This is a genomic window from Streptomyces sp. NPDC041940 (assembly GCF_055589465.1).
In genome coordinates, this window is sequence record NZ_JBVJBP010000027.1 from 1 (window position 1) to 115,343 (window position 115,343).

Consider the following 115,343-nt stretch of genomic DNA (forward strand, 5'->3'; position numbering starts at 1 on the left):
ACAGGTGAGACCCTACCCCCTTGCCCCCCCCCTCCACCACCCCTGGTGGGGGGTTCGCCGCAGCAATCGTTGGATAAGCCCGCATGACCTGTCCCCCCCCCCCCCCCCCCCCCCCCCCCGCTTCGTCGTCGTACGGGATCGTTCACCCGGTGTTCGGCACGGCGTCGGACGTCGTACGCCGGTCCGCCGTCCTCAGTCGTGCCAGGCGCCGAAGTCCTCCAGGAGGCGCTGGAGGGGTTCGAAGACACCTGGGGTCCCCGCGACCGCCAGATCGCCGGACGGGCGCTCGCCGGGGCGTCCACCGGTCAGGGCGCCCGCCTCCCGGGCGATCAGGTCGCCCGCCGCCAGGTCCCAGGCGTGCAGTCCGCGCTCGTAGTAGCCGTCCAGGCGTCCCGCGGCCAGGTCGCACAGGTCGACCGCGGCCGAGCCGCCACGCCGGATGTCGCGCAGCAGCGGGATCAGGCGCCGGGCGACCTCGGCTTGGTGGGCACGGACCTCGGCGACGTAGTTGAAGCCCGTGGAGACCAGCGCCTGGTCCAGGGGCGGCGCGGGACGGACGGCCAGCCGGCGCTCACCGTCCCAGGCGCCCGTGGCCCAGGCGCCGCCGCCGAGCACGGCGTGGAACGTCTCACCCCGCATCGGGGCGGTGACGACTCCGACGACGGTCTCGCCGTCCTGCTCGGCGGCGATGGAGACGGCCCAGGTGGGGAGCCCGTACAGGTAGTTGACCGTGCCGTCGAGCGGGTCGATCACCCAGCGGATGCCGCTCGTGCCGTCGCTGGAGGCGCCCTCCTCGCCGAGGACGCCGTCGTCCGGGCGGCGCTCGGCGATCAGGCCGGTGATCAGCTTCTCGGCCGCGATGTCCATCTCCGTGACGACGTCGATGGGGCTGGACTTGGTCGCGGCGACCGCCAGGTCGGCCGGCCGCCCGTCCCGCAGCAGCGCGCCCGCGCGGCGGGCGGCCTCCTGGGCGAGTTCGAGCAGGTCCGTGTGCAGGGGGTCGGTCACGGGGCTCCTCACGCGTAGGTGCTGTCGGCGCCCGCCGCGGCGGGCCGGGGGGCGCGGGCCGGGCAGCAGCCGACCGGGCAGAGGTCGTGGCTCGCCCCGAGGGCGCCCAGGGCGCACGGGGTGACCTCCTGCCCGCGCTCGACGGCGGCCCGCTCCACGACGAGTTCGCGGATCGCTGCGGCGAACCTCGGGTCGGCGCCGACGGTGGCCGAGCGGCGCATCGGCAGCCCCAGCTCCTCGGCCTTCGCCTTGGCCTCCGTGTCGAGGTCGTAGAGGACCTCCATGTGGTCGGAGACGAACCCGATGGGCGCGATCACCACGGCCGGGGCTCCGGCCGCGTGCCGCTCCTCCAGGTGGTCGCAGATGTCGGGCTCCAGCCACGGGATGTGCGGGGCGCCGGAGCGGGACTGGTAGACGAGCTGCCAGGGGTGGTCGACGCCGGTGCGCTCGCGGACGGCGTCCGCGATGAGCTTCGCCACGTCCAGGTGCTGGCGGACGTAGGCGCCACCGTCGCCGTGGTCCTCTGTGGGCCCCGAACTGTCGGCGGAGGCCGTCGGGATCGAGTGGGTCGAGAAGGCGAGGTGCGCCCCGTCCCGGACGTCCTCGTCGAGCTCGGCGAGGGACCGGAGCACCCCGTCGATCATGGGTTCCAGGAAGCCCGGGTGGTTGAAGTAGTGCCGCAGCTTGTCGACCCGGGGCGGCTCCAGGCCCTCGCTCTCCAGGGCCGCGAGCGCGTCGGCGAGGTTCTCGCGGTACTGGCGGCAGCCCGAGTACGAGGCGTAGGCGCTGGTGGCGAGGACCAGGACACGGCGGCGGCCGTCGCGGACCATCTCGCGCAGCGTGTCCGTCAGATACGGCGCCCAGTTGCGGTTGCCCCAGTAGACCGGCAGGTCGAGACCGTGGTCGGCGAAGTCCTTGCGCAGGACGTCCAGCAGGGCGCGGTTCTGGTCGTTGATGGGGCTGACCCCGCCGAACAGGAAGTAGTGCTGCCCGACTTCCTTGAGACGTTCCCTGGGGATGCCGCGCCCGCGCGTCACGTTCTCCAGGAACGGGACCACGTCGTCCGGGCCTTCCGGGCCGCCGAAGGAGAGCAGCAGCAGGGCGTCGTAGGGGGTGACATCGCGCGCGTCTGGCATGGGTCGATCCTGCCACCCTGCACTGACACCCGGGAAACGGCGGGGTGACACCTGCGCGGCAGCCGGGTCGGGGCCGGTCCGGGCTGGGCCGAACGGGTGCCACGGGGTGCTCCGGGACGTAAGCTGTGTCGACTGCGTTCGCAGCTTACTGAGCCCTTCGGAGACCCCGTTGCCCAGCCCCTACCGCGCCCTGTTCGCAGCCCCAGGCTCCAAGGGTTTCTCCGCTGCGGGCTTCCTCGGCCGGATGCCGCTGTCGATGATGGGCATCGGCGTGGTCACGATGGTCTCCCAGCTCACCGGGCGGTACGGCCTGGCCGGTGCCCTGTCGGCGACCATCGCGCTGGCCGCGGCGATGGCGGGGCCGCAGGTCTCGCGGCTGGTCGACCAGTACGGGCAACGGCGGGTGCTGCGCCCGGCGACGCTGCTGTCGCTGACGGGCGCGGCCGTGCTGCTGCTCGCCGCGCACTACGGGTGGCCGGACTGGGTGCTGTTCGTGGCGTGTGTGGGCATCGGCTGCGTACCGAGCGTCGGCGCGATGATCCGGGCCCGCTGGGCGGCGCTGTACCGGGGCACGCCGCGGCTGCACACCGCGTACTCCTTCGAGTCCGTGGTGGACGAGGTGTGCTTCGTCTTCGGGCCGATCATCTCCATCGGCCTGTCCACGGCCTGGTTCCCGGAGGCCGGTCCGCTGCTCGCCGCCTGCTTCCTGGCGGCCGGCGTCTTCTGGCTGACCGCGCAGCGCGCCACCGAGCCCGAGCCGCACCCGCGCGAGCGGCACGGCGGCGGTGGTGGTTCGGCGATCCGCGCGCCGGGCCTTCAGGTGCTGGTGGCCACCTTCGTGGCGACCGGGGCGATCTTCGGGGCGGTCGACGTGGTCACCGTGGCCTTCGCCGACGAGGAGGGGCACAAGGCCGCGGCCAGCATCGTCCTCGCGCTGTACGCGGCGGGGTCCTGTGTGGCGGGCATGGTCTTCGGGCTTCTGCACTTCGCCGGGGCGCCGGAACGTCGGTGGTTGCTGGGCGTGTGCGCCATGGCCGTGAGTATGATCCCCCTCCTACTGGTCGGAAACTTGCCGTTTCTGGCCGTGGCGCTGTTCGTTGCGGGACTGTCCATCGCTCCGACGATGATCACGACGATGTCCCTCATCGAAGAGCACGTACCACGTGCGCAGCTCACCGAGGGCATGACCTGGGTGAGCACCGGGCTCGCGGTGGGGGTCGCACTCGGCTCCTCCGCGGCCGGCTGGGTGATCGACGCGGCCGGGGCGCGTGCCGGGTACGGGGTTCCGGCGGTGGCCGGGGCCGTCGCGGTCGCGGTGGGTTTCCTGGGATTCCGCCGGCTCAAGCGGCCGGCTCCGGGTCGGGGAGGCTCCGTTGAGCAGCACAGCGAACGGAAAGAACGGCACGTGGCGTAACTGGGGCGGCAATGTCTCCGCGCGTCCCGCGCGGCAGGTGACCCCGGCCTCCGTCGACGAGCTGGCCGCCGCCGTGCGGCAGGCCGCCGAGGACGGCCTCAGGGTGAAGGCCGTCGGCACCGGGCACTCCTTCACGTCCATAGCCGCGACGGACGGTGTATTGATCCGCCCTCAACTGTTGACCGGCATACGCGGCATTGATCGCGACGCCATGACGGTCACGGTGGAGGCCGGCACCCCGCTCAAGAGGCTCAACCTGGCCCTCGCCCGGGAGGGCCTGTCGCTCACGAACATGGGCGACATCATGGTGCAGACCGTCTCCGGCGCCACCAGCACCGGCACGCATGGCACCGGCCGCGACTCGGCCTCGATCGCCGCCCAGATCCGGGGCTTGGAACTGGTCACGGCCGACGGCTCGGTGCTCAGCTGCTCCGAGAAGGAGAACCCGGAGATCTTCGCCGCGGCCCGCCTCGGCCTCGGCGCGCTGGGCATCGTCACCGCGATCACGTTCGCCGTCGAGCCGATCTTCCTGCTCACGGCCCGCGAGGAGCCGATGTCGTTCGACAGGGTGCTCGCCGACTTCGAAGAACTCTGGGCCGAGAACGAGCACTTCGAGTTCTACTGGTTCCCGCACACCAGCAGCACCAACACCAAGCGCAACAACCGCAGCGCGGGCCCGGAGAAGCCCGTGCCGCAGCTCAAGAGCTGGTTCGAGGACGAGTTCGTCTCCAACGGCGCGTGGCAGGTAGCCAACTGGGTCGGCCGCGCGGTGCCCGCCACGATCCCCGCGATCGCCCGGATCTCCACCAAGGCATGGTCCACGCGGACTTACACGGACACCCCTTACAAGGTCTTCACGTCCCCGCGCCGGGTGCGCTTCGTAGAGATGGAGTACGCCCTTCCGCGCGCGTCCGTCGTGGAGGCGCTGCGCGAGCTGAGGACGATGGTCGACCGGTCCGGCCTAAGGATCAGCTACCCCGTCGAGGTGCGTACCGCTCCCGCCGACGACATCACCCTGTCCACCGCCTCCGGCCGCGACACCGCGTACATCGCCGTCCACATGTTCCAGGGCACGCCCTACCAGCGGTACTTCACCGCGGCCGAGCGCATCTTCACCGCCCACGAGGGCCGTCCGCACTGGGGCAAGGTCCACACCAGGGACGCCGAGTACTTCTCCCGGGTGTATCCGCGCTTCGGCGAGTTCACGGAACTGCGGGATCGCCTCGACCCTGATCGGCGGTTCCAGAACGACTACTTGCGGCGGGTTCTGGGGGCGTAGGCGACGCGCTGGGGGTTGTGCTCCCGGGGTCCTCACTCCCCCGTTCAACTGCACAAGAAGGGGACGGCGGACCGAAACCGATAGTTCCGTTTCTGGTGATTACGTGAACTTCCCCACGTTCAAGATCACGAATTGGGGGCATGGGGCGGCCAAGTCCCCCCTCTTGCCAGAAGTTGGGCGGCGCGCCAATCCACGCACGTGGCCCAAATGGAGTACTGTGGCGAGCCCTGGGTCCGGTCTCCCACCAGGGTGTACGGGGCCTTTAAGGACCGCCGGGAGGGGGCTAGTTGCACAGGGTGACAGAGTTCGTCACTTAGCGTTGCGAATAGGTAACCGTGCCATAACGGCGATCCAGGGCCCGTGCCCGACACGCCGGGCAACTCGGCAAGGTTGTGGCAGGCTGCACCCGGGCAGGCCACACTCGACTAGCGGAAGCAGCGACGCACGTGACGTCGGCAGGCACCACCCGGGAGGTCCCCATGCCCGAACTGCGTGTCGTGGCCGTCTCGAATGACGGCACACGGCTGGTGCTGAAGGCTGCGGACAGCACGGAGTACACGCTTCCGATCGACGAACGTCTCCGTGCCGCCGTGCGCGGCGACCGTCCCCGCCTCGGCCAGATCGAGATCGAGGTGGAGAGCCACCTCCGCCCCCGCGACATCCAGGCGCGTATACGAGCCGGCGCGACCGCGGAAGAGGTCGCGCAAATGGCAGGCATCCCCGTCGACCGGGTGCGCCGCTTCGAGGGCCCGGTGCTCGCCGAGCGTGCGTTCATGGCCGAGCGGGCCCGCAAGACCCCGGTCCGCCGCCCCGGCGAGAACTCCGGTCCGCCGCTGGGCGAGGCCGTGCAGGAACGGCTGATGGTGCGCGGCGTCGACAAGGACACCGTCCAGTGGGACTCGTGGCGTCGCGACGACGGCACGTGGGAAGTCCTGCTGGTCTACCGCGTCGTCGGCGAACCGCACTCGGCGAGCTGGACCTACGACCCGCCCCGGCGGCTCGTCCAGGCCGTCGACGACGAGGCGCGCATGCTCATCGGCGAGACCGACGACCTGGCCGCGCCCGAGCCCAGCTTCCCGTTCGTCCCGCGGATCGCCCGGCTGCCGCGCGACCGGCCGCTGGACCGGCCCGCCGACCGTGAGCGGCCCGCCCTGCCCGCGCAGGCGTCCGAACCGCTCGAGGAGAGCACGGCCGCCACGGGCGAGCGGGACTCCCTGACCAGCCTGCTGGAGGCGGTGCCGAGCTTCCGTGGCGACCTGGTGGTGCCGGAGCGCCCGGCGCCGGAGCCCGACGAGGAGGAGCCCCTCGTCGTCGAACCCGAGGAGGAGGAGCCCCCGGCCCCCGCCGCCTCGGCCGGTTCCGCCTACGCGGACGTCCTCATGCCGCGCTCCGTGGGCGCCCACCGCGACCGGCTCATCGGTTCCACCGACCGCCAGGCCGAGGCCGACGGTGTCCGTCCGGGGCGCAGAGCCGCCGTCCCGAGCTGGGACGAGATCGTGTTCGGGACGAGACGCAAGAAGCAGGAGTAGTCAGGAGCAGCCGGGTCACACGGCGTTGACGCCGGCCGTACGGACATGAGGGCCGCGCCTTCCGGGCGCGGCCCTCTGCGCACTCCGGGCTACTGGGGGTCCGGCCCCACCGCGACCGGCCGGTCCGGGTCCGAGGACCACTCCGACCACGACCCCACGTACAGCTCCGCCGGAATGCCCGCGACCGCCAGGGCCAGGACCTCATGGGCCGCTGACACCCCCGACCCGCAATACACGCCGACCCGCGAACCTTCGGACACCCCGAGCCCCTTGAAGCGCTCCCGAAGCTCCCGCGCTGAGCGGTAGCGCCCGTCCGCCCCCACGTTCTCGGTGGTGGGCGCCGACACCGCGCCCGGAATGTGCCCGGCCACCGGATCGATCGGCTCCACCTCGCCCCGGTACCGCTCCCCCGCTCGCGCGTCCAGCAGCACCCCGGACCGCGCCAACTCCGCGGCGGCGTCGGCGTCGAGCCGCCCCACCGCCCCTGGCTCGGGCACGAAGTCGCCCTCCGCCGGCGCGGGCACGGACTTCTCCAACGGCCCCTCCCAGGTCGGCAACCCGCCGTCGAGGACCCGCACGTCCGGGTGACCCGTCCAGCGCAGCATCCACCACGCCCGGGCGGCCGCCCAGCCCTGGCCGCCGTCGTAGACGACCACCGGCGTTCCGGACGACACGCCCGCCCTGCGCATCGCGGCGCCGAAGTGCGCGAGACCGGGCAGTGGATGCCGGCCGCCCTCGCCCGGCGCGGAGGCCAACTCCCGGTCCAGGTCGACGAAGACGGCCCCGGGCAGGTGCGCCCTCTCGTAGTCGGCCCGGCCGTCGTACGGCGGCTCACCCGCTGCCTTGGCCGCGGTGAGCTGCCAGCGGACATCGAGCAGGACCGGCGGGTTGGCACCCGTCAGGTCGTTCGCGAGGTCGGATGCGGAAATGATGGCGTTCATGGCCCCATCCTCGCGCACGGGGGTGGCCGAGCCGCCCGTGTCCGGCTACTCTGCTCGGCCGGACCGGGACGATCACGTGGCGTACGGGAACGAGCACATGCTGTACAGCTGAACGACACCTGCCGACAAGCGCGCCGCACGGGACAGCGCCCGGCACATCGGGCATTCTCCCGGACACGGGTCGCCCCACAGGGCGAGCCCCACGAGGGCTGCGGAGAGCACGGCCACCGCGAGGCCGAGAAGAGAGTGACAATGACCGACGCACGGGGGTCCGCCGGCCCGAACGGCGAAACGCCCGCTCGGCACGCACCCGGCACGCCCTGCTGGGTGAGCCTGATGGTGCACGGGCTGGCCGCGACCGAGGAGTTCTACGGGGCGCTGTTCGGCTGGGAGTTCCGGCCCGGCCCCCAGCAACTCGGCCCGTATGTGCGTGCGCTGCTGGACGGGCGCGAGGTCGCGGGCCTCGGCCGGCTGCCGCCCGACCGCCAGCTGCCCATCGCCTGGACGCCCTACTTCGCCTCCCGGAACGCGGACTTGACGGCCGAGACGGCGCGCAGTTGCGGCGGCACGATCGGCGTCGGGCCGCTCGACGCTTCCGACGCCGGCCGGCTCGCGATCGGCTCCGACCCCTCGGGCGCGGTCTTCGGTATCTGGCAGGCCGCCGAGCACCTCGGCACGGCCGTCTCCGGCGTCCCCGGGACGCCCGCCTGGAACGAGCTGCTGACCTTCGAGTCGGCGCGCGTCGCCAAGTTCTACCAGACGGTGTTCGGCTACGAGGAGGAGCCGGTGGTCTCCGCCGACTTCGACTACGTGACCCTGCTCCGCGGCGGCGAGCCCGTCGCCGGCATCCACGGTCTGGGGCAGGCCCTGCCGCGCGACCGGGGCCCGCACTGGGTGACGTACTTCCAGGTCGCCGACGTCGACGACACGCTGGACCATCTCGTCCACCTGGGTGGGAACGTCCTCAGGCCGGCCCACGACACCGCACACGGCCGGGTGGCGACCGTGGCGGATCCGGAGGGGGCGCGGTTCGCCGTGCTGCAGCGCTGACGTACCGCCAGGGCGGTCAGGCGGACGGCATCGGCAGCACGTCCGGTGACAGGGCCGCCGCGCGGGCCGTCGCCGCGGTCATCCTGCGACGGTGGTGGCGGCGGCACAGGACCTCGTACCCGACCTCGTCGGCGGAGTGGGTGACGTCGCCGACGACCACCTGGGCGCCCTCGACGACCATGGCGCCGCCTATGGTGCGGGCGTTGTGCGTGGCGCGGGCGCCGCACCAGCACAGGGCCTCGACCTGGAGCACCTCGACCCGGTCGGCCAGTTCGACCAGCCGCTGGGAGCCGGGGAACAGCTTGGAGCGGAAGTCCGTCGTGATACCGAAGGCGTAGACGTCGAGGCCCAGGTCGTCGACCACGCGCGCGAGTTGGTCGATCTGCTCCGGCACGAGGAACTGCGCCTCGTCGGCGATCACGTAGTCCGCGCGGCCGCCCTGCGAGAGATGATCCACGAGGTAGGCGTAGAGGTCCTGCCCGTCCCCGACCTCCACCGCGTCCGTGACGAGGCCGAGGCGTGAGGACAGCTTGCCCTCGCCGGCGCGGTCGTCGCGCGAGAAGATCATGCCCGCCAGGCCGCGCGCGGAGCGGTTGTGCTCGATCTGGAGAGCCAGCGTCGACTTCCCACAGTCCATCGTTCCGGAGAAGAACACCAGCTCGGGCATGGGAAGGTGAGCACCTTTCGGTGAAGCGGGGATGGAGCGGGACGTCAGGAGCGTACTTCGAGCAGGGGGACCAGCTGCTCGGCAGGGGTCATCGAACCGTGGTTGCCGACCATCGCCGACTCGTTCGGCTCCCGCTGGGAGGCGATGATCAGGACATCGTCCCGGGCTGCGGCGACCACGTCGCCGATGCGGCCGTACACCCGCTCGTCGATCCGCGGGCCGAACCAGCCCGCCGCGATGGCCTCGTCGCGTGAGGCGACCCAGAACTGCTCGCCGAGCACCTCGCGCCAGCAGGTCAGGACGTCGTTGGCGGCACCGGGTACCGCGTAGACGTGCCGGGCGCGGCCCTCGCCGCCGAGCAGGGCGACTCCGGCGCTCAGCTCCCAGTCCTCGTCGAAGTCGATGCGGTGCTCTTCGTCGAAGGGCACGTCGATCATGCCGTGGTCGGCGGTGACGTAGAGGGCGCTGCGGGGCGGCAGTTGCTCGGCGAGGCGCTGGACCAGGCGGTCGGCGTACATGAGCTGGCCGCGCCAGGTGTCGGAGTCGACGCCGTAGCGGTGGCCGGCGCCGTCGACCTCGGCGAAGTACGTGTACACCAGGGAGCGGTCGCCCGCGGCCAGTTGTTCGGCCGCCAGGTCGACGCGGTCCTCGCCGGGCAGCCGCCCGAGGAATCTTCCGCCGCTGAGCGCGACCTTGGTCAACGGGGTGTTCTCGAAGGTCGGGGACGACACCTGCGCGGCGTGCACACCCGCCTCGTGCGCCAGCTGGAACACCGTCGGGTACGGCTGCCAGGGGCCGGGCGGTGCCCACGGCTGCCAGCGCAGCTGGTTCATCAGCTCGCCGGTGTCGGGGTTGCGCACGGTGTAGCCGGGCAGGCCGTGCGCGCCGGGCGGCAGGCCGGTGCCGACGGAGGCGAGGGAGGTCGCGGTGGTCGCCGGGTAGCCGGCGGTGAGGGGGCGCCCGGTGCCGCCGCGCGAGGTGGCGAGCAGGGACGTCATGAACGGGGCGTCCTCGGGGTGCGCCCTGAGCTGCTCCCAGCCGAGGCCGTCGATCAGGAACACGCAGTTCCGGTCGGCGGGGGTCAGCTCGGAGATCGTGGCGTTCATCCCCGGCACGCCGAGGCCGGCGGCCAGGGTGGGCAGCAGGTCGGCGAGGGAGCCGCTGCCGTACTCGGGGACCGGTGCGGAGGCTACGGCGAGCGGTTCGGGGTGGTGGTCCCAGGCCGTGTCGGGCTGTGCCATCAGCGGGTGGTGTCCGCGGTCGCCTCGGAGAGGGCCTGCGCGAAGGCGAGTGCCTGGCGCACGGTCTCCGGTCCGTCCCCGGCCTCGCTGACGCGCAGGCTGAGGTCGTCCGCCGTCGAGTTGCCGGTGTAGCCGTGGTCCGCCTCGCAGTTGGGGTCGCCGCAGGCGGCGGGCTCCAGGTCGATGCGGGAGACGGCGCCCCAGCCGATGGTGAGGACGACCTCGCGGGGCAGGGTGCCGGGCTTGTAGGACTCCGGGTTGGCGACGACCCGGCTGACCACGATCGACGAGATGCGGCCGATCTTCACGGACTCCGTCGACGTCGTGGCGTACGGCGTCGGGGAGGTGCTGTCGGCGGCCTGCTCGTCGGTGTGGCTGACGATGAAGCGGTTGTCGGTGAGGACGAGCACCGTCACGTGCCGCCGCACCTCGTTCTGGTCGAACGTCGTTTCCTGGTGGACCAGGTACGACCGCATGGGCTCGCCGCCCACGGCGGCCTCCACCGCCTCGGCCACGAGGGCCGGGTAGTAGCCGCTGCGCTCGATCGCCGCCCGCAGCCCCTGGGTCGTCGTACTGGTCTTGGCCATGACGCCCATCCTACGGGGGCCCACTGACTGCGAGGCACAGCTCGCCCCCCTGTCAGTACGCGGGGAGGGTCCGCGGGCCGAGGTCGTCGCGGGCGGGCGGGGTCGCCAGGCGGACGGAGGCGCCCAGGACGCTCAGGCCGTGCGAGGCGACGACGACCGGTTCCAGGGTGACCGCGACGACCTCGGGGTGGTCGTCCACCAGCCGGGACACCCGCAGCAGCAGCTCCTCCAGGGCGCGGGTGTCGGCCGGTGCGGAGCCGCGCCAGCCGAACAGCAGGGGTGCCGTGCGGATCGACCGCACCAGTGAGCCCGCCTCCCGGTCGGTGACCGGGATCAGCCGGTGTGCCGTGTCGCCGAGCAGCTGTGAGGCGGCGCCGGCGAGCCCGAAGGAGAGCACGGCTCCGGCCGCGGGGTCGATGACGGCCCGTACGACGACGTCCACGCCACGCGGCGCCATCCGCTGCACCACGGGGCGCAGCTCGTCCGGTGCGCCGAACAGCTCGGTCAACTCGGTGTACGAGCGGCGCAGTTGTTCCTCGTCCGCGAGGTCGAGGCGGACGCCGCCCAGGTCGGCGCGGTGGCGCAGGTGCGGGGCGGTGGCCTTGAGGGCCACGGGGTAGCCGAGGGTGCGGGCGGCCTCTGCGGCGGCGTCGGGAGTCGGGGCGGGCAGGGCGCGGTGGACGTGGATGCCGTAGTGGCCGAGCAGGTCGCAGGTCTCTTCCGTGCCGAGCGTGAGTCCCTGCCCGCGCGCGAGCAGCCCGTCGATCAGCGCGGCGGCGCCCCTCTCGTCGATGTCCTCGTACTCGGGCACCTTGCCGGGGTCGGCGGCGTCGCGCCGCCACTGCGCGTAGGTGACGGCCTGGGCGAGTGCGCGGACGGCGCGCTCGGCGGCGGGGTAGGCGGGGATGAGGTGGGCGCCGTCGGGGGGCTCGACAGCGGGGGGCCGTTCCTCGGTGGACGACGAACGAGCGGCGGTTTGCGGGGGAATGCCCGACTCTGCTTGTGGTGCCGTGCTCGCCGCCGCCGACAGGGCCTCGGCCAGGCCGCCGAGCTCCACGTGCACGACCAGGACGGGCTTGGCCGGGGTGGCGGCCGCTGCCGAGCGCAGGGCCTCGGCGAGGGCCGCGTCCGCGACCGAGACCTCCCCCACCGCCGGTATAGCAGTGACGACGACCGCGTCACACCGGTCGTCGGCCAGTGCGCGCGAGAGTGCCGCGTGGAAGTCCGCCGCGGAGGCGGCCGTGGTCAGGTCCTGCGGGGGGTGTGGCCGGAGCCCCTCGGCGAGGCACGCGTCGTACGTGAGCAGGCCGAGCGACTCGGAGTTGCCGAGGATCGCCACCCGGGGCCCGGCCGGCAAGGGCTGGCGGGCGAGGAGCAGGCCCGCGTCGACCAGGTCGGTGATGGTGTCGACGCGGATGACGCCGGCCTGCCGCAGCAGGGCCGAGACGGTCTCGTGCGGCAGCCGGGTCGCCCGGACGGCATGCCCCTGGGGAGCGGCTCCGTGCCGCGCGCCCTGGACCACGACCAGCGGTTTCGCCGCGGCCGTCCGGCGGGCGAGGCGGGTGAACTTGCGGGGGTTGCCGATGGACTCCAGATACATGAGGACGACATCGGTGTCGGGGTCCTCGTACCAGTACTGGAGTACGTCGTTGCCGGAGACGTCGGCCCGGTTGCCGGAGGAGACGAAGGTGGAGACGCCCGTCACGCCCGTGACGCCGCCGCCGCGGCGGTGCAGCCGGGACAGCAGGGCGATGCCGATGGCGCCGGACTGGGCGAACAGGCCGATCCGGCCCGGGCGGGGCGTCTCGGGGGCGAGGGAGGCGTTGAGCCGTACCCGCGGGGAGGTGTTGATGATGCCGAAGGCGTTCGGCCCGATGATCCGCATGCCGTACGTGCGCGCGTGCCGCACGAGGGCGCGCTGGCTCTCGCGCCCCTCCAGGCCGCTCTCGGCGTACCCGGCGGAGACCACGACGAGCCCCTGCACGCCGTGCTCGCCGCACTCGGTGACGACCTCGGGGACGTACTCGGCCGGTACGGCGACGACCGCGAGGTCGACCGGGCCGTCGATGTCGCGCACCGAGCGGTGGGCGGGCACCCCGTCGAGCTCCTTCTGCTCCTCGGGGAGGGCCTTGTTCACGGCGTACAGACGGCCGGTGAAGCCGGCGTCGCGGATGTTGTCGAGGACGCTGCGGCCCACGCCGCCCGGCGTGCGCCCGGCGCCGATGACGGCGACCGAGCCGGGCGCGAGCAGCCGCTGCACGGACCGGGCCTCGGCGCGGTGTTCGCGCGCGTACTGCACGGCGAGGGAGCGGTCGGTGGGTTCGAGGTCGAACTCCAGACGGACCACGCCGTCCTCGAAGCTGCGCTTCTGGGTGTACCCGGCGTCAGTGAACACCTTGATCATCTTGTTGTTGGCGGGCAGCACCTCGGCGGCGAAGCGGCGGATGCCGCGCTCCCGGGCGACGGCGCCGATGTGCTCCAGCAGGGCGGAGGCGACGCCGCGGCCCTGGTGGGCGTCCTGGACGAGGAAGGCGACCTCGGCCTCGTCGGCCGGTGCCGACGCGGGCGTTCCGTCCGCGCCGATCCGGTCGTAGCGTACGGTGGCGATGAACTCGCCGCCGACCGTGGCCGCGAGTCCCACCCGGTCCACAAAGTCGTGGTGCGTGAAGCGGTGGACGTCCTTGGCGGACAGGCGAGGGTACGGCGCGAAGAAGCGGTAGTACTTCGACTCGTCGGAGACCTGCTCGTAGAAGCTGACCAGACGATCGGCGTCATCAACGGTGATGGGCCGGATGCGCGCGGTACCCCCGTCGCGCAGCACCACGTCGGCTTCCCAGTGGGCGGGATACTCGTGCCGGTCCGGCGAGGTCTGCATGGGCCCCAGAGTACGGCTAGCGTCCGACAGCGGACGCGAGGCAGTCTGTGGAGGGCGTCAGTCGGATCGAGGCCGCGATCCGACGGCACCCCGGGGCGGTCACCAGGACCGCTCCGGCACAACTTCACGCTGTGGGAAACTGGTCTAGACAACCCTGAACACCGAAGGGCAGCAACACATGGCTGAGCGCCGCGTCAACGTCGGCTGGGCCGAGGGCCTCCACGCCCGCCCCGCTTCCATCTTCGTCCGAGCCGCCACGGCCGCAGGCGTCCCGGTGACGATCGCCAAGGCAGACGGCAACCCCGTCAACGCGGCCTCCATGCTGGCCGTCCTCGGCCTGGGCGCCCAGGGCGGCGAGGAGATCGTCCTCGCCTCCGACGCCGAGGGCGCGGACGCCGCTCTGGACCGGCTGGCCAAGCTGGTCTCCGAGGGGCTCGAGGAGCTTCCCGAGACCGTCTGAGTATTTCCCCGCGCCTGACCCGGCGCACCCTGAAGAGCTCGTCCGAATTCATCGGGCGAGCTCTTCGCCTTTCCCGTGCATTTCCTGTCGGCGGGCAGCAGAAATAATCCCCCGCGAATTACCCACCCTTTGTATACGGCTCCCGTGTTAATGCCGCAGGCTTGCCGTGTTTACGGCATGTTGCGAGTTCCTCACACGCTCGGCGCGCTCCCCGGCGGAGCCGAAACGCAGCCGGTGCGCGGCCGTCGCGCGCTCGGTGTGCAGCGCCGTGACCGCCCGCGCGCGCTCGCTGTCGCCGCGCGCCACCGCGTCCACGATCGCGCCGTGCTCGGCCCAGGACTCCACGGGTCCGGCCGGTGCCTCCACGGCGTACATCCAGGCGATCTTGTGCCGGAGCTGGGTGAGCATCGAGGTCAGCGCGGGGCTGCCGGAGGCCTGGGCGAGCGTCTCGTGGAACCAGCCGCCCAGCGAGCGCAGGTCGTCGCTGTTGCCCCGGCGGGCGCGCTCCTGGCCGAGCCGGACCAGGCCGCGCAGGACCTTCAGATGGGCTTCGGTGCGGCGCTGGGCGGCCCGGGCGGCGCCCAGCGGCTCCAGCAGCATGCGCATCTCCAGCAGGTCGGCGGCCTCCTGCTCGGTGGGTTCGGCGACGCACGCGCCCGCGTGCCGCCGGGTGACCACGAAGCCCTCGGCCTCCAGGGTGCGCAGGGCCTCCCGGACGGGGACGCGCGAGACGCCGTAGCGGCGCGCGAGGAGTTCCTCGGTGAGCCGGCCGCCGCGCTCGTAGACTCCCGCGACGATGTCGTCCCGGATGGCCGTGCACACCGAGTGCGCGGGAATACGCATGACCGACCTCCCCTTAATCCCCGTGAAACGTCGACTGGTGACGTGTGTTCCGTGACTCTATTGCAATGAGCCGGAATTTCCGACGGCAGGCAGGAAATCAGGGATATTTTTTGGACAGTCGGCCGTCGCGAACGCCGAAAGCCCCGGCTCGGGGAGCCGGGGCTTTCGGGAAGGACAGTCGCCGTTCGGTGTTTCAGACGTTCACGCCGTGCGAGCGGAGGTAGGCGACGGGGTCGATGTCGGAGCCGTAGTCGGGGCCGGTGCGGGCCTCGAAGTGCAGGTGCGGGCCGGTGACGTTGCCGGTCGCGCCGGAGAGGCCGATCTGCTGGCCGGGGGTGACCTTCTGGCCCACCGAGACGCTGCTGGACGACAGGTGGCCGTACTGGGTGTACGTCCCGTCGTTCATCTTGATCACGACCTGGTTGCCGTACGAACCGCCCCAGCCGGCCTCGACGACCTCACCCATGCCGACCGAGTGGACGGCCGTGCCGCTGGAGGCGTGGAAGTCGACCCCGGTGTGGCTGCCGGAGGACCAGACGGCGCCGCCGCTCTTGTAGCCGGTGGAGACGTACGAGCCGGAGATCGGGGACACGAAGGTGTTGAGGCGCTTGCGCTCGGCCTCGCGGGCGGCACGCTCCTTGGCCTCGCGGGCCTTCTCGGCGCGCTCCTTGGCCTCCTTGGCCGCCTCGGCGGCGCGCTCGCGGGCGGCCTCCTCGGCCTTCTTCTTGGCGACGGCCTCTTCGGCCGCCTGCTTCTGGGCGACGGCCTGGGCGTCGATCTTCTGGGCCACGGTGTCGCCCATGGTGACGACCGGGGTGAGGCCCGTCTGCTCGGCAGCGGGCTCCGCGGCGAAGGCCGGGGCGGCCACCGTGCCGACGACGCCGGTGGTGGCGAGGGCCGCGACACCCGCGACGTGGGCCGTGCGGCGCTGGATCCTGCTGGGACGACGGTGCTTCCCGGTGGCGCGCGTGAACGCCATGTGGTGGCTGTTCCTTTCCTTCCCTCTCGCCTACCGGGTTAGCTGACGGGTTCGGAGCAGGAAGGTCTCCTACGGACCCCCTCGCGACTCGCGCGGGCGTCCGATTCACCCCAGGGACTACGGTGGGTCCCCGGCTCCCCTGGCTCGCGCCGTACGGGGACTCGGCGATGACTGTCCGGTGCCGCGGGTGCGGCGCACTGCCTGACGAACAGCCCGGACGACGCTAAGCGGCGCCACTTTCAATTCCCAAACGGATCCCGGTTTTTGTAGCGCATCCCACAGGGCAGACGGGAAACTCCCGCCCCAATTCGGGCATAAAGGAGCCCTGGTGCCTTAGAAGACAACCAGGGCCCCTCCGCGCGCGTGGCGCTCGCCTCCCGCTACTCGGCGGCGACCACGACGACTTCGCCGATGCCGAGGGCCTCCACGGGGCCCTTGATCTGCGCCGCGTCGCCGACGAGGACGGTCACCAGACGGTCCACCGGGAAGGCGCTGACGGCCGCCGCGGTGGCCTCCACGGTGCCGGTCGCGGCGAGCTGCCGGTACAGCGCGGCCTGGTAGTCGTCGGGCAGGTGCTGCTCGACCTGGTCCGCCAGCGTGCTCGCGACGGCCGCCGCCGTCTCGTACTTGAGCGGCGCCACGCCGACCAGGTTCTGCACGGCGACGTCCCGCTCGGCGTCGGTCAGCCCCTCGGCGGCGAGGGTGCGCAGCACCGTCCAGAGGTCCTCGAGGGCAGGGCCCGTGTTGGGGGTGTCCACGGAGCCGCTGATGGCGAGCATCGCGGCACCGGTCCCGTCCGGGGCGGACCTGAGGACCTGGGCGAACGCCCGCACGCCGTAGGTGTAGCCCTTCTCCTCCCGCAGGACGCGGTCCAGGCGGGAGGTGAGGGTGCCGCCGAGGCAGTACGTGCCGAGCACCTGGGCGGGCCAGACGCGGTCGTGCCGGTCCGAGCCGATCCGGCCGATCAGCAGCTGCGTCTGGACGGCGCCCGGGCGGTCCACGATGACGACCCGGCCCGAGTCGTCGGCGGTCACCGGCGGCACCGGCCGCGGCTCGGCCGAGGAGCCGGTCCAGGCGCCCAGCGTGTCGCCGAGCAGCGCGTCGAGGTCGATGCCGGTGAGGTCGCCGACGACCACGGCGGTGGCGGTCGCCGGGCGGACGTGCTTCTCGTAGTAGCCGCGTACGGCCGCGGAGTCGATCGCGGCGACCGTCTCCTCGGTGCCCTGCCGGGGCCGCGACATGCGCGAGCCCACCGGGAACAGCTCCTTGGAGAGCTCCTTGGCGGCACGGCGGGCGGGGTTGGCCAGCTCGTGCGGGATCTCGTCCAGGCGGTTGGCGACCAGCCGCTCGACCTCGCTGTCGGCGAACGCGGGTGCCCGGAGGGCGTCGGCGATCAGGCCGAGGCCCTTGGCGAGCCGGGAGGCCGGGACCTCCAGGCTCAGCCGGACGCCCGGGTGGTCGGCGTGCGCGTCGAGGGTGGCGCCGGCGCGCTCCAGCTCGGCGGCGAACTCCTCGGCGGAGTGCTTGTCGGTGCCCTCGGAGAAGGCCCGCGCCATGATCGTGGCCACACCGTCGAGGCCGGCCGGCTCGGCGTCCAGCGGGGCGTCCAGCAGCACCTCCACGGCGACGACCTGCTGGCCGGGGCGGTGGCAGCGCAGCACGGTGAGGCCGTTGTCGAGCGTGCCGCGCTCGGGGGCCGGGAAGGCCCAGGGCTTGGCCTCGCCCGCCTGGGGCCGGGGGTGGAAGTCCATTGTGGCGAGCTCGGTCACTTGGCCGCCTCCTCGTTCTCGTTCGTGGCCGCGGCTGCGGTGTCCTCGATGGTGTCGGCGTCCTCGCCGGCCTCGTCGGCGACGGGCTCGTAGACGAGCACCGCGCGGTTGTCGGGCCGCAGGCGGGCCTTGGCGACCTCCTGGACCTCCTCCGCCGTGACCTCCAGCACGCGCTGTACGGCGGTCAGGGCGAGCTGCGGGTCGCCGAACAGCACGGCGTACCGGCACAGTTCGTCGGCCCGGCCGGAGACCGTGCCGAGCCGGTCCAGCCACTCGCGCTCCAACTGGGCCTGGGCGCGCTCCATCTCCTCGGCCGTGGGGCCCTCCTCGGCGAACCGGGCGAGCTCCTCGTCGATGGCGGTCTCGATGACCGGCACCTCCACGTCACCGGACGTCTTCACGTCCAGCCAGCCCAGGGAGGGCGCCCCGGCGAGCCGCAGCAGGCCGAAGCCGGCGGCCACGGCCGTACGGTCGCGCCGTACGAGGCGGTTGTAGAGCCGGGAGGACTCGCCGCCGCCGAGGACGGTGAGGGCCAGGTCGGCCGCGTCGCACGCGCGCGTGCCGTCGTGCGGCAGCCGGTAGGCGGCCATCAGGGCACGCGCCGGGACCTCCTCCTCGACGACCTCGCGCAGCTGCTCGCCGATGGTCTCCGGCAGCGTGCCGTCACGCGGCGCGGGCTTGCCGTCGTGTCCCGCGACGGAGCCGAAGTACTTCTCGATCCAGGCCAGGGTCTGCTCCGGGTCGATGTCGCCGACCACGGAGAGCACGGCGTTGTTCGGCGCGTAGTAGGTGCGGAAGAACGCCCGCGCGTCCTCCAGGGTCGCCGCGTCCAGGTCGGCCATCGAGCCGATCGGGGTGTGGTGGTAGGGGTGGCCCTCCGGGTAGGCGAGGGCGGTCAGCTTCTCGAAGGCGGTGCCGTAGGGGACGTTGTCGTAGCGCTGGCGGCGCTCGTTCTTGACGACGTCCCGCTGGTTCTCCATCGACTCGTCGTCGAGCGCGGACAGCAGCGAGCCCATGCGGTCGGCCTCCAGCCAGAGGGCGAGCTCCAGCTGGTGGGCGGGCATGGTCTCGAAATAGTTGGTGCGCTCGAAGCTGGTGGTGCCGTTCAGCGAGCCGCCCGCGCCCTGGACGAACTCGAAGTGGCCGTTGCCCTTCACCTGGGCGGAACCCTGGAACATCAGATGCTCGAAAAGGTGAGCCAGGCCGGTACGCCCCTTGACTTCGTGGCGCGAGCCGACGTCGTACCAGAGGCACACCGCCGCGACCGGGGTCAAGTGGTCCTCGGAGAGCACCACGCGCAGGCCGTTGGCCAGGCGGTGCTCGGTCGCTGTCAGGCCCCCGGAGCCTGCCTGGGCTGTGGCCGTGTGACCCATGGGCATGTACGTCCCTTCGATCGCGGTGCGGTCGTCCAGACCGCGGATTCCTGCCGGTCCTGCCACTGTATGCAAGCGCGCGAAGCGCTGGTGAAGTTCCCGGCGGCGTACGCGGAGAGCGAGAAACGGTGACCCGCCGTGCCGGTCCGGACGGCGCGGCGGACGTAAGAGACCGGGTCCTGGTCCCGGTTGTCAGTGCGGCGGTCCACAATGGTCGGCGTCAGATCCGGATCGCAGAGGCAAGGAGCCGGCAGCGATGGCCCGCCGCAGCACGAAGACCCCGCCGCCCGACGACTCGTACGAGGAGAGGATCCTCGACATCGACGTCGTCGACGAGATGCAGGGCTCCTTCCTCGAGTACGCGTACTCGGTCATCTACTCCCGCGCCCTGCCGGACGCACGCGACGGCCTCAAGCCGGTGCACCGCCGCATCGTCTACCAGATGAGCGAGATGGGCCTGCGCCCCGAGCGCGGGTACGTCAAGTGCGCCCGCGTCGTCGGCGAGGTGATGGGCAAGCTGCACCCGCACGGCGACGCGTCGATCTACGACGCCCTCGTGCGCATGGCCCAGCCCTTCTCGATGCGCGTCCCCCTGGTCGACGGCCACGGCAACTTCGGCTCGCTGGGCAACGACGACCCGCCGGCCGCCATGCGGTACACCGAGTGCCGGATGGCCGAGGCGACGAGTCTGATGACGGACTCCATCGACGAGGACACCGTCGACTTCAACCCCAACTACGACGGCCAGGAACAGGAGCCGGTGGCCCTGCCCGCCGCCTTCCCGAACCTCCTGGTCAACGGCGCCTCGGGCATCGCGGTCGGCATGGCCACGAACATGCCGCCGCACAATCTGCGCGAGGTCATCGCGGCCGCCCGCCACCTGATCCGGTACCCGAACGCGGATCTCGACGCCCTGATGAAGCACGTCCCGGGCCCCGACCTGCCCACCGGCGGCCGCATCGTCGGCCTGCCCGGCATCCGTGACGCGTACGAGACGGGCCGCGGCACGTTCAAGATGCGGGCGACCGTCGCCGTGGAGACCGTGACGGCCCGCCGCAAGGGCCTCGTCGTCACCCAGCTGCCCTTCACGGTCGGCCCGGAGAAGGTGATCGCCAAGATCAAGGACCTGGTCGGTTCGAAGAAGCTCCAGGGCATCGCCGACGTCAAGGACCTCACCGACCGCCAGCACGGCCTGCGCCTGGTCATCGAGATCAAGAACGGCTTCGTGCCGGAGGCGGTCCTGGAGCAGCTGTACAAGCTGACGCCGATGGAGGAGTCCTTCGGCATCAACAACGTGGCCCTGGTCGACGGCCAGCCGCTCACGCTGGGCCTCAAGGAACTCCTGGAGGTCTACCTCGACCACCGCTTCACCGTCGTACGGCGGCGTTCGGAGTTCCGCCGCGGCAAGAAGCGCGACCGGCTGCACCTGGTCGAGGGCCTGCTGACGGCCCTGCTGGACATCGACGAGGTCATCCGCCTCATCCGCTCCAGCGAGAACTCCGCGCAGGCGAAGCAGCGCCTGATGGAGCAGTTCTCGCTGAGCGAGGTGCAGACGCAGTACATCCTCGACACGCCGCTGCGCCGTCTGACCAAGTTCGACCGCATCGAGCTGGAGGCGGAGAAGGACCGGCTCACCGCGGAGATCGAGGAACTGACCCGGATCCTCGACTCGGACGCCGAGCTGCGCAAGCTGGTCTCCTCCGAACTGGCCAACGTCGCCAAGAAGTTCGGCACCGACCGGCGTACGGACCTGCTGGAGGCGGGCGGCACCCCGGTCGCGAGCGTGCCGCTCCAAGTGGCCGACGACCCGTGCCGGGTGCTGCTGTCCTCGACGGGTCTGCTGGCCCGTACGGCGAACGGCGAGCCGTTCGCGAAGGACGCCGGCGCCGAGCGCGTGAAGCACGACGTGATCGTCTCGGCGGTGTCGGCCACCGCCCGTGGCGAGGTGGGCGCGGTCACCTCGACGGGCCGGCTGCTGCGGCTGAACGTGATCGACCTGCCCCAGCTCCCGGAGTCGCTGTCCACGCCCAACCTCGCGGGGGGCGCCCCGCTGGCGGAGTTCGTCTCCCTGGAGGACGACGAGACGGTGGTCTGCCTGACGACCCTCGACGAGTCGTCGCCGGGCCTGGCGATCGGCACCGCACAGGGCGTCGTCAAGCGCGTGGTGCCGGACTATCCGTCCCACAAGGAAGAGCTCGAGGTGATCACCCTCAAGGAGGGCGACCGGATCGTCGGCGCGGTGGAACTGCGGACCGGCGACGAGGATCTGATCTTCATCTCCGACGACGCCCAGCTGCTGCGCTTCCAGGCCTCGGTGGTCCGTCCCCAGGGCCGCGCGGCGGGCGGCATGGCGGGCATCAAGCTCATGGAGGGCGCGAAGGTCATCTCCTTCACGGCGGTGGATCCGGCGGCGGACGCCGTCGTCTTCACCGTCGCGGGCTCGCGCGGCACCCTGGACGACTCCGTCCAGACGACGGCCAAGCTGACCCCGTTCGACCAGTACCCGCGCAAGGGCCGCGCCACGGGCGGCGTCCGCTGCCAGCGGTTCCTGAAGGGTGAGGACTGCCTCTCCCTGGCCTGGACGGGCCCCATCCCAGCCCTCGCCGCGCAGAAGAACGGCACTCCGGTCGACCTCCCGGAGATCGACCCGCGGCGGGACGGCTCGGGCGTGTCTCTGACGAAGACCGTGTGGGTGGTGGCGGGGCCGGTCTAGGCGAAGTCCGGGGGTCCGGAGAGGCCCTGGGCAGGCTCTCCGAGATCCTCCTCGGTGCCCGGTACGTACCGCAGGACGCCCCACATGCCGTGCTCGTCGGCGTGTGGGGCCTCGCTCCGGCACGCGTCGAGCTGCTTGTCGAGGGCGGCGGTGTCGATCCCGGAGCCGATGAGGACCAGCTGGGAGAGGCGCTCGTCGCCGGCCGGCCAGGGCTCCGGGTAGAAGCGCAGGAACCGTCCGACGGCGTGGACGGCGTAGCGGTTTTGGACGTCGTGGGGCCCGAAGCCGACGTACCCCTTGATCCGGTACAGCCCCTCGGGCCGGCTGTCGAGGAACTCCATCAGCCGGCGTGGGTCGAGGGGCTCCCGGGAGACGAACGACAGGCTGTCGTACGCGCTGTGCAGATGCCCGGCATGGCCGTCGGTGCCCGGCTCGTGCAGGTCGTCGAAGGACAGCTGCCCGACGCGTTCCTCGCTCGGCCGGCAGTCGAAGAGGAACTCGGGGTTGATCCGTCCGTAGGTGGCCGGGACGACGGCCGCGCGGTCGACGAGGGACCGGACCAGCCCGAGGACGCGCTCGCCGTCCGCCGTCCGGTCGAGCTTGTTGACCACCACGAGGTCGGCCAGCGCGAGATGCCGGTCGATCTCGGGATGCCTGGTCCGGGTGTCGTCGAACTCGGCGGCGTCGACGACCTCGACGAGCCCGCCGTACACGATCTCCGGATCCTCGCTCGCGAGCACCATCCGCACGAGTTCCTGCGGTTCGGCGAGACCGCTGGCCTCGATGACGATGACGTCGATGCCGAGGGACGGCTCCGTGAGCCGCTCGAGATAGAGGTCCAGTTCACCGGCGTCGACGGCGCAGCACAGGCATCCGTTGCCGAGCGAGACGGTCGAATCGCCGAGCGCGCCCGCGACGGCCATGGCGTCGATCTCGATGGCCCCGAAATCATTGACGACCGCGCCGATCCGGCTGCCTCCGCTGCGGTGGAGGAGATGGTTGAGCAGCGTGGTCTTTCCGGATCCGAGGAATCCGGCCAGGATCACGACCGGGATCTGCCGCGGACTCGGGCTCGGCTGGCTCACCGTGCGACCTCTCTCACGCCGACGCGTGCACCGGCTCGCGTTCTCGGCACAGGGACGAAGAATGAATGCCGAACCAGGATACGAGCCGTAGGAATCGCGCCGAAGTGAACGATTGTTAGCAGCACTTGCGGGGCAGACGTTCGGCAAGGCGCCGGATCGTGCGACCCTCGCTTCCCTCCGTGCGCCGCCTCTCCGCCTCCCCGCCGATCAGAGCCGCTCGGCACTCTGGGAGACGGCAAGCGCCGCCCACTGCTCGCCGGTCCCCTCCAGTCGACCCGCATCCCGACGACCGGCGGACGGCCGCCTGACTCGGGGGTTGACATGGCCACACGGAAAATTGGGACACAGGGACTGCGCTCCGCTGCCGCGGCCGGCCTCGGCATGGTGGCCGGCGCTCTCGTCGCCATGGCGGCACAGAAGCAGGCGATGGACACGCTGCACGAACGCCTGGACCAGCTGGAACGGCACGCCCGTACACAGCAGCGCTCCAATCTGGCCAGGCAGCAGCGGCAGCACTGGGAGCTGTTGAGCAAGGCGATCGACGACCCCGAACTCGCCGAGGTCCTGGACATCTTCGAGAGGCCCGTCACCCCTGAGCGGCGTCGGCAGTACCTCTTCGCCAACGCCCTGTACACCAACCTGCTCTGCTACTACCGCATCGGCAACATGGGAAGGGATGAGTTCTTCAAGCACGTCCGGGGCATCTTCCAGAACCCGATCGTCAGGGAGTACTGGTACGCGACCCAGCAACAGCGCGCGAGTCTCACGGGTACCGAGGAGGCGGAACTCGGCCGACTCGTCGACGACCTGCTGTCGCAACTCGAGGAAGCGGACACCGATGAGTGGTGGGTGGTCGGCGAGCCTCCCACCGGCCCGTGACGCGAGGAGCCGGCCCGTACGGCACCGCCGAGACGGACCGGCTCCTTCACGACGACGGCATCGCTAGGCGTCGGGGATGTCCTTCTTCGCCTTGACCAGGGTCTCCCGGGTGATGACGACGATGCGTTCGTAGTCGGCGCGTGCGGCGTCGTCGGGCAGCTGGGTGTCGAGCGAGTCGGTGACATCCGTGCCGATGACCGCGAAGTTCCCGTCGGCCAATTCAAAGATGTCGGGACATGTCCCGCCACCGGCACTGCCTCGATAGCGGGGAGCGACACCAAGGCGGCGGATGATCTGACTCACTGTTGAATTCCCTCTGTTCTCAAGGCACAAGCGCCTGCGCCCGCGGCCGCGCGAGCGGTGGCATCTTCGCAGGCCCGAGGCCTGACCGCCGTGCGACACGCACACACTCCGCCCCCGCGCCCCAAGGAAGCATGGCACCTTTGCGGCCTTGTTTTATCACCCGCGAGGGTGGGGGCACTCGTGTTCCTGGAGAACATCCGCAAGAGTGATGGAAGGCAGTGAAGAATCGATCATCAGCCCGTTTAGGACGGTTGTGGCTGTTTATGCAGTCGGCGCGATTACGCAGTCGGCACGGACACCGGCGCCTCCGGCCCCACATATCGCGCCACCGGCCTGATGATCTTCGTGTCCTCCGCCTGTTCCAGGATGTTGGCGCTCCAGCCCACGGCACGCGCGGCGGCGAAGGTCGGGGTGAACATCTCTCTGGGCAGGCCGCAGAGTTCCATGACCACGCCCGCGTAGTACTCCACGTTGGTGTGGAGTTCGCGGCCGGGCTTCAGCTCCGCCAGGATCGCCTCCACATGACGCTCGACCTCCACGGCGAAGTCCACGCGCGGCCCGCCGAACGCCTGGGCGACCTCGCGCAGCATCCGGGAGCGCGGGTCCTCCGTGCGGTAGATCGCATGGCCGAAGCCCATGATGCGATCCCCCGCGAGCACCCGCTGCCGCACCCAGGAGTCGATCCGGTCCGGGGTGCCGATCGCGTCCAGGGTGTCCAGCGCGCGGCTGGGCGCACCTCCGTGCAGCGGCCCGGACAGCGCCGCCACCGCACCCGCGAGGCATGCCGCCACGTCCGCGCCGGTCGACGCGATGACCCGGGCCGTGAAGGTTGACGCATTGAATCCGTGATCAGTGGTTGAGATCAGGTATTGCTCGACCGCCCGGGCGTGCTGCTCGGTGGGCACCGATCCAGTCAGCATGTAGAGGTAGTTCGCCGCGTACGACAGGTCCTCGCGAGGCTCCACGGGCTCGAGCCCTTGTCCCAGCCGGTGCAGCGCGGTGAGCAGGGTGGGTACGGCGGCGGCCGCCTCGAGCGTGTCCTGCAGGCGCTGCTCGGCGTCGACGTCGTACACGGGGCGGAACCCCTTCGCCGCGCCCAGCAGCGACAGCGCCGTACGCATCCCGGCGAGCGGGCCGGAGCGCCCGCCGGCCGCCGCTATGGCCGGCAGGGCGGCTCGGACCTCGTCGGGGAGCCGCCGCAGCGCGGCGGTCTCGGCCGCGAAGGCCGCGCTCCGCCCGGCGTCCGGCAGTTCGCCGTGCACGAGCAGGTGCCAGACGTCCTCGAAGCCGCGGGTCCGTGCGAGGTCGACGGCCGAGTACTGCCGGTAGTGGTAGAAGCCCTCGAGACCGCGGACGTCACCGATCCGGGTGTCGGTGACGACGACCCCGGCGAGTCCCCGTGGCACGTCGAGAAGAGTGGCTGCGGACCTGTTGACGGACATGTCTTCCTCCCTGGACTTGATTCGACTGTCCATGATTGACTTTCATCGTGTCAATATTGATCCAATCAATATATCAATCAATGGGCCGCTAGGCGGATACGGTGACCCCCATGCGCGATCAAGAACCCGTCCCCCGCGAGGCGGACAGGCGGCTGAGCACCAAAGAGGCCGCCGAGCTGCTCGGCGTGAAGCCGGAGACCGTGTACGCGTATGTGAGCCGCGGTCAGCTCAGCAGCCGGCGGGTGACCGGCGGCCGGGGCAGCACCTTCGACGCCGGAGAGGTCGAGGCGCTCGCCCGGCGCAACAGGCGGGAGGGCACGGCCAGTTCCGGATCGGGCGGTGAGCTGTCGGTACGGACCCGCATCACCCTCATCGAGAGCGACCGCTACTACTTCCGCGGTGTCGACGCGGTCGAACTGGCCGCACGGCACACCTACGAGGAGGTCGCCGAGTGGCTGTGGACCGGCCGGATGCACCGGGGCGGCACGTTCGCCGCGCCCCCCGCCTCCGTCGCCGTGGCCCGCCGCGCCGTCGACGCACTGCCCGAACACGCCGCGCCCACCGACCGGCTGCGTGTCGCGACGATCGCCGCCGCCACCGCCGACCCGCTGCGGTTCGACCTGTCCGAGGAGGCCGTGCTCGGCACGGCACGCACGCTAATTCCCACGCTCGTGGCCGCACTGCCGCCGGTGAGGCACGACCGCAGCGACGAGGCCCCCCTGGCCCACCGCCTGTGGTCGCGGCTGTCCGGGCAGGACGCCGACGAGGCGTCCCTGCGCGCCCTGGACGCCGCTCTCGCCCTCCTCGTCGACCACGACCTGGCCGCCTCCACGCTCGCGGTGCGCGTCGCCGCTTCGGCCCGTGCCCACGCCTACGCGGCGGTCTCCGCGGGGCTGGGCGTGATCGAGGGCCCGCTGCACGGCGCGGCCAGCGGACTCGCCCACCGGCTGCTCCTCGACGTGCTCGACCAGGGCGACGCGGCGCCCGTCATCGCGGACGAGCTGCGCGCCGGCCGCCGTATCCCGGGACTCGGCCACCGGCTCTACCCGGGCGAGGACCCCCGCGCGCGTGCCCTGTTCACCCTTCTGGAACGGATCCCGCGCGCGGAGCCCGCGCTTCTCGCGGCCCGCGACATCGTCGAGACCACGGCACGTCACGCCCCGCTGCACGCCAACGTCGACCTGGCGCTCGCCGTGCTCACCACGTCCTGCGGCATGCCCTCGACCGCGGGCGAGACCATTTTCGCCGTGGCCCGTACGGCGGGCTGGATCGCTCATGCCCTGGAGGAGTACGGCGAACGCCCGCTGCGCATGCGCCCGAGCGGTCTCTACGCCGGTCCGAAGCCGCCTCAGCCACTGCCGGAGTAGGGCAGGGCGGGCCCCGCCGTCACTGCGGGCCAACTCAGGTTAGGCTCACCTGTGTGAGTACGTGCACGAGCGTCTCCCGGGACTTCGACGAGCCCGTTTCGGCGACCGCGGCCACCGCGAGGACCTGGCTGCTGCTGGAACAGCCCGGTCCGTGGGGTGCCAAGGCGCTCACCTCGAGCCATCTGGACCCCGCGCTGGGCCGTGCCCTGGAGGCGGCCGCGAAGGACACGGGCGTGCGGATCGTGCTCATCCGCCGCCCCGGGCGCCACGCGGACCGCCGTATGCCCGCCTCGCGCCGGGTGTACGCGGCCCACACCGTTCCGGGAAACGTGTGGCTGCACGGCGCCACGACCTCGGATCCGGAGCAGCTGCTCGGTCTCGACTTCGCCGCGCTCGGCCGGGGCGACCACCACACGTTCGACGCGGTCCTCGGAGGCCGGCCCCACGACGGTGATCCGCTCGCCCTCGTCTGCACCAACGGCAAGCGGGACCGCTGCTGCGCCCTCCTGGGCCGGCCCCTCGCGGCCGAGCTCGCCACGTCGGGCGTCGAGGGCGTCTGGGAGGTCACCCATCTGGGTGGTCACCGCTTCTCCCCGACCGTGCTCGTGCTCCCGTACGGATACGCGTACGGCCGGGCCGAGGCCCACACCCTCAAGGAGGTCCTGCACGGCGCCGGGGAGGGGCGGATCGTCGTGGAGGGCTGCCGGGGCAGCTCGGCCTGGGAACGGCCCGGTCAGGCGGCCGAGCTCGCCGTGCGCACCCGGACCGGCGAGTATGCCGCGGAGGCGCTGAGCGTCGTACGGACGTCGGGCGCTGCCCCGCGCTGGGAGGTGACCGTCGCCCACACCGACGGGCGCCGCTGGCAGGTCGAGGTGGCACAAGGTGCGGCTCTGCCGCCCCGCCCGGAGAGCTGCGGGGCGTCCGTCCTCGGGTCACCCGCGCGGATGGACGTCGTGGCGGTGCGCGAGATGAGGGTGACGACGGCGCTCGCGAGCTGACCGGTTGGCCGGCCGCTGGTCGTCACGATCCCGATCAAGCATTGATTCCACTTCCACTTCCACTTTCGCTCGGCGCGAGGCCGCGCCGCCTTCGCAAGCATTGATCAAGAGATCCACGCCACACCCGTTACGGCAGGTAGCCAGCCGCACGTACCGTCTTGGGTATGAGCCCCACTCCCCCCGCACGCCGCCTGCGCCTCGGCCTCCCGCGGCGGGTGTTCTCGCAGGTGCTGCTGATGCAGGTGGCGATCGCCGCGGGAGTCGCGGTCCTCGCGACCGGGCTGTTCCTCGCCCCTCTGAGCGACCAGCTCGACGACCAGGCGATGCGCCGCGCGCTCGCGATCGCGCAGACGACCGCCCAGCAGCCCGATCTCGCACAGGACCTGAGGGACACCCCGCCCTCCCCGAACGGTCCGGTGCAGCAGGAGGCGGAGCGGATCCGGAAGGCCACCCAGGCCGAGTACATCGTGGTGATGGACTGGCGAGGTGTGCGCTGGTCGCACACCGACAGGAAACAGATCGGCGGCATCGTCTCGACCGACCCCGGCCAGGCCCTGGCCGGCAAGGAGGTCATGGAGATCGACAGCGGCACCCTGGGCCGCTCCGCCCGGGGCAAGGTGCCGCTGCGCGACAGCGACGGCTCCGTCGTCGGCGCCGTCTCGGTCGGCATCGCCTACGACAGCGTCCGGGCCCGGCTGATCCACGCGATCCCGGGGCTGCTCGCGTATGCCGGCGGCGCCCTGGCCGTCGGTGCGATGGCCGCGTGGCTCATCTCCCGGCGCGTCCACAGGCAGACCCGGGACCTGGCCTTCTCCGACATCGCGGCGCTCCTCTCGGAACGCGAGGCGATGCTGCACGGCATCCGGGAGGGCGTCGTCGCCCTGGACCGCACCGGCCGCATCCGGCTCCTCAACGACGAGGCGCAGCGGTTGCTGAGCATCGGCGACGCCGCGGTCGGCCGGTCCCCGGACGAGGCGCTGGGCACGGGCCGCACGTCCGATGTGCTGGCAGGGCGCGTGACCGGCACGGACCTGCTCACCGTGCGCGGCCAGCGCGTGCTGGTCGCCAACCGGATGCCCACCGACGACGGCGGCGCCGTGGCCACGTTGCGCGACCGCACCGAGCTGGAGCAACTGGGCCGCGAACTCGACTCCACCCGTGGTCTGATCGACGCCCTGCGCGCCCAGGACCACGAACACGCCAACCGTATGCACACGCTCCTGGGACTGCTCGAACTGGAGATGTACGACGACGCCGTCGAGTTCGTCGGCGAAGTCGTCGGTGATCACCGGGCCACCGCCGAGCAGGTCACCGAGCGGATCAAGGATCCGCTGCTCGCCGCCCTGCTGGTCGGCAAGGCGACCGTCGCGGCCGAGCGAGCCGTCGCCCTGTGGGTGTCGGACCGGACCCGGCTGCCCGACCGGCTGATCGACCCCCAGGGGCTCGTGACCGTCGTCGGCAACCTGGTGGACAACGCCCTCGACGCCGTGGCGGGCAAGCCGCACGCGCGCGTGGAGGTCGAACTGCGCTCCGAGGGGCGTACGGCGATCCTCAGGGTGCGCGACACGGGCCCGGGAATCCCGCCGGAGCAGCGGGAGTTGATCTTCACTGCGGGATGGTCCACGAAGAAGCCGCCGGCGCACCGCGAGCGGGGCATCGGCCTCTCCCTGGTGCGCAGGCTCGCCGAGCGGCAGGGTGGCAGCGCGACCGTCGACGAGGCGTACGGCGGGGGCGCGGAGTTCACCGTCGTCCTGCCCGAGGCGCTCGCCGAGCCGGGCCCCGAACCGGCCCTGACCGTGCCGTCAGTTCCGCAGACCGCCAAGAAGGAGTCGTGATGATCGAGGTCCTGGTCGTGGACGACGACACCAGAGTCGCGCGGGTCAACGCCGCCTACGTCGAGAAGGTGCCGGGCTTCCATGTCGCCGGCGAGGCCCACAGCGCCGCCGAGGCGCTGCTCCAGCTGGAGACGCTGCCCGGCCTGGACCTGGTGCTCCTGGACCACTACCTGCCCGACGAGACGGGGCTGGCGGTCGTCCAGGAGATGCGGCGACGCGGCCACCAGACCGACGTGATCATGGTGACGGCGGCCCGGGACGTGACCACCGTGCAGGCGGCGATGCGGCAGGGCGCGCTGCAGTACCTGGTCAAGCCGTTCGCCTTCGCCGGCCTGCGCGCCAAGCTGGAGGCGTACGCGGAGCTGCGCCGCACCCTCGACGGCGGCGGGGAGGCCGAGCAGGCCGAGGTGGACCGCATCTTCGGGGCGCTGTCGACGCCGTCGGAGCCCGATCTGCCCAAAGGGCACTCCCCCACCACCGCGGAGCTGGTCCGTCAGTCCCTGATGCACGCCGACGGTCCCCTGTCCGCCCAGGAGATCGCCGAGCGCACCGGGGTGAGCCGCCAGACCGCCCAGCGCTACCTGAAGCTCCTGGAGCGCACGGGACGGGCCAGGCTGACCCTCAAGTACGGGGACGCGGGCCGCCCGGAACACCGTTACGTGTGGGCGACCCGCGCCTAGTCCAGGACCGTCCGGCGGGAGGGGGGAAGCACCGCCCCTACGCCGCTCCCGCCCCGGTCAGCGACCGCACCTCGGTCTCCGCGTGTTTGGCCTCGTCCGGGACGTCCGCCGAGGTGACCGTGCCCAGCCAGCCCGCGAGGAAGCCCAGCGGAATCGAGACCAGGCCCGGGTTCTGCAGCGGGAAGTACTGGAGGTCGACGCCCGGGAACAGCGAGTCCGGGCTGCCCGAGACCACCGGTGACAGCACCACGAGCACCACGGCCGGAACGAGACCGCCGTAGACGGCCCACACGGCGCCACGGGTCGTGAAGCCGCGCCAGAACAGGGAGTAGAGCAGCACCGGAAGGTTCGCCGACGCGGCGACGGCGAAGGCGAGACCCACCAGGAACGCCACGTTGAGATCCCGCGCCAGCAGGCCGAGGGCGATCGCCACCACGCCCACTCCGACGGCCGCGACGCGGGCCACCGCCACCTCGCTGCGCGGCTTGCCGCCCCGCCGCCGCAAGGACGCGTAGAGGTCGTGGGCCACCGAGGCCGAGGACGCGAGCGTGATCCCGGCGACCACGGCGAGGATGGTGGCGAACGCGACCGCGGCGACGATCGCGAAGAGCACCGTGCCGCCTGTGGATCCGGCACCGCCACCCAGATCGAGCGCCAGCAGCGGAACCGCCGTGTTCCCGGACGCGTTCGACCCTCGTACGGCGTCCGGCCCCACGATGGCGGCGGCACCGAAGCCGAGCACGATCGTCATCAGGTAGAAGCCGCCGATGAGTCCGACGGCCCAGACGACCGAGCGGCGTGCGGCGCGCGCGGTGGGCACCGTGTAGAAGCGGGACAGGATGTGCGGCAGCCCGGCCGTACCCAGCACCAGGGCCAGTCCCAGACTGATGAAGTCGAAGCGAGCGGTCCAGTCGCCGCCGTACTTCAGCCCGGGCGCCAGGAACGCCGCCCCGTGACCGCTGCGCTCGGCCGCCGTGAGCAGCAACCGGTCCAGGTCGCCGTGGAAACGCATCAGGACGAGCACCGTCAGCGCGATGGTGCCGCCGAGCAGCAGAACGGCCTTCACGATCTGAATCCACGTGGTCGCCCGCATCCCTCCCAACGACACATAGATCACCATGAGCGCGCCCACACCGATGACCGTCCAGGACCGCGCCGCCTCGCTCGTACCCCCCAGCAGCAGCGCCACCAGACTGCCCGCGCCGACCATCTGCGCCACCAGATACAGAACGGACACGGTGACCGAGGAGGTTCCCGCCGCGATCCGTACCGGCCGCTCCCTCATCCGCGCCGCCACGACGTCGGCGAGCGTGAACCGGCCGCAGTTGCGCACCAGTTCGGCAACGAGGAACAGCACCACCAGCCAGGCCACGAGGAACCCGACCACATAGAGCAGCCCGTCGTAGCCGAACAGCGCGATGAGCCCGGTGACTCCCAGGAAGGAGGCGGCCGACATGTAGTCGCCGGCGAGGGCAAAACCATTCTCCATGGGTGAGAAGAGCCGTCCGCCCGCGTAGAACTCCTCCGCCGAACCGCGCCGTTTACGACTCACCCACGTCGTGATCGCCAGCGTGACCGCGACGAACGCGCTGAACAGCAGCAGCGCCAGCGTCTGGTGTTCCCCGGTCACGAGACACCGCCGTTCGCTCCGCGCGTCAGTTCCTGTGTGTCCCAGCGCAGTTCGAGCGCCGCCCGGTCCCTGCGCAGCCGCGCGTGCCGGGCGTACGCCCACGTGAGCAGGAACGTGGTCAGGAACTGCCCGAGCCCCGCGGCCATCGCCACGTTCACCGCTCCCGCCACGGGCCGGGCCATCAGCTCCGGCGCGGTCGTGGCAGCCACGACGTAGCCCACGTACCAGGCGAAGAAGGCCACGAAGGCCGGCACCACGAACCTCCGGTACCGCCGCCGCACCTCCTGAAAGGCCGCGCTGCGCTGCACCTCCAGGTACACCTCGGCCGGCGCGGCCCCGGTCTCGCGCTCCCTTCGCGCCGACGGCACCACCTGAGCGGGCACCTCGGCACCGGCGGACTCGCCCCAGCCGGAGGCGAGGGCGTCGTACCAGGGGTCGTCGTACCTGAGGTGCCCGGCCTCTTCGGCCGGGACCGGGTCATGAGCGTCGAGAGTCTCGACCCAACTTTCCTTACCGGCCCCGCTTTCGTGGGGACGGCCCTTGCTTGGCTGCATACCCAAGGATGGACAGAACGGGAAGATCCCCGACTCTTCTTCCCCGCTCTCTTCACCCCTTCAGGTGACTCAACCCGCTGGTGGCGGCACCAGACCCTGTCCTGTGGCGTAACGCACCGCCTGGTCAGGGTCCTTGACCCCCGGCACGGCGGCTACGCGTCGATACGCGACCGGTCCAGAGTCGCCGCCGAGTTGGAGATGAACTCCTTGCGCGGCGCGACGTCGTTGCCCATCAGCAGGTCGAAGACCTGCTCGGCCGACTCCAGGTCGGAGAGGTTGATCCGGCGCAGAGTGCGGTGGCGCGGGTCCATGGTCGTCTCGGCCAGCTGGTCGGCGTCCATCTCGCCGAGACCCTTGTAGCGCTGGATCGAATCCTTGTAGCGGATGCCCTTGCTCTGGAACTCCATGAGCTTGTCGCGCAGTTCCCGGTCCGAGTACGTGTACACGTACTTGTCCTGGCCCTTCTTCGGCTGGACGACCTCGATGCGGTGCAGCGGCGGCACCGCCGCGAAGACCCGGCCGGCCTCGACCATGGGCCGCATGTAGCGGTGGAACAGGGTCAGGAGCAGGGTGCGGATGTGCGAGCCGTCGACGTCGGCGTCGGTCATCATGATGATCTTGCCGTAGCGAGCCGTGTCGATGTCGAAGGTCCGGCCCGATCCGGCTCCTATGACCTGGATGATCGCGCCGCACTCGGCGTTCTTCAGCATGTCCGTCACGGACGACTTCTGGACGTTGAGGATCTTGCCCCGGATCGGCAGCAGCGCCTGGAACTCGGAGTTCCGGGCGAGCTTCGCCGTACCGAGCGCGGAGTCGCCCTCGACGATGAACAGTTCACTGCGGTCGACGTCGTCGCTGCGGCAGTCGGCGAGCTTGGCCGGCAGCGACGAGGACTCCAGGGCCGTCTTGCGACGCTGCGCGTCCTTGTGCTGACGGGCGGCGATGCGCGTACGGGCCGCGGCGACGGCCTTCTCCAGCACGACACGGGCCTGCTGCGCGGCGTCCCGCTTCGTGGAGGTCAGGAACGCCTTGAGCTCCTTGGTGATCACGTTGTTCACGATCCGGCGGGCCGCCGAGGTGCCGAGCACCTCCTTGGTCTGACCCTCGAACTGGGGCTCGGCGAGGCGCACGGTGACGACCGCGGTGAGGCCCTCCAGGGCGTCGTCCTTGACGACATCGTCCTCGGCGACGCGCAGGAGCTTCTTGGTGCGCAGCACCTCGTTCATCGTCTTGGCGACGGCCTGCTCGAAGCCGGCGACGTGCGTACCGCCCTTGGGGGTGGCGATGATGTTCACGAACGACTTGAGCGTCGTGTCATATCCCGTGCCCCAGCGCAGCGCGACGTCGACGCCGAGTTCGCGAGTGACCTCGGTGGGCGTCATCTGGCCGTGGTCGTCCAGGACGGGGACCGTCTCCTTGAAGGTGCCCTGCCCGGAGAAGCGGAGGACGTCGCAGACCGGCTTGTCGTTCGCCAGGTACTCGCAGAACTCGCTGATTCCGCCGTCGAAGCGGAAGGACTCCTCGCCCTTGCTGCCGCCCTCGCCGAGCCCGAACTCGTCGCGCACGACGATGGTCAGGCCGGGCACCAGGAAGGCGGTCTGGCGGGCGCGCTGGTGCAGCGTCTCCAGAGCGAGCTTGGCCTCCTTGAGGAAGATCTGGCGGTCGGCCCAGTACCGCACGCGTGTGCCGGTGCGGCTCTTCGGGATCTTCTTGCCCTTGCGCAGCCCGCCCTTGGCCTCGAACTTGGCGTCCGGGCCGTTCCCGGCGAAGGCGCCAGGGACGCCGCGCCGGAAGCTGATGGCGTGGGTGTGCCCACCGCGGTCCACCTCGATGTCCAGGCGGGCGGAGAGGGCGTTCACCACGGAGGCGCCGACGCCGTGCAGGCCGCCGGAGGCGGCGTACGAGCCGCCGCCGAACTTGCCGCCGGCGTGCAGCTTGGTCATGACGACCTCGACACCGGAGAGGCCGGTCTTGGGCTCGACGTCGACCGGGATGCCCCGGCCGTTGTCCCGGACCTCGACGGATCCGTCGTCCTGGAGGATGACCTCGATGTGGTCGCAATAGTTGCCCAGGGCCTCGTCGACGGAGTTGTCGATGATCTCCCAGAGGCAGTGCATGAGACCGCGGCTGTCGGTCGACCCGATATACATGCCCGGGCGCTTGCGCACAGCCTCGAGCCCCTCAAGGACGAGCAGGTGCCGCGCGGTGTAGTTGGATCCGTCCCGGTCTGCTCCTGCCAGCAGAGCTGTGGACGGCACGGACGTTTCGGCGGTCACGCGGTTCGCTCCTCGCTGAATTTCAGATGGGGCCCTCATGGGTAAGGGCGCGGCTTCAGTCACCGGTGAGAGGGTACCGAGGCCTGGTAGAGCCGTTGTAACGCCACCCTCGTCAGAGACTCAGACTAGTCCAGCCTCGTATGCGTGTTCGATCCCTCGATGGAGTGAAGTACACATCACGTTCCCTTCCAGGCATGAACCATTTAGGCTCCGGGCACGTCCTCATGAACAACCGGCAACCCAGCCGGGAGGACCGACCACCGATACAACGCGAAGCCCCGTAAGACACATAGACACGCAATACGGCACATTCGCCGCCAACCGGCAGCAGACAGCCGCCTCGCAAGATTTTTTCGAGGAAAAGCCACGAGCGGGAACGTTTTATGGCTGGTTGGATGTTGACCCTGGTACGACAGCTCGTCGAGCTAGAGAAGAGGCGACGTGACTACTGTTCTGACCCCCGCGAGCCCGTTGACGGCCGCTGATCGCTGCGACCGCTGCGGCGCCCAGGCGTACCTGCGCGTCGTCCTGCTCAGCGGCGGAGAACTGCTCTTCTGCGCCCACCACGGTCGCAAGTTCGAGCCGGAACTCAAGAAGATCGCCGCTGAGATACAGGACGAGACGGAGCGGCTCACGACCGTTCCCGCGACCGCCTCCGAAGAAGAGCGCTGACACCTCGCGTTCCGACGACGAGCCAGCCCGGCACAGGCCGGTGAATGGGCGGCTGCCTCTGACAGCAGAGGCAGCCGCCCGTCCTCGTCCACACAAGCCCGCCCAGGCTCCGTCGGACGCCCGTCGAGTCCTCCCTTACCCCCGTGTCCAGCCGAGCGTCCGCATGATGTCGGACACACGCATGTACACCCCGGGGCTGCCGGCCCGCCCACAGCCGATCCCCCAGGACACGAGCCCGATCAACCGCCCCCGGGCCACCAGCGGCCCCCCGCTGTCGCCCTGACAGGCGTCCCGGCCTCCCTCCCTCTCCCCCGCACACAGCATGCTCTCGGCTTCGTACGTGCCGTCGGATCCGCCGGGATAGGCGTCCTCGCACAGCTCATCGGAGATCACGTGCACGCGCGCGGCACGCAGACTGTTCGGATACTGGCCGGCGCCGGAAGTGTCGCCCCACCCGTACACCATCGCCGTCCCGCCCACCGCGTACGCGGGATCACCGTCGGCCGCCATGCCGATGACCGAGCCGGCGGGCAGAGGTTCGGCCAGGGTGAGTACGGCGTAGTCCCCGAAGTTACTGACACCGTCGTACGCCGGGTTCACCCAGGAACGCCGCACGGCGATCTCCCGGCCGCTGCGGTCCGAGAGCAGGTCCGTGCGCCCCGCTATGACCTTGAGGTCACGCACGCGCTCCGGCGCCACACCCAAGACCTCCTTGTCCAGGCAGTGGGCGGCGGTGAGCACCGTGCTGCGACCGACCGCCACGCCGCCGCAGAACTGTCCCGCGCGCGTACCCCCGAACCGGTCACGGCTGGACAGGGCGACCGTCCACGGACTCTCGGACACATCGACAGGGAAACCCCCTATGACCACGCTGTCGGCGGCCACAGGGGCGCTGGAGGCCACTGATATGACGGCTGCCGCGGCTGCCAGGACCAGCGGTCGGGCCAGGGCCCGGGCAAGGCGACGACGCATACGCACTCCTCACTCCGTGGTGTTCACTGGACACCCAGAGTGATTCACCCTGCGCCGCGCCGCACCCTCGGGGAAGCACGGCAGGACGAAGGCCCGGCCCCCTGAGGGGACCGGGCCTTCCGCGTCGTACGACCTGGCGACTAGTCGAGGTAGTCGCGCAGCACCTGCGAACGGGACGGGTGGCGCAGCTTCGACATCGTCTTGGACTCGATCTGGCGGATCCGCTCACGCGTGACGCCGTAGACCTTGCCGATCTCGTCGAGGGTCTTCGGCTGCCCGTCGGTGAGACCGAAGCGCATGGAGACGACGCCCGCCTCGCGCTCGGACAGCGTGTCCAGGACGGAATGCAGCTGCTCCTGGAGAAGGGTGAAGCTGACCGCGTCGGCCGGTACGACCGCCTCGGAGTCCTCGATGAGGTCACCGAACTCGCTGTCGCCGTCCTCGCCCAGCGGGGTGTGCAGCGAGATGGGCTCGCGGCCGTACTTCTGGACCTCGATGACCTTCTCCGGGGTCATGTCGAGCTCCTTGGCCAGCTCCTCCGGGGTGGGCTCGCGGCCCAGGTCCTGGAGCATCTGGCGCTGGACGCGCGCGAGCTTGTTGATGACCTCGACCATGTGCACCGGGATACGGATGGTGCGGGCCTGGTCTGCCATGGCGCGGGTGATCGCCTGACGGATCCACCAGGTGGCATACGTGGAGAACTTGTAGCCCTTGGTGTAGTCGAACTTCTCCACCGCGCGGATCAGACCGAGGTTGCCCTCCTGGATGAGGTCCAGGAAGAGCATGCCGCGGCCGGTGTAGCGCTTGGCCAGGGAGACCACCAGGCGGAGGTTGGCCTCCAGGAGGTGGTTCTTGGCGCGGCGGCCGTCCTCGGCGATGATCTCCAGCTCGCGCTTGAGCTTGGGGGCGAGCTTGTCGGCGTTGGCCAGCTTGTCCTCGGCGAACAGACCGGCCTCGATGCGCTTGGCGAGCTCGACCTCCTGCTCGGCGTTGAGCAGCGGGACCTTGCCGATCTGCTTGAGGTAGTCCTTGACCGGGTCAGCGGTGGCGCCGGCGGCGGCGACCTGCTGGGCGGGCGCGTCGTCCTCGTCCTCGTCGGACAGCACGAAGCCCGCGTTCTCCGGCGTGCTCTCGGGCTCCTCACCGGCCTTGCCGGGGGCTGCCTCCTCGAGCACCTCCTCTTCGAGGAGCTCGGCGTCGTCCTTCTTGGCGCTGGTCTTCTTGGCCGCCGTCTTCTTGGCGACGGTCTTCTTCGCGACCGCCTTCTTGGCGGTCGTCTTCTTGGCCGCTGCCTTCTTGGCGGGCGCCTCGTCCTCGACGGAGGGCTCGGCGGCGGGCGCCGTCGGCGTTGCGGTGGCGGTGGCCTTCCTGGTGGTCACCGCCTTGGCCGCGACCGTCTTGGTGGCGGTGCGCTTGGCGGGACTCTTCGCTGCGACGCTCTTTCGGGTGCGCTTGGGCTCTGCGGCACTGACCATCAGCGTCACACCCTCTTCCTCGAGGATCTGGTTGAGGCTGCGCAGTACGTTCTTCCACTGAGTGGCCGGAATCTGGTCAGCTTCGAAGGCCCGACGCACGTCATCGCCGGCGATCTGCCCCTCAGCCTTTCCCCGCTCAATGAGCGCCATGACAGAGACGGACTCGGCGATCTCCGGCGGGAGCGTACGGGATGTGCTGGCCGACACGAACAACCTCTCGGAACGTTGGAAAACGGCTTCCGGCCCCGTCCACAGTGGACAGGGGCCGACCGCCGGCTTGGGGATGGGCCGACGGCGCGGGCGGGGGCCGGGAAGATGCACAGCGCCGTGAACGGCGTCCGTATTCCCTCCGCGGCTGTCACCTCTTAGGTCATCGCGTTCTTCCCGCGAGCGTTACGCCCAATCCGCGTGGCCCGAGTCACACCCCGTAAGCGAATAAAAGCGGTCAGATACGGATAGAGGCTGTCACTCCTGGACGTGACTTTACCGCTGCGGCGGATGGGCGGCCCCCTTCGCGCCGTCGGACCCCGCAGGATCACGAAGGATCCTGCGGGGTCCGACGGGAGGCGGTACATCGATCGGGCACTGCCACAGGAGGGGGGTGGCACACCCGACCGCGCCGCCCGCGGAACGCGGTCAGTGCTCGCGCGGGGCGGGCACTACCCGTTCCACCTCGGGGTGGACTGTGAGGAGTTGGCGCATCGCGGCCTCGGCCGCGGCTCCGTCACCGGCGGCGAGGGCGTCACAGATGCGGCCGTGGTGCGCCAGCGACGCCTCGTTCGGCCGGTCACAGCCCGTGACCGGACCGCCCGAGACCTGGAGGGCCGAGGACACGATTCCCGAGAGGTGCTCCAGCATGCGGTTGCCCGCGAGCTGGATGAGCAGCGAGTGGAACTCGGAGTCGGCGCGGGAGAACGTGAGCGCGTCCCCCTGGGCCATCGCGTGCCCCATGATCTCGACCATGTCCACCAGGCGCTGCTGGACGTCCTCGCGCCCGTGGCCGGCGGCGAGGCGGGCGGCGAGCGGCTCGATCGTCCACCGCAGCTCGCTCAGCTCGCGGCGCTGGTCGTCGCGCTGCGGTCCGAAGGCCCGCCACTCGATGATGTCCGGATCGAGGAGGTTCCAGTCGCTGACCGGGCGCACGCGCGTGCCGACGTTCGGGCGGGCGCTCACCAGGCCCTTGGCTTCCAGGACGCGGAGCGACTCACGGACGACGGTGCGGGAGACCTCGAAGCGCTGGCCGATCTCCTCGGGCACCAGCGGGCGGTCGGCACCCAGGTCGCCGGAGACGATCATTTGACCCAGCTGCTGAACGAGTTGGCCGTGCAGCCCGCGTCCGCGGCTGCCCGCGGCGCGTCGGCCCACACGGCCCAGCTCGGGGTCCGCGCCGTCCCAGGCAGAGACCCCGACGCGGTCGACGGCGGGCGCCTCGGCGTACGGGTAGCGGTCGAGTTCGCCCGGGCTCGCGAGGCCGGAGTCAGCGGAGCGGGCGGCGGTCATCATGGTGTGCGCAAGGGTACTCACGCATCCTTTGTCGGCGCCGTCTCCAACTCCCTTGAGGTCTTTGGTGAAAAGCACACGAAAGGGTGATCGCTCACCCCGTCGCAATTGACGCCTTATCGGAAAGAAATGGGCGTTCTGCGGGGAGTTGTGCGCATGGCTGGACGAGGGGTTACGGACAGTCGTCACCGGAATCTGCTCCGCAGGGTGGAGAGCAGGTACGCGCAGAGCAGCGCGGTCAGCGACAACGTCATTGCGCCGCCGACGGGTTGGGACAGCACTCCGAGCGCGGCTTCCAGGTAGCGCTCCCCTCCGAAGGGCCACCGCGGCACGAGGACCTCTCGCAGCCGCATGGGCAGTCCGGCCGCGGTTCGAACGGACGGTCCGTCCAAGACCTTGTGCACGAGGGGCACGACGAGGAGGGGTACGGCGGCCACCGCGGCGAGGCCCGCCGTAGTGGACCGGAAGACTCCGGCGGCCAGTACGCCCGCCCAGGCACAGCCGACGACGAGACCGATCCAACTCGCACTCAGCGGCAGCCAGTCGGCGGGAACCTGCGCGAGCTCCCGTCCGTAGACGAGATAGAGCACCTCGGTGTCGCAACCGACGGTGAGGACGGCCAGCACCAGCGCGGTGGCCGAGGCGACGAGCAGTTTGGCGGCCAGCAGCCCCAGCCGGCGGGGCACGGTGCCGCGGTCCGCCGCCAGGGCGGGGTGGCGGAACTCGTCGCCGAAGGCCAGCGCGCCGAGCAGTCCCGCACCGAGCGCCGCGGGCGGCAGGGGCAGCTCCCGCGGCCACGCGGCCAGCAGGCGCGGCTGCGGCGTGTGCCCGATTCGGGCGAGCACGACGGCGGTGACGGCGGACACGACGAGCACGACGGCCCCGGTGAGAAAGCCGGTGCCGATCCCGGCGGCACGGCGGATCTCATAGCGGAGAGGGCGGAGCGGACTGGGGGCGGGGCGGACGGAGATGGGAGGCGGCAGAGGGGGCAGTGCGTCGAGGGCGCGCACCAGGCGGGCTTCCACGGGGTGCGGCGCGGGGCGCGGGGAGGGGGCGGTCCTCTCCTCCTGGGGAGAGGCGGCGGCATTGCCCACGTGGCCGGCCGCGGGCACCTCTGGGCGCTCGCGGGGCTCGGCGACGGGCTGCGCATGACCGGAGGGGGGCAGCGCCTCGTCGGCGGCTGGTTCATGTGCGTCGGTGGTGGGCTGCAGTTCGAGGGTGGGCCTCAGCTCACGGGAAGGCTGCGCATGCCCGGGGGCGGGCAGCGGCTCGTCCGCGACTGGTCCCGATACGTCAGCGGCATGCTTCAGCTCACTGCTGGGGCGCAGCTCAGGGACGGTGGCCACGGGGCCCGCCGCGGTCGGCGTCGACGCGTGGAGGGAGGGCTCCGGCTCATCGGCCCTGGGGGCGACGGTTGGCAAGAGTGCGTGGGGGACCTGACCCGGCTGGGCAGGGATTCGCTCCGGCTCGGCACTGGCTCCCGCCGGATCAAGGCAGTCGTGATCCGGCTCGACGCCGTCGTGATCCGGCTCGACGCCGTCGTGGTCCGGCTTGTCGGCGGAGGTGCGCGCCGCGTCGGCCCGCTGCCGTTCGCCCGCGGGTAGCTCCGATTCGACCCGGCCCTTCTCACGCTCGCCGCACGGCTCCCCCGGCTGCACAGCTCCCGCGCCGGGGCCCATGTCACCGATCTCGTCGGCGAGTTGGTGGACGACGATGCCATGACGGAACGCGGTCTCCCCGACATCCGCGCAGGTACTGCCGTACACGGAGAGGCGGTTGTCGCCCTCCCGTACGACTTCGACGGAGCGCTGCGCGGTACGGGCCTGCTTGGCCAGAAGAGCCGCCAGCCGGGCCGCGTGCGGGCTGCGTACGGCCACACGGGGACGCAGACGGGTGCGCGAGAACTCCGCGGCCTCCTGGTCGGCCACGAGTCTGCCCTGCTCCAGCGTGACGACGCGGTCGGCGGTGCGCGCGGCTTCCTTGGGGTCGGCCGTGGTGAACAGGACCGTGCCGCCGTGGCCGGCGTGCGCGCGAAGCATGCCGTGCAGCCAGTTGCCCTCGCGGACGGAGAGCCCGTCGGCCGGATCGTCGAGGACGAGGGTGTGCGGGTCGGCCAGCAGGACGCAGGCCAGGCCGAGGCGGCGGTCCATGCCGCGTGAGAGGGCACCGAGGCGTTCGTCGCGCAAGGCCACGAGTCCGACCGCCTCGAGCACTTCGTCAGCGCGCCGGACCGGAACCCCCGCGGCGGCGCACAGCATGCGCAGATGGCCACGGACCGTGCGGGCCGGGTGCCCCGGCACGTCGCCCAGCAGCACGCCGACCTCGCGTGAGGGATGGGCGATGCGATGCAGGGGGCGGCCTCGGAAGTAGGTGATGCCACGGCCGTGTTGGAGCTCGAGCATGAGCCTGAGGACTGTCGTCTTGCCGGCGCCCGGTGCCCCGAGCAGCGCGGTGACGCGGCCCGCTCGCGCCTCGAAGGAGACGTCGTCGGCCGCGGGCGGAAGCTCTTTGCGAGGGTTGCTGGTCAGTCCGAAGGCCTGGATCACTCACAGCAAGATAGCGCGCTATGTCCGTTTTTTCGGGCAGCGCGAGGCCGTCTCGTGTAGGGCAATCGCCCTTGTCCGAGCTGTGGGCGGGTCGCGTTCCAGGCCCGGCGTCACACCTCGGGGCGCAGCATCGGAGGGTTGAGCAGTGTCGCGCCACCTGCCCGGAAGAGCTGTGCCGGGCGGCCGCCCTGGCGGGTGGTCGTCCCACCGGTGGGTACCAGGAAGCCCGGGGTGCCCGTGACCTTGCGGTGGAAGTTGCGCGGGTCGAGCGCCACGCCCCACACCGCCTCGTAGACACGACGCAGTTCTCCGACCGTGAACTCGGGCGGGCAGAAGGCTGTGGCCAGCGACGAGTACTCGATCTTGGAGCGGGCTCGTTCCACTCCGTCCGCCAGAATCTGCGCGTGGTCGAAGGCGAGCGGGGCGACCGGCTCGGCGTCCCGCCCGTAGCCGCCCTGCTGCAGCAGTTCCTCGACCGGAGCCCAGCGCGCGTTGCTGGCGTCGCCGCCCGCCCTGGGCGCGGGCAGGTCGGGAGCCAGGGCGAGGTGGGCGACACTGACGACCCGCATCCTGGGGTCCCGCTTGGGGTCGCCGTAGGTGGCCAGCTGCTCCAGGTGCGCGCCGTTGTCCTGGGCGGGGACGGCCGGGTCGTGGACGCGTAGCCCCGTCTCCTCGGCCAGCTCGCGCTCCGCGGCCTGTGCCAGGTCCTCGTCGGCCCGTACGAAACCGCCGGGGAGCGCCCAACGCCCCTGGAACGGTGGTTCGCCCCTCCGTACCGCCAGCGCGCACAGGGCATGGCGACGCACGGTCAGTACGACCAGGTCCACGGTGACGGCGAAGGGCGGAAACGCTGACGGGTCGTAGGGCATGCGGCGATCATAGTCGTCTGCCTGACGATAAACACTCCCTTCGCGGCTCGCTTCGCCTACTGATCCACTTCGGTCGGGTATGGGCCGCACTGTCGATGCCCGGTGATCCGGCGGCGGTCTGTCGTGGCAGGTCAGGCCCCCAGCTGCAGTCCGTCGGCCGCCTCCTCGACCATGGCGAGGCCGAGCCGGCTGACCCGCACGGAGAACGGGGCGCCCACCACGCGCAGCCCCGTGAAACCGACCTCGCCCAGGGGTGCGCTGCGCACCGGGCGCAGGGTTACGGTCCCGGCCGGGGCGTCGGGGCGGATGCCGGCGAGCGTGGTGAGCAACAGGACTCCGGCCGCCGCAGGGGTGGCCGCAGGGCGGCAGGCCGCCGGGTGCGGGAGCGGAGCGCTTCCCTCCGTGCGCTGTTCCCCCGCATACATCTCGGGCAGGCGATGGGCGAAGGTCTCGGATGCCTCGAGTACGCCGCGCAGCAGCGAACTCGCCTCCTTCTCGTAGCCCGCGGCGGCCAGACCGGCGACGGCGAGTGCCGTCTCCTGGATCCGTACGGCCCCGGCGCGGTGGCCGAACGGATTGAATCCCGGTTCCTTCGCGCCCAGTCCACGCAGGCCCCAGCCCGAGTCCATGACGGGGCTGCCGAGCAGCCGGGCCAGCTTCTCGGTCTGGACCTTGTCGAGCAGACCGGGCGCCACCGCGCCCCCGCCCAGCAGGCCGGTATCGAGGAGGTGGACGGCGGCCGCACCCAGGTGAGGCACGGGCCTGCCGTCCGGGGCACGGGCTGCCGCGGGCCGGCCGCCGCCGCGGTCGTCGAGCCAGAAGTCCTCCCGGAACGCGGGCCGTAAAGCCTGCGTCCACTCCCGGAGTGCCGCTCCGCCGGTGCGGCCGCAGGCGTCGAGCAGATCGGCACCCAGCAGTGCGGCACGGTGGGCGTGGGCCTGTGTCTCGCAGCGGATGGGGCCGCCAGGGTGTGGGTCGCGCAGGTACGCGTCGTCGCCCACGGTGGTCCGCAGCCAGGTCAGGCAGCGCTCGGCGGCGGGCAGCAGTTCCTCCGTCTCCTGTTCGCCGAGCCCCCAGCGTCGGGCTTCGGCTAGCAGCACGGGGAAGAGCAGCGTTGCCTCCGTACCGGTGCACTGCGGCGGAAGGTACGGCCCGGCGTCCCGTCTCGGGCCGGGGATCATTCCGGACTGCGGTCCCGGGCCGGTGAGTTGGGTCCGGGCGAGGATCCGCAGCGTCCCCGCTGCCAGGCCGGTGCCGAGCGGCAGGGCCATCCGGGCGGCGACGAGCGCGTCGGCGGGTGCCAGACCGCAGCGCCAGGGTGCCCCGGCCGCGAGATGGGTGTCGGCGGGGTTCGCGGAGTCCCGCAGCAAGAGGGCTTGGAGGTCCTCGATGCTCGTCCGTAAGAGGGCGGAGACTCTGGGATCGTCGCCTTCCGCACACGCCGGAGCCAGGGGGCTGGTCGCGGCGTGGCCGACGGCTCGGAGGGGCCTCGCACCGTCCGGCCGCACCCTCAGTTCCACACTTCTGCTTCCGCCCGGCGGCAGGTCGAGTTCCCACCGCAGCAGCCCGGCCGAGGCCAGGGCGTCCGAGGGCGGCGGCTGGGCCGTCACGGTCGCGTTGCCGGTGGGGCAGGACCAGCGCAGTCCGGAGCCGTGAACGCTGGCGGGGAGTTCGGGTCCCGCGGTGCCCGAGGCGATCGAACCGAGATCGGCCAGGTCCGTGCCCAGGACCACCTCGAGCGGCAGACGCACAGGGCGGGGGGCAGCGCTGTGCAGGGTGATCCGCTCCGTGCCGTCGGCGAAGCGGTTGCGTTCCACGACCACGTCCGGGTCCGGACCGGCCTGCGGGGACGTGCGGAGCGTGCCCACGAACCTGGCGCGGTCGGCCGAGGCCATGCGGGCCTGCACAGCGAGCGGTTCCCGTCCGCCCACGCGGACCTCGCACCGGGAGAGGACGCGCCGGCCGCCGCGGTAGAACCCCTCCAGTCCCCGGCCGGTCATCTGTCCTTCCTCCGTCGAGATGGCCAGGCCGGGAAGGGCGACGCAGATCATCGCGGTGTGGGCGGGCGGCAGGTCTGCGGACCAGCGCAGTCCGGGAATCGTGGCACCGCGGGGCGGGGGCGTGCGCCCCGGGGACACCGGCGCTCGGTCTTGGGCCGAGGACGGTGCGGGTGAGCCGTGCCCCGACGTGGATCCGGGGCGACGGCTCTGGCCCGCCCATCGAGGCGACGAACGGCCCGGGCCCGGCGGTGAGGGGGAGCGAGAGTCCGGGCCAGTGTGCGGCGAGACGTGTGAGGCGCCTCCAGGGAACCTGGGCCCGTAACCGTCGACACGGGCCACTGGTCGCGGAAGGGCATCGTGGTCCCCCGACCGCGGAGCTCCGCCCCCGGACAGACCGAGGCCCGGTGCGAAGGCCGGTGGGGGCCCGTCTGTGGTGCGGCGGTCGCCGGCAGCGGAGGAGGGCGGAGTCGGCTGATGCATGGGAAGGCTTCCTCTGCGCTCTGTGCGCCCCGATCGGGTTCGGCGCCGGTGCCGGAGGGCTCCGACGGGGCAGGGGCGGTGCGGCGTCACACCCCGTTCGGGCGTTCCGCCACTCGGGTGAACGCCGTGGACGTCTTCCGAGTCACGCCCGTGCCCCGTCCCTTGTGCGCCGAGGCCACCCGGTGGCAGGGCGCCCTGGTTCACTCCTCCCCCTCCATACCGTGACTGGGCTGCACGCCTTCCTGCCCCGCGTCCTGGCACGGCATGGCTGCCTTCCGTGAGGCGCGCGTACGAGGGCCGCCCGTGCGCGCACTACCGGATCGCGCGGGACCCGTCGCCGCACGCTCGGGGCGCAGGCCCGCTTCCGCGGCACCGGCAGGGCGTGTGGTGCCTGCCGGCTTGCTCCGGAGAGAAGTCGGCGTGCTCGTGCCGGCGCCGGCACGAGTACGGCCGGAGGCCGTGTCGGCGGCACCGACGGACCTGGAACGGCGGCGACGGCGTGAAGGCGCCGCTGTGGGCGTGGGTTCGAGGTCGGGCTGTGGCACCACTGTCTCTCGCCCGACGGCCTCGGCGACGTGCGCACGGATCATGGCGTGGTCGACCACCGCTCGTCCACGGCCATCGCGCTCCGCTCGCAGACAGGTACGGATCGACTCCGGGTCGAGGCCTTCGTTGCAAGCCTGGTGCAGCAGACGGGCGAAGAGGTAGTCGGGATCCGCGCCCAAGGCCATGGCGAGGGCTTCCCTGGCCTCCAGTTCGTCACCGGTGGACCATGCGACCCAGCCCGCGAGAGTGAGCGGCGCAGCGGCATGCTCTCCGTAGGGGCCGACGCAGCGGCGGGCCAGCGTCCGCCAGAGTCGAAGGGCGCGTGCGGCCTCGTCGCCCTCCATCCACTCGGCCGCACGGTCGCGGGTCGCGCGGTCCTGGAGACCGAGGATCAACCGGGCGGCCTCGTCGTACCCCAGAAGTTCGTCGTCGCGGAGGTCCGCCAGGAGCATGCCGGAAACGGGCCGCGCCTCGGTGAAGCGGTCCAGGACCCTCCCGGCCAGTTCCAGCGTCTCGTCGGCCACGGAGGCGCGGCCCACCTCGTCCAGGAGCCTCGGGACCAGTGCCATGCTGGCGGTGTCGAGGGCAGCCTCCTGTTCGAGGGCGGCGGCGTTCTCCCAAGGCAGGAGCCGGGCCCGTAGCTCCCGAAGCGTGCCGCGCACCTGGATCCCCGCGTAGGTGGCCGCGGCGGCCAGCACGGAGGTGCCGGGCAGGCCCATTCGGGCTCCCTCGGGCGGGCAGCATGCCGCGTTGTCACAGCAGTACGACCAGTAGCGCCCCTCCGAGATGCACAGCGCCTCGACGACCACCACGTCCAGGGAACCGCACTCGACGCGCAGCCTCTGGGCCAGAGGCCTCAGCCGCTCCATGACCTGCTGCCCGGACTCGCCCTTCCCGGGCTCCTGGCAGAGGAAGGCGACCATCGACTCGGGCCTGCCCCTTCGTCGCGCGCTGCCCGTCACCAGGCCGTGGGCCAGTTGTCCGGCTGCGGACGGCCAGTCGTCCGCGTTGGCGGGGATACCGAGCCGGGCCCGCCCTCCGAACCGTCCGCGTCCGTCCCTGTCGTGCAGGGCGACCAGGACGATGCTGTCCTCGGGGCGGTATCCGAGCAGATACGGCAGGGCGTCGGCGAGTTCGGCCGGGGTGCGCAGGGTGACCTGGTGCTCGCCGCTGTGACTGTCGTGCACAGGGCTGGGGGCGTGCGGTCCTGCGGTGTCGCCCGCGTCCGGCTCCCGCTCCCGCTTCCCACCGTCCTGGTGCCCGCCGGGTGCATCGGGCCCGATGATGTCGCCGTTCTCAGGGGATCCAGTCGCTTCGCTGTGGTTCGTCATGCGGAGACGATCTCGCGGAATCCTCAACTCCGGTTTGCCCTGTGGATAACTTCAATCAGGGACACGTCACCAGGAGCCTCCCGGCTCTCGTGTTCTCCCGGTGCACCGCTCCCGTTGTCACTGCCGTCCTGTTTCATGGAACGCATGGAGCACACGAACAACGCGGATCTGCGGGCGGCGGCCGACACGGTCCTCGCCCGTCTCGTCGGGGACGTCTCGGGAGCGGCCCGGCTGCGCGAGGACCAGTGGCGGGCGATCGAGGCACTGGTCGCCGACAGACGACGTGCCCTGGTCGTCCAGCGCACGGGCTGGGGCAAGTCCGCGGTCTACTTCGTGGCGACCTCGCTGCTGCGAGCGCAGGGCAGCGGTCCGACGGTGATCGTTTCGCCACTGCTCGCTCTCATGCGGAACCAGGTCGAGGCGGCGGCCCGGGCCGGCATCCACGCCCGGACCATCAACTCCTCGAACACCGAGGAGTGGGAGGCCGTTCAGGACGAGATCGCCGCGGGTGAGGTGGACGTTCTGCTGGTCAGTCCGGAGCGGCTCAACAACCCGGACTTCCGGGACCAGGTGCTGCCCCGGCTCGCGGCCGCCACCGGGCTCCTGGTGGTGGACGAGGCCCACTGCATCTCCGACTGGGGCCACGACTTCCGGCCGGACTACCGCCGGCTGCGCACCATGCTCGCCGACCTCCCGCCCGGTGTGCCGGTGCTCGCGACCACGGCCACCGCCAACGCGCGTGTGACGGCCGACGTCGCGGAACAGCTCGGCACCGGCGGCAGCTCGGACGCCCTCGTGCTGCGAGGCCCGCTGGACCGCGACAGCCTGAGTCTGAGCGTGCTGCGGCTGTCGGACGCCGCGCATCGGATGGCCTGGCTCGCCGAGCACCTCGACGAACTGCCGGGCTCCGGGATCATCTACACGCTCACCGTGGCCGCCGCCGAGGAGGTCACCGCCTTCCTCCGGCAGCGTGGGCACACGGTCTCCTCGTACACGGGCAAGACGGAGAACGCCGATCGCCAGCAGGCCGAGGAGGACCTGCTCGCCAACAAGGTGAAGGCGCTGGTCGCCACCTCCGCCCTCGGCATGGGCTTCGACAAGCCCGATCTGGGCTTCGTGGTGCACCTCGGCTCGCCCTCCTCCCCCATCGCCTATTACCAGCAGGTGGGCCGCGCGGGACGCGGTGTGGAGCACGCCGAGGTGCTCCTGCTCCCGGGGAAGGAGGACGAGGCGATCTGGAAGTACTTCGCGTCGCTCGCCTTCCCCTCGGAAGACCTGGTGCGCCGCACGCTCGATCTCCTCGCGCACGCGGAGAAGCCCTTGTCGCTGCCCGCCCTGGAGCCCCTGGTGGAACTGCGCCGGTCCCGTCTGGAGACCATGCTCAAAGTCCTCGACGTGGACGGCGCCGTCAAGCGGGTCAAGGGCGGCTGGATCTCGACCGGGCAGCCGTGGGCGTACGACGCCGAGCGGTACGCGTGGGTGGCGCGTCAGCGGGAGACCGAGCAGCAGGCCATGCGCGCGTACGCGTCGACGACGGACTGCCGCATGGAGTTCCTGCAGCGCCAGCTTGACGACGAGGCCGCCCAGCCGTGCGGTCGCTGCGACAACTGCACGGGCCCGCGCTTCGTCGCCGACACGTCCGAGGAGGCACTCGACGCGGCGCGCGTGGACCTGGGCCGGGCGGGGGTCGAGGTGGAGCCCCGACGCATGTGGCCGACAGGGCTGCCTGCGATCGGAGTGGACCTCAAGGGACGTATCCCGGCCGGCGAACAGGCCGCATCGGGACGCGCCTTGGGGCGTCTCTCGGACATCGGCTGGGGCAACCGGCTGCGCCCCCTGCTCGCACCCCAGGCCCCCGACGGGCCCGTACCGGACGACGTGGCGAAGGCGGTGGTGAGCGTGCTGACCGACTGGGCCAAGGGTCCCGGCGGCTGGGCTTCTGGCACGTCGGACACCCAGCCGCGCCCGATCGGCGTCGTCACTGTGGCGTCCCGCACCCGCCCCGCGCTGATCCACTCGCTGGGAGCGCGCATCGCGGAAGTCGGCCGGCTGCCACTGCTGGGTGCCATCGAGTACACCGGCGACGCGCACCCGGGTTCCCGGAGCAACAGCGCCCAGCGGCTGAAGGCACTCGACGGCGCTCTGACCGTGCCACCCGCCCTCGTTTCCGCCCTGGCCGAGGCCCAGGGCCCGGTCCTCCTCGTGGATGACTACACGGAGACGGGGTGGACCCTCGCGGTCGCCGCCCGCATGCTCCGACGCTCCGGTGCGCAGGGGGTGTTGCCGCTCGTGCTGGCCTTGCAGGGCTGACGACCGGCGCTCCGGGGCCAGGTGTCCGCCCCGGAGTACAGGGCATCCGCCACCTGACCATGTGTGACCACGTGCGCGCACCTCTGGACGCCGCAGGTCCCCGTGGCGTACGAACGTGTCGTGCTCGAACGCCCCAAGGGTGGCCCGGCGACGCACTGGGTAGGGATATTAGCCGCGCATCATCTGATAACGGTCGGCGGCCTCAATTGCTCGTTGCCGCATCCAAGTTCGACAGGAAGAATTGAGGTCCGCTCCCGCACGGCGCGCCCGCCGATCCGGTAGGGCTTCGCTGCGGTGCGCGCTCCCAGGAATCCGACCTCGCCCGCAGTGTGGGCGCGTAGCCGAAGGGAGGACCGTGACCTTCGGATTCGCTCCGGCCTCGGCAGCGGCGTCGACGTCCGCCGCTTCCGCCAACCGCTTGCTCGAACCCGCGGAATGGGCCGCCGCCGGGATCCCACTGTTGCGCGACCCCCGTGAGGTCGTCAGCGGACTGCATGCCCGGCACCACCCGCAGCCCGCGACCGCTGTCGTCGCCGTGCTCGACCCGGACGAGCGGCTGCGGGCGAGCGCCTCGTTCGTACGCCGCCAGGCCCCGGCCGACGGCTGGATGTTCCGCAACGTGCTGCTCGCGCAGCTGCGCCGGATCATCCCGCACGATCTGCGGCGCCGCACTCCGGTGCGGACCGCGGTGCTGCTCTACTGCCGTGAGGGCGACGCGCGTTGGACGGAGGAGGACGGCGCGTGGATGTGGGGCCTGCGTGACGCCTGCACCCTGCACGGGCTGCGCTGCGGGGCGTACATCACGCTGACGCGTGACGGCTGGCAGGTCCTCGGCGAAGGCCGCGGCGGACGCCGCCCCCACTCGGCCTCGGCACCGGAGCCGTTCGCCAGGACCGAGGCGGCGCCACCGCTGCCGCGCACCGGTGGCGCCGCCTCGGAGGTCCTGCGCCGCGCGGCGGCGGCACGCTGAAGCCCTCTGGCCGGACCGTTGCACGCGGGTGCTGTGCCGTCCCTCAACGCACGGCAGACAAGCCCTGGTGCCGACCCGCGACCCGCGCAGGGTCGCAGGACGCGCTCCCCAACCGGGCAAGGCCCGTACGCAGCCACGGCGTCCAGTCCTCCGGGCATGCCGAACCGCCCACCCTGCGGAGCCGCCGTAGCGGCGCCTGAAGTCCTCCCCAGCGCCCGATCGGACGCTGAGGAAGCGACTCAGACGCCCGCGCCCAGCACCGAGTTGATCTGCTGCGGGTCACCGCAGACGATCAGCAGGGTGTTCGCGCGGGTGTGGGCCAGGGACAGCGCGCTCGCGGCTGCGGCCTCGGAACCGCCGTTGACGGCGACCACGACCACCGGACGCGACGCGGCGCGGGCCGCGATGGTGGCGTCCGTGTAGAAGACGTCGTCACGGGCGTCGTGCTGGGCCCAGTAGGAGGTTTCACCGAAGGACAGCTCGTGGGTGGCCCACGGGTGCTGTTCGCCGGTGGTGATCACCAGGACGTCGTTGGGGGCACGCCCCGCGTCCAGGAGCAGGTCCACAGCCTCCTCGGCGGCGTCGAGCGCGCCCTGTGCGGAAGCCGGGATCAGCTGGATCTGCGGGGCGGCCGGGGCGACGGCACCGGCGGCGGGCCCGGACGGACCGGGCTTGGCGGCTGCGTCACGCGGCGTACGCTGCACCGGCGGCGCGGGCCGGAGAGGGCCTGGGCGACCGGGACGCGACGGAGCCGCGGGACGGGGACCGGGTACGGGACGGGGGGTCGGCGCGGTGCGGCCACTGGCCGGAGTGGCGCGGGGACCCTGGGCACTCTCGTGAATCTGAGGCTCCTCGGGAATGAGAGGCATGAGTTGATATTTATCAAACGTTGGTACGGCCCGCATCGGCGGGTGGCGCATGTGTGCGAACGAAACCGTCAGAAGTCGAAGCCGAGCTGACCCTCGATTTCCGGAGCACTTCCGTCCGCCCAGCTGCGGACCTTCTTGAGGTGCCGCCACTGGGGCAGCGCATCAAGATACGCCCATGACAACCGGTGGTAGGGGGTGGGGCCCCGCTCCGCCAGTGCGGCCTTGTGCACGGGGGATGGATACCCGGCGTTGTCCGCAAAACCGAAGTCTGCATGGTCGATACCCAGTTCGGCCATCATTTTGTCGCGCTGAACCTTGGCGATCACTGATGCCGCGGCTACCGCCACGCAGGACTGGTCGCCCTTGATCACCGTACGGACCCGCCACGGCGCACCGAGATAGTCGTGCTTGCCATCGAGGATGACCGCGTCCGGACGGACCGGCAAGGCATCCAACGCACGCCCCGCAGCGAGCCGCAGCGCGGCCGTCATCCCCCGTGCGTCAATCTCCTCCGGGGAGGCATGACCCAGGGCGTACGACGTCACCCACGTCCGTAGTGCCTCGGCGAGTTCGGTGCGCCGCTTGATGGTGAGCAGCTTCGAGTCCGTGAGGCCCTCGGGCGGCCGGCGCAGTCCGGTGATCGCCGCGCAGACGGTGACAGGGCCGGCCCACGCACCGCGCCCCACCTCGTCGACACCTGCAACGATCTTCGCTCCGGTCGTGGCGCGAAGGGAGCGCTCGACGGTGTGAGTAGGTGGTTCGTACGGCATGGCGCCCCTAGGTTACGCCGCCCGGAAGCGCCCGCGACACCCTGGCCCACCCCGGCGGCATCACGCCCCTCGCGAACTCCTGCCAGGAGCCGCTCGGTCGCGGCAGCGGAACCATCAACTGGTCGATCATCTCGTCGATTTCATGATCCTCTCATTCGCAGCCGCACATCTTGGAGCGGTACATCATCATCGCCGGGATGGCGTCGCAGGCATAGCCGTTCACAGCGCCAGAACGCACCTCTCCTCGCTGGATTCCGCGTTCGATGACCTCCCACAGCATCTGGATGGTGGGCTCCACGACCCCCTCCAAGATCACGGCGTGAATCCGCCCGACCTGCACCGTGTCGCATTCGTGAATCACTGAGCGAAGCGCGCCACCGGGACGGGAGAGAGGTCCTCGCGCACGCCGCCCTCGTCGGGTGCCGCATCGGCGACAAGGTCCTTTTTGGACGTGGACGGCCGGCGACGGTAGACCGCGGCTTCGGCGGCTTGCCGACGGGCCAGGCACCTGCCTGGCGGCGGCTGTCGAGCCGGTTCGCGATCGGTTCGCTCCGCGGACGGCGTGCGAGAGCGCCCCACCAGTGGGTCAGAACCGCGAGCAGGACGCCCATGCTCACCCCCATCGCTCCGCTCCGCTGCCTGCGCGCCCTGATGGCTCGCACAGCGGATGTCACGACAACGAGCGGGCGATTACGGAGAGTTCCCGTGATGTACGGAGAGTTCCCGAAGAGCGGCAAGAGCCCTTGCCGCTAGGCCGACGCGGGCACCCAGTCCGGGAGGGGTTCCGTCCGCTCCACCCACTCGGCGGGCGGCGTTCCGGCCTTGCCCGCGGCGATCACGCCGCCGACGATGGCGCAGGTGGTATCGACGTCCCCGCCGACCTGCGCGGTCGTCCAGAACGCCCGCTCGTAGTCTGCGAGGCTTCTCGCCGCCGACCAGAGGGCGAAGGGCACGGTGTCGTGGGCGGTCGTGCGCCGGCCGCACCCCAGTACCGCCGCCACCGTGGCCGGGTCGCCGTAGTCGAGCATGTCCCGGGCCCGGCGCAGCCCCGCGCCCACCGCGCTCTTCGGCACCAGGTCGATGACCCCGTCGAGGAGGACCTCGGCGCCGGGCGGCCCGCCGGGGTCGGCAGCGAACGCGGCGGCCGCGGCGACGGCCATCGCACCGACGACCGCCTCGCGGTGCTGGTGGGTCGTGTAGGCCGAGATCTCCGCCTGGTGGGTCGCCTGCTCCGGGTCGCCCGCGTACCAGGCGCCCAGCGGGGCGATCCGCATCGCCGCGCCGTTCCCCCAGGACCCCTGTCCCTTGAAGAGCCCGGCGGCGAGTTCGCGCCAGTCCCCGCCCTCCCGGACGAGTCGCAGCAGTCGATTGACCGCGGGGCCGTAGCCACGGTCGAAATCGTGGTGCTCGGCGAAGGAACGGGCCAGGGCGTCCTGGTCGATTCGATGGCGGGCGGCCAGGACGGCGACGACGGAACCGGCCATCTCCGTGTCGTCGGTCCACTGCCAGGGCCCGGACGGCACCTCGCGGCGCTTGAGCAGCGGGTAGTTCACGGGCACGAAGTACTGGGAACCCAGGGCGTCCCCGACGGACAGTCCGCGCAGGCTGGCCAGGGCGCGGTCCAGGCGCCCGTCGGGGGAGGAGTCAGCGGTCATCGCCCTGCCACTCTATCCGGTGATCCCGTAGGGTTCGGGATCTCGCCAGCGGTCGAACGGCCGGTCGAGCGTGTACTTGCCGTCGTCACCCAGAACGAGCATCCGCACCTCACCGTTCCCCGGGTTCGACAGCGACTCGAACTCCGCGACCGTCCAGTGGAACCACCGCATACAGAACAGCCGCATGGCCAGACCGTGGGTCACGATGAGGACGTTCGGCGGATGGTCGGGGTCCTCGAAACTGCGGAACAGGCTCTCCAGGAATCCGCCGACCCGGTCGTAGACATCGGCGCCGGACTCGCCCTGGGCGAAACGGTAGAAGAAGTGGCCGTACGCGTCCCGGTAGGCCTTCTGGAGTCGGACCTCGTCCCGGTCCTGCCAGTTGCCCCAGTCCTGCTCGCGCAGCCGGGGCTCCTCGCGTACGCGTATGAGCTCGGGGTCGAGGCGGAAGGAGCGCAACGTCTCGTGGGTACGGCGGTACGGGGAGACGTAGACACTGACGTGCTCGCCGCCGAACCGTTCACGCAGCCGCTCACCCGTCGCCTCCGCCTGCCGCCGGCCCTTCTCGGTCAGCGACAGGGCGTGGTCGGGTACACGCTCGTACACGGAGTCATCAACATTGCCCGTTGACTCGCCGTGCCGGACAAGGACGATGCGCCGTGGTCGTGCCATGCCAAGACCCTAGATCGGGTGAGCGCTTGCGCAGCACTCATAACCCACCCATACAGCGTAGGTCACACAGATCCTGCACCACAGGTCTCACAGGTCACGCCCATCACCGACCGGAACCAATCCGTCCAGACCGTTCTGAATCGGATCGTTTCCCGAGTCAGACGGTCCAGCTCGGCTCCATGCCCACGATGTCTCCGGTGAGCGCCGCCACGTCCGCCTCCGTCTGGGCCCTCAGGGCGAGTCGCTCCACACGTTCGGTGCGGTACTTGCCGTGCTCGGCGTCCGAGCGCCACATCGACAGCACCAGGAACTCGTGCCCGGGCGCCTCGCCGAACAGCCCTCGCACCATGCCGGGAGAGCCGGCCATCGCCGGGTTCCAGACCTTCTCCTGCATCAGCACGAAATGCTCGGCCCGCTCCTCGTGGACGCGGCAGAGCGCCACCCGCAGCAGGTCCGCGTCCGTGAAGCGCGGTTCGAAGCCGGTCTTCACGTCGAAGCGGTAGTCGAAGAGCCTGACCTGGGCGTCCTTGAAGGTGCCCGACTGGGTCGACGCCAGCCGGTCGTGGGACCGTGCCATGAACGAGTCGTAGAAGGCGCGGCTCTCCCAGAACGCGAATATGTGTGCCACGTCCGGCCGCCCCCGGCTCCAGCCACCCCCCTGCCCGCGAAACCCCGGCTCCCCCAGAAGCCCCGCCCACTTCCGCTGCCCCCGCTCGAAACCGCGGCGGTCCACCACGGTGCAGCGAATCCACTTGACCAGCACCGCGCCATGGTAGGCCACGGAGCGTGGCGCCGGTCACTCTTGGCCGGACCGCTCCGCCACGCGCGCACCCGCATGCGTGGCAGGATGGACAAACAGTGGTAAGCGCCCGGCAGTTGGGGCGAACAGGCGGGTCGGTACGGGGAAGGGGACTCTGGTGGACGGGCTCAACAAGGGACTGAGCAAGATCGAGATCGCGATGAGGTGGGATCCCAGTCCGGCGGGGCAGCCGTCCACCGATCTGGACCTCGTCGCGGCGACGTACCTGGCGGACGACCCGCACGGCGATCCCGCCTATGTGGTGCACTTCGACAGCCGCTCCCCCGACGGCACCATCTACCTCAACCGGGACAGCAAGGACGGCCAGGGCTTCGGCTACGACGAGGTCATGATGCTGGAACTCAACCGCCTCGACGACCGGTACGCGCGCGTGGTGGTCGGTGTCGTCATCCAGCAGCGCCCGGCGGAGCGCACCTTCGTCAGCGTGGTCAACCCCGGCCTGCGCATCCGCGAGGGGTACACGGTCCTCGCGGAGGACGACTTCGGCGGTGTCCTGGGGGCGACGGCCGCGACGGTCGCTGAGTTCGTCCGGGACGGCTCCGGCGCTTGGGCCTTCCACTCCGGTCTGCGCGGTTTCGAGGGCGACCCCGTGTCCTTCACCAGGACGATGGGTACGGCGCGCGGGGCATGAGCACCATGCCGTGACATCCGCAGCCTGTGACGACAAGAGGGGCACCGCCCAAAGGCGGTGCCCCTCCGTCATCGGCTCAGGCGCTCGGCGTCAGCTGCAGCCGCTGGTCGAGCCGCAGCCCTCGCAGATGTAGCACGAACCGGCGCGCTGCATCTTCGTACCGCAGGAGAAGCACAGCGGGGCGTCGGCCTGGATGCCCAGCTGCATCTCCACCAGTTCGGCACTGGTGTGGGCCTGCTGCGGGGCGGGCTGGGCCGCCGCTTCGTTCTTCGGCGGGGTGACGGCCTTCAGCTCCTGGGCGCGCGGCGCCGACTGGGCCAGACCCTCGACGTCGACCTCGTCGTCGTTCGGCTCGTACGAACCCGTCTCGAGGTGACGCTGGCGCTCGTCGGCGGAGTGGATGCCGAGCGCGGAGCGCGTCTCGAAGGGCAGGAAGTCCAGCGCCAGGCGGCGGAAGATGTAGTCGACGATCGACTGCGCCATCCGCACGTCCGGGTCGTCCGTCATGCCGGCCGGCTCGAAGCGCATGTTCGTGAACTTCGAGACGTACGTCTCCAGGGGGACGCCGTACTGGAGACCGACGGAGACCGCGATGGAGAAGGCGTCCATCATGCCCGCGAGGGTCGAGCCCTGCTTGGACATCTTCAGGAAGACCTCGCCGAGACCGTCGTCCGGGTAGGAGTTGGCGGTCATGTAGCCCTCGGCACCGCCGACGGTGAAGGACGTGGTGATGCCGGGACGTCCCTTCGGGAGGCGCTTGCGGACCGGGCGGTACTCGACGACCTTCTCGACCTTGGCCTCGACGGCTGCGGGCTCCTCGACCTTCTCCGCCTCCTTCTTCTTGGCGGAGAGCGGCTGGCCGACCTTGCAGTTGTCGCGGTAGATCGCGAGCGCCTTGACGCCCAGCTTCCAGGCCTCGAAGTAGATCTCCTCGACCTCCTCGACGGTCGCCGACTCCGGCATGTTGACCGTCTTGGAGATGGCGCCGGAGATCCAGGGCTGGATCGCGGCCATCATGCGGACGTGGCCCATCGCGGAGATGGACCGGTCGCCCATGGCGCAGTCGAACACCTCGTAGTGCTCGGGCTTCAGGCTCGGGGCGTCGATCACGTTGCCGTGGTCGGCGATGTGGGCGACGATCGCCTCGATCTGCTCTTCCAGGTAGCCCAGGCGGCGCAGCGCCTGCGGCACGGTGCCGTTGACGATCTGCATCGAGCCGCCGCCGACCAGCTTCTTGAACTTGACCAGCGCGAGGTCGGGCTCGACACCGGTGGTGTCGCAGGACATCGCGAGGCCGATGGTGCCGGTCGGGGCGAGCACGGACGCCTGGGAGTTACGGAAACCGTTCTTCTCACCGAGGCGCACCACGTCCTGCCAGGCCTCGCTGGCGGCGGTCCACACCGGGGTGTCCAGGTCGTCCATGCGGACGGCCTTGTCGTTGGCGTCCGAGTGCTGCTTCATGACGCGCTTGTGGGCGTCGGCGTTGCGGGCGTAGCCGTCGTACGGGCCGACGACCGCGGCGAGTTCGGCGGAGCGCCGGTAGGCCGTGCCGGTCATCAGCGAGGTGATGGATCCGGCGAGGGAACGGCCGCCGTCGGAGTCGTAGGCGTGACCGGTGGCCATCAGCAGGGCGCCGAGGTTGGCGTAACCGATGCCGAGCTGGCGGAACGCGCGCGTGTTGTCGCCGATCTTCTGGGTCGGGAAGTCGGCGAAGCAGATCGAGATGTCCATCGCGGTGATGACCAGCTCGACGACCTTCTGGAAGCGCTCGGCAGCGAAGGACTGGTTGCCCTTGCCGTCGTCCACGAGGAACTTCATCAGGTTCAGCGAGGCCAGGTTGCAGGACGTGTTGTCCAGGTGCATGTACTCGCTGCACGGGTTCGACGCGGTGATCCGGCCGGACTCGGGGCAGGTGTGCCAGTTGTTGATGGTGCCGTCGTACTGGATGCCGGGGTCGGCACAGGCCCACGCGGCCTCGGCGATCTTGCGGAACAGCGCCTTGGCGTCGACCTCCTCGATGACCTCGCCGGTCATCCGGCCGCGCAGCCCGAACTGGCTGCCCTGCTCGACCGCGGTCATGAACTCGTCGTTCACACGGACCGAGTTGTTGGCGTTCTGGTACTGGACGGACGCGATGTCGTCGCCGCCCAGGTCCATGTCGAAGCCCGCGTCCCGCAGGATGCGGATCTTCTCCTCTTCCTTGACCTTGGTCTCGATGAAGTCCTCGATGTCCGGGTGGTCCACGTCGAGGACGACCATCTTGGCGGCACGGCGGGTGGCGCCACCGGACTTGATCGTTCCTGCGGAGGCGTCGGCGCCGCGCATGAAGGAGACCGGGCCGGAGGCGTTGCCGCCGGAGGACAGCAGTTCCTTGGAGGAACGGATCCGGGAGAGGTTCAGGCCGGCACCGGAGCCGCCCTTGAAGATCATGCCCTCTTCCTTGTACCAGTCGAGGATCGACTCCATGGAGTCGTCGACGGCCAGGATGAAGCAGGCGGAGACCTGCTGGGGCTGCTTGGTGCCGACGTTGAACCAGACAGGGCTGTTGAAGCTGAAGATCTGGTGCAGGAGGGCGTACGCCAGCTCGTGCTCGAAGATCTCGGCGTCGGCGGGAGAGGCGAAGTACTTGTGGTCCTCTCCGGCCTTCCGGTACGTCTTCACGATGCGGTCGATCAGCTGCTTGAGGCCGGTCTCGCGCTGCGGAGTGCCGACGGCACCGCGGAAGTACTTGCTGGTGACGATGTTGACCGCGTTCACCGACCAGAAGTCGGGGAACTCGACGCCGCGCTGCTCGAAGTTGACCGAGCCGTCGCGCCAGTTGGTCATGACGACGTCACGGCTCTCCCACGCCACCTCGTCATAGGGGTGGACCCCAGGGGTGGTGTGGATGCGCTCGATACGCAGGCCCTTGCTCGCCTTGGTGCCCTTGGCGCGGGAACTCCGTGCCGGACCGCTCGCCGTCTCTGTCATGCCGCCTCCCTGTACGGGCGAAAACGCCCTGAAGTGCCCCGTTGTTCCCGTGGCACGGTGTTCTGTCTGGTGTTGCGGGCACCCACTCACATCGCCCGCAACAGGTCTTCACATCGCCGCCGCCCGGCCGGGCCCGGAGCTGCCGTCCGGGTCCGGCCCGCCGGTCAGTCGGCGGCGCCTGCGGGCTCGGGGACCTGTGTCGTCCCTCCGGACCCGCGGTCGTCTTCCTGGCTCCCCGCACCCGTATCCGCGCGGTCGCCGTCGTCCGCATCGGGGGATCCCGTCTCTTCCCTCAGTTCCGCGATGGCCGCCTCGAAGTCCTCGAGCGAGTCGAACGCCCGGTAGACGGAGGCGAATCGCAGATAGGCGACGAGATCGAGCTCCTGCAACGGGCCGAGAATGGCCAGCCCCACGTCGTGGGTGGTCAGCTCGGCGCTTCCGGTGGCCCGCACCGCCTCCTCGACCCGCTGGCCGAGCTGGGCGAGCGCGTCCTCGGTGACGGGCCGTCCCTGGCACGCCTTGCGCACACCATTGATGACCTTGGTGCGACTGAAGGGTTCGGTGACTCCGGACCGCTTCACCACCATGAGCGAGCACGTCTCCACGGTCGTGAAACGACGGGAGCAGTCCGGGCACTGGCGGCGCCTGCGGATCGACGTGCCGTCGTCGGTCGTACGACTGTCGACGACACGGCTGTCGGGGTGCCTGCAGAAGGGGCAGTGCATGAACTCCCAACCCTCCTCACAGCAGACTCAATGGCCTCGACGGGCATCTTGCGCCCCACGAAGCAGTCCCAAGCATAGGCGATGACCAAGGACCCTGAGACCCGGGGGACCACAACTTGTGGGCTGCTGCCGCAATCCAACCACTAGATGTGGGGATTGGCTCATACATCAACGCCGCCCACGCGTGTCGCACGCGTAGCCGCAGGTCGGGGGCGGCGGACCGAATCACCCCCGCCTTCACCGCACATCGCCGCCCCGCTTTTCGCGCCCGATCGCAACCGCCACTCGCGCGCACTGGCATCCGTTGACGCACGGGCCGTATCGCTACGGCACATGCGGAGATACGGTGGGCGCCGCGAGGAGGGGGCGTGGGACTCCCGCACAGATGAGCGCTGATCCCAGGGCAGGGGTATGCCGGATGGCAGACTGGGGCAACAGTCCACAGACGATCACCCCGGCGGTGAAGAGTACAGCAATGGGCCCTTTTGCCCGCCAGGCAACGCGGTAGCCAATACACCCGGACGCATGATCGCGGCAGTCGATTCGCGATTTTTCACTCGAACGTGTGTTTGGCGCAACCTTTCGAAACCAACTACCGTTGTCCAGCAGGGAGACCATCGAGAGGGGCCGACGTGACCACCACCGCAGACAGTGCCACCATCACTGCCCAGGACCGCTCCCAGAGCCGACTCGAGCCGGTGCACGCGATGAACGAAGCCACGAACCCGGAGGGGCACAAGCGTTCCTTGCCCGGACGACCTCCCGGCATCCGGGCGGACAGTTCCGGACTCACCGACCGCCAACGCCGCGTGATCGAGGTCATCAGGGACTCAGTGCAGCGGCGCGGCTACCCGCCGTCGATGCGGGAGATCGGTCAGGCCGTCGGCCTGTCCAGCACCTCCTCCGTCGCACACCAGCTGATGGCACTGGAGCGCAAGGGCTTCCTGCGCCGCGACCCGCACCGGCCCCGCGCCTACGAGGTGCGCGGCTCGGACCAGGCCGCCTCCGTGCAGCCCACGGACACCGCGGGCAAGCCGGCCGCATCGTACGTCCCGCTGGTCGGCCGCATCGCCGCCGGTGGCCCGATTCTCGCCGAGGAGTCCGTCGAGGACGTCTTCCCTCTCCCCCGCCAGCTCGTCGGCGACGGTGAGCTGTTCGTCCTGAAGGTCGTCGGCGACTCGATGATCGAGGCCGCGATCTGCGACGGCGACTGGGTCACGGTCCGCCGCCAGCCGGTCGCCGAGAACGGCGACATCGTGGCCGCGATGCTCGACGGAGAGGCCACCGTCAAGCGCTTCAAGCGGGAGGACGGCCATGTCTGGCTCCTGCCGCACAACGCGGCCTACGAGCCGATCCCCGGCGACGACGCGACCATCCTCGGCAAGGTGGTGGCCGTACTGCGCCGCGTCTGACGCCACGCACCGCGTCGGGTGGGCCCAGCGGGCCCGCCCTCTGACCGGGCCCCGGGACCTCTGCGCCGGTTCCGGGGCCCTGTGCTGTCCGGGCCCGGTATCCGCCGGGTCGGCCTGCGGGGGCGGGTCAGCCTGATGCCGAGTGGTGGGGGTTTCTGAGGCTGAGTGAGAGGGGGCGGCGTGCGGCTCCGCCGCCGCGGACCGACCCCCGAGACTCAACCGGCTTCCGTCTGCTGTGCCGCCGCGTCGATGGCCGCCAGCGACTTCCGCACCTGATTACGGTCGGACGTGAACCAGAAGTCGGGCAGCGACGCCTTCAGATAACCGCCGTACCGGGCCGTGGCGAGGCGCTGGTCCAGCACGGCGACCACACCGCGGTCGCCCGACGCCCGTACGAGACGGCCGGCGCCCTGGGCCATGAGGAGCGCGGCGTGGGTGGCGGCGACCGCCATGAAGCCGTTGCCGCCCGCGTCCTCCACGGCCTTCTGGCGGGCGCTCATCAGGGGGTCGTCGGGGCGCGGGAAGGGGATCTTGTCCATCACGACCAGCTGGCAGCTGGGCCCGGGTACGTCCACGCCCTGCCACAGCGACAGCGTGCCGAACAGACAGGTCTTCGGGTCCGCCGCGAAGTTCTTGATGAGCTCACCGAGCGTCTCCTCGCCCTGGAGGAGGATCGGGAACTCCGGGATCCGGGAGCGCAGTTCCTCGGCGGCCAGCTGGGCTCCCCGCATGGAGGAGAACAGGCCCAGGGTGCGGCCGCCCGCCGCCTGGATCAGCTCCGTCAGCTCGTCGAGCATGTCCGCGCGATCGCCGTCCCGTGCGGGGCGCGCCAGGTGTTTGGCGACGTACAGGATGCCCTGCTTGCGGTAGTCGAAGGGCGAGCCGACGTCGATGCCCTTCCACTGCGGGAGGTCGTCGCCCTCGGTGCCCTCGGGGGCGAGGCCGAGGGAGGCGCCGACGCCGTTGAAGTCGCCGCCCAGCTTCAGCGTCGCGGAGGTCAGGACCACGGAGCGGTCCGCGAACAGCTTCTCCCGCAGGAGGCCCGAGACGGACATGGGGGCGACGCGCAGGGAGGCACCGAAGCGGTCGTGGCGCTCGTACCAGACGACGTCCCATTCGGAGCCGTTCGTGATCCGCTCCGCCACGTCGTGCACGTTCTCCACGGACGCCAGAGCCTGCTTGCGGATCGCGTCCTCGTCCTGGACGGACTTGTCGCGGGTCGCGCCGATCGCGGAGATGACGGTGCGGCACGCGTCCCGCAATGCCATGAGTGCGTAGCCGAGGTCCTCGGGGACTTCCTCGAGCCGGCCGGGCAGTGCCAGCTCCATCAGCCGCTCGAACCCTTCGGAGGCGGTCTGGAGCTGGTCCGCCGCCTTCTCGTTGACGAGTTTCGCGGCGCGGCGCACCGCGCGGTTGACCTGGCCGGGGGTGAGTTCGCCGGTGGCGACTCCGGTGACCCGGGAGACGAGCTCATGGGCCTCGTCGACGATCAGCACCTCGTGCTGCGGAAGGACCGGGGCGCCCTCGATGGCGTCGATGGCGAGCAGCGCGTGGTTGGTGACGACGACGTCGGAGAGTTTGGCCCGCTCGCGGGCCATCTCGGCGAAGCACTCCGCTCCGTACGCGCACTTCGAGGCGCCCAGGCACTCCCTCGACGACACCGACACCTGGGCCCAGGCCCGGTCCGAGATACCGGGCGTGAGGTTGTCACGGTCCCCGGTCTCGGTCTCGTCGGCCCAGTCGCGCACCCGCAGCAGGTCCTGCCCCAGCTTGCTGGTGGGCGCGGCCGCCTCGAACTGGTCGAAGAGGCCCTCTTCCTCGTCCTGCGGGACACCCTCGTGCAGACGGTGCAGGCACAGGTAGTTCGACCGGCCCTTGAGCATCGCGAACTCCGGGCGGCGGCGCAGCAGGGGGTGCAGCGACTCGACCGTTCTCGGCAGGTCGCGCTCCACCAGCTGGCGCTGCAGGGCCAGGGTGGCGGTCGCGACGACCACCCTCTCCCCGTGCGCGAGCGCGGGCACCAGGTAGCCCAGCGACTTGCCGGTGCCGGTGCCGGCCTGGACCAGCAGGTGGGAGCCGCCGTCGATCGCTTCCGCGACGGATTCGGCCATGGTCACCTGACCGGGGCGCTCCGTACCGCCGACGGCAGTGACGGCAGCATGCAGGAGTTCGGGGAGAGAGGGCTTCGTCATAGCGCGACCACCCTACGACCCGGCACTGACAAAGGGGTGATCAAGGCGGAGGCGGGGGGCGGGATCAAGACCTTGGGCTCCTCGGCGGGGTGGGTGCGCGTGGGAACTACGGCGTCACGCGCCGCGTTCAATGAGTGATGGCGCGATGACACAGCGCTACAGAAGATGCCGAAGAGACCGGTCTCGGACCATGAGGGCGGCCCGCTTGGCGGGCAGGTCGACCTCGGCGGAGAACCGGAAGCCGGCGGTCAGGAAAGCGGCGATGGAGGGGGTGTTGCGAATGTCGGGTTCCGCGATGACGCGTGCGCAGGAGGATCGCTGCGCGAGAGCGAGATCGGCCACGGCTCGCACCAGCAGACCGCCCAGGCCACGCCCCCGATCGGCGACACCACCGACGAGGAGGTGCAGTCCCGTGTCATGAGGCCGGGCGGGATAGTGCCGGGCCAGCGGGTCGAGGTCCGCCCGGTAGATCTCCCAGTAGCTCATCGGTGTTCCGTCCAGCAGGCCGATACACGGGACGCTGCGTCCGTCGTCGGCGAGCTGGGCCCGCAGGTGGTCCTCGGTCACGTTCTGCGGTCCGGACAGCTCCCAGAACGCCGAGGCCGGGTCGTTCATCCAGCGGCTGATGAGCGGAAGGTCACGGTCGACGCGCACGGGGACGAGGTGGAAGACACCCGCGGATGTGTGGGCCGGGCCCCAGTCGGCGACGCGGTCGAGGAGGTCGGCCTCGGTCGGGAGGGGCGATGTGTCACGGGTCGCGGTGAGGGAGACGGACAGCTGAGCCGTGCCTTGGTCCCGCCGTCGTGCTCCGAGACTGCCGGACGCGTCGTCCGCGACGAGGGCGATGAGTTCGTCCGGGAGCCTCAGATGAACCGTGTCCTCACCGCGCCCGTCCTCACCGGCGTCCCCCTCACCGGCATCCGTACCGGGACAAGCCCCGGGATGCGCACCGGCTCCGCCGCGGGGGTCGATGTCGGAACCGGCACGGCGATGGGCACCGAAGGGGGCGTCGAAGCCGGCATCAGCGCCGAGGTCGGCCGTGACGGGAACAGCGGTGCCGGGGTCGGTGATGGGGTCGGCGAAGGGCACCGAACGCTCCTCTCAGTAAGGGGGCGGCACGTCCTCAGGGATGAAGGAGGTCGGTTGTGGTCAGGGACGGTCGGGATGGTCAGGAGTGCAGGGGGTTGGCGATGGTGACGTAGACGGACTGGGTGTCGACCGGGCCGACGAGTTCGTCGAGGCCGTGCAGCCGGGTCAGCAGGTTGGCCTTGCAACGCAGGACGGGTGAGTCGAGCAGACGGGCGGGCAGCGACGTGCGCAGCCGGGCCGGGCCGGAGGCGACGTTGCCGAGGAAACGGCGGAAGGCGGCGAGCAGCAGCCGCTCGTCGGCCAGTCCCTGGGAGCCGAACGCGCCGATGAGGCCGAGCACGTTGTTGACGGCCAGGTAGTAGGCGAAGCGCTCGTCGGCGACCTCATCACTGACGAATGTGTCGCTCTGCTCTCCGATGCCGGGCAACCGGGCTCCGAGTTCCGCGCGGCGGGACTCGCGGAAGTAGTAGCCCTGGTTGTCGCGGTAGCGGCCGCCCGTCGGCCAACCCTCGGCGTCCAACAGGAGCAGGGTGTTCTGCTGGTGCGCTTCCAGGGCGATGCCGGCTTCGGCGTCCAGCCACAGGACGGGGCGCACGACGTGCTGGAGGTAGCGCAGGAACCACTCGGCGGCAACGGCTCCGTGCGGTCGGCCGGTCCGGCGGGCGAGACGCGTGACGACCTCGGCCAGCCTGGACCGAAGCACCGAGCCGTGTGTCTCCGGGCGGTCCGGCACGGCACCGGGCCAGGCCGGGGAGGTCGGCCGCGGCGAGACGAGTCCGGCGACACAGGAGACGTCGTCGGACGGCGCGAACGGGTTGTGGCGGATCACCACGTCCAGTCCGCGCAATGGGGCGCCGTCGGGATCGTCGACAGCCAGCCAGGCCGGGTCGCGCACGATGTCGAAGCCCGGATGCACGGCATGCCACTGCTGAGCGAGTCCGCTGCGGAGCAGGCGGTGTACCTCCACGCCCCGGTGGAGTTCCTTACGGAGGTTCTCACGGCGGGAGTTGGTGATAGGCAGGCCCAGCGACAGCTTGAGCATCGCGGGGGCATCGGTCCGGTAAACGGTTCGCACGGAGGAGGTGGGCTGCCAGGGAGTGCCGTGGGTGCCGAGGTCACGGAGCAGTCCCGTGTCCAGCAGGGCAGCCGTCCCCGGACGGTGCCTGACCTCGTCCGCCTGCCAGGGGTGCAGGGGCAGTAGGGCGTACCCGTCCGGCAGTGGCAGGCCGGTGCCGGCCAGGCGTGCGGTGAGCCGGGCGGCGGGGACGGGGCGGCCGCGTTCGGTCCAGGCGGAGTCGGTGGCGAGGACGGAGGGAGCGACAGCCATCCAGTGCAGGGGAAAGGAACCGCGCAACTCGGGTGAGTAGAGCCGGGCTTCGGCCTCGGAAAGGCCCTCGCGGCTCTTCGGGGACGGATGAAAGGGGTGTCCGAGGAGGAGTGCCTGCTCGGCGGCGAGAAAGAGGTCAGGGCCGTCGGTTGGATGTTCCCGGCGGTCGCTGACGAAGGCGGCGACACGGCGGAGGGAGTCGGCGACACCCGCGACCAGCGCGACGCCACCGAGGCCGCCGAGGCCGTCACCGTCGCCGGAAGCGGCAGCGGCCGTCGAGGTGCGGGAGCCAGTGAGACCGGAGGGCTGGGTGGGGCTGGTGTCGAGGTCGGGGCCGTCTCCGCACATCTCTCTGGTGAGCAGGGCGGCGACCGTGACGGCATCGGCCGGCGGGGCACAGTCGGGGGCGTCGGCAAGCTGCGGCAGGCCGAAGCGGTGCCAGCCCGTCGGGGACCAGTAGCGGACCGGGGCGAGAAGGGCCGTGCCGCTGGAGGGAAGGGGGATGCGAAGGATCCCGTCGGCGGGAGCGGACTGGTTGTTCTCACGCACCCAGCAGCGCAGCAGGTTCTCCACGGCGGCTGCCTGGGCGGCGATGTGCGGCTCGGGGTGGTCCAGGAGGTCGGTGACCGGGCCGGCGTTCGCCCCCTCGGCGGGCGGTGACCCAGGCCTTTGACCGGGGACCGCCGATTCTACTGACGCACCCGACAGCCGGGTGTCGGCGGAACCCTCTCCCCGCATGGTGGCGTGCTCGTCGGGCTCGGGGATGGCGTTCAACACGGTGACCTCGTGGGGTGGTTCAGGGGCGTACGGTCGGGGGTGCGAGCCGAGGAGTTCCACTCGGCTCGCTGGTCGGAGGCCGGGGGCTCAAGGCGGGCGGCCTCACCGCATGCGGGCTCATGACGTGAACCTGCACGGCGTCGAAGCTCACGGCGTGAAGCTCACGGCGTGGACAAGCAGGGCATGGAGGCTCACGGCGTAGACGGCGCCGCTGCCGCGCCCCCACTGCACCGGGCGGCCGCTCGGACGGCGTCGGCCAGGCGGTCCAGCACGGCGGCTGCCTGTTCGTCGGTGATCGTCAGCGGCGGCAGCAGTCGCACGACGCTCGCGTGACGGCCGCCGAGTCCGACGATGAGGCCGCGCCGCAGGCACTCCCGCTGGACCGCGGCGGCCAGTCCGGGGGCGGCGGGAAGGCGCCGGCGCGCTCGGTCCGGCATCACCGATGACCACGAACCAGAGGACGCCTCCACCACACCGCCCCAGCAGCGTCCGCCCGCTCCACCGCCGACCGAGTCACCGTCTACCCCAGCCCCGGGAATCCGTCCGACTCCCCCGGCTTCCCCTGCTTCCCCGGCTTCCCCCTCGGGATCCACGAACTCCACGCCGATCATCAGCCCCTTCCCGCGCACATCTCCGATGCAGGGGAACTCCGCTGCCAGGACTCGGAGTTGGCTCAGCATGCGCGCGCCGAGAGTCGCCGCGTGCTCGGCGAGGCGGTTCTGCCGGACGTGGGCGAGGGTTGCCGTGCCGGCGGCCATGGCGAGTTGGTTGCCGCGGAAGGTGCCGGTGGGGGCACCGGGTTCCCCGGTGTCGAGGTCGTCGCGGTGGACGACGACGGCCAGCGGCAGACTGCCTCCGATGGCCTTGGAGAGGACCATGACGTCGGGGGTCACTCCGCTGTGTTCCACCGCCCAGAAGGCGCCGGTCCGTCCGACGCCCGTCTGGATCTCGTCGGCGATCAGCGGGACGGACCGGTCGGCCGTGAGCTGCCGCATGCGCCGCAGCCAGGCGTCCGGTGCGGGGATCACCCCGCCCTCGCCCTGGACGGGCTCGACGATCATCCCGGCGGGGAGCGGCACGCCCGACCTGGGGTCGTCGAGGACGGACTCGGTCCAGCGGGCGGCGAGGTCGGCCCCGGCCTGGCCGCCGACTCCGAACGGGCAGCGGTAGTCCTGCGGGTAGGGCAGGCGGGTGACCCGTACGTCGTGGGCGCCGGTGGGCGCCTCGGGCAGCCCGGCGGCGCTTCCGTGGCAGGCGCCGGTGAACGCGATGAGGCCGGTCCGACCGGTCGCCGCGCGGACGAGTTCGCAGGCGGTCTCCACGGCGTCGCTGCCGGCCGGTCCGCAGAAGCGCACACGGGCCCTGTCGGCGAGTCCCGCCGGCAGGGTGTGGAACAGCTCGGTGAGGAAGGCGTCCTTGACGGGGGTGGCCAGGTCGAGGACGTTCAGGGGTGCGCCGGAGTCGAGGACCTTGCGGATGGCCTCCAGGACGACGGGGTGGTTGTGCCCGAGCGCGAGCGCGCCGGCGCCCGAGAGGCAGTCCAGATAGCGGCGGCCGTCCGCGCCCTCGATGGTCAGCCCTCGCGCCCGCACCGGGACGATCGGCAGGGCCCGGGCATAGGTCCGGGCCGCGGACTCGCGCGCGGACTGGCGGCGCAGAATCCCTTCGTGTGCGGCGCGCGTTCCCGGCGCTGTGACGTCGTCGACCGCATCACCGGGGAGAGTTTTCACCGGCGTACGCCGCACGACGGCCTCCTCTGACGCACATCCCCCACGGGTGGATTCCGCCACGACTTCCCTGACCTCCCACTGCGCACGGGCACACGGGACCGCACACAGACAGCAGACCCCCCACCGCTACCAACCCCCGACCGCTCACCGGGTTACGGGTTGCCTCAAGATCCTTTCCGTGACGGAACTGTTGCGGTCCCGTCGGAGCGCCCCCACAGCCACCGCATAGTGTGTGGTGCCGTTCCCGGGCGCCGGGAGGTCGGCCCGAACTCCCCGTGAGTTCGGCGGACACCGCGATCGAGGCGCCGGTTCGTACCAGTTCGTTCTCATCAGGGGGAGTCAGATCATGCGATCCATACGGCCGTCGTCCACCACCAGCCGAGGGGAGTGGAGGCGCCGCAGGAACTCCCCCGTGCTGGCTGCCGCCGCCCTCGCCTCGGCGCTCGCGCTGACCGCCACCGCCTGCGAGTCGGGCGACGCCTCGGCGGGCGGTGAGGCCTCCGCATCCGCAGCCGCCTCCGCCTCCGCCTCCGACGACGGCAAGCTCAAGATCCCGGACGACATCAGGGACCGGCTCCGCGAGCACGGGATCGACGTCGACAAGTGGAAGAACGGCGCCTGGAAGAACTGGGACCGGGACGACTGGCTGCGCGAGGCCAACGAGTACATCAACCCGATCATCGAAGGCCTCTGGGACCCGGACCGCATGAGGGAGGCCGAGGAGCCCGACCAGGGCGTGGACGACAGCGACCTCGCCGGTGACCAGGGCGTGACCGACCCCACGCCCGAGCCCGTCGAGGCGCAGGCCGTGCCGCCGTCCTACCACGCCAACGCCCCCACGGCCGGGAAGGTGTTCTTCGACTCCCCCAAGGGCTCGGCCGTCTGCTCGGCGACGGTGGTGAAGGACCCCGCGCACCCGGGCAAGTCCAATCTGGTGTGGACGGCGGGCCACTGCGTGCACGCGGGCAAGAAGGGCGGCTGGTACCGCAACATCGCGTTCGTGCCGTCGTACAACGACGCCGGCAAGCCGGTCGCGGAACTGGAGAACGCCACCCGCAAGGACGTGGCCCCCTACGGTGTCTGGTGGGGCGACTGGGCGCAGACCTCGGACCAGTGGATCGAGCAGGGCGGTTCGACGGGCGGTGACGGCGCTCCGTACGACTTCGCGGTCATCCATGTGACGCCGGAGAAGGGCAGCGGCGGCAAGTCGCTGGAGGAGATGGTCGGTTCGGCCCTGCCGGTCGACTTCAAGGCTCCCTCCGTGCCGAAGACGAAGAGCGTCACGGCGATCGGCTATCCGGCCGCGCCGCCGTTCGACGGGCAGAAGCTGTTCCGGTGCCAGGACCGGCCCGGCCGGCTGTCGGTCACGGCGTCGGATCCGACGATGTACCGCATCGGCTGCACCATGACCGGCGGTTCGTCGGGCGGCGGCTGGGTCGCGCCGGGCTCTGACGGCAAGCCGGCGCTGGTGTCCAACACCTCGATCGGTCCGGTGACGTCGGGCTGGCTGGCCGGACCGCGCCTGGGCGGCGTGGCCAAGGGCGTGTACGACTCGGTGAGCGAGAAGTTCGCGGGCCGCTGACGGCAGGCTGATCAGCGCGGTGGTGAGGCCGGGGGCTCACGGAAACCTTCACCGGCCCACCGCCGTTCGCCCCCAACTCCCCGGGCATAGTGGGGTGTCGCGCATCGCAGCCGCAGTGAGGCCCCTGCGTGACAAGCACATGACATTCAGGCGCAGCAGCACCCAGGCACGCACAGCACGCACCAACGGGGGTCATCGCACCATGCGTTCCACACGTACGCCCGCGGCACCGAGCCGCGGGCGGCGCACCGTCCTCGCCGCCACCGGACTCGTCGTCGCCCTGGCGCTCACGGCCACCGCCTGTGACGGTTCGGCGGACTCGGCGAGCGACAAGCCCGACGCCACCACCTCGCAGGCCGCGGACGGCGGCGGCAAGGTCCGGATCCCTGCCGAGCTCGCGGGCAAGCTCAAGGAGCACGGGATCGACGCCGACCGGTGGAGGGACGGGGGCTGGAAGGACTGGGACAGGGACAAGTGGCTCAGTGACGCCAAGGACTTCGTCAACCCGGTGATCGAGGGCCTCTGGAAGCCCGACCGCATGCAGTCCGCGAAGGAGGCCGACAAGACGGTCACCACGAAGGACGCGTCGGCCGGTCAGGGCGTCAGCGACCCGGATCCTGCGCCCGTCCGGGCGCAGGCGGAGAAGACGCCGTACCACCGCAACGCGGCGCCGGTCGGCAAGGTCTTCTTCGACTCACCCGACGGCCCGGCCGTCTGCTCCGGCACGGTCGTCAAGGACGTCAACCACCCGGGCAAGTCCAACCTGGTGTGGACGGCGGGCCACTGCGTGCACGCCGGTGGCAGCGGCGGCTGGTACCGCAACATCACCTTCGTCCCCGCCTACAACGACTACGGCAAGTCCGAGGCGGAGCTGACCAACGCGAACCCGACCGAGATCGCCCCGTACGGCAACTGGTGGGCGGACTGGGCCTCGACCTCGAACCAGTGGATCAAGGGCGGCTCGGAGACCGGCGGCGAGGGGGCCGCGTACGACTACGCCGTGCTGCACGTGAAGCCCGAGCGGGGCGGCAAGTCCCTGGAGGAGACGGTCGGTGCGGCGCTGGACGTGGACTTCTCCGCCCCCTCCGCGGCCGAGGCGCGCAAGATGGGCGCCTGGGGCTACCCGGCCGCACCGCCCTACAACGGCCTGAAGATGTTCAAGTGCGTCGACGTCCCCGGCCGGTTCTCGCTCAGCCCGACCCTGCCGACGATGCACCGCATCGGCTGCACCATGACCGGCGGTTCGTCCGGCGGCGGCTGGTTCCGGGTACGGAACGGCAAGTCCGTGCTGGTGTCCAACACATCGATCGGCCCGGCCGACAACACCTGGCTGGCGGGCCCGCAGCTGGGCCGTGACGCCGAGGCGCTCTACCAGAACATGAGCGAGACGTACGGCGGTCGCTGACCGGAGTATGCCGAAGGCCCGCTCCCTGCGGACAGGGAGCGGGCCTTCGGCGTGCTTGCGTACTTGCGCGCTTGCGTCAGAGCGCCGGAGCCGGAGCGTACGGCGCGAGCTCCGCCGCCAGCTCCTCGTGCACCCGCACCTTGAGCAGGGTGCCCTCCGGGGTGTGCTCCTCGGAGATCACCTCGCCCTCGTCGTGGGCACGGGCGACCAGCTTGCCGTGCGTGTACGGCACGAGCGCCTCGATCTCGACCGACGGGCGCGGCAGCTCGTTGTCGATGAGCGCGAGCAGCGTGTCCATGCCCTGGCCGGTGCGGGCCGAGACGGCGATGGACCGCTTCTCGATGCGCAGCAGCCGCTGCAGGGTCAGCGGGTCGGCCGCGTCGGCCTTGTTGATCACGACGATCTCGGGTACGTCGGTGGCGCCGACGTCCCTGATCACCTCGCGCACGGCGGCCAGCTGCTCCTCCGGGAACGGGTGCGACCCGTCCACCACGTGCAGGATCATGTCGGACTCGCCGACCTCCTCCATCGTGGAGCGGAACGCCTCGACCAGGTGGTGGGGCAGGTGGCGGACGAAGCCGACGGTGTCGGCCAGCGTGTACAGCCGTCCGCTCGGGGTCTCGGCCCGGCGCACGGTCGGGTCGAGGGTCGCGAACAGGGCGTTCTCGACCAGCACGCCCGCGCCCGTGAGGCGGTTGAGCAGCGAGGACTTGCCGGCGTTGGTGTAGCCCGCGATGGCGACCGAGGGCACCTTGTTGCGCTTGCGCTCCTGGCGCTTGATCTCGCGGCCGGTCTTCATCTCCGCGATCTCCCGGCGCATCTTCGCCATCTTCTCGCGGATCCGCCGCCGGTCCGTCTCGATCTTGGTCTCACCGGGACCACGGGTGGCGAGGCCGCCGCCCTTGCCGCCGCCCATCTGACGGGACAGCGACTGACCCCAGCCGCGCAGCCTCGGCAGCATGTACTGCATCTGTGCGAGCGCGACCTGCGCCTTGCCCTCTCGGGACTTGGCGTGCTGGGCGAAGATGTCCAGGATCAGGGCCGTACGGTCGATGACCTTGACCTTGACGACGTCTTCGAGCTGGATGAGCTGGCCCGGGCTGAGCTCACCGTCGCAGATGACGGTGTCCGCGCCCGACTCGAGAACGAGGTCCCGCAGCTCCGCGGCCTTGCCGGAGCCGATGTAGGTGGCAGGGTCAGGCTTGTCGCGACGCTGGGTGACACCGTCGAGCACGAGCGCGCCGGCCGTCTCCGCGAGGGCGGCGAGCTCCGCGAGGGAGTTCTCCGCGTCCTGCACGGTTCCCGACGTCCAGACGCCGACGAGGACGACCCGCTCCAGGCGGAGCTGGCGGTACTCGACCTCGGTGACGTCCTCGAGCTCGGTGGAGAGGCCCACCACACGGCGCAGGGCCGCGCGGTCGGAGCGGTCGAACTGGTCGCCGTCCCGCTCTCCGTCGATCTCGTGGCTCCAGGCGACGTCCTCTTCCATCAGGGCATCGGCCCGAAGACCCTCGGGGTGGCTCTGCGTGAAGCGCTTGGTGTCCTGGGAGGGGGAAGAAGAGGAGGTCATTGGATCCTTACGTAGCGGGGAAGCCGTTCACTGTTCGCAACGCACGAGCGGTCCGGGAGATTCCCGGCGCTCCGTGCCGCGCCGACCTGTCGATAGTCGCACGGCACGGGGCGTCTCGTCACCGTGTTATCGGGCGGCTCCCGGCGCGGGCGCACCCGGTGTCGCGGGGGTCTGAGGCTTCCAGTCCGGGTGTCCCGGCATCGGCGGGGTCTTCTCGCCGTACAGCCAGCCCTTGAAGAAGCCGCTCAGGTCGCGCCCGGAGATCTCGGCGGCGAGCCGGACGTAGTCCTGCGTCGAGGCCGTGCCGTCCTGGTGGCGGCCGAGCCAGGCGCGCTGCAGGCGGTCGAAGGCCGGGCGGCCGATCTCCTCGCGCAGGGCGTAGAGGACGAGCGTCGCGCCCTCGTACACGTTGTGCCGGAAGATGCCGGTCTTGCGGCCGGGCTCGGGAACCTTCGGGGCGGCGGGCGGGCCGCCGACCGTGCGCCAGCCGTCGGAGGCGCTGTACGCGGCCTTCATACGGTCCCGCATCGGCTTGCCGCCCCGCGCCTCGGCGTACTGCGCCTCGTACCAGGTGGCGTATCCCTCGTTGAGCCACAGGTCCGACCAGGTGCGGGGGCTGACGCTGTTGCCGAACCACTGGTGGGCCAGCTCGTGGACCATGATCGACTCGACGTACCACTCCGGGTAGGCGGACTCGGTGAAGAGCTCCCGCTCGAAGAGGGAGAGCGTCTGGGTCTCGAGTTCGAAGCCGGTGGAGGCGTCCGCCACGAGCATGCCGTACGTCTCGAAGGGGTAGCGACCGAGGTGCTTCTCGATCCAGGCGATCTGGGCGGGGGTCTTCCTCAGCCAGGGTTCGAGCGCCTTGCGGTCCCGGGTCGGTACGACGTCACGCATGGGCAGGCCGTGCGGGCCGGTGCGGTGCAACACGGTGGAGCGGCCGATGGAGACCTGGGTGAGCTCGGTGGCCATGGGGTGATGGGTCCGGTAGGTCCACGTGGTCGAACCGTCGGACCTGGCCACCCCGGCGGGCAGGCCGTTGGCGACGGCCGTGAGGCCCTTGGGCGCGGTGACCCGGATGGTGAACATCGCCTTGTCGGAGGGATGGTCGTTGCCGGGGAACACCCGGTGCGCGGCATCGGCCTGGTTGGCCATGACGAGGCCGTCCGTGGTGCGTACCCAGCCGCTCTCGCGGCCCTTGACGGACACGGGGTCGCTGGTGTGCCGCACGGTGATCCGCATCCAGGTGCCGTCCGGCACGGCTTCCTGGGGCGTGATCACCAGATCCTCTCCCGCGGTGCTGAACGCTGCGGGCTCGCCGTCGACGTCGACCGAGTCGACCGTGCCGTTGGCGAAGTCGAGATTGACGCGGTCCAGGTCGGCGGTCGTCCGGGCCTTGATGGTCGTGACAGCCCGTAGCGGCCGGCTGTTGCTGCCGGTATAGGTGAAGGAGAGGTCGTACGACGCCACGTCGTAGCCGGGGTTGCCCAGGTACGGGAAGAGGCGGTCGCCGACGCCGAGCGGGACGACCGGGGCACTCGCGGCGACGAGGCTGACGGAGACGGCCGAGGCGAGCAGCGCCGCGGCCGTCTTCCGGCGGCGCGAACGGGGGGCCTGGCTCTGGGGGGTGAGGAGCATGCCCCACGGCTATCAGCGCAGGCGAGCGCGATGGGGACGGCGCGCGTCCGGCCCGCCCGGGGCTCACCCGCCCGGCCGTCGTCCGTACCGGTCAGCCGCCCTGCGTCTGCGGCTGCGCCCGGCTGACGTCGTACACCCCGGCCACGTTGCGCATCGCGCGCATGAGGGCGGGCAGCTGGGCCGCGTCCGGGAGTTGCACGGTGTACGTGTGGCGTACCTGCTGCTGGGTCGGGGGTTCGACGGTCGCGGAGACGATCTCGGCGCCTTCGAGGGCCATGGCCTCGGTGAGGTCCGCGAGCAGATGGGGCCGGACGAACGATTCGGCGACCAGCGTGACCCGGCACTCGGTGGTGTCGCCCCAGCGCACGCCGACCTCTGCACGCCCCGTGTCCTTCATACGGGCCACGGCGGCGCACTCGACGCGGTGCACGGTGACCGCTCCGCCGCGTACGGAGAAGCCGGTGATCTCGTCGGGCGGTACGGGCGTACAGCAGCCGGCGAGCCGGACGGTCGCGTCGGTCAGGTCGGCGAGGACGTGGCCGGCGGCGGGGCGGGCGGACGTCTGCTCGGGGGCCGGCCCGTCCGTGCCGGACGCGTCGCCGCCGGCGGGCCGGGGAGCCGTCGCGCGTTCTTCGGCCTGCCGGTCCTGCCGGGCCTCGGTGCGCTGGGCCTCGGCCTGCGCCGGGTGTGCGGTCAGCCACCGCTGGATGGCGATCCGGGCCGCGGGCGTGTGGGCGTGCTCCAGCCACTCCCGGGACGGCTCGGACGCCGGGTCCTGGCCCATGAGGAGCTGCACGGTGTCGCCGTCCTTGAGGACGGTGCTCAGCGTCGCCAGGCGGCCGTTGACCCGGGCGCCGATGCAGGCGTGCGCGTCCTCGCCGTACTGCGCGTACGCGGCGTCCACGCAGGTCGCCCCCTCGGGCAGGCCGATCGTGCCGCCGTCGGGCCGGAACACGGTGATCTCGCGGTCCTGGGCGAGGTCCTCGCGCAGGGTCGACCAGAAGTGGTCCGGGTCGGGTGCCGCCTCCTGCCAGTCGAGGAGCCGGGAGAGCCAGCCGGGGCGGGTGGGGTCGACGCGCTCACCGTCGGCCGGGTCCTCCGGGGCCGGTGCGTAGGGGTTGCCGAGTGCGACGACCCCTGCCTCGGCGACCTTGTGCATCTGGTGGGTGCGGATGAGGACTTCGACGACCTGGCCGTTCTCCCGGGCGACGGCCGTGTGCAGCGACTGGTAGAGGTTGAACTTCGGTACGGCGATGAAGTCCTTGAACTCCGAGACCACCGGCGTCATACAGGTGTGGAGTTCGCCCAGGACGCCGTAGCAGTCGGCGTCCTCGTTCACCAGGACCAGGACACGGCCGAAGTCCGAGCCGCGGAGACGGCCGCGCTTGCGGGAGACCCGGTGCACGGAGACGAAGTGGCGGGGCCGGATGAGGACTTCGGCCGGGAGGCCCGCCTCGCGCAGTACCGTGCGCACCTCGTCGGCGACCTCGGCGAGCGGGTCGTCGTCGCGGGCGGCGTTGCGGACGATCAGCTCCCTGGTGTGCGCGTACTCCTCGGGGTGCAGGATGGCGAAGACCAGGTCTTCCAGCTCGGTCTTGAGCGCCTGGACGCCGAGCCGTTCGGCGAGCGGGATGAGCACGTCACGTGTCACCTTGGCGATGCGCTCCTGTTTCTCGGGGCGCATGACGCCGAGGGTGCGCATGTTGTGCAGCCGGTCGGCGAGTTTGATCGACATGACGCGGACGTCGTTGCCGGTGGCGACGAGCATCTTGCGGAAGGTCTCGGACTCGGCGGCGGCGCCGTAGTCGACCTTCTCCAGTTTGGTGACGCCGTCGACGAGGTAGCGGACCTCCTCGCCGAACTGGTCGCGGACCTGGTCGAGCGTCACGTCCGTGTCCTCGACGGTGTCGTGGAGCAGGGACGCGGTCAACGTCGTGGTCTCGGCACCGAGTTCGGCGAGGATCAGGGTCACCGCGAGCGGGTGCGTGATGTACGGCTCGCCGCTCTTGCGCATCTGCCCGCGGTGCGAGGACTCGGCCAGGACGTAGGCCTGGCGCAGGGGTTCGAGGTCGGCCTCGGGGTGGTGGGCGCGGTGGGCCTCGACGACGTGGCTGATGGCGTCGGGCAGCCGGTCGCGCGCGGCCGGGCCGAGGAGCGCGGCACGGCCCAGGCGGCGCAGGTCGATCCGGGGGCGGGCCTTTCTGCGCGGGGCTGTCGGCGTCACCGGTGCTGACACCGCACTCGGCATCGGGCCTGGGGTCACGGAATTCGTGGCCTCCGCACTCATGGGCACCTCCGGCTGCGTGGACCGGCGGACGGGTGCCCCAGGGCGGACACGGCTCACGGGGCGGCTTCGGTCCCCCGTCCGGGCCGGTGCTTGATGCTACCGAGCCCACCACGCCCGGCTGACCGCCTCTCGCCGAGCGTGAAACTGATCACCCATTCGAGGGATGAATGTGAGGTTTGTGCCCCGTTACGTCGCGACCGTGACGGTTGGTTTTCCGCCAAGTGGCCGGTTCTCACGGCGGTTTCGGGTCGGGTGGCCGAGGGTGAGCGGCTGTTTCGGGCCGATCGGCCCCCGCTCACGCGCCGGTGGCGGATTCCAGCCAGACCGGGTCGATCTCGCCCTCGGCCACGATCACGGCCGGGCCGGTCATCTCGATCTCGCCGTCGGGCCGCTCGGTGATCACCAGGGTGCCGCCGGGGACGTCCACGGTGTAGGTCGCCGGAACGCCGGTGGCCGCGGGGTCGGCACCGTCGCGCCGGGCGGTGGCCACGGCGACCGCGCACGCGCCCGTGCCGCAGGAGCGGGTCTCGCCGGAACCCCGCTCGTGCACGCGCATCGCGACGTGCCCGGGGGCCCGGTCGATCACGAACTCGACGTTCACACCGTCCGGGTAGGCGGCGGCCGGGCTGAAGGGCGGCGGGGAGAGCAGGTCACCCGCGTGGGACAGGTCGCCCACGAAGGCGACCGCGTGCGGGTTGCCCATGTTGACGTTCCGCGCGGGCCAGCTGCGCTCGCCGACGCTCACCGTGACATCGCCCTCGGGGAGCAGCGCGCTGCCCATGCCCACGGTGACGTCGCCGTCCTTGGCGATGTGCACGGCCTTCACGCCCCCGCGCGTGGCGACGGCGATGTCTCCTTCGGTCACGTGCCCGGCGCGCTGGAGGTAGCGCGCGAACACCCGCACGCCGTTGCCGCACATCTCCGCGATCGAGCCGTCGCCGTTGCGGTAGTCCATGAACCACTCCGCCTCGGCCGCCATGTGCCGGGCCTCGGGATGCGCCGCGGACCGCACGACGTGCAGCAGTCCGTCGCCGCCGATGCCCGCGCGGCGGTCGCACAGAGCGGCGACGGCGGCCGGGGGCAGGCCGATGGTGTTCTCGGGGTCCGGGACGATCACGAAGTCGTTCTCGGTGCCGTGGCCCTTGAGGAAGGCGATCCGCGTGCGCGTGCTCATTCCTCGATCGTACGGGGCGCTCCGCGGGGAGGGCCGGGTGCGGGGTGGTGAGTCCCGGTGCGGCCCGTCGCGGGCTGCGGGTGCGCCGTGGCGTGCGTGGCGCAGTTCCCCGCGCCCCTTGGGCGCTTGCTCTAGCGGAGCCTTGCCACCCGCCAGACGGCGAGGACCACGACGACGCCCACGACCAGGGCATACGCGATGACGACCCGCCAGTCCGGTCTGCGGCCGGAGCCGCGGGCCGGCAGGCCCGGCCAGGTGTAGCCGACGCGGCGGGCGGCCATCATGCCCCAGCCGGCCGCGCACGAGCAGATCAGCAGTCCGAGCATGGCGATGACGGCCCCGCTGTCGCCGAAGTCGAAGGCGAGCGGGAACGCGAACATCAGGGAGCCGAGTGCGGCCAGGCCCACGATGGGTGCGAGCTGCCAGATGCGCATCCGGCGCTGCGGGCGCAGCTCGACCTCGACCTCCTCCGCGAACATCTCGTCGGGCTCGGGGCCGTCGTCCGTCACACCCTGCGACTCGTCGTCGGGCCCGTCGGAGCTGAGACGGTCCGTCTCCTGCTCGGGTCCGTCCCGGTGCTCCGGTCCGTCCAGACGCTCCGGTTCATCCCGGTCGGCGGTGATGTGATCGGTGCTGTGTGCGGTGTCGCGAGGGCCGGCCTCCATCGCCACGCGCCCTCCCAACTAGGACTCACTCGGTCGATCGAAGCTCGATGATGGCACGCCGCCGCAGGCCCGGATGACGGCCTGGGCGTCCCGATGCCATGACGTGATCAGGCTGTAACCGGTCGTTCGACCAAGGACAGCGCGAGCTGCGGAAGTTCTGTGAGATCGGCCGCAGCCCCACTCAACCAGTGCACCCGCGGATCGCGCCTGAACCATGAATCCTGACGGCGCGCGAAGCGCTTGGTCGCACGCACGGTCTCGGCCCGCGCTTCCTCGATCGCGCACTCCCCGGCAAGCGCCGCGAGGACCTGCTGGTAGCCGAGCGCGCGCGAGGCTGTACGCCCTTCTCGCAACCCCTGCGCCTCCAGTGCGCGCACCTCGTCCACGAGGCCGGCGTCCCACATCCGGTCGACCCGGCGTGCGATGCGCTCGTCCAGCTCGGGGCGGGCCACGTCGACGCCGATCTGGAGGGTGTCGTAGACGGAGTCGTGGCCGGGGAGGTTGGCGGTGAAGGGCTTGCCGGTGATCTCGATCACCTCAAGGGCCCGGACGACCCGGCGGCCGTTGCTCGGCAGGATCGCGCGAGCGGCCTCGGGGTCGGCGGCGGCCAGGCGGGCGTGCAGCGCGCCCGGGCCGCGCAGCGTGAGTTCCTCCTCCAGGCGGGCGCGGACCTCGGGGTCGGTGCCGGGGAACTCCATCTTGTCGACGGCCCCGCGTACGTACAGTCCGGAGCCGCCGACCAGGATCGGCCAGCGGCCCTCGGCGAGCAGCACGTCGATCCGCTCCCGGGCGAGGCGCTGGTACTCGGCGACGGACGCCGTGACGGTCACGTCCCAGATGTCCATGAGGTGGTGCGGGACGCCGCCGCGCTCCTCGGGCGTCAGCTTGGCAGTGCCGATGTCCATCCCTCGGTAGAGCTGCATGGAGTCGGCGTTGACGACCTCGCCGCCGAGCCGCTGGGCCAGGAAAACGCCCAGATCGGACTTTCCGGCCGCAGTTGGTCCGACGACGGCGATGACGCGGGGGGCGGGGGATGCACTGCTCACCGACACAGTCTCGCAAACCTCGAACCCCGCTCCCGAACGAGTTACGTGACGCCGCAGCTGCGGGGTCGTTGCCCGTTGCGAGGTTCCTGCCGCCGGATCACAGAGGCGGTGGCCCGGGTCGCGCAAACAGACGCACCGGGCAACGCGGGATTTCGCCCGCACGAGTAACGTATGGAGTGGATATGGGCGTTTTTGCACGACTTCTCCGGCGGTCGAAGGCCACGCCTGAGGCGCCTGCCGCCGAGGCTCAGGCAGACACGGCGAAGGCCGGGCCCGAGGCGGAGGAGGCGGCCGAGGCCCCGGAGACGAAGGGGGCCGACGGAGTCACGGAAGCGGCCGAGGCAAGTGCCGAGGCCCCCGCCGAGGCCACCGAGGGCGAAGGCGTCGACATCCCCAAGCAGCAGTCCACCGACAAGGCGGCCGACAACGAGGCCGGCGAGGGCGCCCGTACGTGATCGCCCCGCGCGAGGGAAGGTGAAGCGATGGGTCTCCTGGACACCTTGAAAGCCAAGCTGGGCCCGGCCAAGGGCAAGGTCTCGGACCTCGCGCACCGGCACGAGGGCAGTGTCCACCACGGTCTCGAGAAGGCGGCTCACGCCATCGACAAGGGGACCAAGGGCAAGTACCGCGACAAGATCCAGTCAGGCACGGGCAAGGCCAAGGGCGCCATGGGCCGACTCGCGCACCAGGGCGACGACGGAACGGACGCGGCGGGCACGACACCGCCGCGGGACGCGAGTGGCACGACGCCACCGCCGAACGCGTCCGGCACCGCGCCGCCGGACGGACCACCGCCCACTTCCTGAGTAACGCAAGCTGAAGGGCACATCGGCGGACGGCCGCGGAGCACGAGGGCTCCCGGCCGTCCGCCGTTTCCCGTGCCCTGCCGCCCGGGCTAGGACCAGGTGGCCACGAGGTATCCCACGCCGTACGGCGCTTCGTCGTACAGCAGTGATCCGCCGAGGTCCGCGCCCTCGGCCGCGCCCGCCAGGACCTGCCAGGGGGCCCGGCCGGACGCCTTCAGTTCGTGCGCCAGTCGGGTGTCCAGCGTCATGAGGGCGGCCGTGTCCGCCGCGCCGAGCGCTCGCGCGACCTCCGCGTCGAAGGGCGCCGACCGTTCGTCCAGATAACCCGGGGCCTTGAGCGTCCGGCACGCGCCGGCGTCTCCCATCACCAGCAGCGCGACCCGCTCGGCCCGCGCGGCGATGTCCTGCCCGGTCCGGGCACACCTCTCGGGCGTGAGGGATTCCCCGACGCCGAGCCCCTCGACCGGGGCGTCGGACCACCCGGTCCGCTCCAGCAGCCAGGCGGCCACCGCCAGCGAGTACGGCAGCCGCTGTGTCCCGTGCGGGCCCGCGGCCGGCCCGAGCCGTACGTCGAGATCGACGCCGAAGCCCCGGAACGAACCCCGCGTGCCCTGCGGGTAGGTCTCGGGCCCGGCGCTCTCCCCCGGCCCGACGACCACGAGCCGGTCGGGCCGGGCGGCGGCGAGCACCCCCAGGACGTCCGTGCAGGCGGCCCGCGCGGCGTCCAGCTCCGGTGCGGCGCCCGCCGCGACCTCGGAGACCAGAAGCGGCGGGCAGGGGCAGACAGCGGCGGCGACAAGCATGATCGGCAGGGTAACCCCGGGGACCCGCCCGCACGCATCCCGCGCCCGGCGAACCGGCTTGCGGGTCACCGCGGGTGGGACCGGTCAGTCCAGGGCGCAGCCGCTCGTCGCGACCGGGAGCGGCTCGGGCACGCCGATCTTCGGCAGGCCGAGCAGCACTCCGGCCTGCTGTGCCGGCTTGCCCGCCTTCTCGGCGCTGCGCTTCTCCCAGGCGTCGCCCGCGCGCGTGCGGCGCACGTCGAGCACGGCGCCCTCGGCGAGGAGGTGGTGCGGAGCGGCGTAGGTGATCTCGACCGTCACCACGTCACCGGGGCGGACCTCCTGGTCCGGCTTGGTGAAGTGGACGAGGCGGTTGTCGGGGGCGCGGCCGGACAGGCGGTGGGTGGTGTCGTCCTTGCGGCCCTCGCCCTCGGCGACCATCAGCTCCAGCGTGCGGCCGACCTGCTTCTTGTTCTCCTCCCAGGAGATCTCCTCCTGGAGGGCGACGAGACGCTCGTAGCGCTCCTGGACGACCTTCTTGGGGATCTGGCCGTCCATCTCGGCGGCCGGGGTGCCGGGGCGCTTGGAGTACTGGAAGGTGAAGGCCTGGGCGAAGCGGGCCTCGCGCACCACGTGCAGCGTCTGCTCGAAGTCCTCCTCGGTCTCGCCGGGGAAGCCCACGATGATGTCGGTGCTGATCGCCGCGTGCGGGATGGCGGTGCGGACCTTCTCGATGATCCCGAGGAAGCGCTCCTGGCGGTAGGAGCGGCGCATCGCCTTCAGCACCGGGTCCGAGCCGGACTGGAGCGGCATGTGCAGCTGCGGCATCGCGTTGGGCGTCTCGGCCATGGCGGCGATGACGTCGTCGGTGAAGTCGCGCGGGTGCGGGGAGGTGAAGCGGACGCGCTCCAGGCCGTCGATCTTCCCGCAGGCGCGCAGCAGCTTGCTGAAGGCCTCGCGATCGCCGATGTCGGAGCCGTACGCGTTGACGTTCTGGCCGAGCAGCGTGATCTCGGAGACGCCCTCGCCGACCAGGGCCTCGATCTCGGCGAGGATGTCGCCGGGGCGGCGGTCCTTCTCCTTGCCGCGCAGGGCCGGGACGATGCAGAACGTACAGGTGTTGTTGCAGCCGACGGAGATCGACACCCAGGCCGCGTACGCGCTCTCGCGGCGCGTCGGCAGCGTCGAGGGGAACTCCTCCAGCGACTCGGCGATCTCGACCTGCGCCTCTTCCTGCACTCGGGCGCGCTCCAGCAGGACCGGCAGCTTGCCGATGTTGTGCGTGCCGAAGACGACGTCCACCCAGGGCGCCCGCTTCACGATGGTGTCGCGGTCCTTCTGCGCCAGACAGCCGCCGACCGCGATCTGCATGCCGGGGCGGCTCGCCTTCTTCGGCGCGAGGTGGCCCAGGTTGCCGTAGAGCTTGTTGTCGGCGTTCTCCCGCACCGCGCAGGTGTTGAACACGACGACGTCCGCCTCGCCGTCGGAGCCCTCGGGGGCGCGCACATAGCCCGCGTCCTCCAGCAGACCGGACAATCGCTCGGAGTCGTGGACGTTCATCTGACATCCGTAGGTGCGAACTTCATATGTCCTGGATGTCTGCTCATCCACTGCCGGGCTCCGGTCGCTGCTGATGGTCATGGCTCAAGGGTAGGCGCTCCCGGACTTGGCCCGCGTACGGACCGGTTCAGGACGCCTGAAGCACCGACGGTCCCTCCTCGAGGATGCGGGGGACACACTCCAAGCTCGCCGGCGACGACGCGAGGGAGCCCGGGCTCACGGCTCGATGAGCCCGGCGCGGATCGCGTACCGGGTCAGCTCCAGGCGGTCGCGCATGCCGAGCTTCTGGAGAAGGTTGGCGCGGTGGCGTTCGACCGTCTTGGCGCTGATGAAGAGGAGTTCGCCGATCTCCTTCGAGGTGTGGCCCTCGGCGACCAGCTTGAGGATCTCCTCCTCGCGCTCAGTGACGGCCCTCTCCGGCAGGCCGTCGCCCCGTTGCAGCCGCTCCAGGTAGGAGCGGACGAGGGCCCGCTCGGCGCCCGGGTAGATGAACGGCTCGTCGCGCACGGCCGCCCGGCAGGCCTCGACCAGGTCGCGATCGGCGACGGACTTGAGGACGTAGCCGCTGGCTCCGGCCCTGAGCGCCTCGAAGAAGTACTCCTCGTTGTCGTACATCGTCAGGATCAGGATGTGCAGGTCGGGCAGCCGGCGGGAGAGTTCGCGGGCCGCCTGGAGGCCGGTCATGCGGGGCATGGCGACGTCGAGGACGGCCAGGTCCACGGCGGTGTCGCGGGCCCGGGCGACGGCCTCGGCACCGTCCCCGGCCTCGGCGACGACCGTCAGGTCCGGTTCCCCGTCCAGGATGAGGCGCACTCCCCGGCGTACCAGGGTGTGGTCGTCGGCGAGCAGGACGCGGATGGGATTCCGGGCTGTCGTCTTCGTCACCGGTGCGGACATCAGGGTGCTCCTTCCGTCATCGGTACGCGCAGGCGTACGTCGGTGCCCCGGCCGCGGGCCGGTTCGACGGTGAGGGCGGCGCCGATCAGGAGGGCGCGTTCGCGCATGCCCGTGATGCCGGCGCCCTCCGGGGCGTCGCCGACGCCCGTGCCGTTGTCGCGTACGAGGAGTTCGACGCCGTCGGGGACCTGCTGGAGGCGGAGTTCGGCGCGGTCGGCGCCGGCATGGCGGGCGGTGTTGGTCAGGCCTTCCTGGGCCACCCGGTAGACGACGAGTTCCGATTCCGGGCTCAGGGCGGGGACGTCGCCGGTGACGTGGTGGCGCACGGTCAGCCCATGTGTCGTGAACTCGGAGGCGAGCGAGCGCAGGGCGCTGGCCAGCCCGAGTTCCTCCAGGACACCGGGACGCAGCCGGCGGGCGATACGGCGGATCTCGTCCAGACCGGCCCGGGTCGCCTCCTGCGCCTGGCCCACCTCCTCGCGCAGTTCCTCGGGCGCCCGGTCGGCGACGCGCTTGAGCTGGAGCAGGACGGCGGTCAGGGTCTGCCCGACCTCGTCGTGCAGCTCGCGGGCGATCCGGTGCCGTTCGCCCTCCTGTGCGGACAAAGCCCGGGCGGCGCCCGCGGCCCGCTCGGCCTCCAGCCGGTCGAGCATCGTGTTGTACGTCGCGATCAGCGCGGCCGTCTCCGCCGGGCCGGCGACCACCGGGCGGGATCCCGGACGCAGCAGATCGGCGGTGGCCATGGAAGTGCCGAGCCGTTGCAGGGGCGCGAGGCCGAAGCGCAGCACCAGGGCGTTGCCCGCCAGCAGCATCACCAGGCCGCCGAGCAGGACGAGCGCCTCGCCCGCCAGGACGGGGGTGGACACGGTGACCGGGCCGAGCAGCAATGCCGTGGCCACGACCAGGCCCGCGGCGTTGAGCGAGAAGATCCGCCAGAACAACGACACGTTCCTGGATCCGCCCCTTCCGGCCTTCGCGTACGGCACCTCCCGCTCCACCCTTTCCGGCGACCGGCCGCTGTGTATATCCGTCACAACACCCATGTCGTCACCGTACGGGCGGATGGCAGCATGCGGACTTGACCCGTCCGTTGATCTACACCGTTCACGACACCGACACAGCAACACCAACAAGACAAACAAACCAAACAAGACAAAAAAGGGGAAGCAACGTGTCAGCTCCGCGCCTGAGGGCGACGCCGCTGCCGGGGATCGGGGTCCAGTACGACCTGGAGACCCGGGAACACCGCCATCTGTCGGTGGTGGCGCACCGCGACGGCACGCGCACGGTCAACATGTACCGGGCCGACGATCCCGACTCCTGCGCGCATTCGCTGCGGCTGACCGGCTCGGAGGCGGGTTCGCTGATCGACGCGCTGAAGCCGTCCCATCACAGCCCGAGCCTGCTGTACACCACGGACCTGGGGCTGGTCGCCGAGCGGATCGAGGTGGCCGCGACCTCGCGCTGGAACGGGCGGGTGCTGGGCGACATGAAGATGCGGACGGAGACGGGGGCGTCGGTCGTGGCGGTGCTGCGCCGGGCCGAGGCCATTCCGTCGCCCGCGCCGGACTTCCGGCTGGCGGGCGGTGACACGCTGATCGTCGTCGGGACCCGTGAGGGCGTGGACGCCGCCGCGACGATACTCGGGCGGGAGTGAGCCTGTGCACTCCGCGGTCCTGCTCATCGAGTTCGGTTCCATCATTCTCGGCCTCGGCCTGCTCGGGCGGTTCGCCGCCCGTTTCCGGCTCTCGCCGATACCGCTGTACCTCCTGGCCGGTCTGGCCTTCGGCGAAGGCGGGCTGCTGCCGCTGGGCGCGAGCGAGGAGTTCATCGCCACGGGTGCCGAGATCGGCGTCATCCTCCTGCTGCTGATGCTGGGCCTGGAGTACACGGCGAGCGATCTGGTCTCCAACCTCAAGACGCACTACCCCTCCGGCCTGGTCGACTGCGCGCTCAACGCGCTGCCGGGAGCGGCGGTGGCGCTGCTGCTCGGCTGGGGGCCGGTGGCGGCCGTCGTGCTGGCCGGTGTCACCTGGATCTCGTCGTCCGGCGTGATCGCGAAGGTGCTCGGCGATCTGGGCCGGGTCGGCAACCGTGAGACACCGGTCATCCTCAGCGTGCTCGTGCTGGAGGACCTGGCGATGGCCGTGTACCTGCCCATCGTCACGGCGCTCGTGGCGGGCGTCGGGCTGATGGCCGGCAGTGTGACCCTGGCGATCGCGCTGGGCGCGGCGGGCCTCGTGCTGTTCCTGGCCCTGCGCTACGGCCGGCTCATCTCGCGGTTCGTCTCCAGCGACGACCCGGAGAAGCTGCTGCTGGTGGTGCTGGGCCTGACGATCCTGGTCGCGGGTGTCGCGCAGCAGCTCCAGGTGTCGGCCGCGGTCGGGGCCTTCCTGGTGGGCATCGCGCTCTCCGGAGAGGTGGCGGAGGGTGCGCACACCCTGCTCAGTCCCCTGCGGGACCTGTTCGCGGCGGTCTTCTTCGTCTTCTTCGGACTGCACACCGACCCGTCCAGCATCCCGCCCGTCCTGCTGCCCGCCCTCGCGCTGGCCGTCGTCACGGCCCTGACGAAGATCGCCACCGGGTACTGGGCGGCCCGGCGCGCCGGGATCTCCGTCAAGGGCCGCTGGCGGGCGGGCGGTGCGCTGGTGGCCCGCGGGGAGTTCTCGATCGTCATCGCCGGCCTGGCGGTCGCGGCCGGCATCGAGCCGTCCCTCGGCCCCCTGGCCACGGCCTACGTCCTCATCCTGGTCGTCCTCGGCCCCCTCACCGCGCGCTACACGGAGCCGGTGGCGATGTGGTGGAGCGGACGCCGCGAGGCCCGTCGGGGAACCCCGGAACCCGCGCCCCGGAAGGCCGAGGCGGAGGCGCCGGTGGGCGACTGAGGAAGGGGTGGGTCACCTCGGGGACCTCTGGTCACTGCCGGGAGCCCACCCCTGCCTGCGCAGCACCCCGGGCACGTCCGGTGCCTCGTAGTGCTCGCCCTTGAGGACCTTGCCGTCCTCGCGTCGGGAGACCGCGCCGTCGGGGCCGATCTTGGTCATGTTGGAGCGGTGGATCTCGGTCAGTACCGCGTCGAGGTCGATGCCGTGGACGAGGGCGGTGCCGTACGCGACGTAGACGACGTCCGCCAGTTCGTGGGCGAGCTTGTCGAGCGGGCCCCGGACCGACACCTCGGCGACCTCCGCGGCCTCCTCCGCGAGGAGTTCGCCGCGGTGGGCGGCGAGTTCCGGGGAGATCTCCGTCGGGGTACAGCGGGCGTCCAGGCCGAAGGCGAGGTGGAATTCACGGACCAGGTCAGCGGGCGAGGAGCTCATGGGAAGGACAGTAGCGGCCGCCACTGACAGTCCTCCCCGCCCCGGTGCCGGAGACCGCCCCTGGTCAGCGGGGCACCAAGGCTGGCAGGATCTCGCGCATGTCCAAGATGTTCCCCCGTATCGGCAGGCGCCGGGCCCTGCAGGGCGGCACCGCCGCGCTCCTGGTCCTCGGGCTGCTGCTGTGGTGGCTGCGCCCCTGGGCCGAGGAGCCTCCGGGCGGGGCGATCACCTTCAGCACGGGCACGCGCGCCGGGGTCTACCACGAGTACGGCGAACTCCTGCGTGCCGAGATCGACCAGGACATGCCGGGCCTGAGCGTGCGCCTGCTGACCAGCGCCGGTTCGCAGGAGAACGTCTCGGACGTGGCGACGGGCCAGGCCGACTTCGCGATCGCGGCGGCGGACGCGGTCGCCACGTACAGGCTCGGCCACGGTGCGGGCGCCGACCGGCTGCGCGGCATGGCCCGCCTCTACGACGACTACCTGCAGCTCGTCGTACCGCCCGACTCGGACATCCGCTCCGTCGCGGACCTGCGGGGCAAGCGCGTGGCCATAGGGCTGCCGAACTCCGGTGTGCGACTGATCGCGAACGGGGTGCTCAAGGCGGCCGGGATCGACCCGGAGAAGGACATCAAGCCCTCGTCGGACGGCATCGACACCGGTCCCAGGCGGCTGGGGCACGGCCTCGACGCGTTCTTCTGGTCGGGCGGACTGCCCACGGACGGGCTCAGCCGCCTCGCCAAGAAGTCGGCCTCCGCCTTCCGGTTCGTGCCGATCGACGCCGGGCTCGTCGCCAAACTGCACGACCAGGGCGGTGCCACGCGGTACTACCGCGCCACCAAGATGCCGGAGTCGGCCTACCCCACCATCCAGCGCGGTGACCCGGTGCCCACCCTGGCGGTGTCCAACCTGCTGGTCACACGCAGCGACATGGACCCCCGGCTCACCGAGTGGCTGACCCGTACGGTGATCGACAGCCGGGACGGCATCGGCGCGACCGTCCACTCCGCCCAGCTGGTCGATGTCCGCACCGCGATCTACACGGACCCGCTCCAGCTGCATCGCGGCGCCCAGAGCTACTACCAGTCCGTCAAGCCGTAGGCCCCGACCTCGGCACTCTCACGGTCACCCGCAGCCCGTGCGGCTCGTGACGGTCGTAGGCGATCGAACCGCCGCCCGCCGTGAGCAGCGCCCTGGAGATGGACAGTCCGAGGCCCGAGCCCTTGATGTTCTGGTGGCGGCTGCTGCGCCAGAAACGGTCGCCGACGCGGGCCAGCTCCTCGTCGGTCAGGCCGGGGCCCTGGTCGGTGACGACGATGGTGGAGGTGTCGCCGTGGGAGACGACGGTCACCTCGACGGTCTGGTCCTCGGGCGTGAACTTCACGGCGTTGTCGATGATCGCGTCCAGCGCGCTGGACAGCGCGACCGGGTCGGCCCACGCGGTCGTGGGCGGGCAGTCGCCGACCAGGCGTACGCCCTTGGCGTCGGCGGTCGGAGCCCAGGCCGCGAGGCGTTCGGCGGCCAGCTCGCCGATGTCGGTGATCCTCAGGTCGGCCTCGGTGTGCTCGGCCAGTGCCAGGTCCAGCAGGTCGTCCAGGACCTGCGCGAGGCGCTTGCCCTCGGCCTGGACGGAGGCGATCTCCTTGTTGCCCTCGGGCAGCTCGAACGAGAGCAGCTCGATGCGCAGCAGCAGCGCCGCGAGCGGGTTGCGCAGCTGGTGCGAGGCGTCGGCGACGAAGGCGCGCTGCTGCTCCAGCACGTCCTCGACGTTGTCCGCCATCTCGTTGAACGACCGGGCCAGACGCCTGAGTTCCGGTGGTCCGCCGGCGGCGGCGACCCGGGACTTGAGCCGCCCGGTGGCGATGTCGTGGGTGGTGGCGTCGAGGACGCGCACCGGCCGCAGGACCCAGCCGGTCAGCCGCAGCGCGGCGCCGACGGCCAGCAGCATCGCGGCGCCCTCGCCCGCTCCGATGACCAGCCAGCCGTGCAGGGTGCGCGAGCGCAGCTGCCCGGTGGGCGAGTCGGTGACGACGACCGCGACGACGTCCCCGTCCCGGATGACCGGCGAGGCGACCACGAGGTTGTTCCGCTGCCAGGGCCAGACCTGCTTCGGGTCGTGGCTGCGGCGGCTGAGCAGCGCCTCGTCGAAGGCGTCACGCACCTCGCCCTCTTCCGGCAGGGACCACCTGGCCGGTGCGTGAGCCATGGCACTGCCGCTGCGGTAGAAGACACCGGCCCGGATGCCGTAGACGTCGTAGTAACTGTCGAGCTCACTGCTGAGCGTGGCCAGGCGCTCGTTCTCGAAGGCGCCGGCGGTGCCGGTGGGCGAGTCGGTGACGAACTGGGCGAGGGCGGCGAAGCGCGCGGTGTCGTCGATGCGGTCGACGACGACTTTCTGCTGCTGGGCCCCGGCCAGACTGACGGCGAGCGGGACCCCGAGCGCGAGCAGCACGGCCGCCATCAGGATGATCAGCAGCGGGAGCAGACGAGTGCGCACCCGGCCCCGCTATCCGGCAGGCGCGACGAGCCGGTAGCCGACGCCGCGTACGGTCTCGATGAGGGCCGGCATGCGCAGCTTGGCGCGCAGGGACGCGACATGCACCTCCAGGGTGCGCCCGGTCCCCTCCCAGCTGGTCCGCCACACCTCGCTGATGATCTGCTCCCGGCGGAAGACCACCCCGGGCCGCTGCGCGAGCAGGGCCAGCAGGTCGAACTCCTTGCGGGTCAGCTGGACCACGGACCCGTCGACGCTGACCCGGCGGTTGGGCAGCTCGATGTGCACCGGGCCGAGGCGCAGCTCGGTCTCGATGCCGCTGGAGGTGTCCTCGTGGGAGGTGCGCCGGCTCACGGCGTGGATGCGGGCGAGCAGTTCCCCGGTGTCGTACGGCTTCACGACGTAGTCGTCGGCGCCGAGATTGAGGCCGTGGATGCGGGAACGGACGTCGGCGCGCGCGGTGACCATGATCACCGGGGTACTGGTCCGCTTGCGAATCTTGCCGCAGACCTCGTACCCGTCCTGGTCGGGCAGGCCGAGGTCGAGGAGGACGACACCGAAGCAGTCGCTCTCGGGGACGAGTGCCTGGAGGGCCTCCTCACCGCTGCGCGCGTGCGTGACGTCGAACCCGTGCCGCGCCAGGACAGCCGACAGGGCGGCGGCGACGTGGTTGTCGTCCTCGACGAGCAGCAGTCTCATCCGGGCCCCCTTCGGTTCACTGGCCGTACGATCGATCTGTGTACAAAAACGCGTGCACGCGCGCGTGCACGCCTTGCAGTCACGCTGATGGAAGAGGACGGCGTCAAGAGGGTTCCGGTTGCGGAGAGCTTCCGTTACCCGGCCGATATGAGCGCTGCTCACAAGTGCTACGACACGTGTCCGATTGCTATCGGATCGTGATGCTCAGATTCCCCTCAGATGTAATGACGCAGGTCGTAGAGGGTAACTACTGTCCTCCGAAACCGAGGAGGACGGAGCCTGAGAGCGATGACCGAAGTATCGGTGGCCAAGGAAGATGTGGCCGCGACCGGCGAACTGGTCGTCCTGAAGAGCGTCAACAAGCACTTCGGCGCGTTGCACGTACTCCAGGACATCGACCTGACGATCGCCCGCGGCGAAGTCGTCGTGGTCATCGGACCCTCCGGGTCCGGTAAGTCCACCCTGTGCCGCACCATCAACCGCCTGGAGACGACCGACTCCGGCTCGATCACGATCGACGGCAAGCCGCTGCCCCACGAGGGCAGGGAGCTGGCCAAGCTCCGGGCCGACGTCGGAATGGTCTTCCAGTCCTTCAACCTCTTCGCGCACAAGACCGTGCTCGAGAACGTGATGCTCGGCCAGATCAAGGTCCGCAAGAAGGACAAGAAGGCGGCCGAGGAGCGGGCTCGGGCCCTGCTCGACCGGGTCGGCGTGGGCGCGCAGGCCGAGAAGTACCCCGCACAGCTCTCCGGCGGTCAGCAGCAGCGCGTCGCGATCGCGCGGGCGCTGGCCATGGAGCCGAAGGTCATGCTCTTCGACGAGCCGACCTCCGCGCTCGACCCCGAGATGATCAACGAGGTGCTGGAGGTCATGCAGCAGCTCGCCCGCGACGGCATGACCATGATCGTCGTCACCCATGAGATGGGCTTCGCACGATCGGCCGCCAACCGCGTGGTGTTCATGGCGGACGGCCGAATCGTCGAGGAGGCTGCGCCCGACCAGTTCTTCAGCAATCCGCGTAGTGACCGTGCCAAGGACTTCCTGTCGAAGATCCTGCACCACTGACGGCCGGGTCGCGTCGGACGCGCCCTACGTCGCCCGCCCCTTGTGGGCCCGCATCTCTTCACCAGTCAAAGGATGTTCATCATGAAGCTCCGCAAGGTCACCGCCGCCTCGGCCACCGTGTTCGCTCTCGCCCTGACCGCCACCGCGTGCGGCGGCGACAACAGCACGGGCGGCGACTCCGGCTCCGACGGCGGCGGCGAGTCGATCACCGTCGGCATCAAGTTCGACCAGCCCGGCCTCGGCCAGAAGACGCCGCAGGGTTACGCCGGCTTCGACGTCGACGTCGCCACGTACGTCGCGAAGAAGCTCGGTTACGACGCGGACCAGATCGAGTGGAAGGAAGCGAAGAGCGCCGACCGCGAGACCATGCTGCAGCGTGGTGACGTCGACTTCATCGCCGCGACCTACTCGATCACCCCGGAGCGCCAGGAGAAGGTCGACTTCGCCGGTCCTTACCTGCTGGCCCACCAGGATGTGCTGGTCCGCGCCGACGACAACAAGATCAAGTCGCCGAAGGACCTGAACAACGCCAAGCTCTGCTCGGTGACCGGCTCCACCTCCGCGCAGAACGTGAAGGACAAGCTGGCGCCGAAGGCGCAGCTGCAGCCGTACCCGACGTACTCCGCCTGTCTGCCCGGCCTGCAGAACGGTGCCGTCGACGCGCTGACCACCGACGACTCCATCCTCGCCGGTTACGCCGCCCAGTCGCAGTTCAAGGGCAAGTTCAAGCTCGGCGGCTTCAAGCTGACCAACGAGAACTACGGCATCGGCGTCAAGAAGGGCAGCGACCTCAAGGCCGACATCAACAAGGCCCTCGAGGCCATGGTCGCCGACGGCGCCTGGCAGAAGGCCGTGGACAAGAACCTCGGCCCGGCCAACTACAAGAACGAGCCCGCGCCGAAGATCGGCGACATCAAGAGCTGAGGCAACGCCTGACGGGTGCGCCGCCCCGCGGGGCGGCGCACCGGGGCATCCCTATACGCGGAAGCGCGGGAGATCGTGTTCGACTTTCTTGAGGATTACGACCTGCTGGGAGCCTTCTGGACGACAGTGCAACTCGCTGCGCTGTCCGCCGTCGGCTCTCTCATCTGGGGCACCATGCTGGCCGCCATGCGCGTCGGCCCGGTGCCGCTGATGCGCGGTTTCGGGACCGCGTACGTGAACATCGTGCGGAACATCCCGCTGACCGTCATCATCCTGTTCACGTCGCTGGGCCTGAACCAGACGCTGGGTGTCTCCCTCGGCGCCGATGACGTCGAGACGATCAACTTCCGGCTGGCGGTCCTGGGCCTGATCTTCTACACCTCGTCCTTCGTGTGCGAGGCGCTGCGCTCCGGCATCAACACGGTGCCGGTCGGGCAGGCGGAGGCGGCTCGGGCGATCGGCCTCAGCTTCCGCCAGGTGCTGGGTCTGGTCGTACTGCCGCAGGCGTTCCGCTCGTCGGTCGTCCCGCTGGCGAACGTACTGATCGCCCTCATCAAGAACACCACGGTCGCGGCCGCCATCGGTGTCGCCGAGGCGGCGGTACTGATGAAGGAGATGATCGAGAACGAGGCCCAGCTGCTGCTGATCGCGGCGATCATCGCGTTCGGCTTCGTGGTTCTGACGCTGCCGACCGGTCTGATCCTCGGTTGGGTGGGCAAGAAGGTGGCGGTGAAGCGATGAGCTCCGTTCTGTACGACGCCCAGGGCCCTCGGGCCAAGCGGCGCAACATCGTCCTCACGGTGGTCTTCGTGGCCGCCGCCGCAGCCCTGCTGTGGTGGGTAATCGGCACCCTCAAGGACAAGGGCCAGCTGGAGTGGGCTCTGTGGGAGCCGTTCTTCTCCGGCACCGAGGCGTGGTCCACCTACATCTGGCCGGGTCTGCTGAACACGCTGAAGGCCGCCGCCCTGGCGGTGATCATCGCGATGCCGCTCGGCGCGGTGCTCGGCATCTCCCGCCTCTCGGACCACGCGTGGGTCCGGGTTCCGGCCGCGGTCGTGGTCGAGTTCTTCCGGTCCATCCCCGTGCTGGTCCTGATGATCTTCGGCCTCGCCCTGTTCGCCGAGTACACCAACGTCAGCTCCGACGACCGTCCGCTCTACGCGGTCGTCACCGGCCTGGTGCTGTACAACGCGTCCGTCCTCGCCGAGATCGTCCGGGCGGGCATCCTGGCCCTGCCCAAGGGCCAGTCCGAGGCGGCGCAGGCGATCGGCCTGCGCAAGGGCCAGCTGATGCGCCTGATCCTCCTCCCGCAGGCGGTCACCGCGATGCTCCCGGCCATCGTGAGCCAGCTCGTCGTCATCGTGAAGGACACCGCGCTCGGCGGCGCCGTCCTCACCTACTCCGAACTGCTCTCCGCGGCGAACACGATGAGCGGCTACTACGGCGCGAACATCATCGCCAGCTTCACGGTCGTGGCCGTCATCTTCATCGCGCTCAACTTCGCCCTCACGTCCTTCGCGAGCTGGCTGGAGCGCCGGCTGCGTCAGGCGAAGAAGTCGACGGGCGCGGTCGTCGGTGCGAACGACGCGCAGATCGCCGGCACAGGCGGGACCGGCGCCGGAGGCACCGTCTGACACTCGGTCAACCCGGATGACATACTCAGGGGCAGTGGCATGATCGCCACTGCCCCTGGTCACTTGACGCAAGCACCGGCAATGGGTTGCATACGTTCTGTGATCGTGCACCCTGCTCCAACTTCGTGTTCACCTGCGTCCCCCGGGACGTCACCACGGGCAGGGGGCGCCGCGCCGTGGACCCGGTGATCGTCGTCGGAGCGGGGCCCGTCGGGCTCACGCTCGCCCTGGCGCTGGCGCGTCAGGAGGTGCCGTGCGTCGTTCTCGACGAGGGGCCGGGCAAGGACGAACCCCGCGCGTCGCGCACCGTGGTGCTGCGCGAGGACACCACCGCCCTCATCGAACGGCTGACCGGCGTTCCCATGGACCGGATCGGCGCCCACTGGGCCGGATGGCGGTCGGTGCGGCGCAAGCAGGTGATGCGCGAGGTCTTTTTCGACGGCACCGAGCCCGTCCCGCTGCACATCGCCCAGCACGTGCTGACCGACGCCCTGCGCGCGGCCCTCGCGGGCGAACCGCTCGTCAAGATCGCCGTGGAGAGCCGGCTCGACGGCATAGAGCAGGAGTCCTCGGGCGTCACGGCCCACACTCGCGGCCCCAAGGGCACATGGTGGCGCGGCAGTTACCTGGTCGGGTGCGACGGCCCCCGCTCGACCGTACGCAAGCTCCAGGACATCCGCTTCCCCGGCCGTACGGCGGTGGAACGTCACGCCGTGGCGGCCCTGCGGACGGAACTGCCCTGGTACAACGAGGCGTTGCTGCACCGCATGCCGCCGTGGCGTATGTCGGGCCCCTCGGCCGGCGAGGTCACCGCGCGCCCCCTGCCGGACGGCATCTGGCGCCTGGACTGGCTCCTGCCGCCCGGAAAAGACCTGGTCACCCCCGAGCTGCTGCTGACCCGCATCCGGGAGACACTGGCGGGCTGGTCGGGCGGCACGACCCCGCCGTACGAGCTCCTGGACACCGGTGTGCACACCGTCCATCACCGGCTGGCCCGCCGCTGGCGCGCCGACCGCGTCTTCCTCGCGGGGGACGCGGCGCACCTCCACGGCTCACTGGGCACCCACGGGCTGGACGAGGGCCTGCGGGACGCCGACAACCTCGCCTGGAAACTGGCCCTGGCCTGGCATCACGGGCCCCACGAGGCGCTCCTCGACAGCTACCAGACCGAACGCCGGGCGATCGTGGCGGCCCGGCTCCGCGCAGCCGACCAGGCCCTGCCCCTGCTGCGCGGCGGCGGAGGCCTGCGCTCCTACGTCCCCGGCACGACCCGGGGCCACGACTCGCTCCTCACGGACGGCCATCTGGGGCACGGCCAGTTGGGCGCGCCGGGGGCGTACGCCGACTCGCCGCTCGCTCCCCCACCCCTCGAAGGAGAGGTCCCGGTCCGGACCTCGCCCGGCTCGTCGGTCATCGACGTACGGGTCACAGCGGAGGACGGCACCTTCGTCCGGCTGCGGGACCGGCTCGGCCGCGGCGCGCTGCTCGTCGTGCTGATCGCCCCTGGCACGGGCGTGTGGGAACGCAGGCACTGGGTGAGCGCCGGCATCATGCCCCAGCTCGCCGCCGCGGTCATGGCGCTGCCGCACCACGCCGAGCTGCTGGTCGCCGAGAGCTATCCCGGCGCTGCCGCGCACACGGTGCTCCTGGTACGCCCCGACGGCCATCTCGTGACCGCGCTGGGCGGAGTACGACCGGCTGATCTGTACACGGCGGCCGAGGCCGCGCTGGGCGGGCCGGCCAAGGCAGAGGCGCAGGCACAGGCACAGGCACAGGCCGGTGCGTCGGCCGGTTCGCGCTGACCTGGAGTACCGGAGGGGACGGCGTGCTCTCTGTCACAGTGCGTCCGCATGGTGACAGTGAGTTGACCGGCTCGGACGGCCGTGGTGTACTCCGGTGCGTGACCGACACCTGTGTGCGCCTGTGGCGGAGGGTCCATATGGACCTCCTCCGCTATGCGGGCTGCGTGTGTCGCCCGTCCTGCTGACTTCGCATCCCTCTTTCCTCCGCGCGCGCCGCGCTCTCCACGCCGGCCGACGCGCCTCCCGTGCGAACCCGCATCAGGACCTCCAGGACGGCACCCGTGTCTGTATCCCCCTCCGCATCCCCTTCCCCTGTCTCCACGTCTGTCTCCTCCGCCTCTTCCGGGCCCACCCAGGCTGACCTCTTCGACTTCGTCCGGCGTACGGCCGCCGACACCGAGCTGATCGACTCCCTGCCGCTCGACCCGGAAGGGCGCACCTGGGTGCGGCTGGAGGGGCCCGGCGGCAGCGAGGCCTGGCTGATCGGCTGGCCGCCCGGCACGGGCACCGGCTGGCACGACCACGCCGAGTCGGTCGGCGCCTTTCTGACCGCGTCGGGCGAGCTCAGGGAGAACTCGCTCACCGCGCGGCTGCCCGCCGACGGCTGGAAGACCCTGGAGCTCTCCGACGGTGTGGACCGGGAACGCCGGCTGCCGTCCGGCCAGGGCCGCGCCTTCGGACGGCACCACGTCCACGAGGTGCTCAACGAGTCCCCCGAGCAGCACGCGATCTCCGTCCACGCCTACTACCCGCCCCTGCCGCAGATCCGCCGCTACAGCCGCAGCGGGCCGATTCTCCGGCTCGAGCAGGTCGAGCGGCCGGAGGACTGGCAGTGAGCGCCCTACACGAGCCGACGAGCGGCAGCGGCAGCGGCAGCGGCAGCGGCAGCGGCAGCGGCGGTATCCAACCTCCCGTCGGCATCGACGAGTTGCTGGAGCGCGTCCGCGCGGGCTACGAGCGGATCGAGCCGCGGCAGGCGTACGAGGCCGCCGAGGCGGGTGACGCCCTGCTGGTGGACATCCGCTACGCGGCACTGCGCGAGCGCGACGGCCTCATCCCCGGTGCGCTTGTCGTCGAGCGCAACGAGCTGGAGTGGCGTCTCGACCCGCGGGGCAGCCACCGGGCCGCCGAGGCCACGAGCCACTCCCTGCGTGTCGTCGTGATCTGCAACGAGGGCTACGCCTCCAGCCTGGCGGCTCAGTCCCTGCACCAGCTGGGCCTGCACCGGGCCACCGACCTGGTCGGCGGGTTCCAGGCGTGGAAGGCGTCGGGGCTTCCGGTCGTGTGATCACACCGGAGCTTCCGAACGGCCCGCCCCGGAAGCGCAGGTCTCAGAACGGCTCGTCCCCGAGAAAGTCCGTGTCCTCGCCCTCCTCCTCCAGCGCCTGCCGGACCACCCGCAGGGCCAAGCCCTCGGAGTAGCCCTTGCGGGCGAGCATGCCCGCGAGGCGGCGGAGTCGCTTGTCGCGGTCGAGCCCACGGGTGGAGCGGAGCTTGCGTGCGACGAGTTCGCGCGCGGTCTCTTCTTCCTGCTCGGGCTCGAGCTGGGAGACGGCCTCGTCGATCAGCGTGGAGTCGACGCCCTTGGTCCGCAGCTCCCGGGCGAGCGCACGCCGGGCCAGCCCTCGGCCGCGGTGGCGGGACTCCACCCAGGCGTCCGCGAAGGCGCTGTCGTTGATGAGGCCGACCTCTTCGAACCTCGCCAGCACCTCCTCGGCGGCGTCGTCCGGGATCTGCCGCTTGCGCAGGGCGTCGGCGAGTTGCCTGCGGGTCCGCGGGGTCCCGGTGAGCAGGCGCAGGCAGATCGCCCGAGCCTGCTCGACCGGGTCCCCTGGAGGCTCCCCCTGCTCGGCCCTCGACGAGGCGGGAGAGCCTCCGTCTTCGGTAATCACCTCACCGAAGCCCTGCCGGCGACGTCCACGGCCACGCCGCGCCCCGCCGTCACGCGAGCCGTCCCTGCGTGAGCCGCCTCCGCGTGTGCCTGTGCCGGGTGAGTCACCGCCCGGGGAGCCGCCCCCGTACGGCCCCTCGTCCTCCCCGTACGGCCCATCGGAGTACGGCCCACCGGTCCCGTACGCGCCGTCACCGTCCACGGCCGAGCCCGCGTCGTCTCCGGTGCCCCTCCCCCGTGGGGCACCGGAGGCGGCGTACTCGTACTCCGCCCAGTCGGTTCGTCGTGTCACGGGTCAGCTCTTGGCTGTGGCGGCCTTGGGCTTGGCGGTCTTGGCCACTGCCGGGGCGGGCACCGCGGGCGCGGCGTCGGCCGGAGCGGCGGAGACCGCGGCGTCCGTGCCCGGCTCGGCGGCCGGCTCCTCAGGACGCACGCCGACTCCCAGCTTCTCCTTGATCTTCTTCTCGATCTCGTTGGCCAGGTCGGGGTTGTCCTTCAGGAAGTTGCGCGCGTTCTCCTTGCCCTGGCCGAGCTGGTCGCCCTCGTACGTGTACCAGGCGCCGGCCTTGCGGACGAAGCCGTGCTCCACGCCCATGTCGATCAGGCCGCCCTCGCGACTGATGCCCTGGCCGTAGAGGATGTCGAACTCGGCCTGCTTGAAGGGCGGCGCGACCTTGTTCTTGACGACCTTGACACGGGTGCGGTTGCCAACCGCGTCCGTACCGTCCTTCAGGGTCTCGATGCGGCGGATGTCCATGCGCACCGAGGCGTAGAACTTGAGCGCACGGCCACCGGTCGTGGTCTCCGGAGAGCCGAACATCACGCCGATCTTCTCGCGGAGCTGGTTGATGAAGATCGCGGTGGTCTTCGACTGGTTGAGCGCGCTGGTGATCTTCCGCAGCGCCTGGCTCATCAGGCGGGCCTGCAGACCCACGTGGCTGTCGCCCATCTCGCCCTCGATCTCCGCGCGCGGGACGAGCGCGGCGACGGAGTCGATGACGATGAGGTCGAGGGCGCCGGAGCGGACCAGCATGTCCACGATCTCCAGAGCCTGCTCACCGTTGTCCGGCTGCGACAGAATCAGGTTGTCGATGTCGACGCCGAGCTTCTTCGCGTACTCGGGGTCGAGGGCGTGCTCCGCATCCACGAAGGCGACCTGGCCGCCGGCCCGCTGCGCGTTCGCCACCGCGTGCAGGGTCAGGGTCGTCTTTCCGGAGGACTCGGGGCCGTACACCTCCACCACTCGGCCGCGAGGGATGCCGCCGACGCCGAGCGCCACGTCGAGTGCGGTCGACCCGGTGGGGATGACCTCGATGGGCTCGTTCGGCCGCTCACCCATGCGCATGACCGCGCCCTTGCCGAATTGCCGTTCAATCTGTGCGAGTGCGGCATCCAGGGCCTTCTCGCGGTCGGTTCCTGCCATGGGTTCCACCCGATTTGCTTGAGTCGATCGCTTCACGTCAAAGACGCTAACGCCTGCCACTGACAATGCGCCCCGACGCACGTCCGGCCTGTGGATAACTCGGGCACTTCCCTACCCAAAGTACGTCGAAATGCTCGCCGTTGAGCCGTGCCGGAGACTCCATAAGAATGGATGTTCGATTTTGGTGTCAAGCGCACCACGCGGCACACCCTGGACCGAGCGGGCCCGACGACGAGATCAGGCAGAGCCCTGCCCGGGCCCTCCGCCCTCCGGGCCCTCCGGCCGTTCCGCCCCCGGCCGGCGTGCCCACAGCTGCCTCGTGCGCGCTATCAGGCCCGGCCCCGCCCCCCGCCAGCGATGGCCGTGCACGCGCGGGTCGTCCGTGACGTCGTAGCGCTTCACGTAGGCCCCCAGGAAGGCCTGGAGCGTGGCGATGGCGGGGATGGCGATCAGCGCGCCGACGGCGCCGAGGAGCGCGGTGCCCGCGATGACCGAGCCGAAGGCGACCGCGGGGTGGATGTCGACGGTCTTCGAGGTCAGCTTGGGCTGCAGCACGTAGTTCTCGAACTGCTGGTAGACCACGACGAAGATCAGCACCCACAGCGCGTACCAGGGATCCACCGTGAACGCGATCAGCATGGGCAGGGCGCCCGCGAGGTACGTGCCGATGGTGGGGATGAACTGCGATACCAGACCCACCCAGACCGCGAGCACGGGCGCGTAGGGCACGTCCAGCATCTGCAGCAGGACGAAGTGCGCCGCGCCGGAGATCAGCGCCATCAGGCCGCGCGAGTAGATGTAGCCGCCGGTCTTGTTCACGGCGATCTCCCAGGCGCGCAGCACCTCGGCCTGGCGGGCGGGCGGCAGGACGGAGCAGAGCGCGCGGCGCAGTCGCGGGCCGTCCGCGGCGAAGTAGAACGAGAACAGCCCGATCGTCAGCAGCTGGAAGAGGCCCCCGAGGACCTGGGCGGACACGTCCAGGACGCCCGTGGCGCTGTTCTGCACGTAGTTGCGCAGCCAGTCGGAGCGGAGCACACCCTCCTGGATGTCCACGCGCTTCAGGTCCGTCTTGAAGTGTGTGTTGATCCAGTGGATGACGGAATCGAGGTACGCCGGGAAGCCCTCGATCATCTTGATGATCTGGTCCGCGAGGATGGAGCCGAGCAGGGTGACGAAGCCCGCCGACACGATCACCACGCCGATGAAGACGACGAACGCGGCCAGTCCTCTGCGCATGCCGCGCGAGGCCATCCAGCCCACCGCCGGTTCGATGGCGAGCGCGAGGAAGAACGCGATGAGGATGTTGATCAGCAGGCCGGTGACCTGGTGAAAGGCCCAGCTGCCCAGCTGGAACGCGGCGACGAGGGCGAGCGCGAGCACCATGGCGCGCGGCAGCCAGCGCGGCATGCGTCCGTTCGGCCCGGTGGTTCCGCCGGCGGCGGGGGGCCCGGCCGGCGGCGTCGTACCGAAGGGGGAGGACTGCTGGGCTTCCTGCCCGGTCTCGTCAGTGGGTGCCACGAACCAAGTCTCACCCACGCCACCGACAGCCGTCTGCCCGCCTGCGATCTTCGTGACCCGTCAGCGATCCGCGCGGCCGCTCGGCCGTCCGCCGCGACCGGTGGATGCCCTCGGCGCCGGGTCGCTCAGCGCCTCTCCCGGGGCACGTCCATCACCGAGCAGACCACTTGCCAGACTTCCTTGGCGTCCCAGCCGGCGTCCAGCGCCTCGTGCACCGTGCGCCCGCCGAGCTCCGTCATCACGTGATCACGCGCGAAGGTGTCGGCGTAGCCCGGACCGAAGTGCTCCGCCATTCGCTGCCAGAAGACCGTCAACCGCATGAATCCCGCTCCATACACACCTTGACCTGCATGTTTCCCACCTCTCACGCCCCCACATGACCGTCAGGGGGTTTCCAGGGAGTTCGCCTCCCCGCTGAACCAAGCATCCATGGGGGCGCGACCTCGCCTGCCTGTGTCGGGCATGAAGTGCGTGTGTGTACGCAGAGTAGAGCCAGCGTCGGCGTGCCCGAGCCGGCGGGCGAGGGAGACGATCGACTCGCCGGCTGCGCGGCGGCCCCGCCCCCGTGCGCGCCTAGCTGCCCGACCTGAACCGTGCCCTGGCGGTGCCGGCTTGCAACGCCGCTATTCCATCTTGCTAGGTACCGGTAGTCAGCGTTACGGTGTACCAGTACTCAACAACACTTACTAGCGCAGGGGGGGGAGGTCTTCCATGGCCAAGCTGCTGACGGAGATGCTCAAGGGCACGCTGGAGGGCGTCATTCTCGCGTCCCTGTCCGTCCGGCCCGCCTACGGCTACGAGATCACGGCCCGGCTGCGCGAGCAGGGCTTCTCCGACATCGCCGAAGGGACCATCTACGCGCTGCTACTCCGGATGGAGAAGCGCGGTCTGGTCGACGTGGAGAAGGTCCCCTCCGAGAAGGGGCCGCCGCGCAAGATGCACTCCCTGAACGTTGAGGGACGGCAGTACCTCGAAGAGTTCTGGGAGACCTGGAGCTTCCTCACGGAACGACTGGAACAGCTACGCGAAGGGGGCAAGTGACCATGTCCGACGCCGAGAAGAGCGGCTTGATCTCGAAGCTGATAGGCCCCAAGAAGCGCTGGAGGGCGTACAAGGCGCGCGTCAAGGAACTGCCCGAGAACTCCCGCACGGCGGTCGAGGCTATCGAGCGGTATCTGATGCACTTCGTGCCGACCGACGGCGACAGCAACGCGGCGATGTTCGAGGACCTCGCCGACCTGTTCGAGCAGGCCGCGGCGAACGGAACGCTGATCCGCGAGGTCGTCGGCGAAGACCCGGTGGAGTTCGTCGACGAGTTCGCCCGGAACTACTCGGAGGGCGGCTACGCCCCCGCCCGTGCGCGCAAGCAGCTCACCGACGAGATCGAGCGCGCCGCCGGTACCGAGACCGGAACAGAAGACAAGAGGGCCTGATCGCACCTCAGCGTCAACTGGGCCCGGTTCAGCCCTCTGTGCATTTCGGCGTCAGCAGCGAGCAACAGCCAAGCTGACGACATAGCGCTCCTCGACTGTCCCGTTCGGGAAGACGCCAGTCAGGAGGTCCCGATCCGCGGCCAAGAATGCCTTGGTGGCTTTCTCTCCCAGGACCAGGAAGTCGGAGTAGCTGGAGAGGTTTGCAAGGTGTGTATCGAGCGGGACGCTCCGAGCCCAGGACACCTGGCGGGTGGTGAAGCCGAGTTCGGGTGGCAGACCGCGGAATCGGGCCATCGGATCGGGTTCGCTGTCGTCGGCATCGAAGAGGCGACGAAGCCGGGCGTCCTGGTCAGCTATCCAGGCGACCGTACTGTCCGAGTCGTTCCACCAGAGGGCGAGTGCACCGCCAGGGCGAAGCACTCGCAGTGCTTCTGGGACGGATTTGCGCTGGTCGGTCCAGTGCCAGGCTTGGGCATAGGTGAGGATGTCCACGGATTCGGAGGCAAGCGGCAGGTTGTTGCCATCCCCGAACACGAGAGGGACCTCGGGCAGTCGGAGGCGGAACTGAGAAGCCATCCCGGGACCGGGCTCCACCGCGATGACGTGTGCGCCACGGGCATGGAGGAGAGCGGTCGCCAGTCCGGTGCCAGCACCGATGTCCGCGACTCGGGCGCCATTCAAGGGGCAGTTGGCGAGTTCTTCGAGTGCGTCGAGCAGAGCAGGCGGATAGGACGGGCGGTTTGCCGCGTAGCTGGCGGCGGCTTTGTCGAAGGAACGGGCCTGAGAGGTAGTCGTCATGCAATCATCTTCGTCGGCGGAGGGTGCCTGACGCAGTGCTTCACTGCCGTTCAAGCGACGTCAGTACTGCGGACCAGCATGTCGGTGTGCAGGACTCTCGCCGTGTCGCCGCCCCTGCCGTTTCATAGGCGCGGCTTCAGCTGGCAGACGGCCGTGGTGTCGTACTGCCAGAGCTTGTAGAGCCCTGCTATCGGCAAGACCACGTATTCGCCGGTGAACACCGAGGCGCCAAAAGGCGCGCCGCATAAGGGGAAAGGCCTGAACAGGGATCCGACCAGGATCCCGGAGGCTGCGCCGGCCGCCATACCGTAGGAACCGATCTGCCGAGATCGCGCCCCGCATCGTCCGAGACTTCGCGCCGCCGTCCCGACGGTGCGGCAACCCGGCGGCGACGCCTGCGGGGGTGTATCCAGTACGTATGGCTCTTCGGGGACTCCGCGCAGATCACCGCCTGCCGCACGAGCCCCGGCGCATCCTGCTTGTCGTGCCGATCGCGCTGATCGCGATCGTGACGGTGGTCGACATCCTTGCTCCGCCCAGTGTCCACCTCGGCCCGTTCCTCGTCGCCGCCCCCGCCGTGACGGCGTCGTTCGCCGGTCCCCGCACCACCGGCTGCGTCGGCGCCCTCGCCGTACTGGCGCAGGCCCTTGTCGCAGTCGTGCGCACCAGCCTGGTCGACCTGAACCACGTCATCCAGCTCATCGCACTGATCCTGATCTCTACGTTCGTGACTCTCTTCGCCTACTGGCGGGAACGCCGTGAGACAGAGCTGACCCGGCTGCGATCAGTCGCCAAGGCCGTACAGGGCGTGGTGCTCAGACCGCTGCCCCAACGGATCGGCACGCTACGCCTGGCCGCCGTCTATCTGTCCGCCGAGCGCGAGGCGCAGATCGGCGGCGACCTCTACGCCGCAGCCCGTACGACGCGCGGTACCCGGATCGTCATCGGCGACGTCCGGGGAAAGGGCCTCGAAGCGGTCGGGGACGCCGCCCTCCTGCTCGGCGCATTCCGCAGCGCCGCCCACCGCCAGGCAGACCTGGCCGACCTCGTCGCCTTCCTGGAGGGCACCGTCTCCTCGGATCTGGACGACCCGGTCGCCCCCGACGACGAGACCGAGGATCTGGGCGAAGCCTTCGTCACCGCCGCTGTGCTGGACGTGTCGGACGACGAGCCCTGCCTGCATCTGATCAACTGCGGGCACCCTCCACCCCTGCTGCTGGGCGGGGGCGGGATCCGTCTGCTGGAGGTGAGCCGGCCTGCGCCGCCCCTGGGACTCACCGAGTTCGTGCACACCGAACTCGCTCCGCAGCGATTCGCCTTCGGGCCCGGCGACATCGTCCTGCTCTACACGGACGGTGTGATCGAGGCCCGCGACCGCGACGGCACCTTCTACCCACTCACTCAACGACTGGAGCAGTTGGTCGGCAGCCGGGCCACGGAGCCCGAGGCCTTGCTGTCCCGCTTGTGCGCGGACCTTCTGAAGCACGCCGGCGGGCACTTGGGGGACGACGCCGCCATGGTGGCGCTCCAGCGGCTGCCGGATCCCTCTTAGCGGCGTCACCTTCGTCGGCCCGGAGGTGGAGAACTCCTGATCTCCGCGACGATCCGCGGTTCGCCAGGCAGGTCCCGGTGCACCGGCTCCGGCACGGGGTACCGGCCCGGCCGACGGTGAGCGAGGCGTGGTTCCGGTTGGCTGATCATCGCCGCACACACCCGGCTCCGCCCCGGCGGGTCTCTGGCCGTCGGCCTGCGACGGTCCTGGGGAGTAGCCGGCTGCCGCCGCTACCGGCCGAGCGGGTCAGGCTGGTGGCGGCAGCAGGGTGACGGTGACGTGTGGTCCGTCGACGGGGTGGTCATCGGTGCTGAACTCGACCAGCTGGGCTCTGGCAAGCTGGTGCAGGGCGATGGATACGAGGGCAGGCTCGACTCCGAGGGCGCGGGCGGCGGGATCGAGGGGGAAGCGGACCGTGCGGGCGAGATGGGCCTGGCGGGGATCAGCCGCGAGGTCCACCAGGAGCCCGGCCATCACCGCTCCGTGAGCGACCTGCCGGGCTCGAAGCACCCAACCCAGCGTCCAGCTCTCAGTCGAAGGGGTGCTCACATGTACCCGCCTTCCTGCCGCAACGGCGCCCGTTCGAGCGCGTCTCACCGCTTGCCGGAGCCTTTCTCCCAGCTTGCGGGACCCCCTCCCCCTTCCGCGATGTGGTGAGGCCGAACGGGAGCGGGGCATAGCCGGTGTCGCATCCCCCGCGAGACGTACGGTCACCCACGGCGACCCCGGGACCATCCGGATCGCGGGCGAGGCCAGGAACTCGGCCTCGAAACGCCGGACTGCCGACGCAGCGAGGTGGAGGTCGACCACCTCACGGTCCGCATGGAAGTGGACGATCTCCCTAGAGGCGGAGTACAGCGCACGCCCCGCGCCACAGCTCGCCGGGGCCGCGGGCGGTACTGCCGAGCGAGGGAGCCCGGGTTTCCGGGTGATGAGCCGCGAGTGGCGGAGCTGCCACGTGGCCAAGGTACGTGACGCTTCGGGCGATCAGAGGGCCCGTCCCTGGCGCTGCGAGGTGACAGGGGATGAGCGAGAAGGCAGGCGGCTCAGCTCCAGCTCTGCGAGTTCCTGGGCCACTCGCTGTACGGCACCGGACGGCCCGTGAACGCGTCCAGGACAATGCGCTCGCCGACCGGCCGGTCCAGCTTCACCGACACCTTCTCACCACGCAGTTCACCACTGCAGTTACCGTCCTTGGAGCCGCCTGCGGATGCGGACAGCACCACACTGCCGCTCGTCTCGACCACTCCTACCGTGGGGCCGTCGTCGCAGGAACCGTGGGTGGCCACCACAGTGACGGACCGGCTGCCCTTCGCTACCTCCGTCAGGCCACCGAGTGGCGCCAGTACGTCAGTGGGTACCTCTTCCTGCCTGAGCGGCTTGATCGGTGGCGCGGGGAGCTTGGACGGGCTGACCGCGGCCCGTTTGAGGGGACTGGCGTAGCCATCCAGCGTGAACAGCCAGGCCGGGACAGTCGCCGGTCCACGAGTGGTGACCAGGGTCATTTCGCCCAGCCTCGCCCCGGTCACTGTCAGGCGCGGTCCGGGGCTGCTGTCGCGGTCCAGGGTCTTGTAGGCCTTCTCGGCCTCCATCAGTGGTGTCGTGAGCGGGCTCCCGCCCTTCCACATCACGTGTCCGCTCTTGTGCGGGGCGGACGGTAGCTTCCCTCGCAGGTCGAAGTTCCCGGTCTCATAGGCCCGTCTGTCTGCTTCGTCGCGGAGGCCGTTCTCGGGCAGCTGGACGACTGCCTCCATGGGGTAGTAGCCCTCGTGCCACGCTTCGGCTGCCTTGGAGCCGTCCCAGGCATCGGCTACCTGGCGGGCGCGAGCCCCCAACTGGGGCGCCGGCTCGGTGCTGGGGGCCTTTGCGTCACCGTTGCCGGCCTCTGGGTTGCCACACGCTGCGGCGGCACCAGCTACAACGGTGCACAAGGCAAGCACCGTGAGAAGGCGGATGGTGCGCCTGTTGTTGGTATGCATGGGTCTCCCCGGGCTGGTCGGTGAGCGACAGAGGCCGTGTGATGGACGGGTGCTACAGGGCCGTTCCGTCCCTGTGACGCGCCGGCCCTGGCCCGGGTTCGGTCCCATCCCTCGTCCGCTCGAGCCCGTTGTCGCATCGCGACCTTCCGTGATCAACGACCCCGGGGAGAGTCTGCGCATGGTTGTTCGACAAGCGCGAACAGGACCGGGGGCTCGGGTGAGCACGGCAGCAACGTTCTGAGCGCGCGCGAGGCCGCGATAAAGGGTTTCTGGGGGCGTTACCGAAGCCGAATCCGCGTTCTCCACATCCGGTCAATGTCGATCAAAAATAGACGAACACCGCTCTACTTTTATGCATGTTTCCCTCTTTAGGGCAACTTCCCGATTATGAGATCGATTTCCCGTGATTCCGGGTAAAGATGGAATGAGACATTGATCGGACGTGGGGGATCGTCATATGGCGGGGGGCGGCGGTTTTGGTCTTGCCCAGGCCACGGGGCTGCAGGACGCATGCGCGCGGGCGGTGGAGGAGAGTCAGGCCGCCGCCGACGCGCTCCGGTCGCGAATAGTGGAACTGGCGTCTCATGTACGGGCGGTCCGGGTCCGGAGGTCCGATGCGGCGGCCATGCTCGCCGAGCAGGACGAACTCCTCGCTGAACAGGTCCTCCAGGAGATGGAGGACGCGGTCGGCACCCGGATGGCCCACCTGGAGACGTTCAACATCACGCTGTTCGGCCGGACCGGCGCGGGCAAGAGCAGTCTCCTGGAGGCCCTCACCAGCGGAGACGGCAGCCGGGTCTCCCCCGGCAGCAGCGACTGGACAACCGAAGTTCACCACATCGTCTCGGGGAAACTGCGCGTCACCGACACCCCGGGCGTCGAAGGATGGGGACGATCGGAGGATCCCGAGGAGCTGCGCGCCCGGGCACTCGCGGCTCTCGCGGCATCCGACCTCGTCGTCCTGTGTTTCGATACGCAGAACCAGCGGGCGGCCGAGTTCCGGACCGTTGCGGAATGGGTGGTCGCCTACCGAAAACCAGCGATCGCCGTGCTCAACGTGCGCAACGCCGCCTGGCGCTACCCGCCGCGGGTGCAGACCGTCCGCGCCCGGCGCAGCCTGTCCCGGACGGTGCGCCAGCACGCGGACGAGATCAGCCGAGGGCTGCGGTCCATCAGCCTGGCCGGGACTACAGTCATCGCCCTCAGCGCCAAGAACGCGTCTTTCGCTCGCGTCAGTGGCTCCTACTCCGGCCACGACGCGGAGGGATGCGTGCGGCGGCTCACCCAGGCCGGATCAGCGGACGTACTCCTTGAATGGTCCAACCTCCAGGCCTTGGAATCGCTACTTGTCGAGGCAGTGGGCGGTCACGCCACCCAGCTCCGCCTGACCGCCCTGTACGAACAGGTCCGCACCTGCGCCGGACGCGCCGCAGCCAACTACGCCACCGCCCGGGAAGAGCTCGAAACCCTGGCTGAACAGGCAGAACTCGGCATCGAACGCGTCCTCGCCGTTCTAGGTGCTCCAGAAGCACTCGGCCGCACCGGTGAAAGTGCCGACCGACGCGCCGTCGAAGGCGTCCTCGCCGAGCTCTCGCACCTTGAGACCCTGCGCGGACGCCGCATCCCCGCACCGTCCAGGGGGTCGGCGCTGCACCATGCCGACCAGCTGGTCACCGCCCGGATCGGCCCGCAGCGCGCCGCCTCGCTGGCCCGTGCTGAGAAACTCGTCGACCAGGCGATGGCAGAGCGCCGGAAGATCGCTCCCGAGAGGTTCGCCGCAGAGGCGTTCGGGGGCGACGAGATCGCCGATGCCGTGTCCGGGATACGCAACGACTTCACCGCCTTCCTGAAGGCCCACCTCAAGCTGGTGGCGGAAGACGTTCGCGCAGACGTGAAATGCGTGACGGACCGTGGAGTGCGCATCGCGGGAACCAGGGGAAGGCTCCTGCATCGGACGGGTGTGACCGTGTCGGTTGCCGGCATTGGGGTGGGTCTGGTCGCCGGTCTGGCCTTGGCGAACATCTGGAATCCCCTTGGCTGGAGCCTCCTCGCGGTCGGCTGCGCCGCGTTGGCGAGCCCGACGCTAGAACTGCTCGGGTCGTGGTCGCGGAAGCGGGCCGCCGCGCGCCATGAGCAGGAACTCGGCCGAGCGCGGGCCGACGCACGCCGGACGGTCAACGAGGCGTTCGACCAGCTTCTGGCGGATCTCGGCCGGGTGTTCACCACCGCCGCCCAGCAGTGCCTGGCCGAGGCACTGCCGGATGCCGTGGCACACGCGACCATGCTCCGCGAGAGTTCGGCGGCGCACGCGGCGCGCCTGAGCGCGATGGAGAAGTTCCTCGACAGCCTCCCCCCGAAGAACACGCAGGAAGACCCACGTACCGTCCTGCACCGGGCTGCGGCCAAGTGCGAGCTCTACGTGGGCCGGGCGGCGGACCTGTGGCTCGGTGAGGCATGGACCGAGGGATGGATCGCCGAGGGGCCGCCAGGCACTACGCCGGACTCGCGCGTCATACCGGCGGCGCCGCGCATCGACGTCGCGCCCAGGGTGGCGGATGCACTCACCGCGGCCGCCACCGCGCAGGGCGCCGGGCGTGCATGGCTGGACCGCCACCGAACCGCGCTGTCCACCGATCCGCGAACCGCGGCTGTCGTCGCAGAGCTGGACGAACTGGCATGCAACGGACACGTCCGCGTGGCCTTCTGCGGTGACCAGAGCGCCGGGAAGTCGGCTCTGATCGCGCGGCTGCTCCGCGGGAGTGGGCGAGCGGTCCCGTCGTCGCTCGCCTCGGGCGGTGGTCAGGTGACGCGAAAGGTCGCCGAGTACCCGTGGAGCGGTCTGCGTCTCGTCGACACGCCCGGCTTCCAGAGCCGGGAGGACGCCTCACCGCACGACACGCAACTGGCGGTGGCCGGCGCCACGGTCATCGTCCACGTCTTCAACGCCAACGCCCTCGCCGGCGACCTCACCGATGCCCGGGCGGTGCTCGGCCCCGAGCGGGCCGCGCCCTTGCTGCTCGTCATCGGCCGCTCCGACGAGATCGGCATCGATCCGGAGGACTCGCCCCGCGCGTTCGCGGCGCTGTGCGCGCACAAGGAGGCGGAGCTACACGAGGCCCTGCGCAGGACGGTGAACCAGCATCGACGGTGGCCGACCCCTATCTGTCTTTCCCCTGCCCCGTACGGCGGCACGGTAGGCGACGCCTCGTGGGACGGCGTCGCGCACTTCGCCGATGCCCTGCTGGAACACCGCGATGCACTGAAGGCGGTCGCCGCGGACATCGCAATTCTGGACCGGGCCGTCCACCGGTTGACCGCCCTGGTCGAGGAGACCGAGGCCGCCGCCGAACAGTTCCGAGCAGAACGGGAAGGACTGCTGAGGCTCCGCAGTGACGCCAGCACAGGACGGGTCGCCGCCCGGGCGCTGGCCGCGGAACGCGCCTCCGCTTTGGAACGAGTCGTCGCCGACTTCGTCGAAGACCTCGTGGGCCGGGCACTTGCCACACCCGACAAGAACGCCCGCGCGGCCGTCGTCGCACGGCTGGAGCGCATCGCCTCCGACCCGGAGCTCGCTCAGCTGGCCGACGAGTGGGCCCGCGCCACCCACGCCCAGGTGGAGGGCCTGGTCCATGACACCAACGCTTCCCTGGCACGCCGCCGCAGCGCCGTGGCCTACGCAACCGCCACGACCGGACCCGCGCCCGCCGCCGACGTGGACGTGGCCGCGTTGCAGGGCAGCCGTCGCCGTTCCCGGGCCGTCGGGCCGATGCTGTCCCGAGTGTCCGGCGTGCTGTCCCGACTGGACAAGGTGGCCCGTGCTGCCAAGGAGGGTGCACGGAGCGCACGGTTCCTCAAGACGGCGGGGCCGGCCGTCAGCATCGCCGGAACTGCCTGGAGCGTGTGGGAACTCGTCGAGGACATCCGTGGGCGGGAGGAGCGGGAGAGCGAGCGCGCCGAGTCGGTCAGGAAGTTGCACGCCTGGGGCCGCGAACGGGCCCGGGACCTTTGCGACCGTGAGCCGGCTCTGCGGGCCCTGCGGGAGCACACCACCGAACTGGACGGGCTGGCGGACGACTGCGACCGGCGCGTGGCGGCGGCCGAGGCGGCACTCGCCGAGGCGGAGACGCGGATCGCGCTGTCACGCGCCGCAATGGAAACGGCCCGACGGCACACGGGCAAACACCCAGGGGGAGGGGAAGCATGAGCGAGTCCTGGTTCGGCGACGTCGAACAGGCCGTCGCAACGGTCCACGGTGAGCAGTGGTGGCGGACGGCGGAGGACGACTGGCAGCGGCACGCCGACCGGCCGACCGCCGTCGTGGCCCTGCACGGGCCCTACGACGCCGGGAAGTCAACGCTGGTCAAGCGTCTGCTGGTGGAGGACGGGACACCGATCCCGCAGTGGCTCACCGTCAGCGGTCGGCAGGAGACGACAACGGCGTCCGAGGTCGACTCCCACGGCATCACCTACGTCGACACCCCGGGCACGGCCGGCGGCAACATCCAACACGACCGGCAGGCCGCCGACGCCGTGACGCGGACCGACGTACTGCTGCTCGTCATCACCCCGCAACTCCTGGCGGACGACGCCCGGTGGATCAGGTCTTTCGCCACCGGCACGTTCTACTCCCCCGGTCCGCGTCCGCTGTTCCACCCCGGCGCCCTGCTGCTGGTCATCGCCCAATCCGACACAGCCGGTGTCGACCCGCTGGACAGCCCTGAGGGATTCCGCTCCCTGTGCGACCGCAAGCGCGCGGAACTCGATCGCATGCTGGACCTCGGCGACCAGGACGTCCGGCCCCGGGTGCACATCGTGTCCGCCGACCCGTACGCCCAGGTCGGCGCGGAGCCGCAGCCTTCCCGCTCGGACTACGCGGACGCCGCCGACTGGGACGGGCTGGCCGACCTGCGCGCCGACCTGGCGGCGCTCCGCGGACGGCTCGACGACCTCAGGGCGGCCGGACGGATCCGCTACTGGAGTCTGTTCGGCAAGCACGCCACCGAGGCGGCCACCCGAGAGATCGCGGAACTCGAACCCGTGCTGGAGGAGGCCCGTTCCCGGCAGGCGCGCAGGGCATTGCTGCTCGTCAAGCTGGAGACGCTCGTGGACGCCGCGTCCGTCGAACTGCAGATCGGAATAGACGGTGCCTTGCACGGCATCGTCGGCATGCGTGGAATGAGCGAGGCGGGGCTGCTGGCAGAGGCACAACACCGGCTGACGGAGTACCTGGAGTCCTGGTACGCCACTTGGGACCGGCGACTCAAGGAGCTGGCCGCCGAGGTCGACGCGGAGATCGACATCGAACGGGTACGTCCGGCCGCCAAGCAGTTCGACACGTGGATCCGCGACCTGGCGGACCGCACCGCCTCCCCCGACGGGTCCCGATCCGTGACCCAGTTCACGGACGGTGCCTCCGCAGCGGTGAAGGCCGGCTTTTGGGTGCGGCACCGCATGACGGTGCAGACCGCCAAGGAGGAGCTGCGCAAAGCCGCCGATGCCGGATCCGTCGAGGCGTACCTGGCGTCAGCGGACGCTGCGTTCAAATCCAAGGAAGGGCTGGAGAGCGCCCGCAGCTGGCTGCCCCGGGCGGAGTCCTTCGCCGAATTCGCTTCCGTGGCGGCGGGCTTGGCCCCGTTGGTCCAGGAATCGGTGGAGAACAAACTCGCCGCCGAGCAGGAGCGCAAGCGCCGCCGGGAACTACAGTCCCGGATCGACGCCATCTCCGCCGAACTGCGGGAACAGGTCTTCGACAACCCCAACCGAGGCTGGAGGGCAGCGGCCGAGAAGGTGCGCGAGCGCATAGTGGTCGACCCGTGGCTGCAACCCGTCGTAGCCACGGCGAAGGAACGCGTCGATGAGCTTCACCAGGCCTTGGCCCTGCTCTACGAACTTCTGCAGGACCCCCCTGCTCTCCCCGGGCCCGCATGAGACCGGGGAGGCTGACTGAGGCGCAGGCATGGGGTACGTAAGCCGCGTGACGGTGCGTCCGGAAGTCCTGGGCGTGCTACCGGGCTGAGGAATTCCTGGTGTCGTCTGGGCAAGATGACCTTGAGAACGGCATCGCCGCTCTGCCGGTTCCGCGCCGCCCGGACGCCGACCTGGCCAGGCGTCGCATCCTCATCGCCCCCGTCCGCTGGCGAGGCACCCCGGGGGCCCGAGCACCCCGCCACCGACCTCGCCGCCTTCCAACAGGCAGCGCAAAACTCCCCGGCCGCACCCTCACTCCAGGGAGTTCGAGTACGAATTCAGGAAGTCAGCGCGGGACGGACCGGAACGCGGAGGGCTTCCGATTCCGCACAGCAGTGCAGGTCATAGCACTAACTCACGAGAATCCCCGCAGGACGACCCGCCATCCGCTGCCAGAAGACCGACCGTCAACCGCATAACTCCAGTATCCCGCCCCTGGGGGTGGGCCTGAGCCAGGACCGCCTATCGGCGCCGCATTCCGCCCTACGGTCTGACCCATGGCCGAAACAGGAGCTTCCACACTCCCCCCGACGCCCTCGCCGCACAGCCCTGTCACGCGCGCGGAGCGCTTCGTCTGGCTCACCGCGCGCGTGCTGGAGCAGCGCCTCTTCGCCCACCACTTCCGTGGCGCCGCCGCCGACCCGGTGGAGACGGCGCTGGACGCCTACCGCAACGAGGACGGCGGGTACGGCCACGCGCTGGAGCCCGATCTGCGTGGCCCGGTCAGCCGGCCGCTGCACATCGCCCACGCCCTGCGCGTCCTGGACGCCGTGGCGCGCTGCGCCGGGCAGCGTGTGGAACGTATGTGCCGCTACCTGACGTCCGTCTCCACGGCGGACGGCGCGCTCCCGGCGATCCATCCCGGCCGGCGCGAGTCTCCGGCGGCTCCCTTCGTGCCGGTCGCGGCCGACCCGCCCGGCGACCTCCTGGCCACCGGGCCGGTGGTGGGGCTGCTGCACCGCAACGAGGTGTGGCACGCCTGGCTGTTCCGGGCCACGGACTTCTGCTGGCAGGCGGTCGAGTCACTGGAGAAGTCGCACCCGCACGAGATCGAGGCCGCCGTGACCTTCCTGGACTCCGTCCCCGACCGCCCGCGCGCGGAGGCGGCCGCCGACCGCCTGGGCCGCCTGGTACGCGCACAGGGCCTCGTGGCCCTGGATCCCGGCGCCCCGGACGCGTCTCCGGCCTCCCCCGGCCGCGCCTCCGGCGAGCAGCACTTCCCCTACGACTACGCGAGGACGCCGCGTTCCCTCGCGCGCGCGTGGTTCACGGACGACGAGATGACCCGCTCCCTGGACCACCTCGCGGCCCAGCAGCAGGAGGACGGCGGCTGGCCCGTCCGGCGCCACTGGGCCCCGGCCCTCGTCCTGGAGGCCCGCCCGGTCGTGACGATCGAGGCCCTGCGCACCCTCCGTGCCCACGGCCGCACCATCGGCTGATCACCACGCCCCAATGGCCCGCACCCCCGCGGTCACCACCACGGCTGCCGCGACTACGAGCAGGAACGGGGCGCGCAGCAGCAGGGCCACAGCCGCCGCTCCGAGCCCGGCGGCCCGCGCGTCCAGCACCAGCGCCTGCCCGTCGGCGAAGGTCTGCTGGGCCGTGAGGGCCGCGAGCAGCGCGACGGGCAGCAACGCGGCGAGACGCTTGACGACAGGCCGCTCCAGGGCTCCGGCCGGTACCAGCAGCCCGGCCAGCTTGACGGCGTAGCACCCGAGGACGGTCGCCCCGATGGCGATCCAGACGTTCACGCCTCGCCCTCCTGCCGCTTGCGCCGGCCGTCCGCCCAGAGGACGACCGGCGCCGCCAGCGCGGCCAGCAGCACCGGCACCCCGGCGGGCAGTACGGGCAGCAGCCCGAGCCCCAGCAGCACGGCCAGCCCGGCGACGGCCCGCTCGGTGCCGGACTTCAGCATCGGCGCGAGCAGGGCCAGGAAGACCGCGGGCCCCGCGGCGTCCAGGCCCCACGCGTCGGTGTCTCCGATGGCCTCGGCGCCCAGGGCGCCGAGCAGCGTGGTGAGGTTCCACAGGACGTACAGGGTCAGCCCGGTCACGGCGAACCCGATCCGCGCACCGCGCCGGGTGGGCTGAGCCAGCGCGACGGCGGCCGTCTCGTCGATCACCCACTGGGCGGCGAACGGCCGCACCGCGCGCGGGAGGGCCAGCAACTGCGACAGCCGCAGGCCGTAGAAGGCGTTCCGCACGCCCAGGAAAAAGGCCCCGGCAGCCGCCGTGAACGGACTGCCTCCCGCCGCGAGCGCACCCACCAGGGCGAACTGGGACGCCCCGGTGAACACCAGAAGACTGAGCGCGCACGTCTGCATCAGCGTGAGTCCACTGCCGGCCGACGTCACTCCGAAGGCGAACCCGGACAGCCCGACGGCCACCCCGACGCCCAGTGCGTCCCGTACGACGGCCCGGTCCTCTTTCCCACCGGTCCCTGTATCCCTGAGAACTGTCCGATCCACCACGCCCCGCACGCTACGAGCAGCCGCTACCGCGGGTCTTGTACGTTCTTGCGCTCCCGTTGATACGCCCCCGGCGGCACCCCGACCATCCGGCTGAAGTGCCGGTTGAGGTGCGGCTGGTCGGTGAACCCCACGGTCACGGCGACCTCCGAGGGCGCCGTCCCGAGGTCCAGCAGCCGTCGCGCCCGCCGGACGCGCGCGTCCGTGAGCCACGCGTGCGGGGGCATCCCGTAGGCGTCCCGAAAGGCCCGCAGCAGAGCGAACGGACTGGTTCCGAGACCAGCCGCCAGCTGTTCCAGAGTCGGCGGCTGCGCCATCCGCTCCTCCAGCACCCCACGCGCGCGTGCCGCGATCCGGGTCCCGGCCGTCCGCACCTCACGCCGCGGTATGAGCCCGCCGTTCAGCCGCAGCAACCTGGTCACGGCGACCCGCAGCAGCGTGTCCGCGGCCAGGGCGTTGCCCTCGTCGGCGGCCCGCAGCACCTGGTGCACCAGACCGACGGCGTACGGATCGTCCACCACCGGGCTGACGAAGCCCGGCGTCCCCCGCAGTGCCGTCGTCTCGGCCGCGATCTCCGCCACCACGTCGACCGACGGATAGACGGCCCCGTACCGCCATCCCTCGGGCACACCGGCCCGCCCGGTGTGCGGAGTATCGGGATTCACCAGCGCGAGAGCCCCTGCCCCGGCGTACTGATCACCCCCGCCGTGGTGGAACACCTCCACCCCGTCGGCGATGGCGGCGATCAC

The 115,343-nt window shown here is 70.9% G+C and carries 94 protein-coding genes, 2 pseudogenes and 1 riboswitch (1 of these 97 running past the window's edge); of the genes and pseudogenes, 37 read left to right on the forward strand and 59 right to left on the reverse strand.

Going from position 1 to position 115,343, the window contains the following annotated elements; genetic code table 11:
* Window positions 1-192: 192 nt before the first annotated feature.
* Entirely contained in the window at window positions 193-1,008 is an 816-nt protein-coding gene (locus tag ACZ6I3_RS33910; RefSeq protein WP_469419923.1) for an inositol monophosphatase family protein, read from the reverse strand.
* Between the two features lie 8 nt (window positions 1,009-1,016).
* Entirely contained in the window at window positions 1,017-2,144 is a 1,128-nt protein-coding gene (locus tag ACZ6I3_RS33915) for a ferrochelatase (RefSeq protein ID WP_469419925.1), read from the reverse strand.
* A 169-nt stretch (window positions 2,145-2,313) separates the two neighbouring features.
* Between ACZ6I3_RS33915 and ACZ6I3_RS33920 the strand changes: the two genes are divergently transcribed.
* The 3 genes from ACZ6I3_RS33920 to sepH all read left to right on the forward strand — a co-directional run bounded on the left by ACZ6I3_RS33920 (window position 2,314) and on the right by sepH (window position 6,366).
* Window positions 2,314-3,558, forward strand: coding sequence for an MFS transporter (locus ACZ6I3_RS33920; RefSeq protein ID WP_469419927.1), 1,245 nt, complete (start codon window positions 2,314-2,316; stop codon window positions 3,556-3,558).
* A complete protein-coding gene (locus ACZ6I3_RS33925) occupies window positions 3,518-4,837 on the forward strand; it encodes a D-arabinono-1,4-lactone oxidase (RefSeq protein ID WP_469419929.1) in 1,320 nt (439 codons plus the stop codon). Before ACZ6I3_RS33920 ends, ACZ6I3_RS33925 begins: the two co-directional genes overlap by 41 nt.
* A gap of 479 nt (window positions 4,838-5,316) precedes the next feature.
* Window positions 5,317-6,366 (forward strand): septation protein SepH, encoded by a 1,050-nt coding sequence (sepH, locus tag ACZ6I3_RS33930; protein WP_469419931.1) that lies wholly within the window; start codon window positions 5,317-5,319, stop codon window positions 6,364-6,366.
* A gap of 89 nt (window positions 6,367-6,455) precedes the next feature.
* Here sepH and ACZ6I3_RS33935 read toward each other — a convergent pair whose 3' ends face one another.
* Window positions 6,456-7,307 (reverse strand): sulfurtransferase, encoded by an 852-nt coding sequence (locus ACZ6I3_RS33935; RefSeq protein WP_469419933.1) that lies wholly within the window; start codon window positions 7,305-7,307, stop codon window positions 6,456-6,458.
* Window positions 7,308-7,559: 252 nt separating this feature from the next.
* Here ACZ6I3_RS33935 and ACZ6I3_RS33940 point away from each other — a divergent pair, with 252 nt between their 5' ends.
* Window positions 7,560-8,357, forward strand: coding sequence for a VOC family protein (locus tag ACZ6I3_RS33940; RefSeq protein ID WP_469419935.1), 798 nt, complete (start codon window positions 7,560-7,562; stop codon window positions 8,355-8,357).
* Window positions 8,358-8,373: 16 nt separating this feature from the next.
* Here the strand turns inward: ACZ6I3_RS33940 and ACZ6I3_RS33945 are convergent, their stop codons facing one another.
* Genes ACZ6I3_RS33945 through ACZ6I3_RS33960 form a run of 4 tightly spaced genes read right to left on the reverse strand, consistent with a single transcriptional unit; the run spans window position 8,374 to window position 13,727 of the window.
* A complete protein-coding gene (locus ACZ6I3_RS33945; protein ID WP_469419936.1) occupies window positions 8,374-9,024 on the reverse strand; it encodes a thymidine kinase in 651 nt (216 codons plus the stop codon).
* 44 nt (window positions 9,025-9,068) lie between these two features.
* On the reverse strand, window positions 9,069-10,265 hold the full coding sequence (locus ACZ6I3_RS33950; protein WP_469419938.1) for an alkaline phosphatase family protein: 1,197 nt from the start codon (window positions 10,263-10,265) through the stop codon (window positions 9,069-9,071).
* Window positions 10,265-10,852: a DUF5998 family protein gene (locus ACZ6I3_RS33955; protein WP_184589709.1), complete on the reverse strand. Its 588-nt coding sequence runs from the start codon at window positions 10,850-10,852 to the stop codon at window positions 10,265-10,267. The genes ACZ6I3_RS33950 and ACZ6I3_RS33955 overlap by 1 nt, the downstream gene beginning before the upstream one ends.
* 52 nt (window positions 10,853-10,904) lie before the next feature.
* Entirely contained in the window at window positions 10,905-13,727 is a 2,823-nt protein-coding gene (locus ACZ6I3_RS33960; protein WP_469419940.1) for a bifunctional acetate--CoA ligase family protein/GNAT family N-acetyltransferase, read from the reverse strand.
* 178 nt (window positions 13,728-13,905) lie between these two features.
* Here ACZ6I3_RS33960 and ACZ6I3_RS33965 point away from each other — a divergent pair, with 178 nt between their 5' ends.
* Window positions 13,906-14,187, forward strand: coding sequence for an HPr family phosphocarrier protein (locus ACZ6I3_RS33965; RefSeq protein ID WP_003993478.1), 282 nt, complete (start codon window positions 13,906-13,908; stop codon window positions 14,185-14,187).
* A 147-nt stretch (window positions 14,188-14,334) separates the two neighbouring features.
* On the opposite strand, the gene ACZ6I3_RS33970 is transcribed toward ACZ6I3_RS33965, so the two are convergent.
* From ACZ6I3_RS33970 to ACZ6I3_RS33985, 4 genes are all read right to left on the reverse strand, one after another.
* Window positions 14,335-15,030, reverse strand: coding sequence for a GntR family transcriptional regulator (locus ACZ6I3_RS33970; RefSeq protein WP_382832393.1), 696 nt, complete (start codon window positions 15,028-15,030; stop codon window positions 14,335-14,337).
* Window positions 15,031-15,223: 193 nt separating this feature from the next.
* Window positions 15,224-16,009, reverse strand: a complete 786-nt coding sequence (locus ACZ6I3_RS33975) for a M23 family metallopeptidase (protein WP_469419942.1) — start codon at window positions 16,007-16,009, stop codon at window positions 15,224-15,226.
* Window positions 16,010-16,021: 12 nt separating this feature from the next.
* Window positions 16,022-16,186, reverse strand: a riboswitch (cyclic di-AMP (ydaO/yuaA leader).
* A 203-nt stretch (window positions 16,187-16,389) separates the two neighbouring features.
* Entirely contained in the window at window positions 16,390-17,778 is a 1,389-nt protein-coding gene (locus ACZ6I3_RS33980) for a M16 family metallopeptidase (RefSeq protein ID WP_469419944.1), read from the reverse strand.
* Window positions 17,775-19,157, reverse strand: a complete 1,383-nt coding sequence (locus tag ACZ6I3_RS33985; RefSeq protein WP_469419946.1) for a M16 family metallopeptidase — start codon at window positions 19,155-19,157, stop codon at window positions 17,775-17,777. Before ACZ6I3_RS33985 ends, ACZ6I3_RS33980 begins: the two co-directional genes overlap by 4 nt.
* A 250-nt stretch (window positions 19,158-19,407) precedes the next feature.
* On the opposite strand from ACZ6I3_RS33985, the gene ACZ6I3_RS33990 reads away from it, so the two are divergent.
* The gene (locus ACZ6I3_RS33990) at window positions 19,408-21,864 is read left to right on the forward strand and encodes a DNA gyrase/topoisomerase IV subunit A (RefSeq protein ID WP_469419948.1); all 2,457 of its coding nucleotides are present in this window, start codon (window positions 19,408-19,410) and stop codon (window positions 21,862-21,864) included.
* Here ACZ6I3_RS33990 and ACZ6I3_RS33995 read toward each other — a convergent pair.
* Window positions 21,861-22,949: a CobW family GTP-binding protein gene (locus ACZ6I3_RS33995; protein WP_469419950.1), complete on the reverse strand. Its 1,089-nt coding sequence runs from the start codon at window positions 22,947-22,949 to the stop codon at window positions 21,861-21,863. The two genes, ACZ6I3_RS33990 and ACZ6I3_RS33995, sit on opposite strands and share 4 nt — an antisense overlap.
* A gap of 321 nt (window positions 22,950-23,270) precedes the next feature.
* Here ACZ6I3_RS33995 and ACZ6I3_RS34000 point away from each other — a divergent pair, with 321 nt between their 5' ends.
* Window positions 23,271-23,828, forward strand: coding sequence for a DUF6082 family protein (locus ACZ6I3_RS34000; protein ID WP_469419951.1), 558 nt, complete (start codon window positions 23,271-23,273; stop codon window positions 23,826-23,828).
* A gap of 63 nt (window positions 23,829-23,891) precedes the next feature.
* On the opposite strand, the gene ACZ6I3_RS34005 is transcribed toward ACZ6I3_RS34000, so the two are convergent.
* Together ACZ6I3_RS34005 and ACZ6I3_RS34010 are read right to left on the reverse strand one after the other, a co-directional pair.
* Window positions 23,892-24,131: a hypothetical protein gene (locus ACZ6I3_RS34005; RefSeq protein WP_469419953.1), complete on the reverse strand. Its 240-nt coding sequence runs from the start codon at window positions 24,129-24,131 to the stop codon at window positions 23,892-23,894.
* A 278-nt stretch (window positions 24,132-24,409) separates the two neighbouring features.
* A complete protein-coding gene (locus tag ACZ6I3_RS34010) occupies window positions 24,410-25,573 on the reverse strand; it encodes a citrate synthase/methylcitrate synthase (protein ID WP_469419955.1) in 1,164 nt (387 codons plus the stop codon).
* Window positions 25,574-25,683: 110 nt separating this feature from the next.
* Here ACZ6I3_RS34010 and ACZ6I3_RS34015 point away from each other — a divergent pair, with 110 nt between their 5' ends.
* The 4 genes from ACZ6I3_RS34015 (at window position 25,684) to ACZ6I3_RS34030 (ending at window position 30,453) form a co-directional block, all read left to right on the forward strand.
* Window positions 25,684-26,940, forward strand: a complete 1,257-nt coding sequence (locus ACZ6I3_RS34015) for a citrate synthase (RefSeq protein ID WP_469419956.1) — start codon at window positions 25,684-25,686, stop codon at window positions 26,938-26,940.
* A gap of 53 nt (window positions 26,941-26,993) precedes the next feature.
* On the forward strand, window positions 26,994-27,938 hold the full coding sequence (locus ACZ6I3_RS34020) for a sucrase ferredoxin (RefSeq protein WP_469419958.1): 945 nt from the start codon (window positions 26,994-26,996) through the stop codon (window positions 27,936-27,938).
* A gap of 164 nt (window positions 27,939-28,102) precedes the next feature.
* The gene (locus tag ACZ6I3_RS34025; RefSeq protein ID WP_469419959.1) at window positions 28,103-29,773 is read left to right on the forward strand and encodes an ATP-binding protein; all 1,671 of its coding nucleotides are present in this window, start codon (window positions 28,103-28,105) and stop codon (window positions 29,771-29,773) included.
* Window positions 29,773-30,453, forward strand: coding sequence for a response regulator (locus ACZ6I3_RS34030; RefSeq protein ID WP_469419961.1), 681 nt, complete (start codon window positions 29,773-29,775; stop codon window positions 30,451-30,453). Before ACZ6I3_RS34025 ends, ACZ6I3_RS34030 begins: the two co-directional genes overlap by 1 nt.
* A 37-nt stretch (window positions 30,454-30,490) precedes the next feature.
* Here the strand turns inward: ACZ6I3_RS34030 and ACZ6I3_RS34035 are convergent, their stop codons facing one another.
* The 3 genes from ACZ6I3_RS34035 to ACZ6I3_RS34045 form a co-directional block, all read right to left on the reverse strand.
* Window positions 30,491-32,083, reverse strand: coding sequence for a solute symporter family protein (locus ACZ6I3_RS34035; protein WP_469419962.1), 1,593 nt, complete (start codon window positions 32,081-32,083; stop codon window positions 30,491-30,493).
* The gene (locus tag ACZ6I3_RS34040; protein ID WP_469419964.1) at window positions 32,080-32,637 is read right to left on the reverse strand and encodes a DUF485 domain-containing protein; all 558 of its coding nucleotides are present in this window, start codon (window positions 32,635-32,637) and stop codon (window positions 32,080-32,082) included. The genes ACZ6I3_RS34035 and ACZ6I3_RS34040 overlap by 4 nt, the downstream gene beginning before the upstream one ends.
* A gap of 152 nt (window positions 32,638-32,789) precedes the next feature.
* Window positions 32,790-34,913, reverse strand: a complete 2,124-nt coding sequence (locus ACZ6I3_RS34045) for a DNA gyrase/topoisomerase IV subunit B (protein WP_469419966.1) — start codon at window positions 34,911-34,913, stop codon at window positions 32,790-32,792.
* Between the two features lie 441 nt (window positions 34,914-35,354).
* On the opposite strand from ACZ6I3_RS34045, the gene ACZ6I3_RS34050 reads away from it, so the two are divergent.
* The gene (locus tag ACZ6I3_RS34050; RefSeq protein WP_184589764.1) at window positions 35,355-35,585 is read left to right on the forward strand and encodes a DUF7455 domain-containing protein; all 231 of its coding nucleotides are present in this window, start codon (window positions 35,355-35,357) and stop codon (window positions 35,583-35,585) included.
* A 135-nt stretch (window positions 35,586-35,720) separates the two neighbouring features.
* Here the strand turns inward: ACZ6I3_RS34050 and ACZ6I3_RS34055 are convergent, their stop codons facing one another.
* From ACZ6I3_RS34055 to ACZ6I3_RS34085, 7 genes are all read right to left on the reverse strand, one after another.
* The gene (locus ACZ6I3_RS34055) at window positions 35,721-36,557 is read right to left on the reverse strand and encodes a S1 family serine peptidase (protein ID WP_469419968.1); all 837 of its coding nucleotides are present in this window, start codon (window positions 36,555-36,557) and stop codon (window positions 35,721-35,723) included.
* Between the two features lie 140 nt (window positions 36,558-36,697).
* Window positions 36,698-38,239: an RNA polymerase sigma factor gene (locus ACZ6I3_RS34060; RefSeq protein ID WP_469419970.1), complete on the reverse strand. Its 1,542-nt coding sequence runs from the start codon at window positions 38,237-38,239 to the stop codon at window positions 36,698-36,700.
* A gap of 429 nt (window positions 38,240-38,668) precedes the next feature.
* The gene (locus ACZ6I3_RS34065; RefSeq protein WP_469419972.1) at window positions 38,669-39,556 is read right to left on the reverse strand and encodes a FadR/GntR family transcriptional regulator; all 888 of its coding nucleotides are present in this window, start codon (window positions 39,554-39,556) and stop codon (window positions 38,669-38,671) included.
* 161 nt (window positions 39,557-39,717) lie between these two features.
* Window positions 39,718-42,078 (reverse strand): ABC transporter ATP-binding protein, encoded by a 2,361-nt coding sequence (locus tag ACZ6I3_RS34070; RefSeq protein ID WP_469419974.1) that lies wholly within the window; start codon window positions 42,076-42,078, stop codon window positions 39,718-39,720.
* Window positions 42,079-42,188: 110 nt separating this feature from the next.
* Window positions 42,189-42,947 (reverse strand): NUDIX hydrolase, encoded by a 759-nt coding sequence (locus tag ACZ6I3_RS34075; RefSeq protein ID WP_469419976.1) that lies wholly within the window; start codon window positions 42,945-42,947, stop codon window positions 42,189-42,191.
* A gap of 131 nt (window positions 42,948-43,078) precedes the next feature.
* Window positions 43,079-44,998 carry a glycogen debranching N-terminal domain-containing protein gene (locus ACZ6I3_RS34080; protein ID WP_469420082.1) on the reverse strand — a complete coding sequence of 640 codons (1,920 nt, stop codon included), beginning with the start codon at window positions 44,996-44,998 and terminating at the stop codon, window positions 43,079-43,081.
* A gap of 629 nt (window positions 44,999-45,627) precedes the next feature.
* Entirely contained in the window at window positions 45,628-47,304 is a 1,677-nt protein-coding gene (locus ACZ6I3_RS34085) for a DUF4192 domain-containing protein (protein ID WP_469419978.1), read from the reverse strand.
* A 144-nt stretch (window positions 47,305-47,448) separates the two neighbouring features.
* Here ACZ6I3_RS34085 and ACZ6I3_RS34090 point away from each other — a divergent pair, with 144 nt between their 5' ends.
* Window positions 47,449-49,614: a RecQ family ATP-dependent DNA helicase gene (locus ACZ6I3_RS34090; RefSeq protein ID WP_469419980.1), complete on the forward strand. Its 2,166-nt coding sequence runs from the start codon at window positions 47,449-47,451 to the stop codon at window positions 49,612-49,614.
* Between the two features lie 355 nt (window positions 49,615-49,969).
* Window positions 49,970-50,584, forward strand: coding sequence for a hypothetical protein (locus tag ACZ6I3_RS34095; protein ID WP_469419982.1), 615 nt, complete (start codon window positions 49,970-49,972; stop codon window positions 50,582-50,584).
* Window positions 50,585-50,823: 239 nt separating this feature from the next.
* On the opposite strand, the gene ACZ6I3_RS34100 is transcribed toward ACZ6I3_RS34095, so the two are convergent.
* The 6 genes and pseudogenes from ACZ6I3_RS34100 to ACZ6I3_RS34125 form a co-directional block, all read right to left on the reverse strand.
* Window positions 50,824-51,453, reverse strand: coding sequence for a hypothetical protein (locus ACZ6I3_RS34100; protein ID WP_469419983.1), 630 nt, complete (start codon window positions 51,451-51,453; stop codon window positions 50,824-50,826).
* A gap of 68 nt (window positions 51,454-51,521) precedes the next feature.
* Window positions 51,522-52,223: a ribonuclease HII gene (locus ACZ6I3_RS34105; RefSeq protein WP_469419985.1), complete on the reverse strand. Its 702-nt coding sequence runs from the start codon at window positions 52,221-52,223 to the stop codon at window positions 51,522-51,524.
* Window positions 52,224-52,308: 85 nt separating this feature from the next.
* Window positions 52,309-52,724: pseudogene (locus ACZ6I3_RS34110) on the reverse strand (TetR-like C-terminal domain-containing protein); the annotation flags it as partial.
* Between the two features lie 248 nt (window positions 52,725-52,972).
* Window positions 52,973-53,878, reverse strand: a complete 906-nt coding sequence (locus ACZ6I3_RS34115; RefSeq protein ID WP_469419987.1) for an ADP-ribosylglycohydrolase family protein — start codon at window positions 53,876-53,878, stop codon at window positions 52,973-52,975.
* Between the two features lie 12 nt (window positions 53,879-53,890).
* Window positions 53,891-54,550 carry a histidine phosphatase family protein gene (locus ACZ6I3_RS34120; RefSeq protein WP_469419989.1) on the reverse strand — a complete coding sequence of 220 codons (660 nt, stop codon included), beginning with the start codon at window positions 54,548-54,550 and terminating at the stop codon, window positions 53,891-53,893.
* Between the two features lie 157 nt (window positions 54,551-54,707).
* Window positions 54,708-55,313, reverse strand: a complete 606-nt coding sequence (locus ACZ6I3_RS34125; RefSeq protein ID WP_382832442.1) for a YdbC family protein — start codon at window positions 55,311-55,313, stop codon at window positions 54,708-54,710.
* Window positions 55,314-55,467: 154 nt separating this feature from the next.
* Between ACZ6I3_RS34125 and ACZ6I3_RS34130 the strand changes: the two genes are divergently transcribed.
* Window positions 55,468-56,001, forward strand: coding sequence for a TerD family protein (locus ACZ6I3_RS34130; protein WP_469419991.1), 534 nt, complete (start codon window positions 55,468-55,470; stop codon window positions 55,999-56,001).
* A 90-nt stretch (window positions 56,002-56,091) separates the two neighbouring features.
* Here the strand turns inward: ACZ6I3_RS34130 and ACZ6I3_RS34135 are convergent, their stop codons facing one another.
* A complete protein-coding gene (locus tag ACZ6I3_RS34135) occupies window positions 56,092-58,971 on the reverse strand; it encodes a vitamin B12-dependent ribonucleotide reductase (protein WP_469419993.1) in 2,880 nt (959 codons plus the stop codon).
* Window positions 58,972-59,135: 164 nt separating this feature from the next.
* A complete protein-coding gene (nrdR, locus tag ACZ6I3_RS34140; protein WP_469419995.1) occupies window positions 59,136-59,696 on the reverse strand; it encodes a transcriptional regulator NrdR in 561 nt (186 codons plus the stop codon).
* A 632-nt stretch (window positions 59,697-60,328) separates the two neighbouring features.
* Between nrdR and lexA the strand changes: the two genes are divergently transcribed.
* Window positions 60,329-61,108, forward strand: a complete 780-nt coding sequence (gene lexA, locus ACZ6I3_RS34145) for a transcriptional repressor LexA (protein WP_184589888.1) — start codon at window positions 60,329-60,331, stop codon at window positions 61,106-61,108.
* A gap of 215 nt (window positions 61,109-61,323) precedes the next feature.
* On the opposite strand, the gene ACZ6I3_RS34150 is transcribed toward lexA, so the two are convergent.
* The 4 genes from ACZ6I3_RS34150 to ACZ6I3_RS34165 form a co-directional block, all read right to left on the reverse strand.
* Window positions 61,324-63,300: an ATP-dependent DNA helicase gene (locus ACZ6I3_RS34150; protein ID WP_469419996.1), complete on the reverse strand. Its 1,977-nt coding sequence runs from the start codon at window positions 63,298-63,300 to the stop codon at window positions 61,324-61,326.
* A gap of 156 nt (window positions 63,301-63,456) precedes the next feature.
* Entirely contained in the window at window positions 63,457-64,389 is a 933-nt protein-coding gene (locus ACZ6I3_RS34155) for a GNAT family N-acetyltransferase (RefSeq protein WP_469419998.1), read from the reverse strand.
* 79 nt (window positions 64,390-64,468) lie between these two features.
* On the reverse strand, window positions 64,469-66,490 hold the full coding sequence (locus ACZ6I3_RS34160; RefSeq protein WP_469420000.1) for an IucA/IucC family protein: 2,022 nt from the start codon (window positions 66,488-66,490) through the stop codon (window positions 64,469-64,471).
* A 194-nt stretch (window positions 66,491-66,684) separates the two neighbouring features.
* A complete protein-coding gene (locus ACZ6I3_RS34165; protein ID WP_469420083.1) occupies window positions 66,685-68,223 on the reverse strand; it encodes an aminotransferase class III-fold pyridoxal phosphate-dependent enzyme in 1,539 nt (512 codons plus the stop codon).
* Between the two features lie 346 nt (window positions 68,224-68,569).
* Between ACZ6I3_RS34165 and ACZ6I3_RS34170 the strand changes: the two genes are divergently transcribed.
* On the forward strand, window positions 68,570-69,805 hold the full coding sequence (locus ACZ6I3_RS34170; RefSeq protein WP_469420002.1) for a trypsin-like serine peptidase: 1,236 nt from the start codon (window positions 68,570-68,572) through the stop codon (window positions 69,803-69,805).
* A 202-nt stretch (window positions 69,806-70,007) separates the two neighbouring features.
* Window positions 70,008-71,210 (forward strand): trypsin-like serine peptidase, encoded by a 1,203-nt coding sequence (locus ACZ6I3_RS34175; protein WP_469420004.1) that lies wholly within the window; start codon window positions 70,008-70,010, stop codon window positions 71,208-71,210.
* Window positions 71,211-71,286: 76 nt separating this feature from the next.
* Here the strand turns inward: ACZ6I3_RS34175 and hflX are convergent, their stop codons facing one another.
* The 6 genes from hflX to miaA form a co-directional block, all read right to left on the reverse strand.
* Complete coding sequence (hflX, locus tag ACZ6I3_RS34180; RefSeq protein ID WP_469420005.1) at window positions 71,287-72,780, reverse strand: GTPase HflX; 1,494 nt, start codon at window positions 72,778-72,780, stop codon at window positions 71,287-71,289.
* A gap of 126 nt (window positions 72,781-72,906) precedes the next feature.
* Window positions 72,907-74,415: a M1 family metallopeptidase gene (locus ACZ6I3_RS34185; RefSeq protein WP_469420007.1), complete on the reverse strand. Its 1,509-nt coding sequence runs from the start codon at window positions 74,413-74,415 to the stop codon at window positions 72,907-72,909.
* 91 nt (window positions 74,416-74,506) lie between these two features.
* On the reverse strand, window positions 74,507-76,702 hold the full coding sequence (locus ACZ6I3_RS34190) for a RelA/SpoT family protein (RefSeq protein ID WP_469420008.1): 2,196 nt from the start codon (window positions 76,700-76,702) through the stop codon (window positions 74,507-74,509).
* Between the two features lie 295 nt (window positions 76,703-76,997).
* On the reverse strand, window positions 76,998-77,876 hold the full coding sequence (gene dapF / locus ACZ6I3_RS34195) for a diaminopimelate epimerase (protein WP_469420009.1): 879 nt from the start codon (window positions 77,874-77,876) through the stop codon (window positions 76,998-77,000).
* Between the two features lie 131 nt (window positions 77,877-78,007).
* Window positions 78,008-78,541, reverse strand: a complete 534-nt coding sequence (locus tag ACZ6I3_RS34200; protein ID WP_469420085.1) for a hypothetical protein — start codon at window positions 78,539-78,541, stop codon at window positions 78,008-78,010.
* A gap of 107 nt (window positions 78,542-78,648) precedes the next feature.
* Window positions 78,649-79,587 carry a tRNA (adenosine(37)-N6)-dimethylallyltransferase MiaA gene (gene miaA / locus ACZ6I3_RS34205; RefSeq protein WP_469420010.1) on the reverse strand — a complete coding sequence of 313 codons (939 nt, stop codon included), beginning with the start codon at window positions 79,585-79,587 and terminating at the stop codon, window positions 78,649-78,651.
* Between the two features lie 182 nt (window positions 79,588-79,769).
* Here miaA and ACZ6I3_RS34210 point away from each other — a divergent pair, with 182 nt between their 5' ends.
* Both ACZ6I3_RS34210 and ACZ6I3_RS34215 read left to right on the forward strand, forming a co-directional pair.
* Entirely contained in the window at window positions 79,770-80,042 is a 273-nt protein-coding gene (locus ACZ6I3_RS34210) for a hypothetical protein (RefSeq protein ID WP_469420012.1), read from the forward strand.
* A 27-nt stretch (window positions 80,043-80,069) separates the two neighbouring features.
* On the forward strand, window positions 80,070-80,393 hold the full coding sequence (locus ACZ6I3_RS34215; protein WP_469420014.1) for an antitoxin: 324 nt from the start codon (window positions 80,070-80,072) through the stop codon (window positions 80,391-80,393).
* Between the two features lie 89 nt (window positions 80,394-80,482).
* Here the strand turns inward: ACZ6I3_RS34215 and ACZ6I3_RS34220 are convergent, their stop codons facing one another.
* The 4 genes from ACZ6I3_RS34220 to ACZ6I3_RS34235 form a co-directional block, all read right to left on the reverse strand.
* A complete protein-coding gene (locus tag ACZ6I3_RS34220) occupies window positions 80,483-81,196 on the reverse strand; it encodes a class III extradiol dioxygenase subunit B-like domain-containing protein (RefSeq protein WP_469420015.1) in 714 nt (237 codons plus the stop codon).
* A gap of 84 nt (window positions 81,197-81,280) precedes the next feature.
* Entirely contained in the window at window positions 81,281-82,816 is a 1,536-nt protein-coding gene (gene miaB, locus ACZ6I3_RS34225; protein ID WP_469420016.1) for a tRNA (N6-isopentenyl adenosine(37)-C2)-methylthiotransferase MiaB, read from the reverse strand.
* 135 nt (window positions 82,817-82,951) lie between these two features.
* Entirely contained in the window at window positions 82,952-83,632 is a 681-nt protein-coding gene (locus ACZ6I3_RS34230; protein WP_469420018.1) for a response regulator, read from the reverse strand.
* Window positions 83,632-84,675: a sensor histidine kinase gene (locus ACZ6I3_RS34235; RefSeq protein WP_469420020.1), complete on the reverse strand. Its 1,044-nt coding sequence runs from the start codon at window positions 84,673-84,675 to the stop codon at window positions 83,632-83,634. Before ACZ6I3_RS34235 ends, ACZ6I3_RS34230 begins: the two co-directional genes overlap by 1 nt.
* Window positions 84,676-84,803: 128 nt before the next feature.
* Here ACZ6I3_RS34235 and ACZ6I3_RS34240 point away from each other — a divergent pair, with 128 nt between their 5' ends.
* Together ACZ6I3_RS34240 and ACZ6I3_RS34245 are read left to right on the forward strand one after the other, a co-directional pair.
* A complete protein-coding gene (locus ACZ6I3_RS34240; protein WP_469420021.1) occupies window positions 84,804-85,289 on the forward strand; it encodes a cation:proton antiporter regulatory subunit in 486 nt (161 codons plus the stop codon).
* Window positions 85,290-85,293: 4 nt separating this feature from the next.
* Window positions 85,294-86,517: a cation:proton antiporter gene (locus ACZ6I3_RS34245; protein ID WP_469420022.1), complete on the forward strand. Its 1,224-nt coding sequence runs from the start codon at window positions 85,294-85,296 to the stop codon at window positions 86,515-86,517.
* Window positions 86,518-86,529: 12 nt separating this feature from the next.
* On the opposite strand, the gene ACZ6I3_RS34250 is transcribed toward ACZ6I3_RS34245, so the two are convergent.
* The gene (locus tag ACZ6I3_RS34250; RefSeq protein WP_469420024.1) at window positions 86,530-86,949 is read right to left on the reverse strand and encodes a pyrophosphohydrolase domain-containing protein; all 420 of its coding nucleotides are present in this window, start codon (window positions 86,947-86,949) and stop codon (window positions 86,530-86,532) included.
* A 98-nt stretch (window positions 86,950-87,047) separates the two neighbouring features.
* Here ACZ6I3_RS34250 and ACZ6I3_RS34255 point away from each other — a divergent pair, with 98 nt between their 5' ends.
* Entirely contained in the window at window positions 87,048-88,049 is a 1,002-nt protein-coding gene (locus ACZ6I3_RS34255) for a TAXI family TRAP transporter solute-binding subunit (protein WP_469420026.1), read from the forward strand.
* Here the strand turns inward: ACZ6I3_RS34255 and ACZ6I3_RS34260 are convergent.
* On the reverse strand, window positions 88,039-89,445 hold the full coding sequence (locus ACZ6I3_RS34260; RefSeq protein WP_469420028.1) for a sensor histidine kinase: 1,407 nt from the start codon (window positions 89,443-89,445) through the stop codon (window positions 88,039-88,041). The two genes, ACZ6I3_RS34255 and ACZ6I3_RS34260, sit on opposite strands and share 11 nt — an antisense overlap.
* Window positions 89,446-89,454: 9 nt before the next feature.
* On the reverse strand, window positions 89,455-90,141 hold the full coding sequence (locus tag ACZ6I3_RS34265; RefSeq protein ID WP_469420030.1) for a response regulator transcription factor: 687 nt from the start codon (window positions 90,139-90,141) through the stop codon (window positions 89,455-89,457).
* Between the two features lie 288 nt (window positions 90,142-90,429).
* Between ACZ6I3_RS34265 and ACZ6I3_RS34270 the strand changes: the two genes are divergently transcribed.
* The 8 genes from ACZ6I3_RS34270 (at window position 90,430) to ACZ6I3_RS34305 (ending at window position 96,854) form a co-directional block, all read left to right on the forward strand.
* Window positions 90,430-91,206: an amino acid ABC transporter ATP-binding protein gene (locus tag ACZ6I3_RS34270; protein ID WP_469420032.1), complete on the forward strand. Its 777-nt coding sequence runs from the start codon at window positions 90,430-90,432 to the stop codon at window positions 91,204-91,206.
* Between the two features lie 81 nt (window positions 91,207-91,287).
* The gene (locus tag ACZ6I3_RS34275) at window positions 91,288-92,130 is read left to right on the forward strand and encodes a glutamate ABC transporter substrate-binding protein (RefSeq protein ID WP_469420033.1); all 843 of its coding nucleotides are present in this window, start codon (window positions 91,288-91,290) and stop codon (window positions 92,128-92,130) included.
* 75 nt (window positions 92,131-92,205) lie between these two features.
* Window positions 92,206-92,871 (forward strand): amino acid ABC transporter permease, encoded by a 666-nt coding sequence (locus tag ACZ6I3_RS34280; RefSeq protein WP_193476363.1) that lies wholly within the window; start codon window positions 92,206-92,208, stop codon window positions 92,869-92,871.
* Window positions 92,868-93,764 carry an amino acid ABC transporter permease gene (locus ACZ6I3_RS34285; protein WP_469420035.1) on the forward strand — a complete coding sequence of 299 codons (897 nt, stop codon included), beginning with the start codon at window positions 92,868-92,870 and terminating at the stop codon, window positions 93,762-93,764. The genes ACZ6I3_RS34280 and ACZ6I3_RS34285 overlap by 4 nt, the downstream gene beginning before the upstream one ends.
* Before the next feature lie 176 nt (window positions 93,765-93,940).
* On the forward strand, window positions 93,941-95,566 hold the full coding sequence (locus ACZ6I3_RS34290) for an FAD-dependent monooxygenase (RefSeq protein WP_469420037.1): 1,626 nt from the start codon (window positions 93,941-93,943) through the stop codon (window positions 95,564-95,566).
* 113 nt (window positions 95,567-95,679) lie between these two features.
* Window positions 95,680-95,751, forward strand: coding sequence for a putative leader peptide (locus tag ACZ6I3_RS34295; RefSeq protein WP_310851512.1), 72 nt, complete (start codon window positions 95,680-95,682; stop codon window positions 95,749-95,751).
* Between the two features lie 96 nt (window positions 95,752-95,847).
* A complete protein-coding gene (locus ACZ6I3_RS34300) occupies window positions 95,848-96,402 on the forward strand; it encodes a cupin domain-containing protein (protein ID WP_469420039.1) in 555 nt (184 codons plus the stop codon).
* Between the two features lie 65 nt (window positions 96,403-96,467).
* Window positions 96,468-96,854, forward strand: coding sequence for a rhodanese-like domain-containing protein (locus ACZ6I3_RS34305; protein ID WP_469420086.1), 387 nt, complete (start codon window positions 96,468-96,470; stop codon window positions 96,852-96,854).
* A gap of 43 nt (window positions 96,855-96,897) precedes the next feature.
* Here the strand turns inward: ACZ6I3_RS34305 and recX are convergent, their stop codons facing one another.
* The 4 genes from recX to ACZ6I3_RS34325 all read right to left on the reverse strand — a co-directional run bounded on the left by recX (window position 96,898) and on the right by ACZ6I3_RS34325 (window position 100,718).
* Window positions 96,898-97,749, reverse strand: a complete 852-nt coding sequence (gene recX, locus ACZ6I3_RS34310; protein ID WP_469420040.1) for a recombination regulator RecX — start codon at window positions 97,747-97,749, stop codon at window positions 96,898-96,900.
* A gap of 3 nt (window positions 97,750-97,752) precedes the next feature.
* Window positions 97,753-98,880 carry a recombinase RecA gene (gene recA, locus ACZ6I3_RS34315; protein ID WP_469420042.1) on the reverse strand — a complete coding sequence of 376 codons (1,128 nt, stop codon included), beginning with the start codon at window positions 98,878-98,880 and terminating at the stop codon, window positions 97,753-97,755.
* Between the two features lie 237 nt (window positions 98,881-99,117).
* The gene (locus ACZ6I3_RS34320; protein WP_469420044.1) at window positions 99,118-100,398 is read right to left on the reverse strand and encodes an AI-2E family transporter; all 1,281 of its coding nucleotides are present in this window, start codon (window positions 100,396-100,398) and stop codon (window positions 99,118-99,120) included.
* Window positions 100,399-100,523: 125 nt separating this feature from the next.
* Window positions 100,524-100,718: a DUF3046 domain-containing protein gene (locus tag ACZ6I3_RS34325; RefSeq protein WP_468192414.1), complete on the reverse strand. Its 195-nt coding sequence runs from the start codon at window positions 100,716-100,718 to the stop codon at window positions 100,524-100,526.
* A gap of 391 nt (window positions 100,719-101,109) precedes the next feature.
* Between ACZ6I3_RS34325 and ACZ6I3_RS34330 the strand changes: the two genes are divergently transcribed.
* Window positions 101,110-101,439, forward strand: coding sequence for a PadR family transcriptional regulator (locus tag ACZ6I3_RS34330; protein WP_469420046.1), 330 nt, complete (start codon window positions 101,110-101,112; stop codon window positions 101,437-101,439).
* A 2-nt stretch (window positions 101,440-101,441) separates the two neighbouring features.
* A complete protein-coding gene (locus tag ACZ6I3_RS34335; protein WP_469420048.1) occupies window positions 101,442-101,831 on the forward strand; it encodes a DUF1048 domain-containing protein in 390 nt (129 codons plus the stop codon).
* Window positions 101,832-101,882: 51 nt separating this feature from the next.
* Here ACZ6I3_RS34335 and ACZ6I3_RS34340 read toward each other — a convergent pair whose 3' ends face one another.
* The gene (locus ACZ6I3_RS34340) at window positions 101,883-102,629 is read right to left on the reverse strand and encodes a class I SAM-dependent methyltransferase (RefSeq protein WP_469420050.1); all 747 of its coding nucleotides are present in this window, start codon (window positions 102,627-102,629) and stop codon (window positions 101,883-101,885) included.
* 418 nt (window positions 102,630-103,047) lie between these two features.
* On the opposite strand from ACZ6I3_RS34340, the gene ACZ6I3_RS34345 reads away from it, so the two are divergent.
* Entirely contained in the window at window positions 103,048-104,181 is a 1,134-nt protein-coding gene (locus ACZ6I3_RS34345; RefSeq protein ID WP_469420051.1) for a PP2C family protein-serine/threonine phosphatase, read from the forward strand.
* Between the two features lie 246 nt (window positions 104,182-104,427).
* Here ACZ6I3_RS34345 and ACZ6I3_RS34350 read toward each other — a convergent pair whose 3' ends face one another.
* Complete coding sequence (locus ACZ6I3_RS34350; RefSeq protein WP_469420052.1) at window positions 104,428-104,655, reverse strand: hypothetical protein; 228 nt, start codon at window positions 104,653-104,655, stop codon at window positions 104,428-104,430.
* 572 nt (window positions 104,656-105,227) lie between these two features.
* Entirely contained in the window at window positions 105,228-106,160 is a 933-nt protein-coding gene (locus ACZ6I3_RS34355) for a hypothetical protein (protein WP_469420054.1), read from the reverse strand.
* A gap of 442 nt (window positions 106,161-106,602) precedes the next feature.
* On the opposite strand from ACZ6I3_RS34355, the gene ACZ6I3_RS34360 reads away from it, so the two are divergent.
* The 3 genes from ACZ6I3_RS34360 (at window position 106,603) to ACZ6I3_RS34370 (ending at window position 113,566) form a co-directional block, all read left to right on the forward strand.
* Window positions 106,603-110,364 (forward strand): GTPase, encoded by a 3,762-nt coding sequence (locus tag ACZ6I3_RS34360; protein WP_469420056.1) that lies wholly within the window; start codon window positions 106,603-106,605, stop codon window positions 110,362-110,364.
* Entirely contained in the window at window positions 110,361-112,088 is a 1,728-nt protein-coding gene (locus ACZ6I3_RS34365) for a GTPase (RefSeq protein ID WP_469420058.1), read from the forward strand. The genes ACZ6I3_RS34360 and ACZ6I3_RS34365 overlap by 4 nt, the downstream gene beginning before the upstream one ends.
* A gap of 536 nt (window positions 112,089-112,624) precedes the next feature.
* Window positions 112,625-113,566: a hypothetical protein gene (locus tag ACZ6I3_RS34370; RefSeq protein WP_469420060.1), complete on the forward strand. Its 942-nt coding sequence runs from the start codon at window positions 112,625-112,627 to the stop codon at window positions 113,564-113,566.
* On the opposite strand, the gene ACZ6I3_RS34375 is transcribed toward ACZ6I3_RS34370, so the two are convergent.
* The 3 genes and pseudogenes from ACZ6I3_RS34375 to ACZ6I3_RS34385 form a co-directional block, all read right to left on the reverse strand.
* Complete coding sequence (locus tag ACZ6I3_RS34375; protein WP_469420061.1) at window positions 113,567-113,878, reverse strand: AzlD domain-containing protein; 312 nt, start codon at window positions 113,876-113,878, stop codon at window positions 113,567-113,569. It abuts the gene before it with no gap.
* Window positions 113,875-114,597, reverse strand: coding sequence for an AzlC family ABC transporter permease (locus ACZ6I3_RS34380; RefSeq protein WP_469420063.1), 723 nt, complete (start codon window positions 114,595-114,597; stop codon window positions 113,875-113,877). Before ACZ6I3_RS34380 ends, ACZ6I3_RS34375 begins: the two co-directional genes overlap by 4 nt.
* 26 nt (window positions 114,598-114,623) lie before the next feature.
* A pseudogene (locus ACZ6I3_RS34385) lies at window positions 114,624-115,343 on the reverse strand (AraC family transcriptional regulator) (its annotated part continues 108 nt past the right edge of the window); the annotation flags it as partial.

Excerpts from the sequence above, each read along its gene's own strand:
- ACZ6I3_RS33960 (WP_469419940.1), bottom strand. The coding sequence starts at position 13,727 with ATGCAGACCTCGCCGGACCGGCACGAGTATCCCGCCCACTGGGAAGCC.
- sepH (WP_469419931.1), top strand. The coding sequence starts at position 5,317 with ATGCCCGAACTGCGTGTCGTGGCCGTCTCGAATGACGGCACACGGCTG.
- recA (WP_469420042.1), bottom strand. The coding sequence starts at position 98,880 with ATGGCAGGAACCGACCGCGAGAAGGCCCTGGATGCCGCACTCGCACAG.
- ACZ6I3_RS34270 (WP_469420032.1), top strand. The coding sequence starts at position 90,430 with ATGACCGAAGTATCGGTGGCCAAGGAAGATGTGGCCGCGACCGGCGAA.
- ACZ6I3_RS34255 (WP_469420026.1), top strand. The coding sequence starts at position 87,048 with ATGTCCAAGATGTTCCCCCGTATCGGCAGGCGCCGGGCCCTGCAGGGC.
- ACZ6I3_RS34085 (WP_469419978.1), bottom strand. The coding sequence starts at position 47,304 with ATGACGAACCACAGCGAAGCGACTGGATCCCCTGAGAACGGCGACATC.
- dapF (WP_469420009.1), bottom strand. The coding sequence starts at position 77,876 with ATGAGCACGCGCACGCGGATCGCCTTCCTCAAGGGCCACGGCACCGAG.
- ACZ6I3_RS34120 (WP_469419989.1), bottom strand. The coding sequence starts at position 54,550 with ATGGCACGACCACGGCGCATCGTCCTTGTCCGGCACGGCGAGTCAACG.
- ACZ6I3_RS34040 (WP_469419964.1), bottom strand. The coding sequence starts at position 32,637 with ATGCAGCCAAGCAAGGGCCGTCCCCACGAAAGCGGGGCCGGTAAGGAA.
- ACZ6I3_RS34215 (WP_469420014.1), top strand. The coding sequence starts at position 80,070 with ATGGGTCTCCTGGACACCTTGAAAGCCAAGCTGGGCCCGGCCAAGGGC.
- ACZ6I3_RS34080 (WP_469420082.1), bottom strand. The coding sequence starts at position 44,998 with ATGATCTGCGTCGCCCTTCCCGGCCTGGCCATCTCGACGGAGGAAGGA.
- ACZ6I3_RS34105 (WP_469419985.1), bottom strand. The coding sequence starts at position 52,223 with ATGCCGTACGAACCACCTACTCACACCGTCGAGCGCTCCCTTCGCGCC.
- ACZ6I3_RS34370 (WP_469420060.1), top strand. The coding sequence starts at position 112,625 with ATGGCCGAAACAGGAGCTTCCACACTCCCCCCGACGCCCTCGCCGCAC.
- ACZ6I3_RS33965 (WP_003993478.1), top strand. The coding sequence starts at position 13,906 with ATGGCTGAGCGCCGCGTCAACGTCGGCTGGGCCGAGGGCCTCCACGCC.
- ACZ6I3_RS34350 (WP_469420052.1), bottom strand. The coding sequence starts at position 104,655 with ATGGCCGGGCTCCTGGTGGACCTCGCGGCTGATCCCCGCCAGGCCCAT.
- ACZ6I3_RS34170 (WP_469420002.1), top strand. The coding sequence starts at position 68,570 with ATGCGATCCATACGGCCGTCGTCCACCACCAGCCGAGGGGAGTGGAGG.
- ACZ6I3_RS34090 (WP_469419980.1), top strand. The coding sequence starts at position 47,449 with ATGGAGCACACGAACAACGCGGATCTGCGGGCGGCGGCCGACACGGTC.
- ACZ6I3_RS33955 (WP_184589709.1), bottom strand. The coding sequence starts at position 10,852 with ATGGCCAAGACCAGTACGACGACCCAGGGGCTGCGGGCGGCGATCGAG.
- ACZ6I3_RS33985 (WP_469419946.1), bottom strand. The coding sequence starts at position 19,157 with ATGCCCATGGGTCACACGGCCACAGCCCAGGCAGGCTCCGGGGGCCTG.
- ACZ6I3_RS34185 (WP_469420007.1), bottom strand. The coding sequence starts at position 74,415 with ATGCTCCTCACCCCCCAGAGCCAGGCCCCCCGTTCGCGCCGCCGGAAG.
- nrdR (WP_469419995.1), bottom strand. The coding sequence starts at position 59,696 with ATGCACTGCCCCTTCTGCAGGCACCCCGACAGCCGTGTCGTCGACAGT.
- ACZ6I3_RS34210 (WP_469420012.1), top strand. The coding sequence starts at position 79,770 with ATGGGCGTTTTTGCACGACTTCTCCGGCGGTCGAAGGCCACGCCTGAG.
- ACZ6I3_RS34265 (WP_469420030.1), bottom strand. The coding sequence starts at position 90,141 with ATGAGACTGCTGCTCGTCGAGGACGACAACCACGTCGCCGCCGCCCTG.
- ACZ6I3_RS34235 (WP_469420020.1), bottom strand. The coding sequence starts at position 84,675 with ATGGGTGTTGTGACGGATATACACAGCGGCCGGTCGCCGGAAAGGGTG.
- ACZ6I3_RS33935 (WP_469419933.1), bottom strand. The coding sequence starts at position 7,307 with ATGAACGCCATCATTTCCGCATCCGACCTCGCGAACGACCTGACGGGT.
- ACZ6I3_RS34010 (WP_469419955.1), bottom strand. The coding sequence starts at position 25,573 with ATGTCCGTCAACAGGTCCGCAGCCACTCTTCTCGACGTGCCACGGGGA.
- ACZ6I3_RS34285 (WP_469420035.1), top strand. The coding sequence starts at position 92,868 with ATGAGCTCCGTTCTGTACGACGCCCAGGGCCCTCGGGCCAAGCGGCGC.
- ACZ6I3_RS34230 (WP_469420018.1), bottom strand. The coding sequence starts at position 83,632 with ATGTCCGCACCGGTGACGAAGACGACAGCCCGGAATCCCATCCGCGTC.
- ACZ6I3_RS34000 (WP_469419951.1), top strand. The coding sequence starts at position 23,271 with ATGGCCACACGGAAAATTGGGACACAGGGACTGCGCTCCGCTGCCGCG.
- ACZ6I3_RS34250 (WP_469420024.1), bottom strand. The coding sequence starts at position 86,949 with ATGAGCTCCTCGCCCGCTGACCTGGTCCGTGAATTCCACCTCGCCTTC.
- ACZ6I3_RS34190 (WP_469420008.1), bottom strand. The coding sequence starts at position 76,702 with ATGAGTGCGGAGGCCACGAATTCCGTGACCCCAGGCCCGATGCCGAGT.
- ACZ6I3_RS33970 (WP_382832393.1), bottom strand. The coding sequence starts at position 15,030 with ATGCGTATTCCCGCGCACTCGGTGTGCACGGCCATCCGGGACGACATC.
- ACZ6I3_RS33990 (WP_469419948.1), top strand. The coding sequence starts at position 19,408 with ATGGCCCGCCGCAGCACGAAGACCCCGCCGCCCGACGACTCGTACGAG.
- ACZ6I3_RS34355 (WP_469420054.1), bottom strand. The coding sequence starts at position 106,160 with ATGCATACCAACAACAGGCGCACCATCCGCCTTCTCACGGTGCTTGCC.
- ACZ6I3_RS34135 (WP_469419993.1), bottom strand. The coding sequence starts at position 58,971 with ATGACAGAGACGGCGAGCGGTCCGGCACGGAGTTCCCGCGCCAAGGGC.
- ACZ6I3_RS33915 (WP_469419925.1), bottom strand. The coding sequence starts at position 2,144 with ATGCCAGACGCGCGCGATGTCACCCCCTACGACGCCCTGCTGCTGCTC.
- ACZ6I3_RS34340 (WP_469420050.1), bottom strand. The coding sequence starts at position 102,629 with ATGACGACTACCTCTCAGGCCCGTTCCTTCGACAAAGCCGCCGCCAGC.
- ACZ6I3_RS34325 (WP_468192414.1), bottom strand. The coding sequence starts at position 100,718 with ATGCGGTTGACGGTCTTCTGGCAGCGAATGGCGGAGCACTTCGGTCCG.
- ACZ6I3_RS34100 (WP_469419983.1), bottom strand. The coding sequence starts at position 51,453 with ATGCCTCTCATTCCCGAGGAGCCTCAGATTCACGAGAGTGCCCAGGGT.
- ACZ6I3_RS34015 (WP_469419956.1), top strand. The coding sequence starts at position 25,684 with ATGCGCGATCAAGAACCCGTCCCCCGCGAGGCGGACAGGCGGCTGAGC.
- ACZ6I3_RS34175 (WP_469420004.1), top strand. The coding sequence starts at position 70,008 with ATGCGTTCCACACGTACGCCCGCGGCACCGAGCCGCGGGCGGCGCACC.
- ACZ6I3_RS34150 (WP_469419996.1), bottom strand. The coding sequence starts at position 63,300 with ATGACGAAGCCCTCTCTCCCCGAACTCCTGCATGCTGCCGTCACTGCC.
- ACZ6I3_RS34365 (WP_469420058.1), top strand. The coding sequence starts at position 110,361 with ATGAGCGAGTCCTGGTTCGGCGACGTCGAACAGGCCGTCGCAACGGTC.
- ACZ6I3_RS34075 (WP_469419976.1), bottom strand. The coding sequence starts at position 42,947 with ATGCCCTACGACCCGTCAGCGTTTCCGCCCTTCGCCGTCACCGTGGAC.
- ACZ6I3_RS34220 (WP_469420015.1), bottom strand. The coding sequence starts at position 81,196 with ATGCTTGTCGCCGCCGCTGTCTGCCCCTGCCCGCCGCTTCTGGTCTCC.
- ACZ6I3_RS33975 (WP_469419942.1), bottom strand. The coding sequence starts at position 16,009 with ATGGCGTTCACGCGCGCCACCGGGAAGCACCGTCGTCCCAGCAGGATC.
- hflX (WP_469420005.1), bottom strand. The coding sequence starts at position 72,780 with ATGACCTCCTCTTCTTCCCCCTCCCAGGACACCAAGCGCTTCACGCAG.
- ACZ6I3_RS34055 (WP_469419968.1), bottom strand. The coding sequence starts at position 36,557 with ATGCGTCGTCGCCTTGCCCGGGCCCTGGCCCGACCGCTGGTCCTGGCA.
- miaB (WP_469420016.1), bottom strand. The coding sequence starts at position 82,816 with ATGACCATCAGCAGCGACCGGAGCCCGGCAGTGGATGAGCAGACATCC.
- ACZ6I3_RS34335 (WP_469420048.1), top strand. The coding sequence starts at position 101,442 with ATGTCCGACGCCGAGAAGAGCGGCTTGATCTCGAAGCTGATAGGCCCC.
- ACZ6I3_RS33940 (WP_469419935.1), top strand. The coding sequence starts at position 7,560 with ATGACCGACGCACGGGGGTCCGCCGGCCCGAACGGCGAAACGCCCGCT.
- ACZ6I3_RS34330 (WP_469420046.1), top strand. The coding sequence starts at position 101,110 with ATGGCCAAGCTGCTGACGGAGATGCTCAAGGGCACGCTGGAGGGCGTC.
- ACZ6I3_RS34025 (WP_469419959.1), top strand. The coding sequence starts at position 28,103 with ATGAGCCCCACTCCCCCCGCACGCCGCCTGCGCCTCGGCCTCCCGCGG.
- ACZ6I3_RS34345 (WP_469420051.1), top strand. The coding sequence starts at position 103,048 with ATGGCTCTTCGGGGACTCCGCGCAGATCACCGCCTGCCGCACGAGCCC.
- ACZ6I3_RS34275 (WP_469420033.1), top strand. The coding sequence starts at position 91,288 with ATGAAGCTCCGCAAGGTCACCGCCGCCTCGGCCACCGTGTTCGCTCTC.
- ACZ6I3_RS34115 (WP_469419987.1), bottom strand. The coding sequence starts at position 53,878 with ATGACCGCTGACTCCTCCCCCGACGGGCGCCTGGACCGCGCCCTGGCC.
- ACZ6I3_RS34200 (WP_469420085.1), bottom strand. The coding sequence starts at position 78,541 with ATGGAGGCCGGCCCTCGCGACACCGCACACAGCACCGATCACATCACC.
- ACZ6I3_RS33945 (WP_469419936.1), bottom strand. The coding sequence starts at position 9,024 with ATGCCCGAGCTGGTGTTCTTCTCCGGAACGATGGACTGTGGGAAGTCG.
- ACZ6I3_RS34030 (WP_469419961.1), top strand. The coding sequence starts at position 29,773 with ATGATCGAGGTCCTGGTCGTGGACGACGACACCAGAGTCGCGCGGGTC.
- ACZ6I3_RS33950 (WP_469419938.1), bottom strand. The coding sequence starts at position 10,265 with ATGGCACAGCCCGACACGGCCTGGGACCACCACCCCGAACCGCTCGCC.